This window comes from Variovorax sp. J31P207 (genome assembly GCF_030316965.1).
Classification (GTDB): domain Bacteria; phylum Pseudomonadota; class Gammaproteobacteria; order Burkholderiales; family Burkholderiaceae_C; genus Variovorax; species Variovorax ginsengisoli_B.
Genome location: NZ_JASZYN010000004.1, coordinates 277,954 through 390,835, shown reverse-complemented (window position 1 = coordinate 390,835; position 112,882 = coordinate 277,954). Strand labels below are relative to the sequence as shown.

The 112,882-nt window shown below is 69.1% G+C and carries 97 protein-coding genes, 1 tRNA gene and 2 pseudogenes (2 of these 100 running past the window's edge); 51 read left to right on the top strand and 49 right to left on the bottom strand.

Going from position 1 to position 112,882, the window contains the following annotated elements; genetic code table 11:
- A protein-coding gene (locus QTI68_RS16425; RefSeq protein ID WP_286522746.1) for an RNA methyltransferase crosses the window boundary here: on the top strand, positions 1-763 show its 3' portion. Its footprint begins 8 nt before the window's first position; 763 of the gene's 771 nt are visible here — the last part of the coding sequence; its start codon lies beyond the left edge, outside the window; it ends in the stop codon at positions 761-763.
- Positions 764-795: 32 nt separating this feature from the next.
- Positions 796-1,569, top strand: a complete 774-nt coding sequence (cysE, locus tag QTI68_RS16420) for a serine O-acetyltransferase (RefSeq protein ID WP_286522744.1) — start codon at positions 796-798, stop codon at positions 1,567-1,569.
- A gap of 36 nt (positions 1,570-1,605) precedes the next feature.
- Here cysE and QTI68_RS16415 read toward each other — a convergent pair whose 3' ends face one another.
- Positions 1,606-3,300: an electron transfer flavoprotein-ubiquinone oxidoreductase gene (locus QTI68_RS16415; RefSeq protein WP_286522742.1), complete on the bottom strand. Its 1,695-nt coding sequence runs from the start codon at positions 3,298-3,300 to the stop codon at positions 1,606-1,608.
- 121 nt (positions 3,301-3,421) lie between these two features.
- Here QTI68_RS16415 and QTI68_RS16410 point away from each other — a divergent pair, with 121 nt between their 5' ends.
- On the top strand, positions 3,422-4,204 hold the full coding sequence (locus QTI68_RS16410; protein WP_353506427.1) for an SDR family oxidoreductase: 783 nt from the start codon (positions 3,422-3,424) through the stop codon (positions 4,202-4,204).
- A gap of 77 nt (positions 4,205-4,281) precedes the next feature.
- A complete protein-coding gene (locus QTI68_RS16405) occupies positions 4,282-5,112 on the top strand; it encodes a DMT family transporter (RefSeq protein WP_503011692.1) in 831 nt (276 codons plus the stop codon).
- Between the two features lie 10 nt (positions 5,113-5,122).
- On the opposite strand, the gene QTI68_RS16400 is transcribed toward QTI68_RS16405, so the two are convergent.
- Both QTI68_RS16400 and QTI68_RS16395 read right to left on the bottom strand, forming a co-directional pair.
- Positions 5,123-6,493 (bottom strand): sensor histidine kinase, encoded by a 1,371-nt coding sequence (locus tag QTI68_RS16400; RefSeq protein WP_286522738.1) that lies wholly within the window; start codon positions 6,491-6,493, stop codon positions 5,123-5,125.
- Complete coding sequence (locus tag QTI68_RS16395; RefSeq protein ID WP_286522736.1) at positions 6,490-7,167, bottom strand: response regulator; 678 nt, start codon at positions 7,165-7,167, stop codon at positions 6,490-6,492. The genes QTI68_RS16400 and QTI68_RS16395 overlap by 4 nt, the downstream gene beginning before the upstream one ends.
- Positions 7,168-7,255: 88 nt before the next feature.
- Here QTI68_RS16395 and QTI68_RS16390 point away from each other — a divergent pair, with 88 nt between their 5' ends.
- Positions 7,256-7,963 carry a phosphatase PAP2 family protein gene (locus QTI68_RS16390; RefSeq protein ID WP_286522734.1) on the top strand — a complete coding sequence of 236 codons (708 nt, stop codon included), beginning with the start codon at positions 7,256-7,258 and terminating at the stop codon, positions 7,961-7,963.
- 46 nt (positions 7,964-8,009) lie between these two features.
- The gene (locus QTI68_RS16385; protein ID WP_286522732.1) at positions 8,010-9,827 is read left to right on the top strand and encodes a phosphoethanolamine transferase; all 1,818 of its coding nucleotides are present in this window, start codon (positions 8,010-8,012) and stop codon (positions 9,825-9,827) included.
- On the opposite strand, the gene QTI68_RS16380 is transcribed toward QTI68_RS16385, so the two are convergent.
- The 3 genes from QTI68_RS16380 to QTI68_RS16370 are packed head-to-tail and all read right to left on the bottom strand — an operon-like array spanning position 9,778 to position 12,537.
- Positions 9,778-10,356, bottom strand: coding sequence for a peroxidase-related enzyme (locus QTI68_RS16380; protein ID WP_286522730.1), 579 nt, complete (start codon positions 10,354-10,356; stop codon positions 9,778-9,780). The genes QTI68_RS16385 and QTI68_RS16380 overlap by 50 nt on opposite strands.
- 31 nt (positions 10,357-10,387) lie before the next feature.
- Positions 10,388-11,146 (bottom strand): ethanolamine ammonia-lyase subunit EutC, encoded by a 759-nt coding sequence (eutC, locus tag QTI68_RS16375; RefSeq protein WP_286522728.1) that lies wholly within the window; start codon positions 11,144-11,146, stop codon positions 10,388-10,390.
- Positions 11,143-12,537, bottom strand: a complete 1,395-nt coding sequence (locus QTI68_RS16370; RefSeq protein ID WP_286523186.1) for an ethanolamine ammonia-lyase subunit EutB — start codon at positions 12,535-12,537, stop codon at positions 11,143-11,145. Before QTI68_RS16370 ends, eutC begins: the two co-directional genes overlap by 4 nt.
- A gap of 109 nt (positions 12,538-12,646) precedes the next feature.
- On the opposite strand from QTI68_RS16370, the gene QTI68_RS16365 reads away from it, so the two are divergent.
- Positions 12,647-13,054 carry an FKBP-type peptidyl-prolyl cis-trans isomerase gene (locus QTI68_RS16365; protein ID WP_286522726.1) on the top strand — a complete coding sequence of 136 codons (408 nt, stop codon included), beginning with the start codon at positions 12,647-12,649 and terminating at the stop codon, positions 13,052-13,054.
- A gap of 344 nt (positions 13,055-13,398) precedes the next feature.
- Here the strand turns inward: QTI68_RS16365 and QTI68_RS16360 are convergent, their stop codons facing one another.
- Positions 13,399-14,994, bottom strand: coding sequence for an OpgD/OpgG family glucan biosynthesis protein (locus tag QTI68_RS16360; protein ID WP_286522724.1), 1,596 nt, complete (start codon positions 14,992-14,994; stop codon positions 13,399-13,401).
- Between the two features lie 169 nt (positions 14,995-15,163).
- On the opposite strand from QTI68_RS16360, the gene ada reads away from it, so the two are divergent.
- The 3 genes from ada to alkB all read left to right on the top strand — a co-directional run bounded on the left by ada (position 15,164) and on the right by alkB (position 17,657).
- Positions 15,164-16,246, top strand: coding sequence for a bifunctional DNA-binding transcriptional regulator/O6-methylguanine-DNA methyltransferase Ada (gene ada / locus QTI68_RS16355; RefSeq protein WP_286522723.1), 1,083 nt, complete (start codon positions 15,164-15,166; stop codon positions 16,244-16,246).
- A gap of 61 nt (positions 16,247-16,307) precedes the next feature.
- Positions 16,308-17,012 carry a 2OG-Fe(II) oxygenase gene (locus QTI68_RS16350; protein ID WP_286522721.1) on the top strand — a complete coding sequence of 235 codons (705 nt, stop codon included), beginning with the start codon at positions 16,308-16,310 and terminating at the stop codon, positions 17,010-17,012.
- On the top strand, positions 17,013-17,657 hold the full coding sequence (gene alkB, locus QTI68_RS16345; RefSeq protein WP_286522719.1) for a DNA oxidative demethylase AlkB: 645 nt from the start codon (positions 17,013-17,015) through the stop codon (positions 17,655-17,657). It begins immediately after the preceding gene.
- Here the strand turns inward: alkB and QTI68_RS16340 are convergent.
- Both QTI68_RS16340 and QTI68_RS16335 read right to left on the bottom strand, forming a co-directional pair.
- Positions 17,635-18,708 carry an MBL fold metallo-hydrolase gene (locus QTI68_RS16340; RefSeq protein WP_286522716.1) on the bottom strand — a complete coding sequence of 358 codons (1,074 nt, stop codon included), beginning with the start codon at positions 18,706-18,708 and terminating at the stop codon, positions 17,635-17,637. The genes alkB and QTI68_RS16340 overlap by 23 nt on opposite strands.
- A 15-nt stretch (positions 18,709-18,723) precedes the next feature.
- Complete coding sequence (locus tag QTI68_RS16335) at positions 18,724-19,311, bottom strand: PAS and helix-turn-helix domain-containing protein (RefSeq protein ID WP_286522714.1); 588 nt, start codon at positions 19,309-19,311, stop codon at positions 18,724-18,726.
- Between the two features lie 91 nt (positions 19,312-19,402).
- Between QTI68_RS16335 and QTI68_RS16330 the strand changes: the two genes are divergently transcribed.
- Together QTI68_RS16330 and QTI68_RS16325 are read left to right on the top strand one after the other, a co-directional pair.
- On the top strand, positions 19,403-20,203 hold the full coding sequence (locus QTI68_RS16330; protein WP_286522713.1) for a CoA transferase subunit A: 801 nt from the start codon (positions 19,403-19,405) through the stop codon (positions 20,201-20,203).
- Between the two features lies 1 nt (position 20,204).
- Complete coding sequence (locus tag QTI68_RS16325; RefSeq protein WP_286522712.1) at positions 20,205-20,843, top strand: 3-oxoacid CoA-transferase subunit B; 639 nt, start codon at positions 20,205-20,207, stop codon at positions 20,841-20,843.
- A 13-nt stretch (positions 20,844-20,856) separates the two neighbouring features.
- Here the strand turns inward: QTI68_RS16325 and QTI68_RS16320 are convergent, their stop codons facing one another.
- Positions 20,857-22,470, bottom strand: coding sequence for a glucan biosynthesis protein G (locus QTI68_RS16320; protein WP_286522711.1), 1,614 nt, complete (start codon positions 22,468-22,470; stop codon positions 20,857-20,859).
- Between the two features lie 169 nt (positions 22,471-22,639).
- Here QTI68_RS16320 and bglX point away from each other — a divergent pair, with 169 nt between their 5' ends.
- From bglX to QTI68_RS16305, 3 genes are all read left to right on the top strand, one after another.
- Positions 22,640-24,937, top strand: a complete 2,298-nt coding sequence (gene bglX, locus QTI68_RS16315; RefSeq protein WP_286523185.1) for a beta-glucosidase BglX — start codon at positions 22,640-22,642, stop codon at positions 24,935-24,937.
- A 22-nt stretch (positions 24,938-24,959) separates the two neighbouring features.
- The gene (locus QTI68_RS16310) at positions 24,960-26,351 is read left to right on the top strand and encodes a CoA transferase (protein ID WP_286522709.1); all 1,392 of its coding nucleotides are present in this window, start codon (positions 24,960-24,962) and stop codon (positions 26,349-26,351) included.
- A 71-nt stretch (positions 26,352-26,422) separates the two neighbouring features.
- Positions 26,423-27,133 (top strand): YebC/PmpR family DNA-binding transcriptional regulator, encoded by a 711-nt coding sequence (locus tag QTI68_RS16305; RefSeq protein WP_286522707.1) that lies wholly within the window; start codon positions 26,423-26,425, stop codon positions 27,131-27,133.
- Positions 27,134-27,172: 39 nt separating this feature from the next.
- Here QTI68_RS16305 and QTI68_RS16300 read toward each other — a convergent pair whose 3' ends face one another.
- A complete protein-coding gene (locus tag QTI68_RS16300) occupies positions 27,173-28,390 on the bottom strand; it encodes an FAD-dependent oxidoreductase (RefSeq protein WP_286522706.1) in 1,218 nt (405 codons plus the stop codon).
- Positions 28,391-28,499: 109 nt separating this feature from the next.
- Here QTI68_RS16300 and QTI68_RS16295 point away from each other — a divergent pair, with 109 nt between their 5' ends.
- On the top strand, positions 28,500-29,975 hold the full coding sequence (locus tag QTI68_RS16295) for a flavin-containing monooxygenase (protein ID WP_286522704.1): 1,476 nt from the start codon (positions 28,500-28,502) through the stop codon (positions 29,973-29,975).
- Between the two features lie 23 nt (positions 29,976-29,998).
- Here QTI68_RS16295 and QTI68_RS16290 read toward each other — a convergent pair whose 3' ends face one another.
- The 4 genes and pseudogenes from QTI68_RS16290 to QTI68_RS16275 all read right to left on the bottom strand — a co-directional run bounded on the left by QTI68_RS16290 (position 29,999) and on the right by QTI68_RS16275 (position 36,386).
- The gene (locus tag QTI68_RS16290) at positions 29,999-31,570 is read right to left on the bottom strand and encodes a Na/Pi cotransporter family protein (protein ID WP_286522703.1); all 1,572 of its coding nucleotides are present in this window, start codon (positions 31,568-31,570) and stop codon (positions 29,999-30,001) included.
- Between the two features lie 5 nt (positions 31,571-31,575).
- Positions 31,576-34,313 (bottom strand): annotated as a pseudogene (locus QTI68_RS16285) (cation-translocating P-type ATPase).
- A gap of 70 nt (positions 34,314-34,383) precedes the next feature.
- Positions 34,384-35,319 carry a polyphosphate kinase 2 family protein gene (locus QTI68_RS16280; protein ID WP_286522702.1) on the bottom strand — a complete coding sequence of 312 codons (936 nt, stop codon included), beginning with the start codon at positions 35,317-35,319 and terminating at the stop codon, positions 34,384-34,386.
- A 164-nt stretch (positions 35,320-35,483) separates the two neighbouring features.
- On the bottom strand, positions 35,484-36,386 hold the full coding sequence (locus tag QTI68_RS16275; RefSeq protein ID WP_286522701.1) for a LysR family transcriptional regulator: 903 nt from the start codon (positions 36,384-36,386) through the stop codon (positions 35,484-35,486).
- A gap of 108 nt (positions 36,387-36,494) precedes the next feature.
- Here QTI68_RS16275 and QTI68_RS16270 point away from each other — a divergent pair, with 108 nt between their 5' ends.
- From QTI68_RS16270 to mmsB, 4 genes are read left to right on the top strand one after another with little or no spacing between them, the layout of a single operon-like run.
- A complete protein-coding gene (locus QTI68_RS16270) occupies positions 36,495-38,018 on the top strand; it encodes a CoA-acylating methylmalonate-semialdehyde dehydrogenase (RefSeq protein ID WP_286522700.1) in 1,524 nt (507 codons plus the stop codon).
- A 10-nt stretch (positions 38,019-38,028) separates the two neighbouring features.
- Positions 38,029-39,183 carry an acyl-CoA dehydrogenase family protein gene (locus QTI68_RS16265; protein WP_286522698.1) on the top strand — a complete coding sequence of 385 codons (1,155 nt, stop codon included), beginning with the start codon at positions 38,029-38,031 and terminating at the stop codon, positions 39,181-39,183.
- On the top strand, positions 39,180-40,295 hold the full coding sequence (locus QTI68_RS16260) for an enoyl-CoA hydratase/isomerase family protein (RefSeq protein WP_286522697.1): 1,116 nt from the start codon (positions 39,180-39,182) through the stop codon (positions 40,293-40,295). The genes QTI68_RS16265 and QTI68_RS16260 overlap by 4 nt, the downstream gene beginning before the upstream one ends.
- Before the next feature lie 40 nt (positions 40,296-40,335).
- Complete coding sequence (gene mmsB, locus QTI68_RS16255; RefSeq protein ID WP_286522695.1) at positions 40,336-41,226, top strand: 3-hydroxyisobutyrate dehydrogenase; 891 nt, start codon at positions 40,336-40,338, stop codon at positions 41,224-41,226.
- A gap of 32 nt (positions 41,227-41,258) precedes the next feature.
- Here the strand turns inward: mmsB and QTI68_RS16250 are convergent, their stop codons facing one another.
- On the bottom strand, positions 41,259-41,954 hold the full coding sequence (locus QTI68_RS16250) for a hypothetical protein (protein ID WP_286522694.1): 696 nt from the start codon (positions 41,952-41,954) through the stop codon (positions 41,259-41,261).
- Positions 41,955-42,089: 135 nt separating this feature from the next.
- Here QTI68_RS16250 and QTI68_RS16245 point away from each other — a divergent pair, with 135 nt between their 5' ends.
- Entirely contained in the window at positions 42,090-43,826 is a 1,737-nt protein-coding gene (locus tag QTI68_RS16245; protein ID WP_286522692.1) for a dipeptidase, read from the top strand.
- A gap of 18 nt (positions 43,827-43,844) precedes the next feature.
- On the opposite strand, the gene QTI68_RS16240 is transcribed toward QTI68_RS16245, so the two are convergent.
- The 12 genes from QTI68_RS16240 to QTI68_RS16185 all read right to left on the bottom strand — a co-directional run bounded on the left by QTI68_RS16240 (position 43,845) and on the right by QTI68_RS16185 (position 57,429).
- Complete coding sequence (locus QTI68_RS16240; RefSeq protein ID WP_286522691.1) at positions 43,845-44,171, bottom strand: chaperone modulator CbpM; 327 nt, start codon at positions 44,169-44,171, stop codon at positions 43,845-43,847.
- Between the two features lie 5 nt (positions 44,172-44,176).
- A complete protein-coding gene (locus QTI68_RS16235) occupies positions 44,177-45,136 on the bottom strand; it encodes a DnaJ C-terminal domain-containing protein (protein ID WP_286522689.1) in 960 nt (319 codons plus the stop codon).
- Between the two features lie 20 nt (positions 45,137-45,156).
- Complete coding sequence (locus QTI68_RS16230) at positions 45,157-45,771, bottom strand: histidine phosphatase family protein (RefSeq protein ID WP_286522687.1); 615 nt, start codon at positions 45,769-45,771, stop codon at positions 45,157-45,159.
- Positions 45,772-45,796: 25 nt separating this feature from the next.
- Positions 45,797-47,458 carry a phospholipase D family protein gene (locus QTI68_RS16225; RefSeq protein ID WP_503011689.1) on the bottom strand — a complete coding sequence of 554 codons (1,662 nt, stop codon included), beginning with the start codon at positions 47,456-47,458 and terminating at the stop codon, positions 45,797-45,799.
- Positions 47,459-47,465: 7 nt separating this feature from the next.
- Complete coding sequence (locus QTI68_RS16220; RefSeq protein ID WP_286522684.1) at positions 47,466-48,104, bottom strand: CDP-alcohol phosphatidyltransferase family protein; 639 nt, start codon at positions 48,102-48,104, stop codon at positions 47,466-47,468.
- Between the two features lie 96 nt (positions 48,105-48,200).
- On the bottom strand, positions 48,201-50,594 hold the full coding sequence (locus QTI68_RS16215) for a penicillin acylase family protein (protein ID WP_286522682.1): 2,394 nt from the start codon (positions 50,592-50,594) through the stop codon (positions 48,201-48,203).
- Between the two features lie 66 nt (positions 50,595-50,660).
- Complete coding sequence (locus QTI68_RS16210) at positions 50,661-51,419, bottom strand: glutamine amidotransferase (protein WP_286522681.1); 759 nt, start codon at positions 51,417-51,419, stop codon at positions 50,661-50,663.
- A gap of 53 nt (positions 51,420-51,472) precedes the next feature.
- Positions 51,473-52,882: a GTPase/DUF3482 domain-containing protein gene (locus QTI68_RS16205; RefSeq protein WP_286522679.1), complete on the bottom strand. Its 1,410-nt coding sequence runs from the start codon at positions 52,880-52,882 to the stop codon at positions 51,473-51,475.
- Positions 52,879-54,258 carry a DUF2868 domain-containing protein gene (locus QTI68_RS16200; protein WP_286522678.1) on the bottom strand — a complete coding sequence of 460 codons (1,380 nt, stop codon included), beginning with the start codon at positions 54,256-54,258 and terminating at the stop codon, positions 52,879-52,881. The genes QTI68_RS16205 and QTI68_RS16200 overlap by 4 nt, the downstream gene beginning before the upstream one ends.
- Positions 54,259-54,411: 153 nt before the next feature.
- On the bottom strand, positions 54,412-54,561 hold the full coding sequence (locus tag QTI68_RS16195) for a hypothetical protein (protein ID WP_286522677.1): 150 nt from the start codon (positions 54,559-54,561) through the stop codon (positions 54,412-54,414).
- A gap of 22 nt (positions 54,562-54,583) precedes the next feature.
- Positions 54,584-56,467, bottom strand: a complete 1,884-nt coding sequence (locus tag QTI68_RS16190; protein ID WP_286522675.1) for an ABC transporter ATP-binding protein — start codon at positions 56,465-56,467, stop codon at positions 54,584-54,586.
- Positions 56,468-56,535: 68 nt separating this feature from the next.
- Positions 56,536-57,429, bottom strand: a complete 894-nt coding sequence (locus QTI68_RS16185; protein WP_286522674.1) for a LysR family transcriptional regulator — start codon at positions 57,427-57,429, stop codon at positions 56,536-56,538.
- 91 nt (positions 57,430-57,520) lie between these two features.
- Between QTI68_RS16185 and QTI68_RS16180 the strand changes: the two genes are divergently transcribed.
- Positions 57,521-58,342 (top strand): DODA-type extradiol aromatic ring-opening family dioxygenase, encoded by an 822-nt coding sequence (locus QTI68_RS16180; RefSeq protein WP_286522672.1) that lies wholly within the window; start codon positions 57,521-57,523, stop codon positions 58,340-58,342.
- 25 nt (positions 58,343-58,367) lie between these two features.
- Positions 58,368-59,246: an alpha/beta fold hydrolase gene (locus QTI68_RS16175; protein ID WP_286522670.1), complete on the top strand. Its 879-nt coding sequence runs from the start codon at positions 58,368-58,370 to the stop codon at positions 59,244-59,246.
- Here the strand turns inward: QTI68_RS16175 and QTI68_RS16170 are convergent.
- The 3 genes and pseudogenes from QTI68_RS16170 to QTI68_RS16160 form a co-directional block, all read right to left on the bottom strand.
- Complete coding sequence (locus tag QTI68_RS16170) at positions 59,243-60,175, bottom strand: aldo/keto reductase (protein ID WP_286522668.1); 933 nt, start codon at positions 60,173-60,175, stop codon at positions 59,243-59,245. The genes QTI68_RS16175 and QTI68_RS16170 overlap by 4 nt on opposite strands.
- Positions 60,176-60,183: 8 nt before the next feature.
- The gene (locus tag QTI68_RS16165; RefSeq protein WP_286522666.1) at positions 60,184-60,519 is read right to left on the bottom strand and encodes a helix-turn-helix domain-containing protein; all 336 of its coding nucleotides are present in this window, start codon (positions 60,517-60,519) and stop codon (positions 60,184-60,186) included.
- Positions 60,500-60,881, bottom strand: a pseudogene (locus QTI68_RS16160) (type II toxin-antitoxin system RelE/ParE family toxin). Before QTI68_RS16160 ends, QTI68_RS16165 begins: the two are co-directional and overlap by 20 nt.
- A gap of 148 nt (positions 60,882-61,029) precedes the next feature.
- Here QTI68_RS16160 and imuA point away from each other — a divergent pair.
- From imuA to QTI68_RS16145, 3 genes are read left to right on the top strand one after another with little or no spacing between them, the layout of a single operon-like run.
- Positions 61,030-61,827, top strand: coding sequence for a translesion DNA synthesis-associated protein ImuA (gene imuA / locus QTI68_RS16155; protein ID WP_286522665.1), 798 nt, complete (start codon positions 61,030-61,032; stop codon positions 61,825-61,827).
- The gene (locus tag QTI68_RS16150; RefSeq protein ID WP_286522664.1) at positions 61,796-63,109 is read left to right on the top strand and encodes a Y-family DNA polymerase; all 1,314 of its coding nucleotides are present in this window, start codon (positions 61,796-61,798) and stop codon (positions 63,107-63,109) included. The genes imuA and QTI68_RS16150 overlap by 32 nt, the downstream gene beginning before the upstream one ends.
- The gene (locus tag QTI68_RS16145) at positions 63,102-66,467 is read left to right on the top strand and encodes an error-prone DNA polymerase (protein ID WP_286522662.1); all 3,366 of its coding nucleotides are present in this window, start codon (positions 63,102-63,104) and stop codon (positions 66,465-66,467) included. The genes QTI68_RS16150 and QTI68_RS16145 overlap by 8 nt, the downstream gene beginning before the upstream one ends.
- Here QTI68_RS16145 and QTI68_RS16140 read toward each other — a convergent pair.
- Genes QTI68_RS16140 through QTI68_RS16130 form a run of 3 tightly spaced genes read right to left on the bottom strand, consistent with a single transcriptional unit; the run spans position 66,464 to position 68,741 of the window.
- The gene (locus QTI68_RS16140; RefSeq protein ID WP_286522660.1) at positions 66,464-67,456 is read right to left on the bottom strand and encodes a S1C family serine protease; all 993 of its coding nucleotides are present in this window, start codon (positions 67,454-67,456) and stop codon (positions 66,464-66,466) included. The genes QTI68_RS16145 and QTI68_RS16140 overlap by 4 nt on opposite strands.
- Before the next feature lie 8 nt (positions 67,457-67,464).
- Positions 67,465-67,842 (bottom strand): response regulator transcription factor, encoded by a 378-nt coding sequence (locus QTI68_RS16135; RefSeq protein WP_286522658.1) that lies wholly within the window; start codon positions 67,840-67,842, stop codon positions 67,465-67,467.
- 2 nt (positions 67,843-67,844) lie between these two features.
- A complete protein-coding gene (locus QTI68_RS16130) occupies positions 67,845-68,741 on the bottom strand; it encodes a S1C family serine protease (protein WP_286522657.1) in 897 nt (298 codons plus the stop codon).
- A gap of 162 nt (positions 68,742-68,903) precedes the next feature.
- On the opposite strand from QTI68_RS16130, the gene QTI68_RS16125 reads away from it, so the two are divergent.
- A complete protein-coding gene (locus QTI68_RS16125) occupies positions 68,904-69,170 on the top strand; it encodes a hypothetical protein (protein WP_286522656.1) in 267 nt (88 codons plus the stop codon).
- 14 nt (positions 69,171-69,184) lie between these two features.
- Here QTI68_RS16125 and QTI68_RS16120 read toward each other — a convergent pair whose 3' ends face one another.
- From QTI68_RS16120 to QTI68_RS16100, 5 genes are all read right to left on the bottom strand, one after another.
- Positions 69,185-69,994, bottom strand: a complete 810-nt coding sequence (locus QTI68_RS16120; RefSeq protein ID WP_286522654.1) for an amidohydrolase family protein — start codon at positions 69,992-69,994, stop codon at positions 69,185-69,187.
- A 61-nt stretch (positions 69,995-70,055) separates the two neighbouring features.
- Positions 70,056-71,069, bottom strand: coding sequence for an NAD(P)-dependent oxidoreductase (locus QTI68_RS16115; protein WP_286523184.1), 1,014 nt, complete (start codon positions 71,067-71,069; stop codon positions 70,056-70,058).
- 56 nt (positions 71,070-71,125) lie between these two features.
- Positions 71,126-72,211, bottom strand: coding sequence for a LacI family DNA-binding transcriptional regulator (locus QTI68_RS16110; RefSeq protein WP_286522653.1), 1,086 nt, complete (start codon positions 72,209-72,211; stop codon positions 71,126-71,128).
- A 25-nt stretch (positions 72,212-72,236) separates the two neighbouring features.
- Positions 72,237-74,141 (bottom strand): TRAP transporter large permease, encoded by a 1,905-nt coding sequence (locus QTI68_RS16105; RefSeq protein WP_286522651.1) that lies wholly within the window; start codon positions 74,139-74,141, stop codon positions 72,237-72,239.
- 3 nt (positions 74,142-74,144) lie between these two features.
- On the bottom strand, positions 74,145-75,173 hold the full coding sequence (locus tag QTI68_RS16100) for a TRAP transporter substrate-binding protein (protein WP_286522650.1): 1,029 nt from the start codon (positions 75,171-75,173) through the stop codon (positions 74,145-74,147).
- A gap of 107 nt (positions 75,174-75,280) precedes the next feature.
- Here QTI68_RS16100 and QTI68_RS16095 point away from each other — a divergent pair, with 107 nt between their 5' ends.
- Positions 75,281-76,195 carry a hypothetical protein gene (locus QTI68_RS16095; RefSeq protein WP_286522648.1) on the top strand — a complete coding sequence of 305 codons (915 nt, stop codon included), beginning with the start codon at positions 75,281-75,283 and terminating at the stop codon, positions 76,193-76,195.
- A gap of 66 nt (positions 76,196-76,261) precedes the next feature.
- Here the strand turns inward: QTI68_RS16095 and QTI68_RS16090 are convergent, their stop codons facing one another.
- Together QTI68_RS16090 and QTI68_RS16085 are read right to left on the bottom strand one after the other, a co-directional pair.
- Positions 76,262-77,359 (bottom strand): acyltransferase family protein, encoded by a 1,098-nt coding sequence (locus QTI68_RS16090; protein WP_286522646.1) that lies wholly within the window; start codon positions 77,357-77,359, stop codon positions 76,262-76,264.
- A gap of 267 nt (positions 77,360-77,626) precedes the next feature.
- The gene (locus QTI68_RS16085; protein ID WP_286522644.1) at positions 77,627-78,904 is read right to left on the bottom strand and encodes a hypothetical protein; all 1,278 of its coding nucleotides are present in this window, start codon (positions 78,902-78,904) and stop codon (positions 77,627-77,629) included.
- Between the two features lie 417 nt (positions 78,905-79,321).
- Here QTI68_RS16085 and QTI68_RS16080 point away from each other — a divergent pair.
- Positions 79,322-79,395, top strand: a tRNA-Gly gene (locus QTI68_RS16080).
- Positions 79,396-79,429: 34 nt separating this feature from the next.
- Here QTI68_RS16080 and QTI68_RS16075 read toward each other — a convergent pair.
- Together QTI68_RS16075 and QTI68_RS16070 are read right to left on the bottom strand one after the other, a co-directional pair.
- Positions 79,430-79,888, bottom strand: coding sequence for a sulfatase-like hydrolase/transferase (locus tag QTI68_RS16075; protein WP_286522642.1), 459 nt, complete (start codon positions 79,886-79,888; stop codon positions 79,430-79,432).
- 397 nt (positions 79,889-80,285) lie between these two features.
- Positions 80,286-80,792 (bottom strand): hypothetical protein, encoded by a 507-nt coding sequence (locus QTI68_RS16070; protein WP_286522640.1) that lies wholly within the window; start codon positions 80,790-80,792, stop codon positions 80,286-80,288.
- Between the two features lie 153 nt (positions 80,793-80,945).
- Here QTI68_RS16070 and QTI68_RS16065 point away from each other — a divergent pair, with 153 nt between their 5' ends.
- The 4 genes from QTI68_RS16065 (at position 80,946) to QTI68_RS16050 (ending at position 89,394) form a co-directional block, all read left to right on the top strand.
- A complete protein-coding gene (locus QTI68_RS16065; protein WP_286522638.1) occupies positions 80,946-81,932 on the top strand; it encodes an exostosin domain-containing protein in 987 nt (328 codons plus the stop codon).
- A gap of 13 nt (positions 81,933-81,945) precedes the next feature.
- On the top strand, positions 81,946-85,659 hold the full coding sequence (locus QTI68_RS16060; protein WP_286522637.1) for a CHASE domain-containing hybrid sensor histidine kinase/response regulator: 3,714 nt from the start codon (positions 81,946-81,948) through the stop codon (positions 85,657-85,659).
- A gap of 88 nt (positions 85,660-85,747) precedes the next feature.
- Complete coding sequence (gene alaS, locus QTI68_RS16055) at positions 85,748-88,372, top strand: alanine--tRNA ligase (RefSeq protein WP_286522635.1); 2,625 nt, start codon at positions 85,748-85,750, stop codon at positions 88,370-88,372.
- Between the two features lie 2 nt (positions 88,373-88,374).
- Positions 88,375-89,394 carry a 2-dehydropantoate 2-reductase gene (locus QTI68_RS16050; RefSeq protein WP_286522634.1) on the top strand — a complete coding sequence of 340 codons (1,020 nt, stop codon included), beginning with the start codon at positions 88,375-88,377 and terminating at the stop codon, positions 89,392-89,394.
- Between the two features lie 199 nt (positions 89,395-89,593).
- On the opposite strand, the gene QTI68_RS16045 is transcribed toward QTI68_RS16050, so the two are convergent.
- Positions 89,594-90,901, bottom strand: a complete 1,308-nt coding sequence (locus QTI68_RS16045; protein WP_286522632.1) for an MFS transporter — start codon at positions 90,899-90,901, stop codon at positions 89,594-89,596.
- A gap of 296 nt (positions 90,902-91,197) precedes the next feature.
- Between QTI68_RS16045 and QTI68_RS16040 the strand changes: the two genes are divergently transcribed.
- The 16 genes from QTI68_RS16040 (at position 91,198) to QTI68_RS15965 (ending at position 107,145) form a co-directional block, all read left to right on the top strand.
- Positions 91,198-92,181, top strand: a complete 984-nt coding sequence (locus QTI68_RS16040) for a Bug family tripartite tricarboxylate transporter substrate binding protein (protein WP_286523183.1) — start codon at positions 91,198-91,200, stop codon at positions 92,179-92,181.
- A 16-nt stretch (positions 92,182-92,197) separates the two neighbouring features.
- Positions 92,198-93,013 (top strand): SDR family oxidoreductase, encoded by an 816-nt coding sequence (locus tag QTI68_RS16035; RefSeq protein ID WP_286522630.1) that lies wholly within the window; start codon positions 92,198-92,200, stop codon positions 93,011-93,013.
- 25 nt (positions 93,014-93,038) lie between these two features.
- The gene (locus QTI68_RS16030) at positions 93,039-93,584 is read left to right on the top strand and encodes a cupin domain-containing protein (RefSeq protein WP_286522628.1); all 546 of its coding nucleotides are present in this window, start codon (positions 93,039-93,041) and stop codon (positions 93,582-93,584) included.
- A 23-nt stretch (positions 93,585-93,607) separates the two neighbouring features.
- A complete protein-coding gene (locus tag QTI68_RS16025; protein WP_286522626.1) occupies positions 93,608-94,480 on the top strand; it encodes an alpha/beta fold hydrolase in 873 nt (290 codons plus the stop codon).
- 27 nt (positions 94,481-94,507) lie between these two features.
- Positions 94,508-95,356: an IclR family transcriptional regulator gene (locus tag QTI68_RS16020; protein ID WP_286522624.1), complete on the top strand. Its 849-nt coding sequence runs from the start codon at positions 94,508-94,510 to the stop codon at positions 95,354-95,356.
- A 10-nt stretch (positions 95,357-95,366) separates the two neighbouring features.
- Positions 95,367-96,206: an SDR family oxidoreductase gene (locus QTI68_RS16015; RefSeq protein WP_286522623.1), complete on the top strand. Its 840-nt coding sequence runs from the start codon at positions 95,367-95,369 to the stop codon at positions 96,204-96,206.
- Positions 96,199-97,896, top strand: coding sequence for a thiamine pyrophosphate-binding protein (locus QTI68_RS16010; protein WP_286522621.1), 1,698 nt, complete (start codon positions 96,199-96,201; stop codon positions 97,894-97,896). Before QTI68_RS16015 ends, QTI68_RS16010 begins: the two co-directional genes overlap by 8 nt.
- A gap of 14 nt (positions 97,897-97,910) precedes the next feature.
- A complete protein-coding gene (locus QTI68_RS16005) occupies positions 97,911-98,720 on the top strand; it encodes an aspartate dehydrogenase (protein WP_286522620.1) in 810 nt (269 codons plus the stop codon).
- A gap of 14 nt (positions 98,721-98,734) precedes the next feature.
- Entirely contained in the window at positions 98,735-100,210 is a 1,476-nt protein-coding gene (locus tag QTI68_RS16000) for an aldehyde dehydrogenase (RefSeq protein ID WP_286522618.1), read from the top strand.
- 13 nt (positions 100,211-100,223) lie between these two features.
- Positions 100,224-101,195: a VOC family protein gene (locus QTI68_RS15995; protein WP_286522616.1), complete on the top strand. Its 972-nt coding sequence runs from the start codon at positions 100,224-100,226 to the stop codon at positions 101,193-101,195.
- An 11-nt stretch (positions 101,196-101,206) separates the two neighbouring features.
- Positions 101,207-102,202 carry a Bug family tripartite tricarboxylate transporter substrate binding protein gene (locus tag QTI68_RS15990; RefSeq protein WP_286522614.1) on the top strand — a complete coding sequence of 332 codons (996 nt, stop codon included), beginning with the start codon at positions 101,207-101,209 and terminating at the stop codon, positions 102,200-102,202.
- A 21-nt stretch (positions 102,203-102,223) separates the two neighbouring features.
- On the top strand, positions 102,224-103,369 hold the full coding sequence (locus tag QTI68_RS15985) for an FAD-dependent monooxygenase (protein ID WP_286522612.1): 1,146 nt from the start codon (positions 102,224-102,226) through the stop codon (positions 103,367-103,369).
- Positions 103,370-103,422: 53 nt separating this feature from the next.
- The gene (locus QTI68_RS15980; protein ID WP_286522610.1) at positions 103,423-103,641 is read left to right on the top strand and encodes a recombinase-like helix-turn-helix domain-containing protein; all 219 of its coding nucleotides are present in this window, start codon (positions 103,423-103,425) and stop codon (positions 103,639-103,641) included.
- A gap of 41 nt (positions 103,642-103,682) precedes the next feature.
- Positions 103,683-104,705: a Rieske 2Fe-2S domain-containing protein gene (locus QTI68_RS15975; RefSeq protein ID WP_286522609.1), complete on the top strand. Its 1,023-nt coding sequence runs from the start codon at positions 103,683-103,685 to the stop codon at positions 104,703-104,705.
- 64 nt (positions 104,706-104,769) lie between these two features.
- Positions 104,770-105,738, top strand: coding sequence for a PDR/VanB family oxidoreductase (locus tag QTI68_RS15970; protein ID WP_286522607.1), 969 nt, complete (start codon positions 104,770-104,772; stop codon positions 105,736-105,738).
- Between the two features lie 117 nt (positions 105,739-105,855).
- On the top strand, positions 105,856-107,145 hold the full coding sequence (locus QTI68_RS15965; RefSeq protein ID WP_286522605.1) for an MFS transporter: 1,290 nt from the start codon (positions 105,856-105,858) through the stop codon (positions 107,143-107,145).
- A 165-nt stretch (positions 107,146-107,310) separates the two neighbouring features.
- Here the strand turns inward: QTI68_RS15965 and QTI68_RS15960 are convergent, their stop codons facing one another.
- Together QTI68_RS15960 and QTI68_RS15955 are read right to left on the bottom strand one after the other, a co-directional pair.
- Entirely contained in the window at positions 107,311-108,078 is a 768-nt protein-coding gene (locus QTI68_RS15960; RefSeq protein ID WP_286522603.1) for a class II aldolase/adducin family protein, read from the bottom strand.
- 23 nt (positions 108,079-108,101) lie between these two features.
- On the bottom strand, positions 108,102-108,698 hold the full coding sequence (locus QTI68_RS15955; protein WP_286522601.1) for an HD domain-containing protein: 597 nt from the start codon (positions 108,696-108,698) through the stop codon (positions 108,102-108,104).
- A 110-nt stretch (positions 108,699-108,808) separates the two neighbouring features.
- Between QTI68_RS15955 and QTI68_RS15950 the strand changes: the two genes are divergently transcribed.
- Positions 108,809-109,531 (top strand): Crp/Fnr family transcriptional regulator, encoded by a 723-nt coding sequence (locus QTI68_RS15950; protein ID WP_286522600.1) that lies wholly within the window; start codon positions 108,809-108,811, stop codon positions 109,529-109,531.
- A gap of 21 nt (positions 109,532-109,552) precedes the next feature.
- Here the strand turns inward: QTI68_RS15950 and QTI68_RS15945 are convergent, their stop codons facing one another.
- Positions 109,553-110,464: a hypothetical protein gene (locus QTI68_RS15945; RefSeq protein WP_286522599.1), complete on the bottom strand. Its 912-nt coding sequence runs from the start codon at positions 110,462-110,464 to the stop codon at positions 109,553-109,555.
- 179 nt (positions 110,465-110,643) lie between these two features.
- On the bottom strand, positions 110,644-111,819 hold the full coding sequence (locus tag QTI68_RS15940; RefSeq protein ID WP_286522598.1) for an ABC transporter substrate-binding protein: 1,176 nt from the start codon (positions 111,817-111,819) through the stop codon (positions 110,644-110,646).
- Between the two features lie 228 nt (positions 111,820-112,047).
- Here QTI68_RS15940 and QTI68_RS15935 point away from each other — a divergent pair, with 228 nt between their 5' ends.
- Complete coding sequence (locus QTI68_RS15935) at positions 112,048-112,485, top strand: hypothetical protein (RefSeq protein ID WP_286522596.1); 438 nt, start codon at positions 112,048-112,050, stop codon at positions 112,483-112,485.
- A 14-nt stretch (positions 112,486-112,499) separates the two neighbouring features.
- Here QTI68_RS15935 and trmB read toward each other — a convergent pair whose 3' ends face one another.
- Positions 112,500-112,882, bottom strand: partial view of a tRNA (guanosine(46)-N7)-methyltransferase TrmB gene (gene trmB, locus QTI68_RS15930; protein WP_286522594.1) — the 3' portion only. The gene runs 409 nt beyond the window's last position; the window shows 383 of its 792 coding nt (coding positions 410-792); its start codon lies beyond the right edge, outside the window; it ends in the stop codon at positions 112,500-112,502.

The following is a 112,882-nucleotide window of genomic DNA, read 5'->3' as shown; positions in this document are numbered from 1 at the left end:
CCGCTTCATCCTGATCCAGACCAGCCATGCCGGCAATGTCGGCGCCGCCGCCCGCGCCATGAAGACCATGGGCTTCGACGACCTGGTGCTGGTGGCGCCGCGCTGGGCCAACGTGCTGCGGCGCGAGGAGACCATCCAGCGCGCCAGCGGGGCGCTCGACGTGCTCGACAACGCCCGCATCGTCGAGACGCTGGACGAGGCGCTCGACGGCGTCACCCACCTGTGCGCCACCGCGATGATCCCGCGCGACTTCGGCCCGCCCACCCGGACGCCGCGCGAGCACCTGGAGCCGCTGGCCGGCGGCGAGGCGCAGCACGTGGCCTTCCTGTTCGGCTCGGAGCGTTTCGGCATGCGCAACGAGGACGTCTACCGCTGCAACGTCGCGCTCAGCATCCCCACCGACCCTAAATTCGGCTCGCTGAACCTGGGCGCCGCGATCCAGGTGATCGCCTACGAATGGCGGCTGGCGCTGGGCGGCTACGGGGTGCGCGACGCCACCCCGGCGCCGGCCGCGGCCGACGCCCGGGCGGTGGCCGGCATGCTCGACCACTGGGAGCGGTCGCTGGTCGACATCGGCTTTCTCGACCCCGAGGCGCCCAAGAAGCTGATGCCGCGGCTGCAGCAGCTCTTCAACCGGGCCCGGCCGACGCCGGAGGAGATCCACATCCTGCGCGGCATCGCCAAGGCCATGACAGAAGCGGCCCAGGGCCGCCCGGGCGCCCCGAAAACCCCATCCGCGGTGCGCGAAGACCCGGCGGCTTAGACTTTCAGCCCCTATCGATATAACGACAAAGCATGTTTTCGCGCCTGCGCTCCGACATCCAGTGCATCCTCGACCGTGACCCGGCGGCCCGCACGCGCTGGGAGGTGCTGACCCTCTACCCGGGCCTGCATGCCGTGGCGCTGCATCGCCTGGCGCACTGGTGCTGGGGCCATGGGCTCAAGTGGGTCGGTCGCTTCGTCTCGCAGGTGTCGCGCTGGCTGACCGGGATCGAGATCCATCCCGGCGCCGTCGTCGGCGACCGCGTCTTTTTCGACCATGCGATGGGCGTGGTGGTCGGCGAGACCGCCGAGATCGGCGACGGCTGCACCATCTACCAGGGCGTGACCCTGGGCGGCACCTCGCTCTACAAGGGCACCAAGCGGCATCCGACCCTGGGCAAGAACGTCGTGGTCAGCGCCGGCGCCAAGGTGCTCGGCGGCTTCGTGGTGGGCGACGGCGCCAAGATCGGCAGCAACGCGGTGGTCATCAAGCCGGTGCCCGCGGGCGCCACGGCGGTGGGCATTCCGGCCCGCATCATCCCGTCGAAATCGGACACCAGTGCCGATGTCACGGGCACGGAGAGCAAGTTCTCGGCCTACGGCATCACGCTGGAGGACGACCCGCTGTCGCTCGCGATGCGCGGCCTGATCGACAACGCCGCCGGCCAGGAGCACCAGATCGCGCTGCTCTGGCAGGCCATCGAGGCGCTGTCGAAGCAGCCCGGCAAGAAGGACTGCGTGCCGGGCGACGCGGCCCGGGACGAGTGCTTCGAGGCCGAGCGGCTGACGCAGTTGGTGGGCAAGTAGCCCGGCCAGCGGCCTCCCGGAGGAGACCGCCGAGGCTTACATCCCCACGTAGTTCGGACCGCCGCCGCCCTCGGGCGTGACCCAGACAATGTTCTGGGTCGGGTCCTTGATGTCGCAGGTCTTGCAGTGGACGCAGTTCTGGGCGTTGATCTGCAGCTTTTCCTTGCCCTCGGCGTCCGGCACGAACTCGTACACGCCGGCCGGGCAGTAGCGGCTTTCGGGGCCGGCGTACTCGGGCAGGTTGATGGTGGTCGGCACCGCCGCGTTCTTCAGCGTCAGGTGCGCCGGCTGGTTCTCTTCGTGGTTGGTGTTGCTGATGAACACCGAGGAGAGCCGGTCGAAGGTGAGCTTGCCGTCGGGCTTCGGGTAGGCGATCTTCTTGGACGCCGCCGCCGGCTTGAGCCGCTCGTTGTCGGGCTGGTGGCGGTGGATGGTCCACGGGATGTGGCCGCGCAGCACCAGCTGCTCGATGCCGGTCATCACCGTGCCGACCGCCAGGCCCTTCTTGAACCACTGCTTGAAGTTGCGCGCCTTGTTGAGCTCGGTGCGCAGCCAGCTCTTCTCGAAGGCGGCCGGGTAGGCCGAAAGCTCGTCGTGCTGGCGGCCGGCCATCACGGCCTCGTAGGCGGCCTCGGCGGCCAGCATGCCGGTCTTGATCGCGGCGTGGCTGCCCTTGATGCGGCTGGCGTTGAGGTAGCCGGCCTCGCAGCCGACCAGCGCGCCGCCCGGGAACACGGTCTTGGGCAGCGACAGCAGGCCGCCCGCGGTGATCGCCCGGGCGCCGTAGCTCAGCCGCTTGGGGGCCTTCAGGCCCTTGTCCTGGCCCTCGAAGTACCAGCGGATGTTGGGATGGGTCTTGAAGCGCTGGAACTCCTCGAACGGGCTCATGTACGGGTTCTGGTAGTCGAGCCCGACCACGTAGCCGATGATCAGCTGGTTGTTCTCGGCGTGGTACAGGAACGAACCGCCGTAGGTGTCCGAGGGCAGCGGCCAGCCGGCCGTGTGGACCGCCAGGCCGGGCTCGTGGCGCGCCGGGTCGATCTCCCACAGCTCCTTGATGCCGATGCCGTAGCTTTGCGGGTCCTTGCCGTCGTCGAGCTTGTATTTGGCGATCAGCTGGCGGCCCAGGTGGCCGCGCGCGCCCTCCGCGAAGATGGTGTATTTGGCGTGCAGCTCCATGCCGAGCTGGAAGTTCTCGGTCGGCTCGCCGTCCTTGCCGATGCCGAGGTTGCCGGTGGCGACGCCGCGCACCTTGCCGTCGTCGGTGTAGAGCACCTCGGCCGCCGGGAAGCCGGCGAAGATCTCGACGCCCGCCGCCTCGGCCTGCTGCGCCAGCCAGCGCACCACGTTGCCCAGGCTCACGATGTAGTTGCCTTCGTTGTGGAAGTTCTTCGGCAGCATGAAGTTGGGCGTCCGGGTGGCGCCGGTCTCGGTCATCATGAGGAAGGTGTCCCGCGTGACCGGCTGGTTCAGGGGCGCCCCGAGCTCTTCCCAGTCGGGCAGCAGCTCGTAGAGCGCGCGCGGATCCATGATCGCGCCCGACAGGATGTGCGCGCCGGGCTCGGAGCCCTTCTCGAGCACCACCACCGAGATGTCCTTGCCGTGCGAGGCGGCCAGCTGCTTCAGGCGGATCGCTGTGGCCAGGCCGCCGGGGCCGGCGCCGACCACGACCACGTCGTATTCCATGGATTCGCGGGGGCCGAACTGGGCGAGGATTTCGTCATTCGTCATGTGGGGGTCTCGTCGATAATGATTTGAGGGTGCGAGGCACCGCGGCGGGCCGGGCCATTTTATGCGTCACCCGCCCGCGCGCCGGGGCGTCGCCTCGGCGACTCCCACAGGAGCTTTTCCCATGGCTTACAGCATCGATCTTTCCGGCCGCGTCGCCTTCGTCACGGGCGCGTCGACCGGTCTCGGCGCCCAGTTCGCGAAAACGCTGGCGCGCGCCGGCGCCGCCGTCGTGCTGGCCAGCCGCAACACCGACCGCTTGAAGGAACTGCGCGCCCGCATCGAAGGCGAGGGCGGCGACGCCCACGTGGTCGAGCTCGACGTCACCGACCTCGGCAGCATCAAGGCGGCGGTGGCGCGGGCCGAGACCGAGGTCGGGCCGATCGACGTGCTGGTCAACAACTCCGGCGTCAGCCACACCCGGCGGCTGCAGGACGTGTCGGTCGACGACTACGACTTCATCTTCGACACCAACGTCAAGGGGTCCTTCTTCGTCGCCCAGGAGATCGGAAAGCGCATGCTGGCGCGCGCCCAGGGGGCGGCGCCGGGCACCTACGTCGGCGGGCGCATCATCAACATCGCCTCGGTGGCGGCGCTCAAGGTGCTGCCCCAGATCGGCGTCTACTGCATGAGCAAGGCGGCGCTGGTGCAGATGACCAAGGCCATGGCGCTCGAGTGGGGCCGCTTCGGCATCAACGTCAATGCGCTGTGTCCGGGCTATATCGCCACCGAGCTCAACGAGGAGCACTGGGTCACGGACGGTGGCCAGAAGCTGGTCGGCATGCTGCCGCGCAAGCGGGTCGGCAAGCCCGAGGACCTCGACGGGCTGATCGTGCTGCTGGCCAGCGGCCAGAGCCATTTCGTCAATGGCGCCGTGATTGCGGCCGACGACGGGTTCGCGCTCTGACACCGCGGGCGCTCGCCGGCGTCGCCGCCGGGCTGGCCGCCGGGGCGCTCTGGGGCCTGGTGTTCGTGGCGCCGCGCATGGTGGGCAACTTCGGCATGGTCGATATCGCGGCCGCGCGCTTCCTGGTCTTCGGGGCGGTCGCCGGGGTGGCCGTCGCCACCCGGCCGGCGCTGCGGCGCTGGCCCAGCGGGCGGCAGGCGGCCGCGGCGCTCGCGCTCAGCGTGCTCGGCTTCACCGGCTACTACGTGCTGCTCGCCTTCGCGATCGAAGGCGCGGGCACCGCGGTGCCGAGCCTCATCATCGGCACCATCCCGGTCTGGATGATGCTTCTGGGCCGGCCTGCGGGCCTGGCGCTGCGGGCCCTTGTGCCGGGCCTGGCGCTGACCGCCGCCGGCATCGGGCTGATGGTCGCGGCGGCATGGCCGCAGAGCGGCGTCGAGGCCGCGGGCGGCGCCGGCTTCGGCTGGGGCCTGCTGCTGGCCTTGCTGGCGATGGCGAGCTGGACCGCCTTCGGACTGCTCAATGCCGCCTGGCTGCGGCGGCACCCCGAGGTCCACGCCGCCGACTGGGCGAACTGGCTCGGCATCGCGACCGGGCTGGGCGCCGCCGTGCTGTGGCTGCTGGCGGGTTCCAGCCACCAGGCAATGCGCGCGCAGCCCAATGGCGGCCTGTTCCTGCTGCTGGCGCTGGCCGGGGGTATCGGCTCGTCATGGCTGGCCACGGTGCTCTGGAACGTCGCCAGCCAGCGGCTGTCGGCCAGCCTCTGCGGTCAGCTGATCGTGAGCGAGACCCTGTTCGCGCTGCTCTATGCGTTCATGTGGGACGGACGCTGGCCGCTGGCGACCGAATGGCTGGCCGCGCTGCTGTTCGTGCTGGGCATCGTGGCGTCCATCAAGGCGCACCGATGACCGGAAAGCCTCAAGCCGGGCGCAGGGCGATCCGCGCTTCGAAACCCGAGGGTGCCCCCGACGGCGGCGAGCTCAGCTCGAGCCGTGCGCCCAGCTTGTCGACGATGGTGCCGACGATCGACAGCCCGAGCCCATAGCCGGCGCGGTCGGAACCGTGGCGCACATGGCGATGCTGCAGGGTGCGCAGCTGCTCCGCGCTGACGCCGGGTCCGAAGTCGCGGACCGCCAGCGTGCAGGGCTCCAGCACTTCGACCACGACGCGGCCGCGGCCGTAGCGCAAGGCATTCTCGACCAGGTTGCGCAGCGCGATCGCGAGCGCGTCGACGTCGCCGAGCGTCACGGGCGCCTTGCTGTCCGGGACCCTGAGCGACAGGCGCTCGTTGACGCGCGGATCCTGCCAGAACTCCTGGGCCACCGTGCCGGCGAGCTGGACCAGGTCGATCGGCGCCCGGGTCAGCGAGGCCCCGGACTCGGCGCGCGACAACTGCAGCAGCTTCTCGGTCCGGTGGCCGAGCATCTGCAGCGCATCGAGCGCGGCCCGCACGTCGTCGTGCTTCAGGTCGTGGTCGAGCGCGGTCTGCAACCTGAGCCGGGCGGCAGCCAGCGGCGTGCGCAGCTCGTGCGCGGCGTTGGCGGCCAGCGCGCGCTCGACGTCCAGGGCCTGCGACAGGCGTTCCAGCAGCTGGCTGACGTGGTCGGCCACCGAGCGCAGCTCTTTCGGCAGCCCCGCCAGCTGGATCGGGCGCAGGTCGGCGCCGCTGCGCTGCTCGATCTCGCCGGCCAGCTGCTGCAGCACGCGCAATTCGTTGCGTGCCACGTTGCGCAGCACCAGCGCCAGCAGGGGCAGCACGGCGCCGAGCGGGATGATGAGGCCGAAGAGGGTCCGGTTGAGCGCGGTGCGACGCTCGTCCAGCGGATCGGCGACCTGGAAGAACAGCTCGCGCGTGGGATGCCGCACGGTGTAGATGCGCCACGGTTCGGCGTTGGCGAAGCCGGCCGCCAGCGGGACGTCGAAGGCGTCGATCGGCGCCTCGGCCGAACGCAGCATCACCTGTTCATGCAGGCTGACCACCTGGTAGATCACCGCATCGGTCGGGTACAGCTGCGGCGGTGCGATCAGGGGCGGCCGCGCATCCGGGTTCTCGCTCTGCAGCTTGTCGAGCTCGTGCACCGCCATGTCGAACATCCGGTGCGAGACCTCGATCAGCTCGCTGTCGAAGTTGTGGTTGATCTCGCGGTCCACATACCAGACCACCCCGAGCACGCACAGCAGCCAGACCCCGCCGACCCAGACGATCAGCGTGCGCGTCAGGCGGCCGGCGAGCGAATCGCGGCGGCCCAGCGGCTCGAAGCCGACCTGCTGCATCAGCCCGAGCTTCATTCCGGCTCTTCTTCCGGTGCGAACGAGAGCCGGTAGCCCAGGCCGCGCAGGGTCTGGATGTGGTTGCGCCCGAGCTTTCGGCGCAACCGGCTGATGAAGACCTCGAGCGTGTTGCTGTCGGCCTCGTCGCCGAAGCCATACAGCGCATCGGCCAGGTTCTCGCGCGTGTGGATGCGGTCGGGACGGGTCGCCATGACGCGCAGCAGGGCCCATTCCTTCTGGGTCAGCGTGACCGGAAAGCCGTCCTTGCGCACCAGGTCGCGCGCCAGGTCGATCTCGAGCGTCCCGAGCCGCAGCACGGGGGCGCTGCTGGTGCTGCGGCGGCGCTCGACCGCCCGCAGCCGGGCCAGCAGTTCGGCCGGGTCGTACGGCTTGATGAGGTAGTCGTCGGCGCCGGCATCGAGGCCGCGAATGCGGTCGGTCACCTGGTCGCGGGCGGTCAGCACGATCACGATCGGCCGCTCTCGCAGGGCGCGGATGGTCGGCAGCAGCGACAGGCCGTCGCCATCGCCCAGGTGCAGGTCGAGCAGCACGGCCGCGTACTGCACCGCGGTCAGCGCGGCGCGTGCTTCCGCCAAGCCAGGTGCCACGTCGACCACGAAGGCCTTTGCCTGAAGATAACTGCAGACAGCGTCGGCCAGTCCGGTGTCGTCTTCGACCAGCAATATGCGCACGGCTGCGTCCTTTCAAAAAGGAGGAGTCTAGAGCCTGCCGGCCCGGCCTTCAGCCTGGGTTCATGCCCGTGGGCTAGCCTTGCGCCGCATGATTCGCTCTGCCTACGCCCGCTTGCTCGTCCTCACCCTGGTCGCCCTCGGCTTGCTGCTTCTGTGGGATGCCAGCGGGCTGGACCTCGTGCTGGCCCGGATGGCAGGCACGCCGACGGGTTTTCCGTGGCGCGACGACTGGTTCCTGAACAAGGTGATGCACGAGGGCGCCAAGACTCTCAGCTGGGTGCTGGTGATCGGGCTTTTTGCCGCCATCCGGTGGCCGGTCGGCCTGCTTCGACGTCTGCGCCAGGGCGAGCGGGTGCAACTGGCCGCGACCGCGCTGGCCAGCGTCATCCTCATCTCGCTGCTCAAGTTCACCAGCAAGACCAGCTGCCCCTGGGATCTCCAGGCCTTCGGCGGCGTGGCGCAATACGTGTCGCACTGGGCCTGGGGCGTGCGCGACGGGGGCTCGGGCAACTGCTTTCCAGCCGGCCATGCCTCGGCGGCCTTCGCCTACCTGGGCGGCTACTTCGTCTTTCGCCGCGCCTCGCCCGGTGTCGCGCGGGCCTGGTTCGCCTGCACGCTGGTCGCCGGGCTGGCCCTGGGCCTGTCCCAGCAGATGCGGGGCGCCCACTTCATGAGCCACACCTTGTGGACCGCATGGTTCTGCTGGGTGGCGGCCTTCGCGATCGATGCGCTCGTTCGGGTGCTGTCCGACCGGCGCACGCGGCCAGATGCGTCGCCGAAGCTGAACGAAGCCTGACCGGTCGATTCAGGGAGGTTTCAGTCCGGCTCCGTAGTCTCCACCGATGCTTGGTTCCAATTCGTCTTCCGTTGCGCTGCCGCACAGCGACCCCGCGGTCGACGACCCGCTCGTTCCCGCGCCCGTGGGCGCGCTGCGTTCGCGCTGGCAGGCCGTCGACGCCTGGCTGGCACGTCCCCGCACGGCGCGTCGCGTCGTCGTCTGGCTGAGCCTCTATCTCGCCTTGGTGGCCAACTGGCCGCTGTGGATCGAGCTCGCGCGCATCGGCGGCGCACCCAGCGTGTACCTGCCCTCGATCGCATCGATGCTGCTGCTCACGGTGTGCGGCACCGTGGCGTTGCTGTCGTTCACCGCCTGGTCGCGCTGGATGAAGCCGGTCTGGTTCGGCGTCGTCGTGCTGGCGGCGGTGGTCCAGCACTACATGCTGAGCTACCGCGTCGTGATGGACCCGAGCATGCTGGCCAACGCCATGCAGACCGACGCCAACGAGGTGCGCGACCTGGTGAGCTGGCGCCTGCTGCTCAATGTGATCCTGGTCGCTGCGCTGCCGGGCTGGGCGCTCTGGCGCCTCCGCCTGGCACCGCAGCGCCTGGTCTCGCAGGCCTGGCGCAATGGCGTGCTGCTGCTGGCCGTGGCGGTGCTGGCCGCGGGCGGTGCGATGGCCATGAACCGGCAACTGGCGCCGCTGATGCGCAACAACGCGAACCTGCGCTACATGATGAATCCGCTGGCGAGCCTGTATTCCGCGGGGTCGGTGACGTTCGGACCGGTCTTCAAGCACAACCGCCGCCTGATTCCGATGAGCGGCGGCGCGGCCTTGGGCGCCAGCTATGCCGGACAGGCCAGGCCGCCGTTGTTCGTGCTGGTGGTGGGCGAGACCGCACGCTCCGACCACTTCGGCCTCAACGGCTATGCGCGCGACACCACGCCGCAGCTCGCGGCGCGCAAGGTGCTGAGCTGGCGCGACGTGCATTCCTGCGGCACCAACACCCTGGCCTCCGTGCCGTGCATGTTTTCGCCGCTGAGCAAGCAGGCCTTCGAGGGGCGCAAGGACGACTACGAGAATCTGATGGACGTGCTGCAGGCCTCGGGCCTGGCGGTGTTCTGGCTCGACAACCAGGCCGGCGGCTGCAAGGGCGTGTGTGATCGCATTCCCCACGCCTCGGCCTTCGACCCGCTCGACGCCGGCGTCAAGAGCGCGTTGTGCGACGGCGACGAGTGCCTGGACGACGTCATGCTCAGGGGCCTGGACCAGCGCCTGGCCGCACTGCCCGCCGAGCGCCGAGCCAAGGGCGTGGTGCTCGTGATGCACCAGATGGGCAGTCATGGCCCCTCGTACTTCAAACGCTCGTCGCCGGATGCCAAGCGCTTCCTGCCCGAATGCCGGAGCAATGCGCTGGCCGAGTGCAGCCACTCCGAGCTGCTGAACGGCTACGACAACTCGATCGCCTACACCGACCGCTTCCTGGGCAAGACCATCGACTGGCTCCAGGGCCAGTCGGCGAAGTTCGATCCGGCACTGCTCTACCTGAGCGACCACGGCGAATCGCTCGGCGAGTACGGCCTGTTCCTGCACGGCGTGCCCTACGGTTTCGCGCCGGAGGTGCAGAAGCACGTGCCGATGGTGGCCTGGTTCGGCGAAGGCATGACGGCCCGCCGGCAACTGTCCGTCAGCTGCATGTCGGCGGGGCTGGACACGCCGCTCACGCACGACAACCTCTATCACACGGTGCTCGGACTGATGGATGTCAAGACGCCGACCTACCTGCCCGCGCTCGATGCGCTGGCGTCGTGCCGCGGGCGCGATGCGGTGGCTACTTCTTCTCGCGCGGCAGTCGGCCCATCAGGAAGAACTCCGGGTTAGGCTGCATGCCGCTGAAGCTCGCCATTCGGTTCGAGAGGCCGAAGAAGGCGGTGATGGCGGCGATGTCCCAGATGTCCTCGTCGTCGAAGCCGTGGGCGTGCAGCGGCGCGAAATCGCTGTCGTCGATCTCGTGCGAACGCTCGCAGACTTTCATCGCGAACTCGAGCATCGCGCGCTGGCGCGGCGTGATGTCGGCGCGGCGCCAGTTGACTGCCACCTGGTCCGCCACCAGCGGCTTCTTCTCGTAGACGCGCAGCAGCGCGCCGTGGGCCACCACGCAATAGAGGCACTTGTTGACCGCACTCGTGGCGGTGACGATCATCTCGCGATCGCCCTTGGTGAGCGAGCCTTCCTCCTTCAGCATGAGGGCGTCGTGGTAGGCGAAGAAGGCCCGCCACTCGGCCGGGCGGCGCGCCAGCCCGAGGAACACGTTGGGCACGAAGCCGGCCTTCTCCTGGACTGCGAGCACCGCGGCGCGGATGTCGTCGGGCAGGTCCTTGAGCTCGGCGAGGGGATAGCGGTCGGTCATGGGCGTCTCCTGGGTTCCTTGTTCCCGATCATCATAGGGAGGAGGGGAGATGGAGCTCGCTGTCGTCCTTCAGCGCGACGCCGGTGAGTCCCCGGCGCAGGGCTTCGCGCAGCAGCCAGCCGAGCTTGAAGGCGGCCGTTGCGTAGGCCAGCCCTTCGGGCCGCACGTTCGAGATGCAGTTGCGTTCGGCGTCGTGGCGGCCACGGCGCGGCGCGTGCGTGATGTAGATCCCGAGGCTGTCGGGCGAGCTCAGCCCCGGGCGTTCGCCGATCAGCATGACCGACAGCCGCGCGCCGAAGGCCTCGCCGATCTCGTCCGCCAGGGCGACCCGGGCCTGGGTCGCGACCACCACCGGCGTCAGCGTCAGCCCGGCCGGCAGATGGGCGCGCAGCGCGGCCAGCAGCGGGACGGCATGGCGCGCCACCGCCAGCGAGGACAGGCCATCGCCCACCACGATGCAGAGGTCGGCCGGCGGTCCGGCGGCGGCGTGCAGCCGCTCGGCGTCGCTGGCGTCGAGCTGGCGGCCGAGGTCGGGGCGGCGCAGGTAGGCGGTGCGGTCGGGGGCGCGGCTGCGAGCCTGGGCCACGGCCCATCCACCGTCGCGCAGGGCGGACTCGAGCGCCGGCACGTCGAGCGCGGCGTGGATTGCGTCGCGCGCCATCGCATGCGCCCAGCCGAAGCGCAGCACCTCGTCGGTCGGCATGCCGGCGCCGGCGCGGCCGAGCGCGAGCCGCGCCGGGGTGGCGCTGCGCCAGGCGCCCCAGGGGCTGGCGGTGACGATGTCGTTCATCGGGCGAGTGCCGCGAGGGCGCCCATGTCGGCGAGCAGGCGATTGGACGAGGGCGGATGGAGCCGGCCCGCGGCGTCGCTGATCTGCATGCGTTGCAGCCAGGCCTCGAACTCGGGCGCCCGCTTGAGGCCCAGGGTCTGGCGCAGGAACAGCGCGTCGTGGAAGGAAGTGCTTTGGTAGTTGAGCATGACGTCGTCGGCACCCGGCACGCCCATGATGAAGTTGATGCCGGCCGTGCCGAGCAGCACCAGCAGCGTGTCCATGTCGTCCTGATCGGCCTCGGCGTGGTTGGTGTAGCAGATGTCGCAGCCGATCGGCAGGCCGAGGAGCTTGCCGCAGAAGTGATCCTCGAGGCCGGCGCGGATGATCTGCTTGCCGTCGTACAGGTACTCGGGCCCGATGAAGCCGACCACGGTGTTGATCAGCAGGGGCTGGTAGCGGCGGGCCAGCGCGTAGGCGCGTGCCTCGCAGGTCTGCTGGTCGACGCCGAAGCTGGCGTTGGCCGACAGCGCGCTGCCCTGGCCGGTCTCGAAGTACATGCAGTTGCGCCCGACGGTGCCGCGCTGCAGCGACTGCGCCGCGGCATGGGCCTCGTCGAGCAACTCGGGCGTGACGCCGAAGGACAGGTTGGTCTGCTCGGTGCCGCCGATCGACTGGAACACCAGGTCGATCGGCGCCCCGGATTCGGCCAGCTTGAGCGTGTTGGTGACATGGGTCAGCACGCAGCTCTGGGTCGGGATCTCGAAGCGCTGGATGACTTCGTCGAGCAGCCGCAGCAGCTCGCCGAGGACCGGCATGCTGTCGGACGCCGGGTTGAGCCCGATCACGGCATCGCCGGCGCCCATCAGCAGACCGTCGAGCGTGGAGGCGGCGACGCCGCGCAGGTCGTCGGTCGGGTGGTTGGGCTGCAGCCGCACCGAGAGGTGGCCGGGCAGGCCGATGGTGTCCCTGAAGCGCGTGACCACGCTGCATTTGCGGGCCACTGCGACCAGGTCCTGGTTGCGCATGAGCTTGGAGGCCGCGGCCACCATCTCGGGCGTCAGGCCGGGCGCCAGCGCACTCAATGCCGTGGTGTCGGCGCGGTCGGACAGCAGCCAGTTGCGGAAGTCGCCGACCGTCAGGTGCGCTACGGGCGCGAAGGCCGCGGCATCGTGGCCGTCGATGATCAAGCGAGTGATGTTGTCGGCCTCGTAGGGGATCAGCGCCTCCGTCAGGAATTGCTTCAGCGGCGTCTCGGCCAGCACGTGGCGCGCGGCCATGCGTTGCTGCGCTGTGGCGGCGCCGATGCCCGCCAGGTAGTCGCCCGAACGTGCGGGGCTGGCAAAGGCCATGACCTGCCTCAGGTCGTCGAAGTCGAAGACCTGGGAGTCGATCGTGGTGCGATAGCGCATGGTGCGAGCAGAGAGTCGATGGGTGGCGGCGACGATGTGCAAGAGCGGTGCCAGGCCGGCGCCACCCGGCAATAATGAGGCTCTTCGTCCAATCAACCAAGGGTTTGCCGTGCGATCAGTTCTTTGTGCCGCCGTCGTTTCGTTGTTCGTCTTGCCGAGCGCCTTCGCGCAGTCGGCGCCGGTCACCAAGCCCAGCGGGCTGGTGTTCCAGTCGCTGGTCGACGGCAAGGGCGCCTCGCCGGCCGCGACCGACGTTGTCAAGGTGCACTACCGCGGCACCTTCCCCGACGGCAAGGAGTTCGACAGCTCCTACAAGCGCGGCGAGCCGACCGAGTTCCCGCTCAACGGCGTGATCCCGTGCTGGACCGAGGGCGTCCAATTGATGAAGGTCGGCGGCAAGGCCAAGCTGACCTGCCCACCGGGCATCGCCTACGGCACGCGCGGGGCGGGCGGGGTGATTCCGCCGAATGCGACCTTGAACTTCGAGATCGAGTTGATTGCTGTGAAGGGGAAGTAGGGCGGGGACGCTTTGGCGTTTGACGCTTGACGTTTGACGTTTGACGGCGGTGGGCGGCGGCGGCGGGCGGTATGCCCTGGGCCGGCCGACGTCACCGGCCCTTCGGGCTTCCCTGCGCTGCTCGCGGTACGCGGGGTCCGCGCAAACTCGCTCCGCTGCGCTCCACTCAAACACGCGCGGCCCTTTTCCCGCGCACCGCTGCGCTGCTCGGCGGTGCCTCAACGGCCGGCCCAGGGCATACCGCCCGCCACCGCTGACACGTTAGGGTTGCATCGGCGTTGGAGACGTCGGGATGGCCCGCACCGCATGCCGGGGCCCCACCAGCGACCAGATCTCCGTGCCTTTCAACCCGGCTGAAACTGATACAGCCAGGTCTCCGACAAAGTCTGTTCCCCGTTCTTCAGGAACAGGCGCATGTCGACCGCCTCGCCGCCCTCCGGCGTGAAATCGAACTGCGCCCGCCAATGTCCAGCAACGCCGTTCGGAACGGCTTCCGCGAAGACGTACGAGAACTTGCCGCGCGCCGCGGTCAGCACCAGTTCGGGCTTGACCCCGGAGGGCAGCGATTCCAGCGGCTTGCCGATGAACTCCACCATGAACTTGCGCACCCCCGCCGGCCGCGGCCGCCCCGGCTGGCCGCCGCGGCCCATGCGGGTGGCGATGCAGCGGGCCAGGGGCGAGGGGAAGGGCTCCACGGCGCTCCAGTGGAGGCGGTACTTGAGCGTCACGCTCGAGCCTGCGCTGGCCGGCGCCTTGGGCACCCAGCAGGCCAGCACGTTGTCGTGGATCTCGTCGTCGGTCGCAATCTCGATCAGCTGCACTTCGCCTTCGCCCCAGGCACCGAGCGGCTCGACCCACAGGCTCGGCCGCTTCTCGTACTGGACACCGTCCTGGTAGTGGTCGAAGCTGCGGTCGCGCTGCAGCAGGCCGAAGCCCTTGGGACTGTTGTCGGTGAAGGTCGAGGCACGGGTCTGGGTCGGGTTGTTGAGCGGCCGCCAGATGCGTTCGCCGGCGCCGTTCCACATCGCCAAACCGTCGGAGTCGTGCACCTCGGGTCGCCAGTCGATGCCGGTCGGCTTTGCCGTTTCGGAGTACCAGTACATCGAGGTCAGCGGCGCCAGGCCGAAGCGCTCGACATCGCGGCGCAGGAACAGCCGACATTCGACGTCCATCAACACGCCCTTGCCGCGCCGCAGCAGGAACTTGTAGGCGCCGGTGATGCTGGGCCCTTCGAGCAGTGCGTAGACCGTCATGCCGTCCGAGCCCGCGGTGGGCGGCTCGAAGTAGAAGCGCGTGAAGTCGGGGAACTCCTCCGGCCGGTCGGGCACGGCCGCATCGAGGGCGATGCCGCGCGCCGACAGCCCGTACTGGTAGAGCTCGCCGATGGCGCGAAAGTAGGAGGCGCCCTGGAAAGCCACCCAGTCGTTGTCCTGCCAGGGCCGCCCGGCCTGGTCGCCGAGCCGGCTCTCCTGCAGGCGGAAGCCCGCGAAGCCGGCGCCGGCGGGCAACTGCCTGGCCGGACTGTCGGCGGGCATCGTGAACAGCGCCGGGTCGTAGAGGATCTCGCGCGCGAAGCCGTCGCCGCGGGCATCCTCGAGCAGGTACATGTGGACCGGCACCGGGGCCAGGCGTCCCAGGTGGAAGAAGGTCACGGGAAACGCGCCGGGACCGTCCCGGAACAGCGCGTTGCGGGTGTCGAAACGGATCTTTCCCTGGGCGTCGTAGTCGATGCGCTGCAGCACGTCGGCCGGCAGCGAGGCATCGGGGACCCGGGGCTTGGCGGCCAGCGACTTCGACAATGCAACAAGGCGTTCGAAAGAGAAGGGCGAGGGCGGACTGAAGCGGAGGCCGGCGGCCGCCTGCGCGCCCGCGGGCAGGCCGAGAGAAGCCAGGGCCAGCGAGGCCCCACCCGCGACCAGAAGTGAGCGACGATCCATCATGTGGGCTCAATCTAGCGACGGCGCCGGCGGCGCTCCGTAGGCCGAAGGCTGATGACGCCGCAGGAGCGACCTGGTCCTACAGTCGAATTCGAAAGCAAGACACGGAGTGCGCGGCGCAGCGGCCTTTCCTACAGTGGTGGCACCGATCCACAACATGCCGAGGACAGAGATGAACATGAGCAACACCAACGAGATGCGGGCCCTCGCGACGGCGAGCGATCCGCGCTGGGCGGCGGTGGCCGCGCGCGATCCGGCCGCCGATGGCCGCTTCGTCTATTCGGTGCGGACCACCGGCGTCTACTGCCGGCCTTCGTGCGGCGCCCGTCCCGCGCGGCCCGAGAACGTCGACTTCCACGCCACCCCGGCCGAGGCCGAACGGGCGGGCTTCCGGCCCTGCATGCGCTGCCAACCCGACCAGCCGGCGCGCGCCGAGCGGCAGGCGGTGCAAGTCGCCGATCTGTGCCGCTTCATCGAAGGCGCCGAGCAGGCCCCCACACTCGACGAACTGGCCGAGCGGGCCGGCCTGAGCGCATCGCACGTGCAGCGGCTTTTCAAGGCGGTGACGGGGCTGACGCCGAAGGCCTACGCGGCCGCGCACCGCGCCCACCGCGTCCGCGAGTCGCTGGGCCGCAGCGACTCGGTCACCAGCGCCATCTACGACGCCGGCTACAACTCCAACGGCCGCTTCTACGAGGATGCCGACCGGACGCTCGGCATGACGCCCACGGCCTGGCGTGCCGGCGGTGCCGACACCGAGATCCGCTTCGCCATCGGCGCCTGCGCGCTCGGTGCCATCCTGGTGGCGCAGAGCGCGCGGGGCGTCTGCGCGATCGCGCTCGGGGACGATCCCGATGCGCTGGCGCGCGATCTGCAGGACCGCTTCCCGAAGGCCCGGCTGATCGGCGGCGACCCGGCCTTCGAGGCGCTGGTGGCCCGGGTGGTCGGCTTCGTCGAGGCGCCGGCGCTCGGGCTCGACCTGCCGCTGGACCTGCGCGGCACGGCCTTCCAGCTGCGCGTGTGGCGGGCGCTCCGCGAGATCCCGGCCGGCGCGACCGCGAGCTACAGCCAGATCGCCGAGCGCATCGGCGCGCCGAAGTCGGTGCGCGCCGTGGCCCAGGCCTGCGGCGCCAACGCGCTGGCGGTGGCGATCCCGTGCCACCGCGTGGTGCGCAGCGACGGCGGCCTCTCGGGCTATCGCTGGGGCGTGGAGCGCAAGAGCGCGCTGCTGCAACGAGAGGCGGAACACTCGTGAGCCCCCGCCCGGCCGTTCCGAAGGGGGCTCGCACCGCAGTGCGAAGCACGGAGGTTTCCCAGTGAGCGCACGCGACATCGACACGGTCGACTGGGCGCAGGTCGCAAGCGACCTCGACGAACAGGGCCATGCCGTCATCAAGGCCCTGCTGACGCCCGGGCAGTGCCGATCGATGGCCGCGCTCTACGCCGGGGCGGGCCCGTTTCGCAGCCGGGTCGTGATGGAGCGCCACGGCTTCGGACGCGGTGAGTACAAGTACTTCGACCATCCGTTGCCGGGCCTGGTCGCGGGACTGCGCGAATCGGTCTACCCGCGGCTGGCGCCGATCGCCAACCGCTGGAACGAGGCCATGGGCGTCGATGTGCGCTATCCGCCGCAGCATGCCGAGTTCATCGCCCGCTGCCATGCGGCGGGGCAATGCAAGCCAACACCTCTGCTCCTGCAATACGGCCCCGGCGACTACAACTGCCTGCATCAGGACCTCTACGGCGAGCAGGTCTTTCCGCTGCAGATGGTGGTGTTGCTGTCCGAGCCGGAGCGCGATTTCTCCGGTGGAGAATTCGTCATGACCGAGCAGCGCCCGCGCATGCAGTCGCGGCCGATGGTGCTGCCGCTGCGGCAGGGCGACGCCGCGGTGATCGCGGTGCATCACCGCCCGGTGCAGGGCACGCGCGGCGCCTATCGGGTCAACCTGCGCCACGGCGTGAGCCTCGTGAGGTCCGGCCGCCGGCACACGCTCGGCATCATCTTTCACGACGCCACCTGAATGACCCTGGACCTGTTCGAACCCGATGCGCCTTCGCTGGAGCCGCTGGCGCCCGGCGCGGTCGTGCTGCGGCGCTTTGCATGTCGGCACGATGCGGCCCTGCTCGCGGCCGTGCAGGCCGTGACCGCGCAGGCGCCGTTTCGCCATCTCGTGACCCCGGGCGGCTTCACGATGTCGGTCGCGATGAGCAACTGCGGTGCGCTGGGCTGGGTCAGCGATCGCACCGGCTACCGCTATGACCCGATCGATCCCGACAGCGGGCGGCCCTGGCCGTCGATGCCGGCCGCCTTTGCCGCGCTGGCGGCGCAGGCGGCGGCGGAGGCCGGCTTCGAGGGCTTCGTGCCCGATGCCTGCCTCGTCAATCGCTACCTGCCCGGCACCCGCCTGTCGCTGCACCAGGACCGCAACGAGCGCGATCTGGGGCAGCCGATCGTCTCCGTGTCGCTTGGCCTGCCTGCGGTGTTCCAGTTCGGCGGTCCGACCCGCAGCGAGCGGCCGCGGCGCGTGCCGCTGGCCCACGGCGACGTCGTGGTGTGGGGAGGGCCGGCCCGGCTCAGTTTCCACGGCGTGCTGCCGCTGAAGGAGGGCGAGCACCCGATGCTCGGCGCCTCGCGCATCAACCTCACGTTTCGGAAAGCGGGTTGAACGCGCGGCGCGACGGCAGCCGGCGCGTCTCGCCGATCGCGGTGACGAAGAATTCCTCTTCCGCCAGCCCTCTGAGCTCGCGCAGTTCCGCCAGCTTGCGCGGCGGCTCGTCGAGCGCCTCGTCGGTCAGCTGGAACACGCCCCAGTGGATCCCGAGCGAGCGCTTGGCGCCGAGGTCGGCGTGGATCCGCAAGGCTTCTCCCACATCCACGTGCTGGTCGCGCATGAACCAGCGCGGCGCATAGGCGCCGATCGGGATCAGCGCCAGATCGAAGCCGCCGCCTTGGGCCACGGTCTGCCGGTCGCTGAAGTGCTGGCGGATGTCGCCGAAGTCGCGCGAGTAGCCGGTGTCGCCCGTGAACAGCAGGTGGCAGTCGGGCGCCAGCACGGCGAAGCCGCCCCACAGAGTGGCCATGGCGTCGCGCGGGCTGCGCGAGGACCAGTGCTGGGCCGGCACCAGGGCCACTTCGACCGGGCCCCGCGGGCCTTCGAGTCGCTGGCGGTCCCACCAGTCGAGTTCGATCGAGCGCGTGATGCCGCGCGCCGCCAGCCAATCCTTGAGGCCCAGCGGCACGACGAACAGCGGCGGGCCGCCCGGCTGCCGGTTGAGCGCCGCCACGGAGGCCGCGTCGAGGTGGTCGTAGTGGTTGTGCGAGACCAGGACCAGGTCGACGTGCGGCAGCTCGGCCACCGCCAGCCCCGGGGCCGCATGGCGCCGCGGGCCGAGCAGCGGCAGCGGGGAGGCGCGCTGTGAAAACATCGGATCGGTCAGCAGGGTCAGTCCGCCCATCTGGACCATCGCCGTCGCGTGGCCGATCCAGGTGACGGCCGGTTGCATCTCGGCACCAGCGAGTGCGTTGGCACGCAGCCAGTCCAGTTCGGGCGCGACGCGCGGCGTCGCTGCCCGCGGCGGCGGCGGCAGGCGCAGTCGCGCCGCCTCGCGGCGCCAGCGCAGCAGCTCGGACAGGCTCTTGGGCTCGAACTCGAGGTAGTTGTTCTGGAAGCCGTTGGGGCGGTGGTGCGACTTGCCGGGGTCGTGGTACGGATTCATCGTGTGGCGCCGATGCTAGCCAGCGATCAATTTCTGCACCAGTTCGGCCGTGGTCGCCGCGGTGTACTTGCGCATCAGCCGGGCGCGGTGGATCTCGACCGTGCGGTGGCTGATCGCCAGCACCCGGCCGATCTCCTTCGAGGTCAGCCCCTTCATCAGCTGCGCCGCGACCTCGCGCTCGCGCGGCGTCAGGTCGGCCTTGGCGGCCCGCCGCGAGCCCAGGTCCTCGAAGGTCCAGATGCCGGCCTCGTGCGGCGCCTCGCGGTTCAGCGCCTGGCCGCTCACGTGGCACCAGAAGGTTTCGCCCGCAAAGGCACCGTGCAGGCCGCCCAGGCGCTTCATCATGCGGTTGTCCGCATAGCGGCCGCTGGCGTTCAGAATCGGCTCCATGCGCTTGCCGATGCGCTCGAATTCGACGACGCTCGGGTACAGGACGCGAAACGACTGTCCGACCAGCGCATCGCGCGTGGCACCGAACATCTCGCACAGGCGCAGGTTGCAGTCGACGATGATCCGATGGCGCGACAGCACCATGCCGACCGGCGCCTGCTCGAAGGCGAGCCGGTAGTCGATGGCGGCGAGCGCGGTGTCGGGTGTGTCCATTACGAAATACTACGTATGCCAGTACGTAGTATCGTCCGGGTTCGGATTTCGACCCGATTCAACCCCCATCCCCATCACCCAGCGAGGAACCATGGCGAACAAGATCTATCCCTCCGCCGACGCGGCGCTCAAAGGCGTCGTGGCCGACGGCCAGACCCTTGCCGTCGGCGGCTTCGGCCTGTGCGGCATCCCCGAGGCGCTGATCGACGCGCTGCACGACTCGGGCGTCAAGAACCTGACCTGCATCTCGAACAACGCCGGCGTCGACGGCTTCGGCCTCGGCAGGCTGCTCGAGACCCGGCAGATCAAGAAAATGGTCGCCAGCTATGTCGGCGAGAACAAGGAGTTCGAGCGCCAGTACCTGGCCGGCGAACTCGAGCTCGAATTCACGCCGCAGGGCACGCTGGCCGAGAAGCTGCGCGCCGGCGGCGCCGGCATCCCGGCCTTCTTCACCAAGACCGGCGTCGGCACCCAGGTCGCCGAAGGCAAGGAGCTGCGCGAGTTCGACGGCGAGACCTACGTCATGGAACGCTCACTGGTGCCCGACGTGGCGCTGGTCAAGGCCGACGTCGCCGACAAGTCGGGCAACCTGCGCTTCCGCCTGACGGCGCGCAACTTCAACCCGGCCGCCGCGATGGCCGGCAAGATCTGCATCGTCGAGGTCGAGAAGATCGTCGAGGTCGGCGAGCTGGCGCCCGACGACATCCACCTGCCGGGCATCTACGTGCACCGCATCGTGCTCAACGCCACGCCCGAGAAGCGCATCGAGAAGCGCACCGTGAGCGCCTCGGTCGATGCCGCCGCCGCCAAGGTCGAGGCCCAGGCCGCGATCGCGCAAGCGGCCGCCGGCGTCGAGGTGCCAGCCCCCATCAAGAACACCAAAGGAGCCTGACATGCCCTGGACCCAGGACCAGATGGCCGCACGCGCGGCAGAAGAACTCGAAGACGGCTTCTACGTCAACCTCGGCATCGGCATCCCGACCCTGGTCGCGAACTTCGTCGGCGACAAGGAAGTCTGGCTGCAGAGCGAGAACGGCATGCTCGGCATCGGACCCTTTCCGACCGAAGACCAGGTCGACGCCGACCTGATCAACGCCGGCAAGCAGACCGTGACCACCTTGCCGGGCTCGGCCATCTTCGGCAGCCACGACAGCTTCGCGATGATCCGCGGCGGCAAGATCAACCTGTCGATCCTCGGCGCCATGCAGGTCAGCGAGAAGGGTGACCTCGCCAACTGGATGATCCCGGGCAAGATGGTCAAGGGCATGGGCGGCGCCATGGACCTGGTGGCCGGCGTCAAGCGCGTGATCATCCTGATGGAACACGTCGCCCGCAAGAAGGACGGCACCGAGGACCTCAAGATCCTCGAGAAGTGCAGCCTGCCGCTGACCGGTGTCGGCGTGGTCGACCGCATCATCACCGACCTGGCCGTGATGGACGTCACGCCCGAAGGCCTCAAGGTGGTCGAGCTCGCGCCCGGCGTGAGCTTCGACGCCCTCCAGGCCAAGACCGGCGCGAAGCTGCTGGCCTGAGGCCGCGAGCCGCTCAGGGCGTCGCCGCGGGCGCTGGCGGCGCTGCTGCCGCCGGCGGCGGATTCGGCGGCAGCTGGTAGCTCCAGGTCTCGCTGATCGGCTGGTCGCCCTGCACCAGGGCGGCCCGCATCTCGACCGGCAGGGCCGGGTTCTTCACGCGCACCCGCAGCGATACGCGCCAGCCCTTGGTCGCCGGGTTGCGCTCGATGCCGACGTCGATCAGATCGGCGTTGTCGCCCACGCTGACCCGCGGCTTGACCTCGGTGCCGGCCGGCAGGCTGGCCAGCGCCGGGCCTTCGAAGTCGATCAGGAAGGCGCTGTTGCCGTCGAGCTTGCGGATCAGGTTGGCCTGCAGCTGCTCGCTGTCGGTGTGGAAGGTCTGGCGGACCCAGGCGTTGGCGGCATCGTGCAGCGCCGGCTCGTCGGTGGTCCAGTGCATGCGGTAGGCGAACTGCAGCATCTGGCCGCGCCGAGTGGGCGCGTCGGGCGTCCAGAAGGCCACGATGTTGTCGTTGGTCTCGTCCGGCGTCGGGATTTCCATCAGCGTGACCCGGCCCTTGCCCCATTGGCCCTGCGGCTCGATCCAGGCGCTCGGGCGCAGGTCGTAGCGATCCTTGAGGTCTTCGTAGCGCGAGAATTCGCGGCCGCGCTGCAGCAGGCCGAAGCCCTTCGGATTCTCGACCTCGAAAGAGCTGATCGCGAGCTGGCGCGGGTTGTTGAGCGGCCGCCAGAGCCATTCGCCGCTGCCGGTGCGCAGCGCGAGGCCGTTCGAATCATGGATCGCGGGCCTGAAGCCGCGCTTGAGGTCCGACTGCTGGTTCGGTCCGTAGAGGAACATGCTGGTCAATGGCGCGATGCCCAGCGTCTTGATGTCGCCGCGCACGAAGATGTTGGCCTGCACGTCGACCACCGCGTCCTTGCCCGCGGGCGTCACGATGAACTGGTAGGCGCCGGTGGCGCGCGGCGAGTCGAGCAGCGCGTAGATCACCAGCTGGCGGTCCTGCGGCGCCGGCCGCTGGATCCAGAATTCGCGGAAGTTGGGAAACTCCTCGCCGCCCGGCGGCGCGGTGTCGATCGCCAGCCCGCGGCTCGACAGCCCGTACACCTGGCCCTTGCCGATCACGCGGAAATAGCTGGCGCCGAGGAAGCTCACGATCTCGTCGAGCTTGTCGGGCTGGTTGATCGGGTAGAGCACCCGGAAGCCGGCGTAGCCCAATGCCTGGGTTGCGCCGCGGTCGAAGGCGAGGCCGCCGAAGTCGAAGCGGTCGGGGTCGTACTTGATCTCCTGCACGCCGTCGGCGGTGATCTCGTTGATCCGCACCGCCGAATTGAACTGCATGCCCTGGTGGTAGAAGTTCAGCCGGAACGGCGTGTCCAGGTCCTTCCATTCGAAGCGGTCGGCGCGCGGCTGCATCTTCTGGTAGTCGGCGAACTGCATGTCGCTGAAAGCCGGCGGCAGGTTGTTCACCGGCGCCACGTAGGGCTTGTTCATCAGGGTGCGTGCCTGCGCCGTGACGTCGTCGAGCGAGAAGGCCTGGGCCTGGCAGGCCCAGAGCAGCATGGCGGCGGAGGCCAGGGAAAGCAGCGCGGGCTTCGGGCCCCGGCGGCGGGCGGCGTGAGCAATCATGGAAATCAACTTATGGAAACTTCCTGTCGTATCTCGGATCTGTCCGGGTCGACAAATATCGGCTTAGCTTAGCATCCAGGGCTAGACAAGCCTTTCCCCTCGAGAGAGGGCCGTGCGCGAGACGCATCGCCGCACGCGGCGCCGAATCCATGAAAGAGACTGAATGAAGATGTCGTTTGTGCTGGCCCTGGCGGCCGGACTGGCCAGCCCGCTGGCCTTCTCCCAGGCGCAGCCCGCCGCACCGAAAAACAAGACGGCCTTGGTCGCCGACCTCATTTCAAGAATGACGCTGGACGAAAAGATCGGCCAGCTCCGGTTGATCAGCATCGGCCCCGAGATGCCGATCGCGCAGCTGGCCGACGAGATCGCGGCCGGCCGGGTCGGCGGCACCTTCAATTCGGTCAACCGCCCCGACAACCGCCGGCTGCAGGACGCGGCCATGAAGAGCCGGCTGAAGATCCCGATGTTCTACGCCTACGACGTGATCCACGGGCATCGCACCACCTTTCCGATCGGCCTCGGGCTGGCGTCGAGCTGGGACCTGGGCGCGGTCGACGTGATGGCGCGCACCGCTGCCCGCGAAGCCAGCGCCGACTCGATCGACTTGACCTTCGCGCCGATGGTCGACATCGCGCGCGACCCGCGCTGGGGCCGCACCTCGGAGGGCTTCGGCGAAGACCCCTACCTGGTGTCCGAGATCGCCAAGGCGGCGGTCAAGGGCTTCCAGGGCGGCACCTTGCCGGTGCCCGCCGGCCGCATCATGACGGCCGTGAAGCACTTCGCGCTGTACGGCGCGGTGGAAGGCGGGCGCGACTACAACACGGTCGACATGAGCCCGATGCGGATGTACCAGGACTACCTGCCGCCGTACCGCGCGGCGATCGATGCCGGTTCCGGCGGCGTGATGGTGGCGCTCAACTCGATCAACGGCGTGCCCGCCACCTCCAACACCTGGCTGATGCAGGACCTGCTGCGCAAGGACTGGGGTTTCAAGGGCGTGGCGGTGAGCGACCACGGCGCCATCATCGAGCTGATCCGCCATGGCGTGGCCAAGGACGAGCGCGAGGCCGCCAAGCTCGCGATCAACAACGGCATCGACCTCAGCATGGCCGATTCGGTCTACCTGAAGGAGCTGCCGGGCCTGGTCAAGTCCGGCGAGGTGAGCATGAAGGCGATCGACAACGCGGTGCGCGAGGTGCTGGGCGCCAAGTACGACATGGGCCTGTTCCGCGACCCGTACCTGCGCATCGGCGTGGCCAAGGACGATCCGCCGGACCTCAATGCCGACAGCCGCCTGAGCCGTCCGGCCGCGCGCGAGGTGGCGCGCAAATCGATGGTGCTGCTCGAGAACCGCAACCGCACGCTGCCGCTGGCGCGCTCGGCCGCCATCGCGCTGGTCGGCCCGCTGGCCGACGCGCCGATCGACATGCTCGGCAGCTGGTCGGCGGCGGGCTATTCGAAGAACGCGATCACCTTGCGCGCGGGCCTGAACGCCGCGGTCGCGAAGGACGGCAAGGGCCGCGTGATCTATGCGCGCGGCGCCAACATCACCAACGACGAGGGCGTCGTCAAGTACCTCAACTTCCTCAACTGGGACACGCCCGAGGTGACGCAGGACCCGCGCACGCCGGCCGAGATGATCGACGAGGCGGTGAAGGCCGCGCAGCAGGCCGATGTGGTCGTGGCCGCGGTCGGCGAGGCGCGCGGCATGTCGCACGAGTCGTCGAGCCGCACCAGCCTGGACCTGCCGCAGAGCCAGCGCGACCTGATCACCGCGCTCAAGGCCACCGGCAAGCCGCTGGTGCTGGTGCTCATGAACGGCCGCCCGCTGGCACTGGTGCGCGAGCAGCAGGAGGCCGACGCGATCCTCGAGACCTGGTACACCGGCACCGAGGGCGGCAACGCGATCGCCGACGTGCTCTACGGCGACTACAACCCGGCGGGCAAGCTGCCGATCTCGTTCCCGCGCTCGGTCGGGCAGATCCCGACCTACTACAACCATCCGCGGCTGGGCCGCCCCTTCACGGAAGGCAAGCCGGGCAACTACACCTCGCAGTACTACGAGGAGATCACCGGCCCGTTGTATCCGTTCGGCTATGGCCTGAGCTACACCGACTTCACGCTGTCGGACGTCACGCTGTCGAGCCCGACCATGGCGCGCAACGGCAAGGTGGAAGCGATCGTGACCGTCAAGAACACGGGTCAGCGCGCGGGCGAGACCGTGGTGCAGCTCTACATCCAGGACGTGGCCGCGTCGGTGGTCCGTCCGGTCAAGGAGCTGAGGGATTTCCGCAAGCTCATGCTGCAGCCCGGCGAGGAGCGCCAGGTGCGCTTCACGGTCGACGAGGACAAGCTCAAGTTCTTCAATGCCCAGCTGCGCCGCGTTGCGGAGCCTGGCCGCTTCAACGTGCAGATCGGGTTCGACTCGCAGAGCGTGCGCGAGCAGGGATTCGAACTGCTGCAGTAACGACCCGATGAAAGGCCGCGCCATGAACGCCTTCGATGCCCTGCGCAGCATTTGGCTGCAGGCCGGACTGCCCGAGGAGGCGCTGTCGCAGGTGCAGCTCCCGGGCGCCGATCCGGTGCTGCCTTCGTCCTTTGCGGTTGGCACCGCGGCGCAGAGCAGCATCGCGGCGGCGGCACTGGCGGCCTGCGAACTCGGCCACCAGCGCGGTGTCGCGCGCCAGGCGGTGAGCGTCGACATGCGGCATGCGGCGCTCGAATGCACCGGGTGGTTCAGCCTCGACGGCCGGGTGCCCGAGCTCTGGGATGCCTTCTCGGGCCTCTATCGCAGCTCGGATGGCTGGGTGCGCATCCATGCCAACTTCGCGCACCATCGCGAAGGCGCGATGCGGCTGCTGGGGCTGGACCCGCAGCGCGCGCAGCGCGCCGATGCCGAAGCCGCGATGCGGGGCTGGAAGGCGGTCGATTTCGAAGAAGCCGCGGCCGCGCAAGGCCTGGTCGCGACCGCGCTGCGCCGCTTCGAAGAGTGGGATGCGACCCCGCAGGGCAGGGCGCTGGCCGATCAGCCGCTGTTCACCATCGAACGCATCGACGATGCATCGCCGCAGTCGCTGCCGCCGCTGGCAAAAGACCAGCGCCCGCTGGCCGGCCTGCGCGTGCTCGACCTCACGCGCATCCTGGCCGGCCCGGTGGGCGGTCGCGCGCTGGCGGCCTATGGCGCCGACGTGATGCTGGTCAACTCGCCGAAGCTGCCGAACATCGAGGCCATCGCTGACACCAGCCGCGGCAAGCTGTCGGCGCATGTCGACCTCCAGACCGCCGAAGGCAAGGAGACGCTGACGCGCCTGCTGGCCGACGCGCATGTGTTCGTGCAGGGCTATCGCCCGGGCGGGCTCGCGGCGCTCGGCTTCGGGCCTGAAGACACCTCGCGCATCCGGCCCGGCATCGTCCACGTCTCGCTCTCGGCCTACGGCACGCGCGGACCCTGGGCCGGGCGGCGCGGCTTCGATTCGCTGGTCCAGACGGCCATGGGCTTCAACCACGCCGAGGGCGAGGCCGCCGGCGACGGCAAGCCCCGGCCGCTGCCGATGCAGATCCTCGACGAGGCCACCGGCTACCTGATCGCGATGGGCGCGGCGGCGGCGCTGTGGCGCCAGCAGCGCGAGGGCGGCAGCTGGCACGTGCAGGTGTCGCTGGCGCAGACCGGGCGCTGGCTGCGCGGGTTGGGGCGGATCGAAGGCGGTCTCGGCGTGGCGGTGCCCGATCGGACGCCGTACCTGGAGACCTCGGCCTCGGGCTTCGGCGAGTTGTGCGGGTTGAGGCACAGCGCGCAGTTGGCGCGGACGCCAGCGGGGTGGACGCGGCCTTCGGTGCCGCCGGGGAGCGATCCGGCGGTGTGGCCGGCGCAAGGCCGGTAGCGGCCGTCGTGCCTTGGCCTTGCGGCAAAATCCTGTACCCGCGGCAAAGCCGAACTTCAAGGACACAACACATGGGCGCGCAATGGAAAGCCAAGCACAAGGACCTGGCGGCCAACGCCAAGGGCCGCCTGTTCGGCAAGCTCGCGAAAGAAATCATGATCGCCGCGCGCAGCGGGGCCGATCCGGGGTCGAACGCCCGGCTGCGGCTGGTGGTCGAGCAGGCCCGCAAGGTCTCGATGCCCAAGGACACGCTCGAGCGTGCCATCAAGAAGGGCGCCGGACTGACCGGCGAGTCGGTGCATTTCGATCACGTGATCTACGAAGGCTTCGCACCGCACCGGGTGCCGGTGATGGTCGAATGTCTGACCGACAACGTCAACCGCACCGCGCCCGAGATGCGGGTGCTGTTCCGCAAGGGGCAGTTGGGTGCTTCGGGCTCGGTCGCCTGGGATTTCGACCACCTGGGGATGATCGAGGCCGAAGCCCGGCAGGCCGGTGCCGACCCTGAGCTCGCGGCCATCGAGGCCGGGGCCCAGGACTTCGAGCCGGGCGAGGAAGGCGTCACTGTGTTCCTGACCAGTCCGGCGGACCTGGACCTGGTCAGCCGCGCGCTGCCGGCCCAGGGCTTCACGGTGCTGTCGGCCAAGCTCGGCTACAAGGCCAAGAACCCGATCGATCCGGCGAGCCTGAGCGCCGAGCACCTCGAAGAGGTCGAAGCCTTCCTGGCCGCCATCGATGCGAACGACGACGTGCAGAACGTGTTCGTGGGGCTGGCGGGGTAGCACGCGATTGCCGCCAGGCCCGGCGTACCGGCCCGGGCTTCATGCGAGAGGGGCGGGCCGACTGGGGTCGGCAGGTGGATACGCCGCCGTCCCGCCAGGATGGGATCTCGCAGGCGCCGCCAGGCTGCGCTTCATCAGCCAAGGCACGCCCGGAATGCGCAGTCCCGCTGCGAACGCCACGTCCCGCCACCTGCCTGCACCCTGCGCCTGGAAGCACGGGGTCAGCAATCGGCTCAAGGTCTGAAAACTCTGGGAGCGCCGCAACCGTCGCGATGAAAACGCTTGCGTCGCTCCCATCGCCCCATGTTGCGCCACGGCGTGGGCAAGCGCGAGGGCGTCTTCCACGGCGAGCGTCGTCCCCAGGCCGAGCTGAGGGCTCATGGCATGCGCCGCATCGCCGACCACGCACAGCGGGCCGGCGCCCATCGAGCGCGGCCACGTATGGCGATAGGTCGCGAACGCCAGGTCGTCGTGATGGCGAATCTGGCCGACCACGGGCTCGGACTCGGGCCAGAGCGACAGCACATGCGCTCGCCAGCCGGCCAGGTCGGTCGAGCGCCAGGCTGCGTAGCGGTCGCCGCGAATGCTCCAGAAGAAGGACAGCCGGACGGCGCTGCCGGAAATCTCGGTCGGCAGAAGGCCCATCATCTCCGAGGTTCCCCGGAACCGCTGCAGAAGCACTTCGGAATCCTTCCAGGCCGGCACCCAGAACTGGCCCCAAAGGGCGCCCCACCGGTAGGCCTTGGAAGGGCCTGCAAGGCCGGCACTTTCCCTCAAGCGGGAAGCTGCCCCATCCGCAATGGCGAACAGGTCGAAATCCGAGGCGCCGGCATTCGTCGTCGCTCTCGCACGCCCATCCACCACATTCAGTGACTCGACATGGCGCGCCAATGAGAAATGGACGCCGGCGGATCGGGCCGCGTCGTAGAGAACACGAGCAAGCAGGGCCCGGCTGACGGCGCGCGCTGGTGCGTCTTCGTAGTCGATGTCGACCACGCGCCAGCCGCGGTGGCTGGTTCCAAGCAGTCGTCCGATGGGGACGCTGACCTCATCGAACTCGCGCCGCACGCCGAGTGCTTCGAGCGCCCGAAGTCCTTGCGGTTGGATGAGCAGCCCCGCGCCCAGGGGTTCAAGCGTCGGATGCTTCTCGAAGACCTCGACCCGGTGGCCCAAGCGCGCCAGCGCGATGGAGGTCGCCAGACCGGCGGGCCCGGCACCGGCGATTCCGATGTTCAGTTTTCTTTGCAGTGGCTGCATGCGGCGGAGATGGGATGCGCCAGCATATCAGCGGCAGCTGAGAGAATCGGCCCTGCACCGGGAAGCGTCCCCAGCAGGGACGATCCCGGCGAGGATGGAGGTTCCAACGATGCCAAGAGTCGCAATCATCGGGGCCGGGCCGGGCGGGTTGGTCGCTGCCCGCTACCTGCAATCCGAAGGCTTCGAGCCCGTGCTGTTCGAGCAGGCGCAAAGGCCTGGCGGCCAATGGAGCGGCGATCCGATCTGCAGCGGCGTATGGCCATCGATGCGCACCAACACCAGCCGCGTTCTCACCCAATTCAGCGACTTGCCGCACGCGCCGGGCCTCGCGGTCTATCCGTCCAATCGCGAGATCGGCGACTACCTGCTGCGCTATGCGGACCGATTCCACCTGTCCGGGCGAATACGACTGCGAACCAAGGTGCACGAGATTGCGCCCGTGCCTGGCGGCTGGGCCGTGCGCCACGATGCGCACGACGCAGAGATCTTTGACAGAGTCGTGGTCGCCTGTGGCCGCTTCCAGCACTCGCGCATTCCCGAGGTGCCGGGGCTGGCGTCTTTTTCGGGCAGCCATGGCGTGGCGCATACCGCCGCCTACAAGCATCCGGAGCGCTACCGCGGCAAGCGCGTGCTCGTCGCGGGCTGTGCCATCAGTGCCCTCGAGGTCGCCAGCGATCTCTGCATGCTCGGCGCGGCGAGGGTGGACCTGTGCCATCGTCGGCAGCGCTATGTGTTGCCGAAGCTGGTGGCGGGCGTGCCCTCGGACCATCGCGTGTTCACGCGCTTCCAGGCGCTGGCGGAGGAGTCGCTGCCGCGCAGCGAATTCGGAGAAATGCTCAAGGGGCTGGTGCTGGCCTGGGGCGGCAGTCCCGAACAATTCGGCGCGCCGAAGCCGGCCGACAGCATCCTCGATGCGGGGCTGACATTGAGCCAGCATTTCTTGCCACTGGTCGCCGAGGGCCGGATCGAGGTGCGTCCCTGGTTCGACAGGGTCGAAGACACGCGTGTTCGCTTCAGGGACGGGTCCTCCGAGATCTACGACGGCATCGTTTTCGGCACCGGCTTCGAGCTGAAGATGCCCTTCCTCGGCGAGCCGACCCGCCGCATGCTTGGACTTGACGCGCAACGGCTCGATCTCTTCCGCCACACCTTCCATCCGCAGCTGCCCGGACTGGCGTTCGTGGGCATCTGGGATCAGTCGGGCCCGATGTTTCCGCCGGTCGAGTTGCAGGCCCGTTGGATCGCCTATGTCTGGAGCGGCGCCATCGCAGCGCCCACACTTGAGGAAATGGAGGTGGGCGTTGCCGAGTGCCGCGCGCGTGGCGTGCCGGAGAAAACCAAGATGAACCTGATGGCCTTGCTGTTTGCGCGCGCCGCGGGCGTGGAGCCCGATCCGCAGCGCTGGCCTCGGCTCGGGCGTGCCCTGTTGTTCGGGCCGTTGGCGCCGGTCTCGTTTCGCCTCGAAGGTCGCGATGCGTTGCCGGATGCGCCGGACCGGTTTGCCGAAGAGGCCAGGGCTTTCGGCTGCATGCAGTCTTCGCAGTTTCAGGAATCCGAATTGCAGCAGCTGCGGCGACTGGCCTGAGGTTCTCTTTTCGCCCCGGTCGCCTACTCGCCGCCGGCCGCGTGCAGCGACTCGATCAGCTGCCGCGCGCCCTGAAGCGCACTCTCGGCCCATCGCAGCGATTCGAGCGCCGCCGCCGCCGTCGCCGCCGGCATGCGACGCAGAGCGACATCGCCGAGAAGCCGTTCACGCTCGGCTTTCCGTTCCTGGCCGAGTTGCTCCCGGGCGGCTTCGACGGACGAGGCGACCGTCGCCCCGGTCGCGGCTTCGGGATCGTTCGTCGTGTCGAGCCAGACGGCCAGCGCTTCGGCGCCCGCCCCGTACCCGGGCGGAGGCTTCCAGTCGCCGACCGCCGCGGGAATGCGTGCGAGTTCCCGCTCGAGCGCCGAGAGGTCATCCAGTGCGTGGCAGATGCGCACCAAGCGGTACTCCGCGATGCTCGGGTCGATGGTGTCCAGCGACACCGATTCGAGGAACTGCTCGATCTGCTGGATCGCCTGGGTCGGCGGGGTGTAGTCGACCCGCTCGCCCGCGAGGCTGGCACGCACGGCGCCGATCCCGCCGCGCGCCACTTCGAGGATCGCTCGCCATGCGGCTTCGAGCGCGATCGTGCCGCCCGTTCGCGCGACCGCGGGATCGAGGTGGCTCACCGCGGTTTCGCCGCCGCTGCCGGCGATCCGGCTGATGATCTGCGCGAAGCGATCGAGCCAGGGATAGAACACCAGGATGCCCGCGAGCTTGAAGATGCTGCTGAAAGCCGCCAGCGCCAGCACGCCGTCGAGGTCGCCCATCCGTCCGCCCAGCCACTCCGCTGCGCTGACCAGCGGACCCAGAAAGACGATGCCGAGCACGCCGACGACCAGGCTGAAGGTGACGTGGGCGAGCGCGGTGCGTCGCACCGCCAGGCCGCCGCCGAGCGCCGCGAGGGCGCTCGTCGCGGCCGTCCCGATGCTCTGCCCGACGACCATCGCGCACGCCTGCACGAACGTGAGCGAACCCGCGTCGAGTGCCACCAGCGTGGTCGCCGCGGCGGCGCTCGAACTCTGCATGACGATCGTCATGACGACGCCGATCCCGGCGAGCACCCAGCGTGCGAAGAGGCCGGTTCCCGCGAACGATTCGAGGTTCCAGGTGACGCCTTTCATGCCGGTCTGGAGAAAGTCGATCCCGGTGAAAAGCAGCCCGAAGCCGGCGAGGATCGCCCCGAGCGAGCGCAGTCGGCCCCGGGCGACCAGCCACAGCAGCGCACCCACGCCGAGCAGCGGCAGGGCGCCGTCGGCGATCCGGACGCGGAATCCGAAGACCGCGACCAGCCACGGCGTCGAGGTGGTTCCGAAGGTGGCGCCGATCGTGACCCCGATGGCCTGCGTGAAGGTGATGAGGCCGGCGCTGACGAAGCCGATCACGGTCAGGATGGTCGCGGTCGAGGACTGGATCGCCGCGGTGAACACGGCCCCGGAGACCACGGCGCTGAAGCGGCCGGACACCGCCGTCTGGAGCGTCCGGCGAAGCGAGTCGCCCGCGAAGCTCTTCAGGCCTTCGGTGAGATGGTGAATCCCCAGAAGAAAGAGGCCCAGTCCGCCGAGGACCTTCAGGACGACGGCTGTATCTTCCATGCCGGTCATGCTCCGGCCTCCGTCGCAGTGACCGCACCGCGCAGCGATGCGCTGGAACGGATGACGAACTTCTCCAGCTCCATCACGAGGAAGAACACGAACCCTCCCAGGATCAGCGAGGGCCACAGCGCCAGCGGGATCGCCTCGTTGTCGAACAGGCGCTGCAGCGGCGGCGCATAGGTGAACAGGGCCTGCAGCACCACCACCGCGCCGATGCCCAGCGGCAGGTACTTGTTGCCCAGGTGCGCGCTCGGCGACAGCGAGCTGTCGATCAGGTAGCGGCTGTTGAGCAGGTAGAACACCTGGCCGATCGTGATCGCGTTGACCGCCACGGTGCGCGCGAGCGCGTCGGAGGCGCCATACCGCTTCATCCAGAAGAAGGCGCAGAGCGTGAACGCCAGCAGCGACAGCCCGACGAACACCGCGCGCCAGATGCCGAAGCCGGTCAGGATCGGCCGGTTCACCGCGCGCGGCGGCCGGCTCATGACGTCGAGTTCGTGCGGCTCGAAGGAGATCACCAGCCCGAGCGCGACCGAGGTCACCATGTTCACCCACAGCACTTGCGGGGCGGTGATCGGCATCGTGAAGCCGAAGAAGATCGCCACCGCGATCACCAGCGCCTGCGCCACATTGGTGGGCAGCATGAAGAGGATCGCCTTCTCGATGTTGTTGTAGACCGTGCGGCCTTCCTTGACCGCGGCGCCGATCGAGGCGAAGTTGTCGTCGGCCAGGATCATTCCCGCCGCCTCCTTGGTGACGTCGGTGCCCTTGATGCCCATGGCGACGCCGATGTCGGCCTTCTTGAGCGAGGGCGCGTCGTTCACGCCGTCGCCGGTCATCGCCACGATCTCGCCGTTGGCCTGGATCGCCTTCACCAGGCGCAGCTTGTGCTCGGGGCTCGCGCGCGCGAACACATCGACGTGGCGCACCTTCTCCTGCAGGGCGGCCTGGTTCATCTCCTCGACCTCGCCGCCGGTGAGGGCGGTCTTGCCGTCGCCGATGCCGAGCATCTTCGCGATCGCGGCCGCGGTGATCTTGTGGTCGCCGGTGATCATCGTGACGCGGATGCCGCCGCCGTGGCATTCCTTCACCGCCTCGATCGCTTCCTTGCGCGGCGGGTCCAGCAGGCCGATCAGTCCGAGCAGGACGAGGTTCTTCGGCAGGTCGGCCGGTCCGAGGCTGCCCCCGTCGAGGCCCGGGTCGTCGAGCCACGCGAGCCCGAGCACGCGCTCGCCCTGGGCCGCGATCCTGTCGGCCACCGCGGCGAAGTGCTCGCGGTCTAGCGGCGCCGCCTGTCCGTCCCGGTTCTGCTGGCGGTCGCAATGCGCGAGGATCACTTCTGGCGCGCCCTTGACGAGCAGGAACTCGCCGCCCTCGGCGTGCCGGTGCAGCGTCGCCATGAACTTGTGCTCCGACTCGAAGGGGATGGCATCGATTCGCGGATAGGCCTTGGTTTCGGCTTCGCGGTCCATCCCGAGCTTGCCCGCGAAGGGATACAGCGCGCCTTCGGTCGGATCGCCTTCGACCTTCCAGACGCCGTCCTGCTGGAAGACTGCCGCGTCATTGCACAGCAGCGAGACGCGACCCAGCAGTGCGAGCACGGGGTCGGTGGTGTCCGCGGGCTTTCCTGCCTGCTGCACCTCGCCTTCGGGTGCGTAGCCGTTGCCGCTGACCTGGTACTCGGACTCGGCGGTGGCGGCCGACACCACCATCATCTCCATCAGCGTGAGCGTGCCGGTCTTGTCCGAGCAGATGCGGGATACCGAGCCCAGCGTTTCAACCGCCGGCGCCGGATGATCGCGTTGCGCTGGGCCATGCGCTGCACGCCGATCGCGAGCGTGATCGTGATGAGCGCCGGCAGCCCTTCGGGGATCACCGACACCGCGATCGCGATGACGGCCTGGAACAGCGACACGAAGTCCATGCCTGCGATCCACTTGCCGTAGGCGAAGATGAGGACGCTCACCACGCCGATGACCCCGGTGATGGTGTAGCCGAACTGCTTGATCTGGCGCAGCAGCGGGGTTTCGAGTGGGCTGACGCTGGCGAGCAGCTGGTTGATGCGGCCGAGTTCGGTGTCGGCGCCGGTGGCCACCACGATGCCGGTCGCCCGCCCCGACACGACCATCGTGCCCGAGAACACCATGCTCTCGCGGTCGCCCACGGTCGACTGTTCGGCCACCGGGTTGGCGGTCTTGTCCGCGGGCACCGATTCGCCGGTGAGCGCCGCTTCCTCGGTGCGCAGGTTCTTGGCATCGGCCAGCCGGAGGTCCGCGGGCACCTTGTCGCCCGATTCGAGCAGCACCACATCGCCGGGCACGAGTTCCTCGGCCGCGATCATGCGCGGCTCTCCGCCGCGCAGCGTGCGCGCCTCCGCCGAGAGCATGTTGCGGATCGAGTCGAGCGCCTTTTCCGCCTTGCCCTCCTGGATGTATCCGAGCAATGCGTTGAGCAGGACGACGGCGAAGATGATCGAGGCATCGATCCACAGCCCCAGCAGCAGCTTGACGAAGCCCGCGCCGAGCAGCACGTAGACCAGGATGTTGTGCAACTGCGAGAGGAAGCGCATGAAGGCCCCGCGCTTCTTGCCCTCGGGGAGGCGGTTGGGTCCGTATTTCTGCAGCCGGGCCGTCGCTTCGCCCGCGTCCAGGCCTTGCACCGTGTCGGTCGCGAGGCGCGTCGTGACGTCATCGACCGCGAGCGCATGCCACGGTGTCGAACCGCCTATGGCCGGCGGGGTCATCGCGTTGTTGTTCATGCTCCTGCCTCCTTCGTATCGGACGCACCGCGAACGGCAGCCGGCGCGTGAATCGTCATGCCTTCTTCGTGCGCGCACGCGGCGCTGCTTTCTCCTTCTCTTGCATCAGCGCGGTGCGCGCGGCAGCCAGGCCCGCCTTCTTCTGCGCATCGACCTTGGGATAGTGCAGGTTGAGCTTCTCCACCGCTTCGACGACCGCCGCGGCCACGACCAGCCGCGTGAACCACTTGTTGTCGGCGGGCACCACGAACCAGGGGGCGCGCTTGGAAGCGGTCGCCCGGATCGTCTCTTCGAACGCCGCCATGTAGTCGTTCCAATATTGCCGTTCCTGGATGTCGGAGGCGGAGAACTTCCAGTGCTTGTCCGGTCGATCGAGGCGCGCCAGAAAGCGCTTTTTCTGCTCCTCTTTCGATACATAGAGGAAGAACTTGAGCACCACTGTTCCCTGCAGGGTGAGGTAGTCCTCGAAGTTCGCGATCTCGGTCAGGCGCTCGTCCCAGATGCGCTCGCTCACCAGCTCGGGCGGCAGCATCTGGCCCGCGAGGATGTCCTGGTGCACGCGCACCACCAGGACTTCTTCGTAGTACGAGCGGTTGAAGATGCCGATGCACCCGCGCTCGGGCAGGCGCTTGATGTAGCGCCACAGGAAGTCGTGCTCGAGCTCCTCCTTCGAAGGCACCTTGAACGACGACACGTGGCATCCCTGGGGATTGATGCCCGACATCACGTGCTTGATCGTGCTGTCCTTGCCGGCGGCATCCATGGCCTGAAAGACGAGCAGCACCGACCACCGGTCCTGCGCATAGAGCATGTCCTGCTCTTCGGCGAGCCATCGAACGCCGCGCTCGAGAAGTTGCGCTGCCTCGCCCTTGTCGATGAGTCCGCGTGTGTCGCTCGGGTCAAAGTCCTTCAGGCGGAAACGCTTGCCGTTGGTGACGATGAACGGCTCGGTCAGCCTGCGGGTCTCCTTGAGGATCTCCTTGCGTGGCATCGTGATTCCTCCTGGTGCATATGCTTGTCCGTTGCACGACGGGCGCGACTGCGGCGCCTGGTCACTGGCATCACTCAGCCACGGTATAGGGAGAGCGGGTGTCGTGTCAACGCCGCTGGATTTGCGCAATGCAGCAAAAAGATCGGCCACCGGCCCGCCAGACTTCAGCCTTCGGGCCCCGGCGGCAACAAGACATCCCGCTGCGCCTCCACTGTCGCGCGCAAGAAATCCCACACCGCCTTCATCCGCGCCAGGTGCCGCGTCTCCGCCGGCACCGACATCCAGAAGGTGCGCGTGAAGTTGGCCTCGGCCGGCAGCACGCGCCGCAACGACTTGTCCCGCTCCGCAATGAAGGCCGGCAGCACCGCGATGCCGGCGCCGGCGGCCGTGGCCTGGTGCTGCGCCAGGATGCTGGTGCTGCGCAGCGCGAAGGAGTCGGGCTTGTACAGCTCGTCGAGGTATTGCAGTTCCTTGCTGAAGAGCAGGTCGTCGACGTAGCTGATGAAGGTGTGGCCGCGCAGGTCGTCGCGGTTGCGGATCGGGGCGTGGTTCGCCAGGTACGCCTTCGAGGCATAGAGCCGCAGCACGTAGTCGCTGAGCTTGGCGACGACCACCGGGCCGCGCGCCGGCCGCTCGAGCGAGATCACGATGTCGGCCTCGCGCCGCGACAGGTGCACCAGCCGCGGCATGGCGAGCAGGTCGATCACCAGCTTCGGATGCGCCTGCGCGAACAGCGCCAGCTGCGGCGCCAGCACCACGGTGCCGAAGCCCTCGGTGGCGCCGATCCGCACCAGGCCCGACAAGCCCTCCTGCGACGCCGGCGCCGACCGCTCGACCGTGTGGAAGGCTGCCTCCATCGCCTCAACCTGCGGCTGCAGCCGGCGGCCGGCCTCGGTCAGGCGGTGGCCGTCGGCTTCGCGCGAGAAGAGGGCGCCGCCGACCTGCTTCTCGAGTGCCTGGATGCGGCGCGCAACCGTCGTGTGGTCGACCGCCAGCCGCCGCGCCGCGCCGACCAGCGTGCCGGTGCGCGACAGCTCGAGAAAAAAGCGCAGGTTGTCCCAGTCCATGGTCTGCAATTATGCAGATTGAAGGTGCATATTTGTCTATTGCCATGGCAAAAGTGCAAAGCTAGGATCAGCCGCTGCAGACCCCCCATTCCAAGGAGACAAGTTCACATGGACGCCACCACCACCTCCGCGACCCAGGTCGCCACCGTCAAGCTGCTGATCGGCGGCAAGTTCGTCGAGTCGAAGACCACTGAGTGGCGCGACATCGTCAACCCGGCCACGCAGGAAGTGCTGGCCAAGGTGCCGTTCGCGACCCCGGTCGAAGTCGACGCCGCGGTCGCCTCGGGCAAGGAAGCCTTCAAGACCTGGCGCAAGACGCCGATCGGCGCCCGGGCCCGGATCTTCCTCAAGTACCAGCAGCTGATCCGCGAGAACATGGCCGAACTGGCCGCGATCCTCACGGCCGAGCAGGGCAAGACCCTGCCCGATGCCGAGGGCGACGTGTTTCGCGGCCTCGAGGTGGTCGAGCATGCGGCGGCCATCGGCAACCTGCAGCTGGGCGAACTCGCCAACAACGTGGCCAATGGGGTCGACACCTACACGCTGCTGCAGCCGCTCGGCGTCTGCGCCGGCATCACGCCCTTCAATTTCCCGGCGATGATCCCGCTGTGGATGTTCCCGATGGCGATCGTCACCGGCAACACCTTCGTGCTGAAGCCCTCCGAGCAAGACCCGATGGTCACGATGCGCCTGTGCGAACTGGCGCTCGAAGCCGGCATCCCGGCCGGGGTGCTCAACGTGGTGCACGGCGGCGAGCAGGTGGTCAACGCGATCTGCGACCACAAGGACATCAAGGCGATTTCCTTCGTCGGCTCGACCAAGGTCGGCACCCACGTCTACAACCGCGCCACGCTCACCGGCAAGCGCGTGCAATGCATGATGGGCGCGAAGAACCACGCCATCGTGATGCCCGACGCCAACAAGGAGCAGACGCTCAACGCGCTGGCCGGCGCGAGCTTCGGCGCCGCGGGCCAGCGCTGCATGGCGGTGTCGGTGGCGGTGCTGGTCGGCGAGGCGCAGAAGTGGGTGCCCGACCTGGTCGCCAAGGCCAAGACGCTGAAGATCGGCGCCGGCACCGAGAAGGGCGTCGACGTCGGCCCGCTGGTGTCCTGCGCGGCCTACGACCGGGTCAACGGCCTGATCGAGCGCGGCGTGGCCGATGGCGCGACCCTGGCGCTCGATGGCCGCAAGCCCACGGTGCCCGGCTACGAGAAGGGCAACTTCGTCGGCCCGACGGTGTTCGCCGACGTCAAGCCCGGCATGACCATCTACGAGCAGGAAATCTTCGGCCCGGTGCTTTGCCTGGCCAACGCCGAGAGCATCGACGAGGCGATCGAGATGATCAACGCCAACCCGAACGGCAACGGCACCGCGATCTTCACGCAGTCGGGCGCGGCGGCGCGCCGTTTCCAGGAAGACATCGACGTCGGCCAGGTCGGCATCAACGTGCCGATCCCGGTGCCGGTGCCGATGTTCTCGTTCACCGGCTCGCGCGCTTCGAAGCTCGGCGACCTGGGTCCGTATGGCAAGCAGGTGATCCTGTTCTACACGCAGACCAAGACGGTGACCTCGCGCTGGTTCGACGACAGCACCGTTTCGCACGGCGTCAACACGACCATCAGCCTCAAGTAAGCTCGTCCGCATGGACTTCGAGCTGACCGAGGAGCAGCGCGCCTTCGCCCAGACGGCGCGCGACTTTGCCCTGAACGAATTCGCGCCGCACGCGGCGCGCTGGGATGCCGAGGCGATCTTCCCGAAGGACGCCATCGCCAAGGCCGGCGAACTCGGCTTCTGCGGCCTCTATGCGCCCGAGAGCATCGACGGCCTGGGGCTGCCTCGCCTCGATGCGACGCTGGTGTTCGAGGAGATGGCCGCGGTCGATCCCTCGACCACGGCCTTCATCACGATCCACAACATGGCGACCTGGATGCTTGGCACCTGGGGCGGCCCGGCGGTGCGCGAGCGCTGGGGCGCGGACCTGACCAGCGGACGCAAGCTGGCCTCGTACTGCCTGACCGAGCCCGGCGCCGGGTCGGACGCCGCATCGCTCAAGACCCGCGCCGAACTGCAGGGCGGCGAGTACGTCATCAACGGCGGCAAGGCCTTCATCTCGGGGGCCGGATCGACCGACGTGCTGGTGCTGATGGCGCGCACCGGCGGTGGTGGCGCCGGCGGCATCTCGGCGCTGGCAGTGCCGGCCGATGCGCCCGGCATCAGCTACGGCAAGAAGGAGCACAAGATGGGCTGGAACAGCCAGCCCACGCGCACCATCGACTTCGACAACGTGCGGGTGCCGGCCGAGAACCTGCTGGGCAGCGAAGGCGAGGGCTTCCGCATCGCGATGAAGGGGCTCGACGGTGGCCGCATCAACATCGCGACCTGCTCGGTCGGGGCGGCCCAGGGCGCGCTCGATGCCGCCCGGCGCTACCTGCACGAGCGCCAGCAGTTCGGCAAGCCGCTGGCCAGCTTCCAGGCGCTGCAGTTCAAGCTGGCCGACATGGCGACCGAACTGGTGGCGGCGCGCCAGATGGTGCGGCTGGCCGCGAGCAAGCTCGATGCCGGCCATGCCGATGCGAGCACCTATTGCGCGATGGCCAAGCGCTTCGCGACCGATGCCGGCTTCAATGTCTGCAACGACGCGCTACAGCTGCACGGCGGCTACGGCTACCTGAGTGAATTCCCGCTGGAGCGGCTGGTGCGCGACGCGCGCGTGCACCAGATCCTCGAAGGCACCAATGAAATCATGCGCGTGATCGTCGCGCGCAAACTTCTCGAAGGCGACTCCGACATCCGATGACCGACTCCGTCATTCTCTTCAACGAAATCAAGACCGCCGACGGCAAGCGCTTCGGCGTCGCCACGCTCAACGCGCCGGCTTCGCTCAACTCGCTGTCGGTCGCGATGGTGCGGCTGCTGACGCCGAAGCTGCGCGAATGGGCGGCGGATGCGGGCATCGTCGGCGTGCTGCTCGATGCGGCGGGCGAGAAGGCCTTCTGCGCCGGCGGCGACTTGCGCCAGCTCTATCAGACGCTGCGCGACTGCGGCCCGGACCGCAACGAATATGCCGAGCGCTTCTTCGGCGAAGAGTACGAGCTCGACCACCTGATCCACACCTTTCCCAAGCCCTTCCTGTGCTGGGGCCACGGCATCGTGATGGGCGGCGGCGTCGGCCTGATGGCGGGCTGCTCGCACCGCGTGGTCACGGCGCAGAGCCGGGTCGCCATGCCCGAGATCAACATCGGCCTGTACCCGGACGTCGGCGGCAGCTGGTTCCTGCGCCGCATGCCGGGGCGGGTGGGGCTGTTCCTGGCGCTGACTGCGGCGCCGCTGAATGCCGCGGATGCGATCTTCTGCGGCCTGGCCGACCTGCTGGTGCCACACGTGAACAAGGCGCAAGTCCTGTCCTCGATCGCTTCGACCGCATGGCAGTCGGATGCGCCAGCCGACCGCGCCACCTTGTCTCGTCTGCTGGCGCAGGCCGGCGAAGGCGCCGAACTGCCGCCCTCGAAGCTGCGCGAGCACTTCGACACCATCAACGCGCTGATGGCCGGCGACGACCTGCTCGACATCGCGAAGCGGCTGCGCAAGCTGCAGCATGAAGACCCGTGGCTGCAGACGGCCGCGAAGACCTTCGCCAAGGGCGCGCCGAGTTCGGCCGCGCTGAGCTTCGCGCTCTGGCAGCGCGTGCCGCGGATGTCGCTGGCCGAGGTGTTCCGGCTCGAGTATTGGGCCTCGCTGGGCTTCTGTGCCCACAAGGACTTCGCCGAGGGCATCCGCGCCGTGCTGGTCGACAAGGACCGCAATCCGACCTGGAGTCCGGCCACCCTCGAGGAGATCACGCCGGCCTTCATCGAAGACCACCTGCGCCCGCGCGGCGAGATGGCGCCCGAACTGGTGTCGCTCAGCTGAGCGTGCCGCCCGCATCCCCACAAGAACGGAGACACACGACATGAAGATCGCATTCATCGGCCTCGGCAACATGGGCGGGCCGATGGCCCTCAACCTGCTGAAGGCCGGCCACACGCTGAGCGCCTTCGACCTCTCGGCCGAGGCCTGCAAGAAGTTCGCGGCCGAGGGACTGCCGATCGCCGCCTCGGCGGCCGCATCGGTGGCCGGCGCGGAGGTTGTGATCAGCATGCTGCCGGCCAGCGCGCATGTCGAAGGGCTCTACCTGGGCAGCGACGGCCTGCTCGAGAAGATCGCGCCGGGCGCGCTGGTGATCGACAGCAGCACCATCGCGGCCGCGACCTCGCGCAAGGTGGCCGAGGCCGGCGCCAAGCGCGGCATCGCGGTGATCGACGCGCCGGTGTCGGGCGGCACCGGCGGCGCGATCGCAGGCACGCTGACCTTCATGGTCGGCGGCGCCGAGGCCGACCTCGAGCGCGCCCGTCCGGTGCTCGAGAAGATGGGCGCCAACATCTTCCACGCCGGCGCCGCGGGTGCCGGCCAGACCGCCAAGATCTGCAACAACATGCTGCTCGGCATCCTGATGATCGGCACCTCGGAGGCGATCGCGCTGGGCGTGGCCAACGGCCTCGATCCGAAGGTGCTGTCCGAGATCATGCGGCGCTCTTCGGGCGGCAACTGGGCGCTCGAGAAGTACAACCCGCTGCCTGGCGTGATGGAGAACGCGCCGGCCTCCAAGGGCTATGCGGGCGGCTTCGGCACCGACCTGATGCTGAAGGACCTGGGCCTGGCGCAGGAGAACGCGGCCGCGGTGCGGGCCTCGACCCCGCTCGGCGGGCTGGCACGCAACCTGTATGCCGCCCACAGCCTCGGCGGCCATGGGGCGCTGGATTTCTCGAGCGTGATCAAGCTGGTGCAGGGCAAGGCAGCCTGATTTCGAAGCAGGCCAGATCCGACGCCGCCGCCTCAGGTCCCGAGCATCGGATTGCGCCGCGCCTCGTCGCGGCGCCGGTCCGCCCGCACTTCATTGCAGCGCGGATGGCGGGTGTAGGCGGGCTGGTCGCAATGCGCGGCTTCGCAGCGGGCGGCGGAGAAGAAGTTGAGGTTCTGGCAGCCCTGCCGTGGGTCGAGTGCGGCCGCGCGCGCGGGTGCGGCCGGCGCCGGCCGGCGTTCGACCGCCGCCGGCGTGGCGGGCGGCGGCGTGGGCGCTGCGGCGACGGCGGGTGGCGGCACGAGCGGCTTGTCGGTCACTTCCGCTTCGCCGGCGCTCAGCGACGAGCCGAGCGGCACCGACTGCGGCATCGGCTCCGGCGGTCTGGGCGCTGCGGCGGCCTGCGCGGGTGCTCGCGGCGCGACCGCCACCGGCGCCGAGCGGCTCGCGGGTCCGGGCACCTTGCGCGTCACGTAGCCGAACCAGCCGCCGAATCCGATCGCCACCGCGAGCATGAGCGCACCCAGCCCGAGCCAGAATTCGCGCGGCGCGTTCTGCCCGGCGAGGCCGGCCGGATGCGCCGCGGCAGCGGCGGCCGGCCGCTTCGAGCGCAGGCCATCCAGCAAAGAAGGCCCGGTGGCGGCAAAGCCGGGCAGCTTGCGGGCGCAGCCGTGGCAGAACTTCGCGGCATCGCGGTTCTCGGTCTGGCAGGCGGCGCAGATCACCGGCATCGGGACTCCTTGGGCATCGGGACGCAAACGTGCATTTTTCGGCCTGGGCGTCGTGGTGTCTGCCAGCCGCCGCCTACTTTATCCCGGTCGTAGACTTGCATGCCTCTGCCCAAGTTCCCAGGCCGGACCCTCACCATGCATCGATTCACTTTATCCATTTTTCCGGTGAGCCTCGCGCTGGCCATCGCCGCCCCGGGTGTTGCCGCCGACACCCTCAAGAAGCCCGAGCTCGACCGCCTCGCCGCGGCCCAGCAGGCGGCGCCTTCGGCCAGCTTCCGCGCCTTCCTGGCGCAGGCCGCCAAGGCCGATCCCAAGCTCAAGCCGGCCATTGCGGCCTACGAGGCCAGGCGGCCGCTCGCCGGCGATGACCTGGTCCAGGTCGCCCGCCTGCTGGGGCTCTACAACCGCCTCCACAACCAGAAGGCGGTGCTGTCGTCGCTCGAGGCGATGGTCGCGATCCCGACGGTGCGCGACGACAAGGTGCCGCCGCACGAGAGCCCGCAGATCATCGAGTTCGGTCGCCTGGTCGAACGCATGGCCAAGGACTTCGGACTGCAATACCGCAACGTCGACAACCGGATCTTCGAGGTCAAGCTGCCGGGCCGGGGTGCCGACGAGTTCGGCATCCTGACCCACGCCGACGTCGTGCCCGTGGTGGCCGACGAGTGGGTGCTCGACGATGGCACGCGGCTCGATCCCTTCAAGATGACGCGCGTGGGCGGCACGCTCTACGGGCGCGGCACGATCGACGACAAGGGCTCGATCGCGGCGGTGCTGTACGCGATGAAGGCAGTGAAGGAAAGCGGCCTGCCGCTGGCCCGCACGATCCGCCTGATGATCGAGACCACCGAGGAGTCCGGTGGCGACGGCATGAAGTACTACCGCGCGAAGACGCCGCTGCCCGACTACAACATCGTGCTCGACAGCAAGTACCCGGCCGTGGTCGCCGAGAAGGGCCCGGGTGCGCTCAAGGTCTACTTCCCGGTCGAGGAGGCGGACGGCAGCAGCGCCGTGCGCACCGCCATCACTGCGATGGCGGGCGCCTCGTCGGCCAATGCGGTGCCGCAGACGGCGACCGCCACGCTGAAGGGTGGCGACCTGGCGCAGGTGGCGGCCCGGCTCGAATTCGTCAAGGGCCCCTTCATCCGCAAGTACGAGGGGCAGGGCGGCAAGTTCGGCATCGACATCGCCAAGGGCGCGGACAGCATCGAGGTCAAGGTCACGGGCGTGTCGGCGCACGGCTCGCGGCCGGAGGAGGGCGTCAACCCGCTGCCGCGGCTCGCGCTCTTCCTGCAGGAGTCCGGCGTGGTGACCGCGGGCAACCACTACACCAAGGCCGTCAGGTACCTGATCGACCTCTATGGCACCGGCTATCTCGGCGAGAAGATGGGCGTCGGCTACCAGGACGACTTCATGGGGCCGCTGACCTTGTCGCCCAACCTGATCCGCGAAAAGGACGGCAAGCTCGAAGTGACCACCAATGTGCGGATGCCGCGCGGCAGCTCGCCCGAGCAGCTCACCGCCACGCTGAAGGCCAAGGTCGACGAGTGGGCCGCGGCGAGCCAGGCCCGGGTCGAGATCGACTATGTGCAGGTCGACTGGATGGCGCGCGACCCGAAGGGCGCCTGGCTGTCGACCTTGCTGAACATCTTCGGCGACACCACGGGCCTCGAAGCCAAGCCGGTGCCGACCGCGGGCAGCACCACTGCCAGGCTGATGCCCAATGCCATCAACTTCGGCCCGGCGATGCCCGGCAAGAAGTACACGGCGCACAACGCCAAGGAATACAAGGAACTGGCCGACCTCGACGCCGACATGCAGATGTTCACCGAGATGCTGGTGCGGATCGGGAACCTGAAGACGATGCAGTAGGTGCCGGCGGCAGGATCATCAGATCTCGCGCCCCAGCCCCTGCGCCCGCAGCACGCCTTTCAGCCGCCGCACCTCGTGCTCGAGGTCGAGGATCAGGGCGGCCGCGTCGAGCCCGACGCCGAAGTCGCGCTCCAGCCGTCGGGCCTCCAGCGCGCATTGCAGGTCGCTGCCATGGAAACGCCAGTCGTCCGGCAGTTCGGCTGCCGTGCGCGATTCGATGATGCCGACCTCGACCAGCTGGACCACCCAGTCGAGCTGCGCGCCGCAGGCATGCGCGAGTTCGCTGGCGGCCAGGGGGTGCGAGGCGCTCAGGGTGGTGGTCGTGATGGAGACGGAGGAAGTCATGGTCGTCACACTCCGAGATGGCGCCGCGGATCGAATGGCGCGGCCTGGGCGAGCTCCTCGTAGGCCTTGCGCGCGGCGTCGGTGTCGGCCGGCGGCAGTGCGATCTCGAGCAGCAGATACAGGTGGCCCGGCGGCTTGCCCGGCAGGCCGCGTTCCTTGAGGCGCAACTTGAGTCCGTTGCGCGCCTTGGGCGGCACCGTGACCTCGACCACGCCGCCGCCCGGCGTCGGCACCTTGACCTGCGCGCCGAGCGCGCCTTCGGTCGGCGTGATCGGCAAGGTCATGTAGAGATCGCGGTCCTCGACCCGGTACAGCGGATGCGGCGCGATGCGCACCTCGAGGTACAGGTCGCCGGCCGGCTCGCCGCCGTGGCCCGGCATGCCCTGGCCCGCCAGCCGGATGTACTGGCCCGGATGCACGCCGGGCGGGATCTTCACGGAAAGCGTCCGGGTCTTGAACTCGGGCCGGCCCTGGGCGTCGAGCTCCTGCGAGCGCAGCGTGATCTCGCGCTCGGCACCGTTGAGCGCGTCTTCCAGCGCGATCTCGATGGCCGCGTGATGGTCCTCGCCGCGGGCGCGGTAGTTGCGGCGTTCGGCACCGCGCCGTTCGGCGGCGCCGAACACCGACGAGAAGAACTCGCTGAAGTCGGCATGGTCGGCCGGCCCCTGGTTGGCGCCCCGGTGGAACTCGAAGCCCTCGTCCCAGTTCGGCGGCGGCCTGAAGCTGCCGTCCGGACTGCCGCCGCGCGCGACATGGTCGGCCAGCTGGTCGTAGGCGGCGCGCTTCTCCTTGTCGCGCAGCACGTCGTTGGCCTCGTTGATCTCGCGCATCCGCTGGTCGGCGTCGGCTTCCTTGCTGACGTCGGGGTGGTACTTGCGCGCCAGCTTGCGATAGGCCTTGCGCACCTCGTCTTCCGAGGCCCCGCGCTCGAGGCCGAGCGTCTTGTAGTAGTCCTTGAAGTCCATGGCGGTTCCGCGAAGGGTTGTCAGGCGATGGCGGCGCCGCCGTCGACCTGCTGCAGCAGCGACTTGACGCGCCAGCCGGCGCCGTCGCGTTCGAAGCGCAGCGGCTGCGCGTTGCCGAGCAGTCCCATGTCGACCGGCACGCCGAGCAGCGCCGCCAGCACGTAGAGCGAGCCGCCGTGCGCCACGATCAGCACCGGTGCCGGTTGCGCCAGTGCCTGGTCGAGGGCGACCCGCTTGCGGGCCACGAACTCGGGCAGGGTCTCGCCGCCCGCGGGCGCGCAAGCCCAGTCGATGTTCGCGGACGAGGTGCCGATCAGCTCGCCGAAGTGGCGCTCGCGCAGGCCCTCGTGCACCCAGGGCGCGATGCCGTGCGGCGCCGACACCGCCTGCGCCGTGGTCAGTGCCCGATGCACATTGCTGCTCACGATGCTGCGGATCGGCTCGCCGGCCAGCAACTCGGCGGCGCGCGCCGCCTGCTGCAGGCCGAGCGCGCTGAGCGGCTCGTCGGCGGCCTGGAAGATGCGCCGCGCATTGCATTCGGTCTGGCCGTGGCGCAGGAAATAGAAGTGGTCGCAGGCCGGCGCGAGCGGATGCGCCGCGGCCAGGGTGGCGAGTTGGAGCAGGCCGGGATTCATCGGGTGGGTTCCGGGTGGAGAGGAGTTACAGCAGCCATTCGATCGGCAGCACTTCGAGGACATTGATCCAGCTCCGCTTGAGCGCGCCGGCGCCGGGTTCGGTGGTGTAGCGCATCTCGCCCTGCGGACTCTGCTCGATCCATTCCATGCCATGGCCGTCCGCCTGCATCCGCACCTCGAAGGCCTTGGCCGGGATCACGGTGTCGAACTGCTGGGCCAGCTGGCCGGACAGGTGGCGGCTGTCGATGATCACGCCCATCTCGGTGTTGAGCCGGGCCGATCGCGGGTCGAGGTTGAAGGAGCCGACGAAGATGCGTTCGCGGTCGATCCCGAAGGTCTTGGCGTGCAGGCTGGACGCCGAACTGCCGCGGCTGCCGCTGCCCGGGAGGCCGCCGCCGCGTTCGCCGTCCTTGCCCTTGTCTTTCTCGGGCGGCGGCACGGCGTCGCCGGGCTTCAGCTCGTAGACCCGGACCCCGCCCTCGAGCAGTTGCTTGCGGTACTTGGCGTAGCCGGCGTGGACCGCGCTGACGTCGGTCGCCGCCAGCGAGTTGGTCAGCACGCGCACCTGGATGCCCGAGCCGGCCATCCTCACCAGCGCCGCGGTACCGTCCTTGCCGGGCACGAAGTAGGGCGAGACCAGGTCCAGTTCGCGCCGGGGCTGGCCGAAGGCCTCGACCAGCAGAGGCATCATCTGGAGGTCGCTGCGGTCGGTCGATTCGAGCACCTTGGCCGGGTCGTCGTGGATCACGCGGGCGGTGGTCCAGTCGAGCGCCAGGCGGCCGTCGTTGATGTCATGCAGCAGCGGCGTCTGGCGCACGGCGTCGAGGTAGCGCGTGGCCTCGGGGTCGTGGTGGACCTGGTCCCAGCCGGCCTTCAGGTCGGCCTGCGCGCCCGGGCCCGGCGGCGCCAACAAACTGGCGGCGGGATAGGCCGAGGCGCTGTTCCAGAACAGGTCGAAGGCGGTCGAGACTTCGCGCACCACCGGGCCGACCGCCACCACGTCGAGGTCCTGGAAGCCGACTTCCATGTTGGCGCCGAAATACTCGTCGCCGATATTGCGGCCGCCGACGATCGTGAGCTGGTTGTCGGCGGTGAAGGACTTGTTGTGCATGCGCCGGTTGACGCGCGAGAAGTCGAGGGCGAAGTCGCCGACCCGCAGGCCCCGGTTCGCGAACGGATTGAAGAGCCGGAGCTCGATGTTGGGATGGGCGTCGAGCGCCGCCAGCATCGGGTCGAGCCCGCCGGTGTTGGCGTCGTCGAGCAGCACGCGGACGCGCACGCCGCGTTCGGCCGCGTCCCACAGCGCCTGCCACATGAGCTTGCCGGTGGTGTCGTTGCGCCAGATGTAGTACTGCAGGTCGAGGCTGCGGTCGGCATGGCGGGCCAGCAGGATGCGGGCCGCGAAGGCGTCCTCGGCCGACTGCAGCGCGCGGATGCCGGATTGATTCGGATGGGCCGCCACCGCAGGTCCGAAGGCCTTGGCCAGCCGGGTGTCGGCCGTGTTGACAAGGGCGTGCGACTCGGACCGTTCGACCTTGCCGGGCAGACTGGCGCAGCCGGTGACGAGCAGGCCGAGAACGAAGGCGAACAGGACGCGTGAGGCTGAAAGTGACACGGCGCGTTTCGGACGGTGACGGTGCGGCCATTCTAGGCAGGTTGGAACCGCGGGCCGGTGGTCGGCCGTCATCGTGGTGTCACAGCTTCGGGATGTGCAAGGTCTTGCTGATCATCAAGGTGCCCGAGAGTCCGAACAACAAGGCCAGCGGATGCAGCACCCAGGGCCCCATCGACCAGGCGCCGCCCCAGACGGCGTCGCCGATGCGGCCCTGCCAGGCCGCCAGGGCGAGCAGGCCGACCAGCACCACGCTGGTCGGGATCGGCGTGCCCTCGAAGTACTTGACCTTGTCCGCGCCCTCGGAGAGCGCTTCGGCCGTGACGTTGTAGCGCGCCAGGCGGCTCACGCCGCAGCAGACGAAATAGATCAGCAGCACGCAGTCCCAGCCGCCATCGAGCCCGGCCGCGAAGGCGAGGGTCGCCGGCAGCACGCCGAAGGAGATCACGTCGGCCAGCGAGTCGAGTTCGCGGCCCAGCGCCGAGTGGGTCTGGCGCCAGCGCGCGATGCGGCCGTCGAAGACATCGAAGACGAAGGCCGCGGGCGCCAGCGCGGCGGCCCAGAGAAAGTGCGCCAGCGACTGGCTGCGCATGAAGGCCATGGCCAGGAAGATGGCGCCGACGCCGCAGGCCGCGTTGCCGAGCGTGAACGCATCGGCGAGATGGAAGCCGCGAATCATCGAGAAATGCTTGCGGGCCGGCGCGGGGGCTGAAGTGGACATGCTGGGTTCCATGGAGAAATGCGACTGCACCATAGCTCAACCGCGAGCCGGGGCGTGTAGTCGCATTCTGATGCCGAGCCGGCTCCGCGGGGCAGCTCAATAGGCGAGCTGCAAGGGCGCGCCTTCGCGCTGGGCCTCGATGTCGGCGCGGTGGAAGGGCAGCGGGTGCCATTTCTTGGCCGAGAACAGCGGCAGTTGGTCGTATGAGCGCGGCGAGGCCGGGTCGCTGCTCTGGCCGTAGGTCAGCAGGCCTTGCGCCACCGGGCCGCGCTCGTCGAAGCCGACGGTCTGGATGTAGCTGCTGCCGTAGTTGACGTTGTAGCCCTTTGGATCGATGGTGGGCTGGCCCTGGCTCTCGACCTTGTTGAGCACGCCTTCGAACTCGTCGCCGCCCGGGATGGCGATCTTCTGGCCGCGCACCACGCGCGCCTGTACCTCGGCCAGCGGCACGTCGGCCGCGAAGCCGGCGACGCGCACGATGCCGACCGCATCGCCGAGCGCCTTGAAGACCGCGTCGCGGGTGGCCGGCGTGGCCATGTCGAGGCCGGCCGGCGTGACCACCGGGCGCGCCGGATCGAAGGGGACGCGCCAGACCTTCGGCAGGTCCTTTGCCTTGCGCCAGAACTCGCGGAACAGCGGCGCCCCCTTGGAGGCGCTGTTGCTGGTGCGGTCCCAGCCGGCCAGCACGCGGCAGCCGAGCGCCTGGTCGGGGGCCAGGGCGGCGGCGTTGGCGCCGCAGGCCGCCGCGAGGTCGTCCATCACCAGCATGCCGGCCAGGTTCTTGTCGCGGAAGATCACGCTGCGCAGTTCGGTGCCGCCCATCTTGTTGCCGGGCAGGCCGTCGCTGCCGGCAAGCCGGCCTTCGATCTCCATGATGCCGCTGCGGGTGCGCAGCCGCTGCGCGGTGCCGGTGAAGCCGACCAGCGGCGAGATGCCGGCCGGCGCCGCGATGCGCGGGTTGCTGAGCCAGAAGCTGTCGTTGCTGTTCTGGACCCAGTCGGGCGTGACGACCACCGGCATGCGCGCCGGCGGGATCGCGCCGGGCTGGGCGGCCGCGCCGTCGCGGTTCCAGGCGCAGGCCGAGCGCGAGCCATCGAGCACCGGCAGGCCGGCGGCGCCGAGCAGCGCCGCGGCGGCCGGCGACGGGGCGCAGGACTTGAGCAGCTCGGCCGAGACGTCGGGCACCACCGACAGGTCGGCGTACATCGCGTTGCCGTCGCGGTCGGCGGCGATGGTGTTGATCCACGGCATGCCCTGGTTCCCCATCGCGGTGCGCAGCTCGGCCACGTTGCGCGCCAGCGCCATCTGCATCCAGCTCTGGGCCGAGCGGGTGTTGAGCGTGTTCACGTCGCGGATCGCGTAGGCCTTGGTGGCGGTCCAGTCGAGCCCGGCCCGCGGCATCGAGATGACCGGGCCCCATTCGGTGCTGTAGAAGGTCTTCTGCGCCGGCGTGCCGCCTGGCGCGGCGGCCGCGGGGAGGACGATCGTCCTGGCGCTCATCTTCCTGCGCTGGCCGTCGACGATGTAGACCGTCGGGTCGGCCGGATCGAGCTTCAGCTCGTACAGCGTGAAGCGCTTGCCGGTCGACACCGTGTGGGTCCAGGCCACGTCCTTGTTGAAGCCGATCGACACCACCGGGCTCAAGCCGCCGGTGGCGCCCATCACGTCGAGCTTGCCGGGGATCGTCAGGTGCAGTTCCCAGAAGCGGTTGGTGCCGGTCCACGGAAAGTGCGGATTGCCGAGCAGCAGCCCGCGGCCGTCCGGCGTGGCGTTGCGGCCGAAGGCCCAGCCGTTGGAGCCGAACTCGCCGCCTTCGGGATTGGCATTGAAGCTGTGGCGTGCGATTTCGGCCACCGCCTGTGGCAGGTCGACCGCAGCGGCCGAGGTCTTGCTGCCGGCGGCCGGCGGCTCGGCGGCGAGCACGGCGGCTGCCAGGGCGCCGATGCCGCCCTGGATCATCGACATCTCGGTGGTGCGCGCCAGGTCGGCCTGCGTCATCGGGCGCACCCAGGGCTTGCCGCGGCAGGCTTCGGGCAGGCCGTTCGGGCCCACGTCCTGCAGATAGCGGTTGTAGCCGGCCACATAGCCGCGCAGCGAGTCGCGCACGTCGGGCTTGAGGTCGGCGGCGGCCCGCGCGAGGGCGGCGTCGTCCATGTGGGCGCGCACGAAGAGATCGATCTGGGCGTTCTTGGCCCGGCCCAGGCCGAGCTCGCCCATGCCGTCGGCGCCGAGGAACTGCGAACGCTCGCCGCGCACCGTCAGCAGATGCTCGGCGGTCTGGCAGACGTTGTCCTGCGCATGGGCGTAGCCGACGCCGTAGGCGATGCCTTCGTAGTCGGGCGCCGTGACGTGGGCGATGCCGAAGGTGGTGCGTTCGATCGTCACGCTGCGGGTGCCGGGGGCCGGTGTGCTGGCGCAGCCGGCCAGCAGCGCGGCCAGTGCGAGGGCCACCGCGCCCGGGGCGGGCAGCGGACTCTTCCTGTGATTCATGTTCGAGGCTCGGGAGTGGAAACGAGCCGTCGATTACAGGGTGGGGGCCGGGCCCTGCGAAGCGTGCTAACCCGCGGTCGCTGTCGCCAAGGCGTCGTGCGCCTCGGCGATGCGGGCGAACCGGCCGAGCAGCCCGGCCGCGAGCGCGGTAGGCGCCACCCGGTCGCGCAGTGCCGCCGGATCGAGGCCCTGGCCGCGCAGGTCGTCGCCCAGGTGGTCGACATAGCCGCGCATGATCTCGGCATCGAATTCGGGATGGAACTGCAGGCCCCAGGCCTGGTCGCCGATCCGGAAGGCCTGCGTCGGCTCGAAGGCATTGCCCGCGAGGAGGACCGCGCCTTCGGGCAGTTGCAGCGCGCTCTGCCGATGCACCACATGGGCCTCGAAGCGCGCGGGCAGGCCGCCCATGAGGGCATCGTCGGCGGCCTCGGGCCGGAGTTCGACCTCGACGGTGCCGATCTCCATGCCGCCCGGGTGGTCGCCGGCCTCGCCGCCAAGCGCATCGGCCAGCAGTTGATGGCCGAAACAGATGCCGAGCACCGGCGTGCCGTGAGCGACCAGTTGAGCGAGCCAGCGGCCGGTGGCTTCGCTCCAGGGCGCGCGATGGGAGACCATGGCATGCGAGCCGGAGACGATGGCGCCCGAAATCTGGTCGGGCGAGGGCAGCGTGTCGCCGCGGCGCGGGTCGAGCACCACGACCGGCAGCCGGGTGTTGCCGAGGCCGTCGGCCATCCAGTGTTCGAAGTCGCCGCGCCGGTCACGCAAGGCGTCGAAGGTTTCACCCACCTTGATGATCGCGAGCGGGCGGGGAGAGGTGTTTTCCATGGCCGGGATGATGCCGCAATCCGGATCGCCCCGAGGGCGTGGGGCCGGCCGGCTCAAGGACCGGCCAGGGCCGTGATCGCGTCCGGGACCTGCCGCGCGACCGCGGCCACCAGCGCCTGCCGTTGCGGCGCCTCGCGCCAGCGCAGGCGACTGCCGGTTTCCCATTCCGGGTGGCTGCGCGCCGGCTGTGCCGCGCGCACCAGGTCGGCCAGCGCGCGCCGGGCCGCCGCCGCCGGCTCGCCGGGGCTGCTTGCGATGCGGTCCACCGCGGCGTGGCCGCGCGACTCGAGCGCGCGCAGCAGTTCGAGTTGCCAGGCCGCCAGCACGAACAGCACCCGGTCCTCGACCGTCAGTTCATGGACGTCGCGCAGCTTGTTGACCAGCTTGCGGCCCAGCGGTCCCAGGCCCTGCGAGACCGCGCCGCCGATTGCGCCGCCCAGCGCCGCGCCGGCGCCGAGCGACAGGCCGGCGAGCGCCAGGTCGGCCACAACGCCGACGGCGGCGCCCACGGCCACCCCCTTGCCGAGCAGGATGCCGGCGTCCTTGAGCGCCTCGGGATGGAAGAAATCCATGGCCCAGCGGCCTTCGAGCAAGGGCAGGGCGGCTTCGTCGGCGTCGCCTTCGCGAAAGCCATGGAGCGCCAGCAGGTCGTCGGCGCAGCGCTGCGCCTTGTCGAACACGGACTTCTGCAGTTCGCCGACGAGGCGCTGGCGGGTCGGCGGGTCGGCGAAGTCGTCGGCCGACGCCGTCCGCCGCATCGATGCGGCATCGACCAGCAGATCGGCGATGCGCGTCCCGGCCGCCCGGCGGCGCTGGGCGGCTTCCGCCTCGAGGCATTCGGCCACCCGGTCGAGTGCTGCGCGCCGGTCGCGCAGCAGGGTCGCGAGGTCGCGATAGAGCTCGCGCTCGGCGCCCACGAAGGGCGCCGCCGCGTCGAAGCGCACCACCACGTGCAGCCCGTAGGCGGACAGCAGCTCTTTCCAGGCCGCTTCGCGGCTGGCCGCATCGCGCACGAAATTCAGCACCGGCAGCACCGGCCGCGCACAGGCAGCGAGCAATTCGATCTCGGCGCGGAACTTGGGCAGCACCGGTTCGCGGGCGTCGATCACGAGGAAGGCGGCGTCGACCTCGAGCAGGGCACGCAGCACCTTCGCCTCCTGCTCGAACACGCCATGCGCCTCCGGGCCTCGCAGGAACTGGCGGATCCGCTCGGGCGGCGTGGCCGCCTTGTCGAGGCCGTCGATGTGCTCGCGCAGCGCCACCCCGTCCTCCAGCCCCGGCGTGTCGAGGAAGCGGACGGCCGCGGCGCCGTCGACCCGCAGGTCGACCGCCTCGACATGGCGCGTGGTGCCGGGGCGCTCGGACACCTCGCCGAAATTCACGCGCCGCGTCAGCGTGCGCAGCAGCGAGGTCTTGCCGGCATTGGCATGGCCGACCACGGCGATGCGGATCGGCTCCGTCATGCCCAGCCGTGCATCACGGCCTCCGGGGCTTCAGCGGCGCCGAGCGCGTCGAGGCCGGCATCGGCCAGCCAGGCCTGCCAGCGCGCGCGGGCCGCGGCGTCGTCCGGCGCGCCGAGCAGCCACAGCCGGCATTCGCCGCACAGGGCCATCACCTCGCGCAGGAAGCGCTCGGTGCCGCGGTCCGGGCTGGCGGCGGCCCGGCAGCCGATCACGACGCGGCGCGGGCGGATGTGCGCCAGCATGTCGAGCAGCTCGCGCCGTTGCGCCGCGCTGCCGTCGATGCGCAGTGTGCGGGCGGCGATGTCGAGCGAGACCGGAGGCCAATCCTGCTCCGGCGGCAGTTCGAATCCGATCGCGACCAGGGTGTCGGCGGTGTCGCTGGCCGACAGGTGCGCGGGCCTGCCGTGGGCGACCCGGCCCGGGTCGGCATCGACGATCTGCCGCGGGGCGAGGGCGTCGAAGCGCGCCAGCAGCCGCTGGAAATAGGGTTCCGACAGATCGGGCTCCAGCGCCTGCCTGCGCAGGGCACAGACCGCGGCGCTCAGCAGCGCCAGCCCCAGGCGCGGCAGCAGCCCATAGACCACGATGCAGCCGGTGAGCCACAAGGCCCAGGCCCGCTGGCCCGAGGCCGCCGCGAGCGGCGACAGCACGGCTTGTGCATCAGGCACCGGAAAGCCCAGCCAGGCCGGCGCGCGCCCGAGCCATTGGACGCTGCGTACGAAGAAGTCGGGTTCGAGGATGGTCGTTTCCCAGCTCAGCGTGTAGTTGCGGAAGGCCAGCGCGAACAGCAGCGCCGCCAGCACCACGGCGAACGACAGCGTCCAGATCGCATGGCTCGCCAGCCCCAGTGCCCATGGCAGCAGCCGGGCGCGCGCCAGCAGCCGGGTGGTCGCCCGCAGCAGCACCGGCGCCTGGCCGCTCCGGCCACCGGCCACGCGGGCCGTGAGGCTCAGCCAGAGCCATCCGAATGAGGCCTGGAAAGCGCCGAGCGGCAGCACCAGCCCGGCCAGCCACAGCAGCAGGGTGACCAGGTGCAGGCCCAGCAGGCTGGTCAGCGCCACCACGACGTTGATCTGCCGCTGGCCGCCTCCGAGCACGTTGCCCGCGAGCGTCAGACCGGCGGTGACGATCAGCGCCACCAGCGCCAGCAGCACCCACGGCGCCCAGGCGCGAGCGCGGCCCAGCTCGGCCTGCAGCCCGATGCGCTGCCCCAGCAGCCGCGCACGCTCGGCGATGCGGGCCGCCGCGTCGCCATGAAGCGCCATCGCCTGCCGCACCGCCTGTGCATCCTCGAGCGGCCCCGTTTCCTCGATCAGCTTGACGGCCTCGGTGACGGCGGCGTCCTGGAACGAAGAGGGGGGCGCAACGGAATTCAACGGCTTCCTTCACAACGGGGATCGGTGCCGGCGCACCGGGGTGGAGCGCGAAATTATGCCCGTCGATGCCGCGCCGCCGGCCCACGAAAAACGGGGCCGCAAGCGACCCCGTGAACCCCCGCTGGAGGGCGGAAAAAGAGGAAACGGGCGGGATCAGCGCAGGCCGAAGAACGAGAGCACTGCGACCACGACCACGACCAGACCGACGATGTAGATGATGGAATTCACGGTGGAAACTCCTCTTTGTTGAAGACGTCTCCACTGTGCGCGTGGCGCCGGCCACTGCGTGTAGTCGGCCGTCATCGCCCCCTGTAGGACTCGCGAGTCAGACCGTCGAGGGCTCCTCGATCGCACCGCTCTCCTGGTCGTCGTCCTCGTCGTCGCCGTCGCCCAGGAAGCCGCCGCTCTGGTGCGCCCACAGCCGGGCATAGAGGCCGCCCCGGGCCAAAAGCGTCTTGTGGTCGCCTTCCTCGACCACCCGGCCCTGGTCGAGCACGATGAGCCGGTCCATCGCTGCGATGGTCGACAGCCGGTGCGCGATCGCGATCACGGTCTTGCCTTCCATCAGTCGGTAGAGGCTGGCCTGGATTGCCGCCTCGACCTCGGAGTCGAGCGCGCTGGTGGCCTCGTCGAGCAGCAGGATCGGCGCGTCCTTGAGCATCACGCGGGCGATCGCGATGCGCTGGCGCTGGCCGCCCGACAGCTTCACGCCGCGCTCGCCCACGTGGGCCTGGTAGCCGTGCCGGCCACTGGCGTCGCCCAGCGTCTGGATGAAATCGTGCGCCTCGGCGCGTTCGGCGGCGGCGCGGATCGCGATCTCGCCGGCGTCGGGCCGGCCATAGGCGATGTTGTCGGCCACCGAGCGGTGCATCAGCGAGGTGTCCTGCGTCACCATGCCGATGTGGGCGCGCAGGCTGTCCTGGGTGACGTGGGCGATGTCCTGGCCGTCGACCAGGATGCGGCCGCTTTCCAGGTCATGGAAGCGCAGCAGCAGGTTGACCAGCGTCGACTTGCCGGCGCCGGAGCGGCCGACCAGGCCGATCTTCTCGCCCGGCGCGACCGTCAGCGTCATGTCGTCGATGACCCGGCGGCCCGCATCCGCGTAGCGGAAGCTGGCATGTTCGAAGCGCACCTCGCCGCGCGGCACTTCGAGCGTCTTGGCGTCGGCGGCGTCGAGCACCGTGCGCGGGCGCGACAGCGTGTTCATGCCGTCCTGCACCGTGCCGATGTTCTCGAACAGGCTGGTCATCTCCCACATGATCCAGTGCGACATCCCCTGCAGGCGCAGCGCCATCGCGGTCGCCGCCGCCACCGCGCCGACGCCGACCGCGCCCTGCGACCAGAGCCACAGCGCGGTGCCCGCCATGCCGGCGGTCAGGCCCATGCTGAGCGTGTGGTTGACGATCTCGAAGGCGCTCACCAGCCGCATCTGGGCATAGCCGGTGCCCATGAACTCCTTCATGGCAGAGCGCGCGAAGCCGGCCTCGCGCTGGGTGTGCGAGAACAGCTTGACGGTGGCGATGTTGGTGTAGGCGTCGGTGACCCGGCCGGTCATGGAGGCCCGCGCATCGGCCTGGGCCTTGCCGACCTTGCCCAGGCGCGGCACGAAGAACACCAGCGAGCCGATATAGCAGGCGAGCCAGACCAGGAAGGGCAGCATCAGCTGGCGGTCGAGCACCGCCGCCAGCACGATCATCGTCGCCACGTACACCACCATGGCGACCAGCACGTCGGCCAGCACGAAGATGGTTTCGCGCACCGCCAGCGCGGTCTGCATGACCTTGGCCGTGATGCGGCCGGCGAACTCGTCCTGGTAGAAGGCCATGCTCTGGCCGAGCATCAGCCGGTGGAAGTTCCAGCGCAGCCGCATCGGCAGGTTCACTGCCAGCGTCTGGTGCTTGACGATGGTCTGCAGCGCCACCACGCCGATGCTCGCGACCAGCGCGAAGGCCAGCCACATCAGCGTGGTGCCGCGGTCTTCCCACAGGTGCTCCGGCACCTGGCCGCCGAGCCAGTCGACGATGCGCCCGAGCATCGCGAACAGCAGCGCCTCGAAGGCCGACATCGCGGCCGTCAGCAGCGCCATCACGGCGATCTTGCCGCGCAGGCCCTGGGTGCAGGCCCACAGGAAGGCGAGGAGGCCGCGCGGCGGCAATTCGGGTTCGGCGGTGGGGTAGGCGGGAAGCAGTTTTTCGAAGAAGCGGAACAAGGCGGACGGTCTCCAGTGAGGCGTCACTGTACCGGCGGCCACCGGGCTGCGCGCGAGAAAGGGATTTGTCAGTCGGCGGCGACGCCCAGCCGCTCGCCGAGGAAGTCGATGAAACTGCGCAGCTTGGGCGCCATGTACTGCCGGCTGGTGTAGACCGCGAACAGGGTCACCGCCGGGGCCTTGAAGTCCGGCACCAGCCGCACCAGCCGGCCCTGCGCCAGGTCGTCGTCGATCAGCCATTCGGGCAGGAACGCCATGCCGATGCCGGCCCGCACCGCGTGCAGGGTCAAGGTGGTGTCGTCGGACTTCATCACCGGCTGCAGCCGCAGCGGCGCCTGGCGGCCCTTGCCGTCCTTGAGCGCCAGGCCTTCGATGCTGACGTAGCTCGGCACGATGGCGTCGAGCTTCGCGAGCTCGGCGGGCACCCTCGGCAAGCCGGCGCGGGCGATGCAGGCGGGCGCGGCGACCAGGTGGAACTGCAAGGTGCACAGCGGCCGGGCGATCAGCGCCGGGGAGAGCTCCTGCGTGGCGCGCAGCGCGAGGTCGTAGCCGTCGGCTGCGAGATCGACCTTGCGGTTTTCCAGGTGCATGTCGATCAGCACCTCCGGAAAGCGTTCGCGGTAGCCGGACAGCACGGCGGCGAAGCGCGGCGTGGCGCACCACACGGGCGCACTGACCTTGAGCTGGCCGCGCGGTGCGTCGTTCTTCTGGCCGATCGCGTTCTCGGCCGCGTCGAGCAGGTCGAGCGCGCGGCGGCTCTGCTCGTACCAGGCCTGGCCCGCCTCGGTCAGGCTCAAGTGCCGGCTCGAGCGATGGAGCAGGCGGGCACCCAGCGATTTTTCGAGCTGCGCCACGTGCTTGCTGGCCATGGGGGCCGAGATCGCGAGCCGGTCGGCCGCGGCGACGAAACTGCCCGACTCCACCACCTCCCTGAAGACACGCAAACTGGTCAGGCGGTCCATCGATGATTTCCTCCTGGGAAATGAATCGATGAATCCTAGCCTATCGATTTCTTTCTGGGAAATCTCTAGACTGGCGTTCAAGGAGCATCCCATGACCACGACTTCCAGATTGCCCACCTATTTCATCTCGCACGGCGGCGGCCCCTGGCCGTGGATGAAAAAGGAAATGGGCCCTACCTATGACAAGCTCGAGGCCTCGCTGGCCGACATGCCGCGCCAGATCGGCCGCACGCCGGCCGCGATCCTCATGGTGTCGGCGCACTGGGAAGAGCCCGCCTTCACCGTGATGGGCAGCCCGCGCCCGCCGATGATCTACGACTACGGCGGCTTTCCGGCCCATACCTACCAGGTGCACTACGACGCGCCCGGTTCGCCCGAACTGGCGCGCCGCGTGCAGTCGCTGCTCGAGGCGGCGGGCCTGCCTGCGGCGCTCGATGCCGAGCGCGGCTTCGACCATGGCACCTTCTCGCCGATGGCCGCGATCTATCCGAAGGCCGAGGTGCCGGTGGTGCAGCTGTCGCTGCGGCGCGGGCTCGATCCGGCCGAGCACATCGCGCTGGGCCGGGCGATCGCGCCGCTGCGCGACGAGAACGTGCTGATCGTCGGCAGCGGCCTGAGCTATCACAACCTGCGCAACTTCGGCCCGCAGGCGCGTGATGTCTCGAAGGCTTTCGACGACTGGCTCGACGGCGCTGTGGTCCGAACCACGCCGCAGCAGCGGATCGAGCAGCTGCTGCACTGGTCGGCGGCACCGGCGGCCCGCATCGCACATCCGCGAGAAGAACACCTGATTCCGCTGATGGTCGCGGTCGGCGCGGCCGAGGGCGAAGCCGGCGAGCGCATTTATCACGAGGATGCGTTCATGGGCGGAATCTCGGTGTCGAGCTTCCGGTTCGGGGCCACATCCGCCTGAGGCCGCCGCGCGGCACAATTGCGCGGTGCCCTATTTCTCGACCTTCGATCCCCAGGCCGAAGCCGATGCGCTCGACCTGATCGCGCGCATCGACGCGCTCGCCACCCTCCACGACGTCGAGCACGACGGCGTGCGCGTACGCTGGCGCTGCTTCGGCAGCGACGACACGCGGCCTCCGCTGGTGCTGCTGCACGGCGGCCACGGCAGCTGGATGCACTGGTTGCGCAACGCCGAGGCGCTGTCGGCATCGCGCACGCTGTGGCTGCCCGACCTGCCGGGCTTCAACGAGTCCGACGCGCCGCCGAAACCGCAGCCCGGCCAGGTCGCGGTCGACCCGTTGCTCGATGCGCTGTCCGGAACGCTCGACAGCCTGATCGGAGCCGGCACCCCGATCGACCTCGGCGGCTTCTCGTTCGGCGGGCTGGTCGCCGCCAAGTTCGGCCAGCGCCGGGGCCATATCCGGCGCATGGTCCTGGTGGGCAGCGGTGGCCACGGCACGCTGCGGCGCATGACGGTCGAGATGGTCAACTGGCGCGCCGCCGAGGACCGCGACCAGGAGCGCGCCGCGTTGCTGCACAACCTGGCCGCGCTGATGCTGCACGACAAGTCGGCGATCGATCCACTGGCTTTCGCGATCCACGACATCTCCTGCCACGGCACGCGCTTTCGCAGCAAGGAGGTCTCGTTGTCGGGCGGACTTCAGGCCGCGCTCGAAGCCATCGGCGGCCCTCAGCTGCTGCTCTGGGGCGAGCACGACGTGACGGCCGATTCGCGCCCGCTGGTCGCGCAGCTCGCAGCCGGCCATCCCCAACGCGAAGGCGTGGTGATCGACGGCGCCGGACACTGGGTGCAGTTCGAGCGTGCGGGCGAGTTCAACTCGGCGGTGCTGCGCTTCCTGGATTAGGGCAGCGACGCCGCATTGCGCCGCCAGAAGTCGGCGTCCGGAAACGAACCCGCGCCGGCCGCCGCGTTGTCCGCCATGTGCTCGGGCTGGCTGGTGCCGGGAATGGTGCAGGTCACGGCCGGATGGCTCAGCACGAACTTGATCAGCACCTGGGCCCAGCTGGTGCAGCCGATCTCGGTGGCCCAGGCGGGCAGGGGCTTGCCGCGCAGCCGGCGCAGCAGTCCCCCGCCGCCGAACGGCATGTTGACGATCACGGCCGCGCCGCGCTCGGCCGCCAGCGGCAGCAGGCGCTGGGCGGCTTCGGGCGCATCGAGCGAATAGTTGATCTGCAGGAAGTCGAGCGGCTCGGCGCGCAGCACCGCCTCGACATCGGGATAGGCCGAGGCGGTGTAGTGCGTGATGCCCAGGTAGCGCACGCGGCCCTTGTCCTTCCAGCCGCGCAGGGTCTTCAAGTGAAAGCGCCAGTCGAGCAGGTTGTGGACCTGCATCAGGTCGATGCGCTCGGTGCGCAGGCGCTGGAAGGACTGCTCCATCTGCGCGATGCCGGCGTCGCGGCCGGAGGTCCAGACCTTGGTGGCGAGGAAGGCCCTGGCGCGCTGGTTCGATGCGGCCAGCAGGTCACCGGTCACGGACTCGGAGCGGCCGTACATCGGCGAGCTGTCGAGTACCGAGCCGCCGGCGGCGAACAGCGCGTCGATGACGCCGGGCAGCCGCTGGAATTCGGCGCTGCCGGGCGCAACGTCGAAGCCGATCCAGGTGCCGCAGCCGACGACCGGCAGGGCTTCGCGGGTGCTGGGGATGGGGCGGGTGTTCATGCGCTTGACTCCCGGGGACTGGGCTGGGGCAAGAATCGGCAGCGTGGCAAACAGTGGCAGCGCGACGCCCAGGTGCAGAAACTGGCTGCGGGTGAGGGCGCGCGCCGAGGGCATGCGAAGACTCAGGCGATGGCGAGTATCAGGTGCCCGGTCGGCTGGGTGGCGGGCTTGAGCTTGATCTCGATGTCGTAACCCAGTCGATTGAGACAGTCCATCAGCTTGCGTTCTGAAAAATTGGAGAACGCGCCACGCATCAGGGCGGACACCTTGGGTTGGGAGATGCCCATCCGTTCGGCAGCCTGGTCCTGAGTCAGTTGCAGGCGTTGTATCGCGCGGTTGATTTCGATGGTGAGGCCGGACTTGATCTGGAGTTTCTCGGCGTCCGGCAACGCCAGATCCGCAAAGACGTTGCCGGAGCTCTCTGTCACCTCGATATCGTCAACGATGCGTTTTTTCATCGCGTAGTTCCTTGATCAGTGCTTCGGCTGCCTTGAGCCGCATGCGAATGACGTCGATGTCGTGCTTGGGGGTTGCGATGCCGCTTTTGCTTTTCTTTTGAAAGCAATGCAAGACGAATACGGCTTCGGGAAATTTTGACTGTGTAGACGGCTCGGTAGGTCCCCCCGATGTCACTGTCGACCACTTCCAGGACGCCGGCACCGGCAAAGCCTTGCAGCACCTTGGCGGCTGCATGCTGTTGTCCGTGTTGGGCAAAGTCGAGGGCGTGGCCAAAGAATCTCCTGGTGGAGGGTGGCAACGCCACCAGATCCTTCTTGCTGCTCCCGATCCAGAAGAGCCTTCTTTCCGGAGCGAGTGGCATGTAATTTATCCCATAACTGGAATGAAAGCCGCAAAAAGGGGGGGGCGTCGAGGTCGACGCCATGGATGTCCCTGCAGGCAAGTCGACATGCAAACAAAAATCCACTGGGCGCAATGATACTGTATAAAAATACAGTAACTTGACCATCATGGGCCTTCCTTCCCTCGACCCCTTCTCCTCCTCCGCGCGCCACAGGGTCTGGCGCGCGGACGAGCTGGGCCTGGCCGATGCGCAGGTCATCGGCACCGGCCACGCGGCCCTCGACGCGCAGCTGCCGGGCGGCGGCTGGCCGGTCGGCGCCATGACCGAGCTGCTGCAGTCGGCGCCCGAAGCTCATGCCTGGCAACTGCTGCTGCCCGCCCTGGCGCAGGCGGTGCAGGGCGGCGCCGGCCCGGTCGCGCTGATCGGCGCGCCGCACGAGCCTTTCGGGCCGTCGCTGGCGGCCGGTGGACTGCCGATCGAATCGCTGCTGTGGGTGCGCAGCGAGGCGCCCGCCGCCCGGCTCTGGGCCTGCGAACAGGCGCTGCGCTGCGCCGACGTGGCCGCCGTGCTGGCCTGGCTGCCGCAGGCGCGGGTAGGCGAATTGCGGCGGCTGCAGCTGGCGGCGGCGCAGCACGAGTCGCTGCTGTTCGTGTTCCGGCCGGCGAACGCAGCGGTGTCGACCTCGCCGGCGCGCCTGCGGCTGCAACTGATGGCCTGCGAGGGCGACCGGACGCAGATCGATGTCCACATCCTCAAGCGCCGCGGCCCGCCGCTGGCCTCGCCGATCCAGCTGCCGGCGCGCAGCCAGCGCATGACGGCGCTGCTCGCCGCGAGCCAGTTGCGGCGCAAGCTGCTGCGGCAGCAAGAGGGCGTGGGGCAGCCCGGCGAAGGTGCGACGGTGGTGCGGCTCGACATCTTTTCAGGAAAACGGCATGCACTGGATCGCTTTGCGTTGGCCGCCTGAAGCACTGCAGCCGTCCGATGAAGCCCTCGGCTGGTGGGCCCTGCAGTTCACCCCGCGCGTCGCCTGGGTCGACGAAGCCCTGCTGCTCGAGGTGTCGGCCTGCGAGCGCCTGTGGGGCGGGCGGCTAGGCCTGATGCGGCAGATCGCCAGCCTCAACCCCGCGGCCCCGGTGCGCGTGCAGCAGGCCCAGGGCGCGACCAGCCTGGTGGCGCTGGCCCGGCTGCGGATGTTCGCGCGCGGCCAGCAGCCGCCGGCCGACCTGCCCGCGGACCTGCCGCTCGACACGCTGAGTGCCGCGCACGCGCACCTCGACGTGCTGGCGCACCTGGGCTGCCGCACCTGGGGCGAGGTGGCGGCGCTGCCGCGCGGCGGCCTCACGCGCCGCTTCGGCAAGGCGCTGCGCGCGGCGCTCGATGCGGCCTGGGGCCTGGGTCCCGAGAGCCATCGCTGGCTCACGCTGCCCGACGTGTTCGAGCAGAAGCTCGAACTGCCCGCGCTGGCCGAGGGCGCCAGCGAGCTCATGTGGTCGGCCAACCGGCTGCTCGCTGCGTTGTCGATCTGGCTGCGCGCCCGGCAGCGCGGCGCGGTGTCGCTCGAGCTGCAATGGACGCTCGACCTCAAGCGCTTCAACGGTGTCGACCTGCCGCCGCACCAGCAGATCGTGGTGCGCACGGCCGAGCCGACCCAGGACATGGCGCACCTGCGCCGCCTGATGGCCGAGAAACTCGCCCTCACCACGCTGGCCGCACCGGCGAGCTGGCTGCGCCTGCGCACGCTCGACACCACGCCCTGGGCCGGCGCCAGCACCAGCTTCCTGCCCGAGGACAACCGCAAGGGCGACAAGCTGCACGAACTGGTCGAGCGGCTCAGCGCGCGGCTCGGCCCGCAGCAGGTGCTGCGCGCGGTGGCGCAGGCCGATCACCGGCCCGAGCGCCGGCAGTCCTGGCAGCCGGCGCTGGGCACGGCGGGCAAGGCCGCGGCGGCGCCAGCGCCACCTCCGGCCGATGCGATCTACCCCGCGTGGCTGCTGCCCGAACCCCTGCGCCTCGAGATGGACGGCGAGCGTCCGTGCTGGCGCGGGCCGCTGCGCAAGCTGATCGGTCCCCAGCGGGTCGAGGCCGGCTGGTGGGGCGGCGTGGGGGAGGGCGGCCATCCCGCGGTGCGCGACTACTACGTCGCCGAGAGCCCCGAAGCCGGCCTGGTCTGGATCTTTCGCGAGCGTCCGACCGCCTGCTTTTCAGAGGGCAAGGTGCGCTGGTACCTGCAAGGCCTCTATGCCTGAACTCAGCGACAAGAAGACGCGCTCGCTCACGCTCGGCGAAGTGCACCCGCTGCCGCAGCGGCACAAGCCCGCGCCGGGCCTGCCGGGCTATGCCGAGCTGCATTGCCTCACGAACTTCAGCTTCCAGCGCGGCGCCTCCACGCCCGAGGAACTGGTGGAACGCGCCTATCACCTGGGCTATGCGGCGCTCGCGATCACCGACGAATGCTCGGTCGCCGGCGTGGTGCGCGCCCATGTCGGCCTGCGCGAGCTGCCGGCCAAGCTCGATGCCTACGAGCGCGAACATCCCGAAGAGCCGCCGATCCCGCGCAACCCGGATTTCCGGCTGCTGTTCGGCAGCGAGTTCCGCTTCGAGCGCTTCCGGCTGGTGGTGATCGCCGACGACACCGAGGGCTGGGGCAACCTTTGCGAGTTCATCACGGCGGCGCGCAACACCGAGCTGCCGAAGGGCGAGTACCGCGTGAGCTGGGAGGGCAGCGAGGTGGCCTCGCTGCAGCACTGCCAGATCCTCATCGTGCCCGATCGCAAGCCCGGCGAGGCCATCGATGCCGATGCGCTGCACGACGACCTGACGGCCGCCAGGGCGCTGTTCGGCGACAGTCTCTGGCTGGCCCTGGAGATGCTCAACGAACTCGACGACGACCTCTGGTTCGTCGCGCTTGTCGAGGCCGGCCGGCGCGCCGGCGTGCCGCTCGTGGCGGCCGGCGACGTCCGCATGCATTCGCGGGCGCGCAAGCCGCTGCACGACGTGCTGACCGCGGTGCGCGAAGGCCGGACCGTGGCCGAATGCGGCTTCGCGCTGCAGTCCAATGCCGAGCGCTATCTGCGCCCGCGGGTGCGGCTGGCCGGGCTCTACATGGCCGAGATGCTCGCCAACACCCTCGTCGTGGCCGATCGCTGCCGCTTCGACCCCCAGGTGATCCGCGAGAACTACAAGTACCCGCTCGAAAGCGTCGGCACCGGCGAGACCCCGGCGCAGACGCTGGCACGCAAGACCTGGGAAGGAGCGCTCGAGAGGTACCCGCTCGAGAGATTCGCCTCGGGCATTCCGGAGCGCGTGTGCCGGCAGGTCCAGCGCGAACTCGCGCTGATCCACGAGCTCGGCTACGAGATGTTCTTCCTCACGGTCGAGGACATCGTGCGCTTCGCGCGCTCGCAGGGCATCCTGTGCCAGGGCCGCGGCTCCTCGGCCAACTCGGCGGTCTGCTATTGCCTGGGCATCACCGCGATCGATCCCGAAAAAGGCACGCTGCTGTTCGAGCGCTTCCTGAGCCGCCATCGCCGCGAGCCGCCCGACATCGACGTCGACTTCGAGCACCAGCGGCGCGAAGTGGTCATCCAGTACATCTACGACAAGTACGGCCGCGATCGGGCCGCCATCGCCGCGGTCGTGATCTGCTATCGCTCCCGCAGCGCACTGCGCGACGTCGGCAAGGCGCTCGGCATCGATGCCCGGCTGGTCGACGAATTCGCCAAGGACCACTACTGGTTCGACGAGACCGTGCTCGGCGAGCAGCTGCAGGCGGCGGCCGAGCGCGCTTGTGTCCAGGAAGACGCGCTCAGGCTGCAGCAGTGGATCGATCTCACCGTCAGCCTCAAGGGCTTCCCGCGCCACCTGAGCCAGCACGTGGGCGGCTTCGTGCTGACCCACACCCGGCTCACGCGCCTGGTGCCGGTCGAGAAAGCCTCGATGAAACACCGCTCGGTCATCCAGTGGGAGAAGGACGACCTCGAGGCCATCGGCATGCTCAAGGTCGACGTGCTCGCGCTCGGCATGCTGAGCGCCATCCGCCGCGGGCTCGAGCTCATGAACCGCTGGCGCGGCAGCACGATCGAGATGCACCAGGTGCCGCACGACGATCCGAAGGTGTTCGACATGGTCTGCGACGCCGACACGGTCGGCGTGTTCCAGATCGAGAGCCGGGCCCAGATGTCGATGCTGCCGCGCCTGAAGCCGCGCACCTACGAAGACCTGGTGATCGAGGTCGCGATCGTCCGGCCTGGGCCGATACAAGGCGGCATGGTGCATCCCTACCTGAAGCAGCGCGAGCGGGTGAGCAAGGGGCTGGCCATCCACTACGAGAAGGAAGAGCTGCGGCCCGCGCTGGAGCGCACGCTGGGGGTGCCGATCTTCCAGGAGCAGGTGATGCAGATCGCGATGATCGCGGCCGAGTTCACGGCCGACGAGGCCGACCAGCTGCGCCGCGCCATGGCCGCCTGGAAGCGCAAGGGCGGCCTGGGCAAGTTCCACGACAAGCTCGTCGAGGGCATGGTCGGACGGGGCTACCAGCGCAGCTTCGCGGAGGCGATCTTCAAGCAGATACTGGGCTTCGGCGACTACGGCTTTCCCGAGAGCCATGCCGCCAGCTTCGCGCTGCTGGTCTGCGTCAGCGCCTGGCTCAAGCGCCACGAACCCGCCTGCTTCCTGGCCGCGCTGCTCGATGCCCAGCCGATGGGCTTCTACAGCCCGTCGCAGCTGGTGCAGGATGCGCGGCGCCATGGCGTCGAGGTGCGGCCGGTCGACGTCACGGCCAGCGACATGGACAGCACGCTCGAGGCGCGCGCCCCCGATGCGCCGCGCATGCCGCCCGGCACCGATGCGCGCCATGCCGAGCGCCTGGGCAACGACAACCAGCCGGCCGTTCGGCTGGGCCTGAAGCGCGTGGCCAGCCTCAGCGAGGCGGGTGCGAAGCGCCTGCTGGCGGCACGCGCCCAGGCGCCCTTCACCAGCACCGAAGACCTGGCACTGCGGGCCGAACTCGATGCCAGGGACATGGCGGCGCTGGCCGCGGCCGATGCCCTGATGTCGCTCTCGGGCCATCGCCGGCAGCAGGTGTGGGATGCGACCGCGCAGCGGCGCGCGCCGGCCCTGCTCAAGGGCGTGCCGATCGACGAGCCGGCCTTGCGATTGCCGGCCGCGCCCGAGGGCGAGGAGATCGTCGGCGACTACGCCTCGCTCGGCCTCACGCTGCGCCGCCATCCGCTGGCGCTGCTGCGTTCGCGGCTGGCGCGGATGCGGCTCATGAGCGCCGAGCAGCTGCGCCCGCTGCCCAGCGGCCAGACGGTGCGGGCCTGCGGCATCGTCAAGGGCCGCCAGCGCCCGCAGACCGCCAACGGCACGATCTTCGTCACGCTCGAGGACGAGACCGGCAACGTCAACGTGATCGTCTGGAGCCACGTGGTCGAAGCCTGGCGCGAGCCGCTGCTCAAGTCGCAGCTGCTGGCGGTGCAGGGCACCTGGCAGCGCGACGTCGACAGCGGCGGCGAGGTGCGCCACCTGGTGGCGACCGGCTTCAAGGACCTGACGCCGCTGCTCGGGCGGCTGGCGGACAGCAACAGGAGCCGCGACTTCCACTAGGCGGGCTGCGTGCGCTCCTGCGCCGTGACCGTGCGGGTCATCAGGCGGCCCTCGCGCAGCAGCGACACTTCGACCGGGCGCCCGATCCGGTCGGCGCCGAGCAGGCGCAGCAGGTCGTCGGCGCCCGCGATCGTCACGCCGTCCAGCGCCACCAGCAGGTCGCCCTGCCGCAGGCCGGCCCGCTCGGCGGCGCCGCCGGGCTGCAGTTCGCCGATCCGCACCGCGTGGGCGCCGGCCTGGATCAGGCGCGCCACGCGGCGCGGCAGCGGCACCGTCTGCGCCGCGATGCCCAGGTGCGCGCGCCGCACCCGGCCATGGGCGATGAACTCCCCGATCACGAAGCGCGCGGTGTTGCTGGAGACCGCGAAGGCCAGCCCCTGGGCGCCGGCGATCATGGCGGTATTGATGCCCACCACCTGGCCGGACGCGGCCACCAGCGCGCCGCCGGAGTTGCCGGGATTGAGCGCCACGTCGGTCTGGATCACGTCGTCGATCAGGTGCCCGCTCTGCGAGCGCAGCGAACGCCCGAGCGCCGACACGATGCCGGCCGTGATGGTCGATTCGAAACCCAGCGGATTGCCGATCGCCACCACCAGGTGGCCGCGCTGCAGCCGCTTCGAATCGCCCAGCGACGCGGCCGACGTACCGCGTGGAAGCGCGACCCGCAGCAGCGCCAGGTCGGTGGCCGGATCGTCGCCCAGCACCTCGGCCTCGCTGTCGCCGCCCTCCGCCAGGCCGACGCGCACGCGCCGGGCGCCGGCCACCACATGGCTGTTGGTGAGCACCAGTCCGTCGCCCGCGATGACCACGCCCGAGCCCAGCCCGCCGCGCCTCCCCGGCGGGCCGCTCTGCACCCGCACCACCGCGGGACCGACGCTGTCGGCCACGCCGGCGACCGCGCGCGAGTAGGCGTCGAGCAGCGCCTCCTGCGGCGCCTCGGGCAGGCCGCTCTCGTCGGGGGCATCGGTGGCGGGTCGTTCGTCGAACATGGGAATCCTCAAAGATGGATGACGCCCTGGCGCACGGCCTGGGCCACGGCGTCGGTGCGGCCGGTGGCGTCGAGCTTGTCGAGCAGCGAGCCGACGTGGAACTTGGCGGTGTGGACCGAGATGCCCAGCCGGCGCGCGATGCCCTTGTTCGAGGCGCCCTCGGCCAGCAGGTCCAGCACCTCGAGTTCGCGCCGGGTCAGGGCCGTGTCGGGCTCGGGCACGGGCACGGGCTGCGCGCCGGCCGTTGCGAGCACCAGGTCGGCCGGCTCGCCGGGCCGCGCCAGCCGCAGTTCCGGCAGGGGCGCCAACAGCGCGAGCAGACGCTCCGACAGTCGCGCGTCGGCGATGTCGAGCGCGATCACGATCGGGTCCTGCACGGTCGTCATGCTCAATCGGCCGGCCTTTCGCCCACGGTGAGCTGCGCCTCGAGCGGCTCGCCGCCGCGCTGCAGAGACAGCTTGACCACGCTGCCGACGCTGCCCGGCCCGAGCGCGCGCAGCAGCCGGCGCACGCTGTGCACGGGTTCGCCGTTCCAGGCCAGCAGCAGGTCGCCCTGGCGCAGCCCGGCGGCCGCGCCGGGGCCTTCGGCGGCCACGCCCATCACCATGGCGCCGAAGCCCGCCGGCTCGACCTTCACCGCTTGCAGCGCCAGGCCGAGGTAGCCGCGCGGCACCCGGCCGTGGGCCGCCAGCAGGCCGGCCACGCGCTCGATCGTCGGGCCCGGGATCACCAGCACGCGGCGGCGCGGGCCGAACACCGTCATGCCGATGGCCCGGCCGCGCGCATCCAGCGCCAGGCCGCCTTCGGCGCTGCGCCGCAGTCGCAGGTCGAGTTCGATCCGGGCGTCGATGTCGCCGCCGCGCAGGCTGCGCCAGGCCGGTCCGGCCAGCGCCACGATGCCTGCGGCCGCGACCGTGGTGCCGTCGACGGAGCCGACGCCGAGCGCGATGACGCCGCTTTGCACCGGCGGTGCATCGAAGGCGACGGGGGTGGGCGAGGCGCCGGCGATGCGCAGCAGCGCGATGTCCGTCGCGGGATCGCGGCCGACCAGCGTCGCGGCCGCGTGGCTGCCATCGGGCAGGCCGACGGCCAGTTCCACCTCGTCGGGAATGGCTTCCTCGCAGGTGACGATCAGCCCGTCGCGCCAGGCGAATCCGCTGGCGCGCACCCGCCCCGGTGGCACGGACTGCACCGCGACCACGCTGCGCGAGGCCTGGGCCACGGCGCCGGCCATGGCGGTCGACAACTGCTCGATCAGCGTGGGGGAAGAAGGGTCGATGGACATGGGAGCTCCTTAGATGGCCTCATTGTGGGAAGCCACAAGGCCCGCGGTAACTGCCCGGATGGGCAGGCGCACTCATGTCGGTTGCGCATCAATGCCCGCACTCGATTTCATCGGGGAGAAGGCGTCTGCAGGTCTAGCATCGACGCACGACGAGGTGCGATCATGGTGCTGAATTTTCAAGGTGCGAACAGCGGTGCGACGACCGTGCCGGGCGCGCACGCGCCTGCAGCGCGGGCCGCCGAAGCAAGGCCGGCGCCCGCGCCTGCGCTGGGGCACCGCGCCGATCGCGCCGATCCGATCGCCGAATTCTTCGCCCGCGCGGCCGAAGACCGCTACCGCGGCTGGGACGCCGTCGCCGATGTGGCGCACTGGCTCAGCGTGGCGGTCGGCGGCGCCTTCATGGCGGCGGCCGCGCTCGACTGGTTCTAGGGCCTGTTCAGGCCCTAAAAACCGTAGAGCGCAGCCGGGTTGTCGACCAGCATCCGCCGGCGTGCCGCATCCTCCGGCGTCCATTGCAGCGACCAGGCCAGCAGGCTGGCCTCGGTGGGCGCCGGCGCCACGTTGGGATGCGGCCAGTTGCTGGCCCACAGGCAGCGCTCGGGATAGCGGCTGGCCAGCGTGCGCGCGAGCGGCGCGATGTCCGCGTAGTCCGGCGGCCCGCTGCGCGAGCTTTCGTAGGGTGCCGACAGCTTGATCCAGCAGCGGCCGGCGTCGAGCAGGCGCAGCAGCGCGGCGAAACACTCGCTGTCGCCGTCGACCGGGCCGAGAAATTTGCCGATGTGATCGATGACCAGCCGTGCCGGCAGCCGGGCCAGCGTGGCTTCGTGCTGCGGCAGCGTGCGGCCGTCGAGCTGCAGGTTGATGTTCCAGTCGAGGGGGGCGATCCGGGCCGCCATCGTCTGCAGGCTGTCCCAGGGCAGCAGGCCGCCGGCGCCCATCATGTAGCGCACGCCGCGGATGCCGGCGGCATGTAGCTGCGCCAGGTCGTCGTCGGGCACGGCGGGCGGCAGCACGGCGATGCCGCGCGCGCCGGGGCCCAGCTGCGCCAGCGCCGCCAGCGTGCAGCGGTTGTCGAACCCGTAGCCCGTGGGCTGCACCACCACCACCCGCGACAGGCCCAGCGAGCGCTGCACCGCGCGGTAGGCGTCGGCCGGCGCGTGGGGCGGCTTGAAGGTCGCGGTGGGTGCCAGCGGGTAGCCGTGATCGTAGACATGCACGTGGCAGTCGCAGGCACCTTCGGGCATGGCGTTCATGAGGCAACCTCCGTGCTGCGCACTGCGGTGCGAGCCCCCTTCGGAGCGGCCGGGCGGGGGCTCATCGGGCCGCCCCCGTGCCTGGCCAGCGCCGCCAGCGATCCGCATGCGCGGCATTCACCGCGCCTTCGGGCAGCTCGCCACGCAGCAGGGCGTGCAGCTGTGCCACGGTCTCGAGCGCCTGGTGCTCGATCGCGGGCAGCGTGAGCCCGCCGATGTGCGGCGTGGCGATCACCTGCGGGTGACGCGCCAGGGCCGGGTCGGGCATCTGGTCGGGGGCGCGCCCGACATCGATCGCGCAGCCCGCCAGGTGGCCGGACTCGAGGGCCGCGAGCAGGGCCTCGTCGTCGACCAGTTCGCCGCGGGCCGCATTGACGAAGAAGGCGCCGCGCTGCATCGCCGCGAAGGCCGCCGCATCCATCAGCCGCTCTGTGGCGGCATTGGCCGGGGCCAGGCAGACCACGAAGTCGGACTGCGACAGCAGTGCCGGCAATGCCACCTGCTGCAGGCCGGCTCGGCCCGCGCCCTCGATCGGCTGCGGGTCGCTCGCCAGCACCCGCATGCCGAAGGCCAGCGCCAGCTCGCCGAGGTACTGGCCGATCTGGCCGTAGCCGATCACGCCGAGGGTCGAGCCGCGCAGCTGGCGGCCCATGAAGGGCGCCAGCGGCCGCCCGTCCTGGTAGGCCCGGGCGTAGCGGCCGATGCCGCGTCCCAGGTCGGTCATCACGGCCAGGATCCACTCGGCGACCGCCGCCACGTAGCCCGGACTGGCCTGGGTCACCAGCACGCCGTGCGCGCTGGCCGCCTCGACGTCGACGGTGCGGATGTCGACCGCGCAGCGCAGGAAGGCCGCCAGCTGCGGCAGCGCGCGAAACAGGCGTTCGGGCCCCGGCGTCTGGCGGTAGGCGATCAGTGCGTCGCAGCCCTGGGCCGCTTCGATGAGCGCCTCGATGGACAGTTCGCGCGGCTCGGGGTTGAAGCGCACCTCGGCGATGGCCTGCAGCGCCTCGGTGGCCCGCGGCCCGAAGTAGGGCGCCAGCTTGTCACTCGGGTGGGACACGAACACCCGGGTCACTGGTGTACCTTCGCGCAGCAGCGCTTCGGTATTCGCCTTCGGAGCGGCCGGGCGGCTCATGGATGCGCCTTCTCCGCCTTGCCCCGCGGCGCCTGCCGGCCGCCGGGCGGCGGCGCCACCGATTCGCGTTCGACCAGCCGCACCGCCGCGAACACCTGCTCGCGTTCGTCGTCCTCGGCCTCGGCCCGCGGCTGCATCGCGCGCTCGACCATCGCCCGCGCCATCTCGGGCACCGGCAGCTGCACCGTGGTCAGCATCGGGTTCGACAGCGCCGACAGGAACAAGCCGTCGATGCCGACCACCGACATGTCCTGGGGCACCCGCAGGCCGGCCTCGCGCAGGCCGGCCATCAGGCCCAGCGCCATCAGGTCGTTGAGCGCGACGATGCCGGTCGGGGCGTCGGGCAGCCGCGCGATGCGCAACGCGGTGGCGCGGCCGACCTCGGCGATCACCGAGTCGCCGTATTCGTTCAGCGGCCCGCCGTCCAGCACCTGGGCCTGGGCGCGCAGGCCCGCGGCCTCCGCCGCGGCATGGAAGCCGTCGATCTTGGCGCTGCGGCTCATCGTCATGCCGGCCACGGTGACGAAGGCCAGCCGGCGGTGGCCCTGCGCGATCAGGTGGGCGGTGGCCAGCCGCGCGGCCTCGAAGTTGTCGGGCATCACGTGGCCGACGCGGGAGCGCTTGCCGGGCGTGGCGCCACGGTCGTAGCTCACCACCGTCAGGCCGCGCTCGACCGCCGACTCGAAGTGGCGCTCGTCGGCCAGCGACGAGATCACGATCACGCGGCGCACGCCGTGCGCCAGCAGGTCCTCGAAGAAGGCGCTTTCCTTCTCGCGGTCGCGGTAGGTGCTGCCGATCAGCAGGCGGTAGCCGAACTGCTGCTGCGCCACGGTCTCGATCTCGCGCGCGATGTAGCCGTACATCGGGTTCGCCAGCGAGGGCACAAGCAGGCCCAGCAGCGGCGTCTGCCCGGTCTTGAGCTGGCGCGCCAGCGTGCTGGGCCGGAAGCCCAGCACCTGGATCGCGGCCTCGACCCGGGCCAGGGTGGCCGGGCGCATGCGGTCGGCGCGGCCGTTGAGGACGTTGGAGACAGTGCTCACCGACACCGAGGCATGGCGGGCGACGTCCTGGATCGTGGTCACGCAGGGTTCTTTCAGCAACAGCCGGCTACAGCCCGAGCCGGTTCGGGAGCCACAGCGAGAACGACGGAACGAGCACCAGTACGACCAGCGTCACGAGCAGGACTGCCAGGTATTTCATCATGGGACGGGCCACTTCCCTGACCTCGGTGCCGGTGATCGCGCAGGTGGCGAACAGGCCGAGACCGATCGGCGGCGCGAACAGGCCGAGCCCCATCGCGATCACCATCACGGTGCCGAAGTGCAGCGGGTTGACGCCGAGCTGCTGCGCGATCGGCGTCAGCAGCGGACCGAAGATGATCAGCGCCGGCGCGCCTTCGAGGACCGCGCCGAAGACGATCATGATCGCCACCGAGACCAGCAGGAACATCACGCTGCCGTACTGGTGGGCGAAGGCGATCAGGGTCGCCGACACCAGCTGCGGGATCTGCTCGATCGTGAGCGCGAAGGACACGCTCGAGGCGGCCGCCACGATGAACAGGATGCTGCCCGCCATCGAGGCCGAGCGCACGAAGAGCCGCGCCAGTGCGGCCAGCGAGAGCTCGCGGAAGGCCAGGCCGCCGACCACCAGGGCGTAGATCACGGCGAAGGCCGAGACCTCGGTGGAGGTCGCCACGCCCGAGGTCACGCCCTTGCCGATCATGCCCACCATGACGATCGCGACCAGTGCGCCGCCGAGCAGCCTGAGCATCGGCGTGCGGCTCGGAAACGCCTCGTCCGGATCGATCTTGCTGCCGACGATCACGGCCAGCACCGCCAGCGACAGCGCCAGCACCGCGGCCGGCACCAGCCCGGCCATGAACAGGCCGGCGATCGAGATGTTGGCCACGAAGCCCATGATGATCATGTTGATGCAGGGCGGGATGGTCTCGGCCATGACCGCGGTGCAGGCCAGCAGGCCTGCGGCCTCGTTCGGGTCCTGCCGGGTTCGGCGCACCGCCGGCATCACGATCCCGCCGACCGCCGCGATGTCGGCCAGCTTGGAGCCCGAGACGCCCGAGAAGAAGGCGGTGGCGGTGATGGTGATCAGCCCCATGCCGCCGCGCACCCGGCCGAAGATCCGCAGCAGCAGCTCGATCAGGCGCGAGGACATGCCGTTGCTTTCCATCAGCAGGCCGGCCAGCACGAAGAAGGGAATCGCCAGCAGCACGAAGTGGTCGGTGCCGGCCATCACCTGCTGCGAATAGATCAGCATCGGCAGCGAAGGATCGGACAGGAAATAGAGCAGCGACGAGAAGGCCAGCACGAATCCGATCGGAACGCCCAGCACCAGCCCGCCGACGAAGGCGCCGGCCAGCAGCAGTCCATGCGGGATCGCGTGGGCGGGCAGCAGCGTGTTCCAGCCGAACACCGCCGCCGGCAGCACCACGCAGGCCGCCAGCGTGCCGATCACCACGCGGCGCGGGCCGTTGCAGGCATTGGCCAGGCCGAACAGCGTCATGAACAAACTGCCGAACACCACCGGGTAGACGTACAGCCATTGCGGCAGGCCGATCGAGGTGGTCTGGTCGTAGGTGTCGACCAGCAGCAGCACCGACGAGACGAGGAGGCTGCCCGCCACGCCCGCGATGATCCAGTGGCCGACCTGGATCAGCGCCGGCTGCCAGTGTCCGGGCAGCATGCGGCGGAACAGGTCGATGCCCACGTGCTGGCTGCGCGCCAGCACGGTGGCGGCGCCGAAGAAGACCAGCACGATCATCAGCGCGCGGGCGATTTCCTCGGCCCAGTCGAAAGGGTCGTGCAGGAAGTAGCGAAAGATGACCGAGGCGAACACCACCCCGACGTCGGCCGCGAGCACCAAGCCCGACAGGTTCTCGACCCAGCGGTTCAGCGTGACCAGCCACAGCCCCGAGGCGGTGTCGTGTCGAAAGCCCAGCGTGCCCGCGGCGGCGTGCGGCTCTGCGGGGGCGGCGAGCGGGGCCAGGGCGGCCATCGTTCAGGCCCGGGCCGCGCCGACCGCCGCGAACAGCGGTGCGGTCGCCGGGTACTGCTTGGCGAAGCCGGACCAGAGGTTGGCCTCCATCTCCTTGCGCACCGTGCTGCGGTCGGTGGCCGACATCGGGAAGAAGGTCATGCCCTTGCGCTTGAGCTCCTCCACGGCGGCCTTGCCCTTGTCGTCGGCGATCGCGCGCTGCTGCAGGGTCGCGTCGTTGACCGCCTTGAGGAAGGCCGGGCGCAGCTCGGCCGGGATCTTGTCCATGCCGCGCTTGCCGATCACCACCACCATCGGGCTGAACAGGTGCTCGGTCAGCCAGCAGGACTTGACCACTTCGTTGAGCTTGCTCGCCAGCACCGTGGCGGCGTCGTGCTCGAAGCCGTCGACGACACCGGTCTGGGCCGCCATGTAGAGCTCGCCGAACGGGATCGGCGTCGGGATCGCGCCCATCAGCTTGAAGGTCTCGATGAAGGCCGGCGTCGGCAGCACCCGCAGCTTGACGCCCTTGATCTCCGGCAGCGAGCGCACCGGGGCCTTGGTGTAGACGCTGCGGGCGCCGAAGTGCGAGGCCCAGGTCATGATCGTGATGCCGGATCGCTTTTCGAGCATGTCGTTGAGCGTGCTGCCCACCGGCCCCTCGAGCGCCTTGCCGGCATGGGCATAGCTGTCGAACAGGTAGCCGAGGTCGAGCATGCCGAGCTCGGGCGACACGGTCGCGAAGATCGACGAGCCCGAGACCATCATGTCGACCGAGCCGACCTTGACCTGCTGCACCACGTCGCTCTCCTTGCCCAGCTGGTTGTTGGGAAAGTAGTCGAGCCTGATCTTGTCGCCGACCGCGGCCTGCAGGTTGCTCTGCAGCCGCTGGTACCAGACGTAGTGGGCCGCGTTGTCGTCGGCCAGCATCGAGGACGAGAAGCGCAGGGCGATCACGGCCTGGGCGCGGCCGAGCGCGGGAAAGCCTGCGAGCACGGCCCCCGAGGCGGCGGCGCCGGCCTGCACGAACTGACGGCGAGAGATCGATGGCATCTTCAGTCTCCTTTGTGTATCGATTTACTATATCGATATACAAGCTTCGTGCGATCCGGGTCTTCCCGGTGCCGGCCGGCGGTCCGCGTTTTCGCTAACCTGTCGCGATGAACGCGATCGCCTTGCAGCCCACCCGTGCCGGCGCGCCGATCGGGCCGCCGCCCCCGGCGCCCGACCTGCCGGTGCCGCCGCCGACCCTCCCGCCGCCCGCTCCGGCGGGCGACCCGCCGGCGGCCGAGCCGCCGCAGGTCGAACCGGGTGCGCCACCACCGGTCGCCGATCCGCCGCCGGGCGCGTCGGCGCTCGGCCGGCTGCATGCGCGGCGGCTGCGCGAGGTCCATCGCTCGGCCGGCTGGCCCTGCTGCGACGCGATCGAAGTCGAACTGCTCGCCGCGGGCTTGCTGGCGCGTGTGCGTTCGGCCCAGGGCCACGAGACCCTGCGCCTGACCGATGCCGGCATCGCCCAACTGGCGCGCACGGGCGTGGTCAACCGGGCCGCGCTGTCGCGGCACGAAGCGCTGGTCGAGCAGGTCGCGCGCGAGATGACGCGCGCCGGCCGCCTGGCCTGGCGCGGCTTGAGCCTGCGGGCCCGCCTGGCCGGTGCGGCCGAGGGCGACAAGCCACGCTGGTGCATCGCCCGGCCCGATGTCTTCTCGATCCGCAATACCAGCGTCGAGGCTTATGCGCAGCCGATCGTGCATGAGGTCAAGGTCAACCGGGCCGACCTGCTGAGCGACCTTCGCAAGCCCGACAAGCGCGCCGCCTACCTGGACCTCGGCGGCGAGTGCTGGTACGTGCTGGGCTGCGACGCCAAGGGGCGTCCGATCGGCGAGCCGGACGAGATTCCCGCCGAATGCGGCGTGCTGATCGCGCAACAGGGGCGGCTGGTCGTCGCGCGCTCGGCGGTGCACCGCCCGCTGCCGAGAATCCCGTTCGCGGTCTGGATGGCCCTGGCCAAGGCGCAGCCCGTGGCGGGCTTCGACGACGAGATGCAAGGGCTTTTGAGCGAATTCGGCGAGTGAAACGCGTTCGCTGCCGCTGGAGCGGTCGTCACGGCATCCGGCCGCGGCCGGGCCGGGCGGAAGCCCTCACGCATCGCGCCGGCTCGGCTTCGCGTAGCGTCGCATCGCGTGCAGTCCGTCCTTGAGCTTGAGGAAGGGCGTCTCGATCAGCCAGTAGCTCAGCGTGGCGGCCGCGAACGCCTGCACGATGTTGAGCGGGAAGCCCCAGGTGGCGGGCGAAGCGTCGTGCAGAAACAGCTGCTGCCACAGATAGAGGCTGTACGAAATGGTGCCGACGAAGACGAACACCCGGGTGCGCAGCAACCCGCACAGCCAGAAATTCTTCAGGTGGGTCAGTGCGACGACGATCAGCGCCATGAGGGCGGCGTTGAAGGTGGTTCCATAGGTGTTCGACCAGTATCTGCCCAGGTTCACCGAGGGCAGTGCCAGCAGCAGGACGAACAGCAGGCCCACCAGCAGATTCCGGTACTTGACCGAATCGAGAAAGGCCTTGATCGGTTCTCGCTTCAACGAGGCGTAGCAGCCGATCAGGATCGAGTCGACGCCGGTGTGCAGCATCATTCCCAGCTGGCCTCGGAGGCCGGGCGCCAGGAAATAGGACACCACTCTGACGATCGGAATGGCCAGGATGAGCACGGGAAGCAGCTTCTCACTCTTGCGCAGCAGGATGAAGATCAGCAGCGGGGGCCAGAACCAGTAGAACTGCTCCTCGAGCGCGAGGCTCCAGAAATGGCCGAGATACCAGGCACCTTCGAGGTGGGCGTTGTTGACCGGCCCGATCCCCAGCATTTCCGAATAGTTCCAGGTGTAGGTGGCGGCAAAGACGAATTGCTGCCATGCGATGTCGATCAGGCCGGCATAGCACAGCAGGACCAGCACGATGATGAAGGCATAGAAGGCCGGCCAGATCCGCAGCGCGCGCCGCAGGTAGAACTGCCAGAGGTCGATCCGATTCCTGCTCTTGAACTCGGCCTCCAGGATGCCGGTGATCAGGAAGCCGCTCAGGACGAAGAAGATCTGGACGCCCAACGCTCCGCTCGAGACGAAGTTCAGCGGCGCGAGCCATCCGTGATAGCCGTCGGGCGCCGTGTTGCGCGCGTGTCCGAACACCACCATCATCACGGCGATGCAGCGAAGGCCGGTCAGTTCAGGAACTCTGGTCATCTCATTCCCAGGACAAGGATCTGGACGGGGTTTTCGGTGCCGATGGACATCCGCGGGGAAGGTCGGTTACCGGATGCTACATTTATATCACTTTTGCATTACAAAGTGGCAAACGAAACATCGAAATTGGCTCCGATTCTCATCCTCGGCGCGCAGGATGACTCCGACCCGCCGGGTGCTTCAGGCTGCTCGCACGCGCTTCGACGCCGCAGGATGGAGGCAGCGCATGGTGACCAGCGCGATGCCATCGCCGGCAAGGGCGCCCTCTCAGGGCTGCGCATGGTCGTGGGTCGCGTCAGGACGGCGCCCCATGCGTACTGGATGAAGAAGCAAGTCCGTGACCCATTTCGGCAGGACAAGGAAGAAGAGATAAGCCAGCACCATGAAGAGAGTCCAGCTCGACAATTCATGAAGGATCCATGGGAGCAGCCGAGTCCTGGAAATCGATTCGAAAAAGATGGAGGCCAACGCAAGCCAGAATCGCGAAATCAGGAGGCCCCACATCGAAACAAACATGACGCACAGGGCTATTTGTGAACACCGCCGCAGGATCGGGATGGGAGAAGCCAGCCAGCAAGCGAGCTGAGGGATGGTGAAAATCAGGAATAGCAGCCTGTAGTCGAAATTATTTCCCAGAAGAAATGTGCCGATGTAGATCGAAGACCCGACCCGAAAGGCGTCGAGACTGAGAGATGTCTCACCCCGAAGCGGCCCGTGTGGACCAGGGGTACGGATGCATGCAAAAAAGAACGCCAGGCCGATTGCGATCATTGCCAATGAAAGGTAAACGAATTGAAAAAATGAACCGAGAGAGTAATTGATTTCCGCGATTCGCATCCAGCCGACGTTCATTCCATAACTCAGATTGGTTCCCCTGGGTGTCGCATGAGAGATCAATCGAAGATCGGTCCAGGTGGCCGCGAACCAGACGGACAGGATCAAAAGAACCACTGACGCATGCTTGAAGAACGTACGCTTGTCCATCCTCAACAGCAGCGAGATCGCAAAAACCGGAAAGAGCTTCAGAACGGTCGCAAATACGATCAGCGCGCCTCCCAGAGCGGCTGATTTTCTGACCGAAATAATGGCCGTGGCGACAAGAAAGAAAATGAACAAGTCGATGTTGGCTCGCTCGATCCCAAGAAGCACTGCCGGAGACAGGATCGCGCCCATGACAAGGCAGATCGTCAGGTTGCTTGCACTGGGCAAGACCATAACCACTCCCAGCAAAAAGCTAACAATGATCACCAGGCCAAGCCAGAGCGTATGAGAGCTATTGATTCCAAGTGAATACAGGCCCTGCCATATTCTTGGGTAGTTTAACGGCCTTCCCCATGGGTCGGCAGGGTTGCTGATCAGCGGGTCCAGGCCGCGCAGTACGGAATCTGCGCCATGAGTAATGACTCGCAAGTCGGCGAAATACGGCGACATGGCAGGAATGCTCCACAGTCGCCATGTTCTGTCATAGTCAAATAGTGAGAACAAGACAAGAAGAAAAAGGGCGCCTGCCGATACTGCCAATAGTATTTTTCGCCTGGTGCCCATGTGTCATCTTTCGTGGATGGATGTTTTCGATGTCATTGCCTTGCACTCCAAATCCACAATCTTGCGCGCGAGCGATCCGCTGCTGGCAGCTCGCGCAGCGAGCGAAAGAAGACTTGCACCGCTTCCTGGAACATCAATACTTGCCTCTTGCGAGCATGACTGCGTTCCCGCACGGTGAAAACATCGTATCCCCTCGACGGCGGAGTCGCCATAGCGCAAACGGTCAATCGCCAGTCGAGAAGTCGGCACGGCTGCGCGGCTTCGACAAGCGTGTGGGGGTCGTGCTCACCCCAACGGCGAAGCCATGCCCTTCCCCGAGCGCGACAAACCATGCCTTCGGTCGTCAAGAAAGCCGGCCGAGCTGGGAAGATCGTCACCGGATGGCCATCGGGACAGCCGCTAGAATCCGTGTCCGATGCGGGTGTAGTTCAATGGCAGAACGGCAGCTTCCCAAGCTTCATACGCGAGTTCGATTCTCGTCACCCGCTCCATTCGGTCGTAGCGCCGGGGCCAGCACCGCTCTGGTCAGGGCGTTCTCGCGCGGATCGGCCCCGATGTGGTTTCGATGCGATAGCCGAGCAGTTCGACGACTGTCGGCAGGATGTCTATTTGCTGTCTGCTGCCGCTGATCCTTCGGTTTGGCGTGATCAGGCCGGGCGCGTAGAGGATCGCCGGGACGTGGATTCCTTCCTGGTAGATGGCGTTGAAACGCTGACTGAGACCGTGTTCGCCGAACAACTGGCCATGGTCGCCGAGGAACACGAACACTGTGTCGTCCAGGACGCCAAGCGCCTCATAGCCCTGCATGAGCCTTGCGGTCAACACCGCCGTCCATGCTGCGGCAGTCCGTGGAATCACGGAGTTCATGTCTTCGACCTGCATGCCCTTGTCGGCGAGTTGCTTCAAAAACGGCGTGGTTGCCACACCGGGCGAATGCACCGTGGTCGAGACCGCGCGCACCGACTCCAGCAAGACGATGACCACATTTCTCTTCCGAGCGGCGCTCGTCGGTGTGTGCGGCGATGGTCCCCTCCGTGTGGCGTTCCGCTTCGAGAAATCCGACTTCCAGTGCGGGGAAGAAGACGGCCGCGGCCACCATTCCCGAAACGCAGAAAGACGCGTCCGGATGCCACCCTCGTCGCAGGGTCAGGGATGCCAGCCGACGCATGTGCCAGGCCCAGACCGCGGACCCGAGGATGGCTGCCAGGACGGCGATGACCCTGAACGCCGTGATTTCGGCGTTGACCAGCGGCGCCATGTCCTGGATGTTGGTCGAGGCCAACAGCAGGACTCTCGTGTTCGTCGGCTGACCCATGGCGAGCTGGTAGACATAGTCGATTCCCACCAACGCACAAAGAAAGACAACGGCCGTCTGCACGGTTCACACGAGCCAGCCGGGCGCCATCGCAGGCGCCACATGAAGAAGTACGCCGACGACCAGCACCATCGTGGCGACGAGGATCGCATCGTTCCAGGTACATGTCATCACCATCCAGCCCTGTTCGGCTGCGCTGGTGGTCCAACTTGACAAGGTCTGGATCAGTGTCTGAGAGCCCTTGGCAAGAACGCTCGCCAGCGCCAGGGCCACCATGAACGTCGCCGCCATCGGCACGATCAGAATGCGACGGCGCGGGAAAAGCCATCGCTGCACAACGATGGCGACCAGGAGCGCCAAGGCGAAGCGCAGGGACGTGAATCCCCACAGCCAGCGGAACACGGCGAGCGGACTCGACGGGTCCAGCGCGTGTCCAAGGTACGAGAACGCGAGGAAGTCCTTCGCGGTCTTCGACACCAGCAGCACGACGGCCAAGGGCGCCAGCAACAGCCAGGCGAGCAGCCAGGGCCTGACGGAGCGAGAGCGCGTGCGCGTGTCAGGAGCTGTGCCCATTGACCTCACCTTTGTCCTCTGTCACATGTCGTCACAATTGTGAAAAAATTTTGTATAGGAGTGACTTGCTCGTCAACCGAGACCCGCGAATCCGCCCGACTTCCCCTTCACCGGCAGGCGCTCCAGCCGGTCGGCGCCGATGTAGCATTGCCCATGAAACTTCGATTTCTGAATCCGGATTCCACGCCCCTGGCCAGCCCCGACACCTCGCTGATCGAATCCCTCAGGGCCGAGCTGCTGCACCGCCCGGGCGTCGTCGAAGAAGACGACCCGGCCCTGGCCGATGCCCTGGTGATCCGCGAACCGTGGGCCTTCAGGGAGTGGCGCTACATCGACAAGCTCATCGCCGATCCGGTGGTCGGCCGCTTCTCCCACAAGGTCTACAGCGTCAACTGCGACGACGCCGCCGCGGGTTTGCTGCGCGGCATCTACAACTGCCTGCCGCGAAGCCGGTTCGATCCAACGCTGCACGCGGCGACGCCGTTCCTCTCGCAGCCCAACGAGCAGGTGTTCGCGCATGCGGGAAGCTCGCGCGGCCCGGCCGCCTTCCTGGGCACCTGGCGCGGCAATCCCAAGTCCAACCGGCGGGTGAGGGGCCGCCTGCTGGATCTCTATGCCGCGTCGACCCGCTTCAAGATCGAATCGACCGAAAGCTGGCTCAACCACGGTGCCGACGAAAAGCTGCACTACGTCGAGCTGCTGCGCGCCGGCCAGTTCTCGCTGTGCCCGGGCGGATGGGCGGCAGCGTCGATGCGGATCTTCGAGAGCATGGCGCTGGGCGTCGCGCCGGTGATCCTTGCCGACGAGTTCGTCGAGCCGGCGGGACCCGACTGGCAGACGTTCTCGCTGCGCGTCAGGGAGCGCGATCTGGGCTCGCTCGAAACGATCCTCCAGGCGCATTCGGACCGCCACGAGGAGATGGGCGCCCGCGCCTACGAAGCCTGGAAGCAGCATTTTCATCCCGACCACCTGATCGGCTACTACGCCGATGCCTTGCTCGGCTGCATCCGGGCCAACGCGGGATCTGGTTCGCCCGACGAAGACATAGAGCGCTGGCGCTCGCGCCGCATGTACAAGGCCAATGGATGGACCGCACCGCAACGGCTGTCGATCAAGCTCAAGTGGCTCTTGCGGGTCTAGGTTGACGCCACCCATGTCGCTGCGGGAGTCGCTGCGCTCGCTGGCGTGGCTCGCCGTCGGGCTGTGCGTGGCCGCGGGCGCCGCTTTCTGGCAGGCCAGCTACAACAAGTCGCTGGCCGAAACGCGCTTCGAGGCCATCTCGCAGCGCGCGGTGGAGCGGGTGGCCGCCCGCATGCATGCCTTCGAGTACGGCTTGCGCGGCGCTCGCGGTGCGGTGATCGCGGCCGGCGGCGAGGCCGGCATCACGCGGCTTCGCTTTGCGCAGTACAGCGCGTCGCAGGACATCGAGCGCGAGTTTCCCGGTTCCAGCGGATTCGGCTTCGTGCGCCGCGTGCCGGTCGACCGGGAGGCGGACTTCGTCGCCGCCGCCCGACGCGACGGCAAGCCTGACTTCCACATCCACCAGATCGGACCCAACGCGGGCGAGCGCTTTGTCATCCAGTACTTCGAGCCCTCCGATTCCGCCGTTCCCGCGATCGGGCTCGACCTCGCTTCCGAGCCGCGACGCCGCGCGGCCGCCGAGCGCGCGATGCGGTCCGGCGAGATCGCGATGACGGCGCCGATCACGCTCGTGCAGTCCTCGCCGGGGCCGCGCTCGGTGTTGCTGCTGCTGCCGGTCTACGAGATCGAATCGCCGCTCGACGCGCTCCAGCAGCGCGATCGGCGGTCGCTGCCGGCACGGGGGACGCCCGAGCAGACCATCGGCTGGATCTACACGCCGGTCGTGCCCGCCGAGGTGCTGAAGGATTTCGACTTCGAGGGGGGGCAGTTCGCGATCAGCCTGGCCGACGCGACGGACGGCGCCGAGCCCGATCTCTTCTTCGTCTCGCCCCAGCAGCCGGCCGCGGCCGGCCAGCTCAGGAGCGTGCTGGCGCTGGAGCTCTACGGGCGGACCTGGAAAGTGGAGGTGGTGGCCAAGCCGCAGTTCCTGAAGCAGCTCAACCTGCGCAGCCCCTGGCCGGTGTTCCTGATCGTCGCGACGGTGGCCCTGCTGGTGGCGCTGCTGTCCTTCATCGGCCAGCTGACCGAGCGCCGCAAGCTGCGCGAGAGCGAACAGCGCTCGCGGCTGGCGGCCATCGTGACCAGCTCCAACGACGCCATCATCGGCTGCGGCCTGGACGGACGGATCACCGACTGGAACGACGCCGCGGCGAAGATCTTCGGCTACTCCGCCGAAGAGGCGATCGGGCGGGTGACCCATGCCCTGCTGATGCCGGCCGACTACCAGCACGAAGAAGAGGTGTTGCTGCGCCACGTCGCCGAAGGTCGATCGGTGGCCGCGTTCGAGACGTTCCGGCGGCACCGCGACGGGATGCCGGTGGCGGTTTCCGTGGCGGCGGCGCCGATCCGATCGGCCGACGGCGGGGTGATCGGCGCCGCTCAGACCGTGCGCGACATCACGCACGAGAAAGCGACCAAGGCACGCATCCTCGAGCTCAACGCGACCCTCGAGCAGCAGGTGAGCGAACGCACGGCGCAGCTGGTGGCCCTGTCGACGCGCGAGCGCGCCATCCTGGCCGATGCCGCGAGCGCGATCATCGCGACCGACGTCGACGGCGTGGTGACCCTGTTCAACCCGGCGGCCGAAGCCCTGCTGGGCTACACGGCCGCCGAGGTGGTCGACCGCTTCGAGATGATCCGGTTCCACGACCCGGCCGAAGTCCGTGCCCGCGCCGAGGCACTTGCCGCCGGGCTCGACCGGCCGCTGCGCGTCGGCGAGGTCTTCGCCCATGCCGAGGGCGGATTCGGCGCCCATCCCCGGGACTGGACCTGGGTGCGCAAGGACGGCCACCGCCTGCCGGTGCACCTGAACGTGAGCCCGCTGCGCGACGATGCCAACGCGGTGGTCGGCTTCATCGCGATCGGCTCCGACCTCTCGGAGCGCAAGCTGGCCGAAGAAAAGCTGCGCAGCAACGAACGCTTCATGCGCATCGTGACCGACAACATCCCGGGCATCGTCGCCTACTGGACGACCGACATGCGCTGCACCTTCGCCAACAGCGCCTACCAGCGCTGGCTGGGACGCTCGGCCGAGCAGATGGTCGGCACCACGCAGCTGGAGCTGCTCGGCCCCGAGCAGTTCGGCATCAACGAGCCCCACATGCGCGCCGCGCTCGCCGGCGAGGAGCAGCGCGTGATGCGCACGCGCACCCTGGCCGACGGATCGATCGCGCACTACTGGCTGCATTACATTCCCGACCGCGACGAGGCCGGCGTGGTGCAGGGCTTCATCTCGGTGGCGGTGGACGTGACCGACATGCGCCGGGCGCAGGAGCAGCTCGAGGTGCTGAACCTGGCGCTCAAGGAACGCAGCGCGCAGGCCGAGTCGGCGAACCGGGCCAAGAGCGAATTCCTGGCCAACATGAGCCACGAGATCCGCTCGCCGCTGAACGCCGTGATCGGCCTGGCCTACCTGCTGCGGCAGACCCGGCTGGACGACACGCAGCGCGATTTCCTGCAGAAGATCGACGCCGCCAGCAGCGCGCTGCTGGGCGTGATCAACGATGTCCTCGACATCTCGAAGATCGAGGCCGGCGAGATGGCGCTCGACGAATCCGGCTTCAAGCTGCAGGAGCTGCTCGACGGCGTCATGTCAATGGCTTCGGTCAATGCCGGCGGCAAGGACATCGCGTTGCGGCTGGAGCGCGAGGACGGCCTGCCGGCGCAGTTGCGCGGCGACCAGACGCGGCTGCGCCAGATCCTGGTCAACCTGATGAGCAACGCGGTCAAGTTCACGGCCGAGGGCGCGGTGCGCCTGTGCGTGACGCTGGAGGAGCGGCAGGGCCGGCGGGTGCGCCTGCGCTTTGCCGTGATCGATACCGGCATCGGCATCGAGGCGCAGGTGCTGGACCGCATCTTCGCGCCTTTCACGCAGGCCGACACATCCACCACGCGCCGCTTCGGGGGCACCGGGCTGGGGCTGTCGATCGTCAAGCAGCTGGCCGAACTGATGGGCGGCGAGATCGGCGTCGCGAGCACGCCGGGCCAGGGCAGCGACTTCTGGGTCGTGCTGCCGCTCGAGATCGCCGACGACACGGCGGCGGCGGCGCCCGCGCAGCCCGACCTGGCGGACATCCGGGTGCTGGTGGTGGACGACAGCCCGGTCAACCTGCTGGTCTGCCAGAGCATCCTGGTGCGGGCGGGCGCCGAGGTCAGCCTGGCGAAGGACGGCCGCGAAGCGGTCGAGAAGCTGCGGGCGGACCCCGCCGCCTTCGACGTGGTGCTGATGGACGTCCACATGCCGGTGCTCGACGGCAACGAGGCGACCCGGCTGATCCGCGGCGAACTCGGCCTGGTCGCGCTGCCGGTGATCGCGCTGACCGCGAGCGCGCTGGTGGCCGAACGCCTGCGGGCCTTCGAGGCCGGCATGAACGACTTCGTCAGCAAGCCCTTCGACGCCGAAGTGCTGATGCGCACGGTGCGGCGCTGCGTGGAGCGGGCGAGGGCAGGGGGGCTGGCGGGGGCGCCGGAGGATGCGGCGCCGCCGGCCCCGGCCCCGGCGGTGTCCGTCCTGCCGCCCGAAGACCTGGCGGCGCTGATCGACGCCCTGCGCGCGCGCAGCGCCTCGGCCCTGCCGCGCCTCGACGAACTCGCGCCGGCCCTGCGGGCCCATCTCGGCGAGCAGCGCTTCGGCGCCCTCGAGCGGGCGATGCAGACGCTGCGGTTCCGGCGTGCCGCCGAGATACTCGAAGGGGCCGACGCGGGCGGGCAGGCCCGAAACCTATAATCGCAGGCTCCAGCAGATCAAGCAGTCAGGTGGGTTCGAAGCAGGGGCTGCCCCCATCCGGCCGCCGTTGCACAAGCGAAAACCCAAGATGAGCCAGCCCACCTTCAGCGTCGCCGACATCCGCAAGTCGTTCCTCGATTTCTTCGCGACCAAGGGCCACACCGTCGTGCCCTCCAGTTCGCTGGTGCCGGGCAACGACCCGACCCTGATGTTCACGAACTCCGGCATGGTCCAGTTCAAGGACGTGTTCCTCGGCAGCGACCGCCGCCCCTACGTGCGCGCCGCCTCGGTCCAGGCCTGCCTGCGCGCCGGCGGCAAGCACAACGACCTCGAGAACGTCGGCTACACCGCGCGCCACCACACCTTCTTCGAGATGCTGGGCAACTGGAGCTTCGGCGACTACTTCAAGCGCGAGTCGCTCAAGTGGGCGTACGAGCTCCTGACCGAGGTCTACAAGCTGCCCGCCGAGAAGCTCTGGGCCACCGTCTACATCGAGGACGACGAGGCCTACGACATCTGGACCAAGGAAATCGGTCTGCCGCCCGAGCGCGTGGTGCGCATCGGCGACAACAAGGGCGGCCGCTACATGTCCGACAACTTCTGGATGATGGCCGACACCGGCCCCTGCGGCCCGTGCAGCGAGATCTTCTACGACCACGGCCCGGGCATCGCCGGCGGCCCGCCGGGCAGCCCCGACGAAGACGGCGACCGCTACATCGAGATCTGGAACAACGTGTTCATGCAGTTCGACATGCAGCCCGACGGCAGCGTCAAGCCGCTGCCGGCGCCCTGCGTCGACACCGGCATGGGCCTCGAGCGGCTGGCCGCGATCCTGCAGCACGTGCACAGCAACTACGAGATCGATCTGTTCGACGCGCTCATCAAGGCGGCGTCGCGCGAGACCGGCGAGAAGGACCTGGGCAACAAGAGCCTGCGCGTCATCGCCGACCACATCCGCGCCACGGCGTTCCTGGTGGCCGACGGCGTGATTCCGTCGAATGAAGGCCGCGGCTACGTGCAGCGCCGGATCGTGCGCCGCGCCATCCGCCACGGCTACAAGCTGGGCCAGAAGAAACCCTTCTTCCACAAATTGGTGCCCGACCTGGTGGCGCTGATGGGCGATGCCTATCCCAAGCTGCGCGCCGATGAGCAACGCATCACCGCCACCTTGAAGGCCGAGGAAGAGCGCTTCTTCGAGACCCTGGCCAACGGCATGGAAATCCTCGATGCCGCACTGGCCGACGGTGCCAAGGTGCTGCCGGGCGAGGTCGCCTTCAAGCTGCACGACACCTATGGCTTCCCGCTCGACCTGTCTGCGGACGTCTGCCGCGAGCGAAACGTGGCGGTCGACGAGGCCGGCTTCAACGCCGCCATGGAAAAGCAGAAGGCCGCCGGCCGCGCGGCCGGCAAGTTCAAGATGGAACGTGCCGTCGAATACGGCGGCGCCGGCAATGTCTTCACGGGCTACGAGCATCTCGAAGAGAAGGCGACCGTGGTCGCGCTGTACTTCGAAGGCGCGCCGGTTGCGCAGTTGAACGAAGGCCAGCCGGGCATCGTGGTGCTCGACACCACGCCGTTCTACGCCGAGAGCGGCGGCCAGGTCGGCGACCAGGGCGTGCTGGTGGCCGAAGGCCTGCAGTTCGGCGTCGAAGACACGCAGAAGATCAAGGCCGACGTGTTCGGCCACCACGGCACCCAGACCCAGGGCACGCTGAAGGTCGGCGATGCGGTCACGGCCCGGGTCGACACCGATCGCCGCGCCGCCACCATGCGCAACCACAGCGTGACCCACCTGATGCACAAGGCGCTGCGCGAGGTGCTGGGCGAGCATGTGCAGCAGAAGGGCTCGCTGGTCGACGCCGACAAGACGCGCTTCGACTTCGCGCACAACGCCGCCGTCACGTCCGGCCAGATCCTCGAGATCGAACGCCGCGTGAATGCCGAGATCCTCGCCAACCACGCGACCCAGGCCCGGCTGATGGACATGGAGTCGGCCCAGAAGACCGGCGCCATGATGCTGTTCGGCGAGAAGTACGGCGAGACCGTGCGGGTGCTCGACATCGGCAGCAGCCGCGAGCTCTGCGGCGGCACGCACGTTTCGCGCACCGGCGACATCGGGCTCTTCAAGATCACCAGCGAAGGCGGCGTGGCCGCCGGCGTGCGCCGGATCGAGGCGGTGACCGGCGCCAACGCGCTGGCCTACCTGCAGCAGCTCGAGGCCACCGTGCACAGCGCGGCCGCGACGCTGAAGACGCCGGCCTCGGAGCTGCAGGGCCGGCTCGCGCAGGTGCTCGAGCAGGTGAGGGCGCTTGAGCGCGAGGTCGGCTCGCTCAAGGGCAAGCTCGCCTCGTCCAAGGGCGACGAGCTGCTGGCGCAGGCGGTCGACGTCAACGGCGTCAAGGTGCTGGCGGCCAAGCTCGACGGCGCCGACGCCAAGACCTTGCGCGACACGATGGACAAGCTCAAGGACAAGCTCAAGACCGCGGCGATCGTGCTGGCGGCGGTCGACGGCGGCAAGGTCCAGATCGCGGCCGGCGTCACGGCCGACACCATGGGCCGCGTGAAGGCCGGCGAGCTGGTCAACTTCGTCGCCCAGCAGGTCGGCGGCAAGGGTGGCGGCAAGGCCGACATGGCGATGGCCGGCGGCACCGATGCATCGGGCGTCCCGGCGGCGCTGAAGTCGGTGCAAGGCTGGGTCGCCGAGCGCCTTTAGCCATGGGGGGCGACGACGCGGCGCTCGACATTCTCGTGATGGGCGCCGGCACCATCGGCTCGTTCATCGGCGGCAGCCTGGCGGCGTCGGGGGTACGTGTCGGCTTCGTCGGCCGGCCGCGCGTGCTCGGTGCCCTGGCGCTGCAGGGACTCACGCTGACCGACCTCGAAGGCCGTCGCATCCACGTGCCGCCGGCCGAGCTGCATCTCTTCGAACGCGTCCCCACCGACATCCGGCCGGCACTGGTTCTGCTCACGGTCAAGAGCGGCGCCACCGCCGAAGCCGCGGCCGAACTCGCCGCGGCGCTGCCGGCCGGCACGCCCGTGGTGTCGCTGCAAAACGGCGTGGCCAACGCGCGCGTCGCCGCCGAGGCCGGGCCGGGCCTGCGGGTGCTGCCGGCCATGGTGCCCTACAACGTGGCCGAAGTCGGGCCCGCGGCCTTCCATCGCGGCACCGAAGGACGGCTGGCGGCCCAGGACGATGCCGCGCTGCGGCCCTGGGTGGCGGTGTTCGAACGCGCCGGGGTGCCGATCGATTTGCATGCCGACCTGCTGCCGGTGCAGTGGGGAAAGCTGCTCTTCAATCTCAACAATCCGGTCAACGCACTGTCTGGCCTGCCGCTGCGCGAGGAGTTGCTGCAGCGCGGCTACCGGCGTTGCTTCGCGGCGCTGATCGACGAGGCGCTGGCCGTGCTCGGGCGCGCCGGCATCACGCCGGCCCAGCTGGGCGCGGTGCCGCCGGCGCGAATTCCCCCGATCCTGCGGCTGCCGACCCCGCTGTTCCGGCTGGTCGCGGCGCGGATGCTGCGCATCGATGCCAAGGCGCGCTCCAGCATGGCGGACGACCTCGCGCTGGGCCGGCGGACCGAGATCGACGTGCTCAGCGGCGAGGTGGTGCGGCTGGCCCAGAGCCACGGCATGCAGGCGCCGCTCAATGCGCGGATGGTCGAGTTGGTGGAGGCCTGGCCGGCCCGCCGCGAGCGCTGGCCGGCGCGGCAGTTGCTGACTCAGCTGGGGTTGTAGCGTCCTGCGCGGTTCTCGACCGCCGAGTTGCAGGGGTGGGTGCGGCCAATCGACGACCGCCGTGATGGATGAGGTCGATGGTGTGCTCTGCGCAGCGAAATAAAGGAGGAGGCCGAAGGCCGGGGGACATTCGCGGAGCAGAGTACGCCGTCGGCGTGAGCCCGCCCCGGACCGCCCCGAAACATCCGCCCCCGTGGCGTCAGGCCACCGACGGCTTCCGTCCCTTGCGATACAGGATCAGCGTCGCCGTCAAGCCGCAGGCCGCGGCCACGCTGAGCCACCAGGCCGGCGCCGCCTTGTCGCCGCTCGCTTCGATCAGCCAGGTCGAGATCGCCGGCGTGAAGCCGCCGAAGACCGCGGTCGACAGGCTGTAGGCGAGCGAGAAGCCGACCACCCGGACCTCGACCGGCATCACCTCGGTCAGGGCCACGACCATGGCGCCGTTGTACATGCCGAACAGGAACGAGAACCACAGCAGCACGTCGAGCATGCGGCCGAAGCTGGGCGCCGCGGCCAGCCAGTGCATCGCCGGATAGGCCGTGAAGATGGCCAGCAGCGTGACCGCCAGCAGCAGCGGCTTGCGGCCGATCCGGTCGGACAGGGCGCCGCCGATCGGCAGCCAGATGAAGTTGGTGACGGCCACCAGCAGGGTCACGATCAGGCTGTCGCGCGCGCTCAGGTGCAGCACGGTGCGCCCGAAGGTCGGCGTGTAGACCGTGATCAGGTAGAAGGTGGTGGTGGTCATCGCGACCAGCAGCATCCCGCACAGCACCACGCGCCAGTTGCGCGCCATCGACTGGAACACCTCGCGGGTCGTCGGATGGTGCTTGCGGGCCTGGAAGGCCTCGGTCTCCTGCAGCGAGCGGCGCAGCACGAAGATGCACGGAATGATCATGCAGCCGACGAAGAACGGGATCCGCCAGCCCCAGTCGGCCAGCACGGCCGGCGACAGCATCTCGTTGAGCCCGAAGCCGAGTGCCGCGGCCAGCACGATCGCGACCTGCTGGCTGGCCGACTGCCAGGCGGTATAGAAGCCCTTGTGGCCGGGCGTCGCCATCTCCGACAGGTAGACCGAGACGCCACCGAGTTCGGCGCCGGCGGAGAAGCCCTGCAGCAGCCTGCCGATCAGCACCAGCACCGGCGCCACCACCCCGATGGTCGCGTAGCCCGGCACGAAGGCGATCAGCACCGTGCCGCTCGCCATGATCGCCAGCGTGACGATCAAGCCCTTGCGCCGGCCGACCTCGTCGATGTAGGCGCCCAGCACGATGGCGCCCAGCGGCCGCATCAGGAAGCCGGCGCCGAACACCGCGAAGGTGAGCATCAGCGAGGCGAAATCGCTGCTGGCGGGGAAGAAGGCTTTCGAGATGTAGGTGGCATAGAAGCCGAACAGGAAGAAGTCGAACTGCTCGAGGAAATTGCCGCTCGTGACGCGCAGCACGGCGCCGAGCTTGGAACTGCTGGCCGGCGGCGCCGAAGAGGCGTTGGCGAGGGTGGCGGTGCTCATGGGATGTCTCCTGCGGGTCTGCAGCGCGGTGGCCGCACGGTCCGTCCATCGTAGGAGGCCAAGCTGTCGATCAGCCGTCCGCGCGCTCGGGGTATGTCCCGCCCCATGAGGTCAGGTCGCGCTCAGCGCAGCCGAGGTAGCGCCGGAATTCTTCCCAATGAAGCATAGGGTTTTTACCTATATTTCATCGGCGTTCCACGGACTATTCTTCGTCCATCGTTTCATTACTAAATCATTGATTCATTAGTGAAACAGAGCGAGTTTTCCCCAACGCCAAGGAATCGCCTCCCATGATGATCAAGAACACCCGCCGCCAGATGCTGGCTCTCGCGCTCTGCGCCGCCGCTGCCGGCGCCGCCGGTCCGGGCTGGGCCCAGGCCTGGCCGACCAAGCCGATCACGCTCGTCGTGGCCTATCCGGCCGGTGGCGACACCGATGCGCTGGCCCGGTTGTTCGCCGAGAAACTCTCGGCACGGGTCGGCCAGCCGGTGGTGGTGGACAACCGCCCCGGCGCCAGCGGCGTCATCGGCAGCAGCTTCGTTGCCAAGGCGCCCGCGGACGGCTACACGCTGCTGGTCGCGCCGAGCACCTTCTCGATCGCGCAGATCGTGCTCAAGACCGGCGCCGGCGCCGGCTACGACGTGGTGAACGGCTTCACGCCCATCATCCAGACCGCGATGATGCCGCTGTTCCTGGTCTCCGGGCCCGGCAGCGGCGCCAAGAACCTGAAGGACATGGTGGCCGCCGCCAAGCGCAGCCCCGATCTGTCCTATGCCAGTCCCGGCAGCGGCTCGCCGATGCACATCCTCGGCGAGATGTTCAACAAGTCGGCCGGCTTGAACATCAAGCACGTGCCGTACAAGGGCGTCGCGCCGGCGATCAACGACGTGCTCGGCGGCCACGTGCCGCTGACCGTGGTCACCTACGGCCCGATCGCGCCCTACCTGCCAAGCGGCAAGGTCACGCCGCTGGCGGTGGCCGACAAGGCCCGCTCGCCGCTCGCGCCCAACGTGCCGACGCTGGCGGAGCTGGGCTACAAGGACATCGAGGTGGTGGCCTGGAACGGCATCTTCGGTCCCAAGGGGCTGTCGCCCGAGATCGTGAAGACGCTCAACGGCCACTTCAACGAGATCCTCAAGATGCCCGACGTCGCCGCCAAGATGGCGGTGTTCGGCGCGCTGCCGCTGGGCGGCACGCCCGAGACCCTGGCCAAGACCAACGCCGCCGATTTCGAGCGCTTCGGCCGCGTGATCAAGGAACTCGGCATCCAGGCCGATTGAGCACCGAGGACACGACATGACCCAGCCCAGTGGCACCCCCGACCAGCAGAGCCTGCAAAACCTTCTTGCGGAACTGCCCGCCAACCTGCTGGCCGGCCGCAAGGTGCTGGTCACGGGCGCGGCACGCGGCCTCGGCCTGGCCTTCGCCAAGTGCATCGCCGCCGCCGGTGGCGCCGTCGTGATGGCCGACATCCTGTCCGACCTGGTGCAGACCGAGGCCGCGGCGCTGCGGGCGGCCGGCTCCACCGCCCACGGACTGGCGGTCGACCTCTCGGACCCGGCCTCGATCGACGCCTGCGCCGAAGCGGCCGTCGCCGCGCTCGGCGGCCTCGACGGACTGGTCAACAACGCAGCCATCACCAACTCCGGCGGCCGCGATGCGCATGCGCTCGAGATCGACATGTGGGACCGCGTGATGGCGGTCAATGTGCGCGGCACCTGGCTCATGAGCCGCGCCTGCCAGCCGGCATTGGCCGCGAGCGGCCGCGGCGCGGTGGTCAACCTGGCGTCGGACACCGCGCTGTGGGGCGCACCCAACCTGCTGGCCTATGCGTCGAGCAAGGGCGCCGTGGTCTCGATGACGCGCTCGCTGGCGCGCGAGTGGGGCGGCAGCGGCATCACGGTCAACGCCGTGGCGCCTGGCCTGACCCTGGTCGAGGCGACCGAATACGTGCCGATGGCACGCCACCAGAAATACCTCGAAGGCCGCGCGATCCCGCGCGAGCAGCAGGCCGCCGACGTCTGCGGCGCGATGCTCTTTGCCCTCTCGGGCCTGTCGCGCTTCGTGACCGGCCAACTGCTCGCCGTCAACGGCGGCTTCGTGATGCACTGATTTTTTCGACCAAGGAGTAAACCCGATGAGCGATTTGTCCGAACAACAGAAGATCGACGGCGCCGCCGACACCCTGGCGCAGCCCGAAGGCAGCAGCCTCCAGCAATGGATGGAAACGCGCATCGCGCGCTATGCCACCCGCAAGTACGACTGGGACGCGCTCAAGTTCCAGGCCGACCTCGATCCCAAGTTCCGCCGCGCGCAGATGCGCTACGTGGGCACCGGCGGCACCGGCGTCGCCAAGGACGTGAACACCGTGCCGGCCGAGAACTTCACCTTCTCGACCATGGTGATCCCGGCCGGCCACGAAGGTCCGCCCCACCTGCACACCGACGTGGAAGAAGTGTTCTTCCTGATCCGCGGCAAGCTCAAGGTCGTCATCGAGAAGGACGGCGAGCGCTTCGAGACCATCATGACCGACCGCGACCTGATCTCGGTGCCGCCGGGTGTCTACCGCGAAGAAATCAACATCGGCGACGAAGACGCGCTGATGTGCGTGATGCTCGGCGCCAAGAAGCCGGTGACGCCGACCTACCCGGCGGACCATCCGCTGGCCAAGATCAAGCGCTGATCCCCGGCATCGAGCACCAGCCCATGAGCGCCGCCGCCATGAACCCCGCCGCGATCCTGCCGCCCTCCGAAGTGGCGCGCCTCGAAGCGTGCTTCCCCGCGCGCGCCGTGGCGCTGCGCGGCGGCGGCCTGATGTCGGTGCGTGAATGCGGCAGCGGACCGGCGCTGGTCTGCCTCCATGGCATCGGATCGGGCGCCGCATCCTGGCTCGACACGGCCTTGCTGCTGGCGCCGCAGGCGCGCGTGCTGGCCTGGGATGCACCCGGCTACGGCGCGTCGACGCCGCTGGCGCCCGCGCGGCCCACGGCCGCCGACTATGCCGAGCGGCTGGGCGCGATGCTCGACGCACTCGACATCGACCGCTGCACGCTGGTCGGCCACTCGCTCGGCGCGCTGACCGCGGCGTCCGCGGCGCGGCCGGGCTCGGCGCTGACCGCGCGGATCGCCCGGCTGGTGCTGATCAGCCCGGCCGCCGGCTACGGCGCGCCCGAACGTGCCGAAGAGCGCCGCCGTGTCCACGCGCAGCGCATCGAGGCCCTGTCCGGGGCCGGCATCGCCGGCATGGCGTCACGCGCCGACACCAGGCTGCTGTCGGCCGGCGCCGGCGAACAGGCTCGGCAATGGGTGCGCTGGAACATGGCGCGCCTGAACGAAGGCGGCTACGCCCAAGCGATCGAACTGCTGTGCGGCGGCGACCTGCTGGCCGACCTGCCGCCGGCCATGCCGGTGCGGGTGGCGTGCGGCGCGCTCGACGTCGTCACGCCGCCGGCCGGCTGCGCCGAGGCGGCCCGCAAGTGCGGCGTCGCGCTCGAAATGATCGCCGACGCCGGGCATGCCAGCTACGTCGAGCGGCCGGAAGCCGTGGCGGCGCTGCTGCGCGACGTTCTTGCCGCCTGACCGGCCCCAATTCAACGAAGAGACACCATGGCAACCAACGACATCGAATCGATCGAAGAGGGCGCAGACCGCTACAACGTGCCGGCGCTCGAGCGCGGCCTGCGCCTGCTGTGCGAGTTCAGCCGCGAGCACCGTTCGCTGTCGGCGCCCGAACTCGCGCGCCGCTTCGACCTGCCGCGCTCGACCGTGTTCCGGCTCCTGACCACGCTCGAGAACATGGGCTTCCTCGAGCGCGCCGAAGGCGGCCGCGATTACCGCCTCGGCCTCGCCGTGCTGCGGCTCGGCTTCGAATACCTGGCCTCGCTCGAACTGACCCAGCTCGGCACGCCGCTGCTGCAGCGCCTGTGCGATGAACTGCGCACGCCCTGCAACCTGGTGGTGCGCGACGGCCGCTCGATCGTCTACGTAGCCAAGGTCGCGCCGCCCACGCCCTTCGCCAGCTCGGTGACAGTGGGCACGCGGCTGCCGGCGCATGCCACCGTGCTGGGCCGCATCCTGCTCGAGGACCTGACGCTGGTGCAGCTGCGCGCGCTCTACCCGGAAGACAAGCTCGAGGCTTTCTCGCCGCGCACCCCGGTCACGGTCGACCAGCTGTTCGACATGGTCCAGGCCGACCGCCAGCGCGGCTACGTGCTGGGCGAGGGCTTCTTCGAATCCAACATCTCGACCATCGCCGCACCGGTGCGCGACCACAGCGGCCACATCGTGGCGGCGCTGGGCGCGACCATCACCTCGGGCCATATCGACGAAAGCCGCATGGACGAGATGGTGCAGCGAGTGCGCCAGACCGCCGACGAAATCTCCGGCCTGCTGAACTACGCGCCGGCCGCCAAGGGCCAGGTGATCCCGCTGCGCGGCGGCGACCTCGCAGCCTGAGTTGCGCACCATGACGACACCCCAGCTTTCCCCCAACCTCTTCGCCGCCGACGCGCTGGCCGGCCGCGTGGCCGTGGTCACGGGCGGTTCCTCCGGCATCGGCCTGGCGACCGTCGAGCTGCTGCTCGACAGCGGCGCCGCCGTGGCGCTGTGCGGCCGCGACGCCGAGCGGCTCGACCGCGCGGTGGCCGGCCTGCGCGCAACGCGCCCCGAGGCGCGCCTCTTCGCCCGCACCTGCGACGTGCTCGACGCGGCGTCGGTGCAGCGTTTCGCCGCCGACAGCGAAGCCGCGCTCGGCCCGGCCTCGATGCTGATCAACAACGCGGGGCAGGGCCGCGTATCCACCTTCGCCGACACCGACGACAAGGCCTGGAGCGACGAGCTGCACCTGAAGTTCTTCTCGGTCATCCATCCGACCCGTGCCTTCCTGCCGCAGCTGGTGGCGCAGCGCGTCGCCCTGGGCGATGCCGCGATCGTCTGCGCCAATTCGCTGCTGGCGCGCCAGCCCGAGCCGCACATGGTCGCGACCTCGGCCGCACGGGCCGGCCTGCTGAGCCTGGTGCGCTCGATGGCGACCGAGTTCGCGCCCCAGGGCGTGCGCGTCAACGGCATCCTGATCGGCCTGGTCGAGTCGGGCCAGTGGCGCCGGCGCTTCGAGGCCCGCGCGCAGACCGAGCTCGACTGGGACGCCTGGAGCAGCCAGCTCGCCCGCGACAAGCACATCCCGCTGGGCCGCCTGGGGCTTCCGATCGAAGCCGCGCGCGCCATTCTCTTTCTCGCTTCACCGCTCGCGTCCTATACGACGGGCAGCCACATCGACATTTCCGGAGGCCATTCCCGCCATGCATAACCCCAACCCCACCGTCACGGCCGGCGCAGTCGTCGCCGCCTTCCTCGAGCAATGCGGCGTCAAGGCGGCATTCGGCGTCATCTCGATCCACAACATGCCGATCCTCGATGCCTTCGCGCAGCGGGGCGCGATCCGCTTCATCTCGGCCCGCGGCGAGGCCGGCGCGGGCAACATGGCCGACGCCTATGCACGCTCCACGGCCAGCCTGGGCGTGTGCATCACCAGCACCGGGCCGGCCGCCGGCAACATCGCCGGCAGCATGGTCGAGGCACTGACCGCCGGCGCACCCGTGCTGCACATCACGGGCCAGATCGAGACGCCTTATATCGACAAGGGGATGTCGTACATCCACGAGGCGCCCGACCAGCTCACGATGCTCAAGGCCATCTCCAAGGCGGCCTTCCGCGTGCGCAGCGTCGAGAACCTGCTGGGCACCCTCAAGCGCGCGGTGCAGGTCGCGCTGACCGCGCCCACGGGCCCGGTCAGCGTCGAGATCCCGATCGACATCCAGTCCGCGCTGGTCGCGATGCCGGCCGACCTGTCGCCGCTGCCGATCGAGGCCGCCGTGCCTTCGAAGGCTGGCCTCGACGCGCTGGCCGCGGACCTCGCCAAGGCCAGGCGTCCGCTGCTGTGGGTCGGCGGCGGTGCCCGCCACGCCCGCGCGGCCATCCAGCGCCTGCAGAAGCTCGGTTTCGGCGTGGTCACCACCACGCAAGGCCGCGGCACGGTGCCCGAGGACGATGCCGGCTCGCTCGGCGCCTACAACATCCAGAAGCCGGTCGAGGCCCTCTACCAGACCTGCGATGCGATGCTGGTGGTCGGCTCGCGCCTGCGCGGCAACGAGACGCTGAAGTACGAGCTGAAGCTGCCGCGCCCGCTCTACCGCATCGACGCCGATGCCGCAGCCGAAGGGCGTTGCTACGCCACCGATGCCTTCGTCTGCGGCGATTCCGCGCTGGCGCTCGAAGGCCTGGCCGACCGCCTCGAAGCGGCCAGGTACAAGGCCGATCCCCAGCTGCTGGTCGACCTGCGCGCCGCCCACGACCAGGCGGTCGCGACCCTGCGCGACGGCCTCGGCCCGTATGCCGAGCTGGTGCGCCGGATCCAGCAGGTGGCCGGGCGCAACTTCAACTGGGTGCGCGACGTGACCGTCTCCAACAGCACCTGGGGCAATCGCGAACTGCGCATCTTCGAACCCAGCGCCGGCGTGCACGCCACGGGCGGCGGCATCGGCCAGGGCATGCCGATGGCGATCGGCGCGGCGATCGGCGCGGCGGTGACCGGCTCGGGCCGCCGGACCTTCTGCCTGGCCGGCGACGGCGGCTTCATCCTGAACCTCGGCGAACTGGCCTGCATGGTGCAGGAGAAGGCGCCCATGGTGATCGTGCTCATGAACGACAAGAGCTACGGCGTCATCAAGAACATCCAGGACGCGCAGTACGGCGGCCGCCAGTGCTACGCCGAACTGCACACGCCCGACTACGACCTGCTGTGCAAGTCGATCGCGCTGCCGCACGCCCGCGTGCAGAAGCTGGACGATCTGCCGGCGCGGCTGGACCAGGCCCTGGCCACGGACGGCCCCTTCCTGCTCGAGATCGACATGCTGTCCATCGGCGGCTTCAAGAGCACCTTCGCCGGTCCGCCGACCAACACGATCACGCAGATTCCTGCGCTCGGCACGGCCAAGTGAGCGGAGCCCTTCGCATGTCCACCCCCACGCGCATTGCGCTCATCGGCTGCGGTGCCATCGGCAGCGCGATGCTCGAGCTGCTCCAGGCCGATGCGGCACTGGCGATCCAGGCGATCGTCGTGCCGGCCGATGCCTTCGCAGCGGCCCAGGCTACGGCGCAGCGGCTCGCACCCGGCGCGCAGGTCGTGTCTTGCGTCCCGCTCGAAGGCATCGACCTGGTGGTCGAGGCCGCGGGCCATGCGGCGATCGAGGCGCATGTGCTGCCGGCCCTGCAGCGCGGCACGCCCTGCGTCGTGGCTTCCGTGGGCGCGCTCTCTGCCCCTGGCCTGGCTGAGAAGCTCGAAGCCGCCGCGCTCGCGGGCGGCACGCAGGTGCAACTGATCGCCGGTGCGATCGGCGCCATCGACGCGCTGGCCGCTGCGCGTGTCGGCGGGCTCGACGAAGTGCGCTACATCGGCCGCAAGCCGCCGCAGGCCTGGAAGGGCACGCCGGCCGAGCAGGGCCGCGATCTCGCATCCCTGGCGCGCGAGACCGTGATCTTCGAAGGCAGCGCGCGCGAAGCGGCCACGCTGTATCCCAAGAATGCCAACGTGGCGGCCACCGTGTCGCTCGCCGGCCTGGGCCTGGACCGCACGCTGGTGCGGCTGATCGCCGATCCGGCGGTGGCCGACAACGTCCACGTGGTCGAGGCCCGGGGCGCCTTCGGCAGCTTCGAACTCACGATGCGCAACAAGCCGCTGGCCGCCAACCCCAAGACCTCCGCGCTGACGGTCTACAGCGCCGTGCGGGCGCTGCGCAACCGCGTCGCGGCGCTGGCGATCTGAACCGAGGAACCCCGATGATTTCTTCCGAACTCCTTCCCCTCAATGTCGCGGGCGAGTGGCGCCTGGGCGGCGGCGACGTCTACGAGAGCCTGTACCCGGCCACCGGCGAGCCGATCGCGCGCCTCCGGGCGGCCAGCCTGGCCGATGTCGACGAGGCCATCGAACGCGCGCACCACGCCTTCCTCACCAGCGGCTGGGCCCAGATGCTGCCGCACCAGCGCGCGAGCGTGCTGCACCGCGTGGCGCAGTTGATCCGCGAGCAGTCCGAAGCCCTGGCCCAGAAGCAGCGCCTCGACAACGGCAAGCCGATCAGCGAGACGCGCAACCTGGTGGCCAGCGCCGCCGGCACCTTCCAGTTCTTCGCGGCCGCGCTCGAGACCCTCGAAGACACGATCACGCCCTCGCGCGGCCCCTTCGTGACGATGAGCGTGCACGAGCCGATGGGTGTCGTCGCGGCGATCACGCCGTGGAACTCGCCGATCGCGAGCGAAGCGCAAAAGCTGGCGCCGGCACTGGCCGCGGGCAATGCGGTGGTGGTCAAGCCGGCCGAGGTCACGCCGCTGATGGCGCTCGAACTGGCGCGCATCTGCGAAGAGGCCGGCGTGCCCAAGGGCATCGTCAGCGTGCTGCCGGGCAAGGGCTCGGAGATCGGCGACGCCATCACGAAGCATCCGCTGGTCAAGCGCGTGTCCTTCACGGGCGGCACCACCACCGGCAAGCACATCGCCCACATCGCGGCCGACAAGATGATGCCGGTGTCGCTCGAACTCGGCGGCAAGTCGCCGACCATGGTGCTCGAAGACGCCGACCTCGACCACGCGGTCGCCGGCGTGCTCTACGGCATCTTCAGTTCGTCGGGCGAATCGTGCATCGCGGGCTCGCGGCTGTTCGTCGCCCGTTCGATCTACGACGAATTCCTGACCCGGCTGGCCGAAGGGGCCAATGCGCTGCGCGTCGGCGACCCGGCGGCCGAGACCACGCAGATGGGCCCGCTGATCACGGCCAAGCACCGCGAGGGCATCGAGCGCTATGTGGAGCTCGGCGTGTCCGAAGGCGGCCGCATCCGCACCGGCGGCGTGCGCCCGCACGGCAACGGCCTCGACCGCGGCTACTTCTACACGCCGACGATCCTCGAAGGCCTGACCAACAGCGCTCGCATCAGCCAGGAAGAGATCTTCGGCCCGGTGCTGGTCGCGATGCCCTTCGACGACGAGGAACAGTTGATCCAGCAGGCCAACGACAGCGTCTACGCGCTGGCCGCCGGCGTCTGGAGCCGCGACTTCAAGCGCGCCTGGCGCCTCGGCCGCGCGGTGCACGCGGGCACGGTCTGGGTCAACACCTACAAGCAGTTCTCGGTCTCGACCCCGTTCGGCGGCTGGCGCGACAGCGGCCTCGGCCGCGAGAAGGGCCGCGAGGGCATCTTCCAGTACATGGAGCAGAAGAGCATGTACTGGGGCACCAACGAGCAGCCGCTGCCGTGGGCCAACTGAAAGGAACATGATCATGAGCGTACTGGGCATCGACCAGATCACCTATGCGGCTGACGACCTCGCGGTCTGCCGCACCTTCTTCCAGGATTGGGGCCTCGTGCTCAAGTCCGAGGCTGCCGACGAACTGGTCTTCGAATGCCTCAACGGCTGCAAGGTGGTCGTCGCGGCGTTGGACAAGCCGGGCCTGCCGGCCGGCATGGAAGAGGGCCCGACCCTGCGTGAAGTGGTGTGGGGCGTCGAGAGCGACGCCGACCTCGCGCGCTATGCCGCGGCGATCGCCAAGGACCCGGGCTTCGTCGACGGCGAGGCCGATGGTGCCCGCCGCATCGGCTGCATCGACCCGAACGGCCTGGCCGTGCGGCTGCAGGTCAGCCGGAAGCACGCGGTCGAGGTCGACTGCGGTGCGATGAATACCTGGAACGCCAAGCCGCGCCTGAACCAGCCGGCGCCGGTGTATGACCACGCGACGCCGATCGAGGTCGGCCACGTCGTGTTCTTCGTCAGCGACGTCAAGGCCACCAGCGCCTTCTACAGCGACCGCTTCGGCTTCGTCGCGTCCGACAGCTACCCGAACCGAGGCGCTTTCATGCGCTGCGCGCCAGAGGGCGGCCACCACGACCTCTTCCTGCTGCAGCTGCCTTCGGGCAAGCGCGGACTGAACCACGTGGCCTTCACCGTGCGGGACATCCACGAGGTGTTCGGCGGCGGGCTGCACTTCTCGCGCAAGGGCTGGGAGACGCAGCTCGGCCCGGGCCGTCATCCGGTGTCCTCGGCCTACTTCTGGTACTTCAAGAACCCGGCCGGCGGCCTGATCGAGTACTACGCCGACGAAGACCAGCTGACTGCCGAGTGGCAGCCGCGCGAGTTCGAACCGGGCCCGACGGTGTTCGCCGAATGGGCGGTCGACGGCGGCCTCGACGGCCACACGCGCCGTCAAAAAAATGCCGAAGGCCCGAAGGGCGCCTTCCTGACCGAAAAGAAATGATCGACATGCCAATGACACGACGCATCCCCCTGTCCCGACTGCTCGGCGTCGCCGTGCTGGCGCTGGCGGCCACCACGGCCGTGCAGGCGCAGAGCGAGGCCCAGAAACAGCTCGCCGGCGACCGCTTCACGATCGTCTCGCCGTTCCCGCCCGGCGGGCCGGTCGACACGCTGGCGCGGGTGCTTTCCGATGGCCTGGCCAAGCGCTACGGCCAGCCGGCCGTGGTCGAGAACCTCGCGGGCGCGGCCGGCAACATCGGCATCGACAAGGTCAAGCGCGCGAAGGGCGACGGCCACACGCTGCTGGTTGTGCCGGCCGGCAATCTCACGATCAACCCGACCTTGATGCCGAACTTCCCGTTCGACATCGAAAAGGACTTCGTGCCGGTCACCATGCTCGCGACTGCTCCCAACGTGCTGGTGGCGACGCCGGCTTCGGGCTTCAAGAACGCGAAGGAAGTCGTGGCCCAGGCCAAGGCCAAGCCCGGCACCCTGTCCTATGCATCGCCCGGCGTCGGCAGCGGCCTGCACCTGGCGGGCGAGCTGTTCAAGCAGCAGGCGGCGGTCGACCTGCTGCACGTGCCCTACAAGGGCACGGCGCCGGCGCTCAACGACGTGCTCGGCGGCGTGGTGCCGCTGATGTTCAGCAACCTGCCGGCGACGCTGCCCTTCATCAAGAGCGGCAAGCTGGTCGCGCTCGGCGTCACCGAAGCCAAGCGCAGTCCGGTCGCGCCCGAGATCCCGACCTTGGCGGAGCAGGGCATCCAGGGCGTCAACGTGACCTCCTGGTACGGCCTGCTCGCACCGGCCGGGACCTCGCCGGCCATCGCCGCGCAGCTTGCCAAGGACGCCGCCGAGATCCTCGCCGCGCCGGCCGTGCGCGAGCGCCTGCTGGCGCAGGGCATGACCGATGCCTCGATGAAGCCGGCCGAGTTCGCCGCCGCGATCCGCGACGAAACCGCTGTCTGGGCCAAGATCATCAAGGCCCGCAACATCGTCGCCGAATAACAAGAACCCAAGGAGACACCCATGCAATGCAATGAATCCACCATCGGCATCGTCGGTGCCGGCATCGGCGGCCTGGTCGCCGGCATCGCGCTGCAGCGCGCCGGCCACGATGTGGTCGTGTTCGAGCAGGCGAAGCAGTTCGCCCGCGTCGGCGCCGACATCAACCTGACGCCCAATGCGGTGCGCGCCCTCGACGGCCTCGGCGTCGGCGAGGCAGCCCGCACGACCGCCGCGCGGCCCAGCCATCGCATCAGCCGCACCTACGACAGCGGCGAGGAAACCTCGCGCCTCGAGATGGCCGACTCGGCCGAAGCGAAGTACGGCGCGCCGCAGCTGACGATCCACCGCGCCGACCTGCTGGCCGCGCTGGCCGACATGTTCCCGGCCGAACGCGTGGCGCTCGGCAAGCGGGCGCAGTCGATCACGCCGGACGCCGAAGGCGTCGACCTGCGCTTCGAGGACGGCAGCAGCGCGCGCGTCGGCCTGCTGATCGGCGCCGACGGCATCCACTCGGCAGTGCGCACCGCGATGTTCGGCGCCGAGAGCCCGCGCTTCACGGGCATCGTGGCCTACCGCGCGGTGGTCCCGGCCGAGCGCGTCGCCGGCGTGCCGAACCTCGGCGCCTTCACCAAGTGGTGGGGACCGAACCCGCAGAGCCAGATCGTCACCTTTCCGCTCAACCGCGGGCGCGACATCTTCATCTTCGCCACCACGCCGCAGGACACCTGGCATCTCGAATCGTGGACCGCGCCCGGCAGCGTCGACGAACTGCGCGAGCAGTACGTGGCCTACCACCCCGACGCCCGCGCGCTGCTCGATGCCTGCGACACGGTGCTCAAGACCGCCCTCTACGAGCGCGATCCGATGCCCGCCTGGGCCCAGGGCCGGATGGCGCTGCTGGGCGATGCGGCCCACCCGATGCTGCCCTTCATGGCGCAGGGCGCCGGCATGGCGATCGAGGATGCCGTGGTGCTGGCCCGCCATCTCGATGGCGTGCCGATGAGCGACGCGGCGGCCGCGCTGAAGTGTTACGAGCAGGCTCGCATCGAGCGCGCCAGCCAGGTGCAGCTCGGATCGCGCGGCAACAACTGGCTGCGCGAAGGCGGCAACGCCGACTGGGTCTACGGCTACGACGCCTGGGCGGTGCCCGTGGCGCTCGCGGCGTAGGCAGAGGCCTCCCACGGCCACCCGACAACCTCTTTTTTTCGATGGAGCGAACCATGACCGACCGTTATCTCGATCCCCACCAGGCGCGCCAGCGCATCCCCACCACCTACGAGGACCTGCTCGGCGACGCGATCGAGCGCGCCTTCGCAGCCGGCGTCCACGACCTCGCCGGGTTGGTCGAACGGCTCAACGACAGCGGTCTCGCGAGCCCCAGCGGCAAGGCCTGGACCGAGGCCATCTACCGCGAAGAGATGGCGACCCTCGGCGCCTGAGCCCCGAGCCGCCGATTTTTTCCCTCAAGAGGAACCCCACCATGACCCCCTCCCGCGAAGACCCCGTCGACCAGTTGCTCGAGATCGGCCTGAAGGATCTCTGGTATCCGATCTGCCCCACCGGCTTCATCAAGGAATCGCCCGTGTCGCTGCGCCGCCTGGGCCGCAAGTTCGCCCTCTGGCGCGACCACGGCGGCAAGCTGCACGCGCTCGAAGACCGTTGCCCGCACCGCGGCGCGCCGCTGTCGCAGGGCGTGATCCTCGGCGACCGCCTTTCATGTCCGTACCACGGCGTCGAGGTGCGCTGCGACGGCGTCGCCGTGCGCGTGCCCGGCAGCCCCGGCTGCAAGCTCGAGGGCTCGCAGGCGACGCGTTTCTTCCACGTCGAGGAGCGCGCCGGCGCGGTCTGGCTCTACAACTCGAAGGAGTCGGTCGAGACGCCGCCGCCGCTGGTGCTGCCCGAGCAACTGACCGACGACGAGCAGTACTCGAGCTTCCTCTGCTATGCCGAGTGGAAGGGCGACTACCGCTACGTGCTCGACAACGTGATGGACCCGATGCACGGCACCTTCCTGCACAAGCAGTCGCATTCGATGGCCGAGGGCGATTCGACCGCCAAGTTCGGCATCCGCGCGACCGACACCGGCTTCGTGTTCGAGAAGGAAGGCCAGCGCAACGTCAACTTCGACTGGACCGAGTGGGCCGACACCGGCATGCACTGGATGCGCCTGGAGATCCCCTACCCGAAGACCGGCGGCCCCGGCGGCAACTTCATCATCGTCGGCAGCTACACGCCGATCTCGCCGACGCTCTCGTGCGCCTTCCACTGGCGCGTGCGCAAGCTGGCCAAGGGCTGGGAGCGCGACACCTGGCGCTTCCTCTACAAGAACCGCCTCGAAGCGCGCCACTGGCACGTGCTCGAGCAGGACCGCGTCCTGATCGAGAACATGGAGCCCGACGCCAACCAACACGAGCAGCTCTACCAGCACGACCTCGGCATCGTGCGCCTGCGCCGCCACCTGCGCGGCCTGGCCCAGCAGCAGCTCGAAGGCGCGAGCGCCTGATCAACGCGCGGGCCGCGGCACCGAGGCGCGCGGCCCACCGACCCACTCATCGTCGAGGTTCCCCATGTCTTCCCCCACGCTGAACGCCCTGGTGCACACGATGCGCTACGAAGCCGACGGCATCGTGAGCGTCGAGTTCCGCCCGGCTTCGCCCGAGGTGGATTTCCCCGCCTTCGAGGCCGGCTCCCACATCGACCTGCACCTGCCCAACGGGCTGGTGCGCAGCTATTCGCTGTGCAACCCGTCGACCGACCGCCAGCGCTACGTGGTTGGCGTGCTGAACGATCGCAAGAGCCGCGGCGGCTCGCGCTACGTGCACCAGCAGCTGCGCGTGGGCATGACGCTCGCGATCTCGCATCCGCGCAACAACTTCAAGCTGGAGGAAGGCGCCGGGCGCTCTGTGCTGGTGGCGGGCGGCATCGGCGTGACGCCGATCTGGTGCATGCTGCAGCGGCTGGCCGCGATCGGCAAGCCGGCCGAGCTGATCTATTGCGCGCGCTCGCGCAAGGAATCGGCCTTCGGCGAAGCGATCGCCGCGCTGGCGGCCGAGAAGGCCATTCCGCTGACCTGGCACTTCGACGAAGAGAAGGGCGGCCCGCCCGACCTCGCCGCGTTGCTGGGCGGCAAGGGTGCCGACAGCCACTACTACTGCTGCGGCCCGACGCCGATGCTCGACAACTTCGAGAAGACCTGCGAGCAGCTCGGGCTTTCGAACGCCCACATCGAACGCTTCGCGGCCGTGCACGTCGAGACGCCGAGCGCCACCCAGAGCTACGTGGTCGAGTGCGCGAAGAGCGGCAAGACGGTCGAGGTCCCGCCCGGCAAGTCGATCCTCGACAGCCTGATCGACGCCGGCCTCAACCCCGACCACAGCTGCAAGGAAGGCGTCTGCGGCGCCTGCGAGACCAAGGTGCTCGACGGCGAGGTCGACCACCACGACGGCATCCTGACCAAGCTCGAACGGGCGTCGAACAAGACCATGATGATCTGCGTCTCGGGCTGCAAGCGCGGCCCGCTGGTGCTCGACATCTAGGCCAAGAAAAACCTGCGTCGCCGGGCTCAAGTCGGCTCGGCGACAGCGCCCGCTCGCGCGGCCCCGAGTTCGGGTTGCGCCACGCCTTCCAGTCCCTTCCCTGCAGGAGCGTTTGCCATGCATCCCAGAGCATTCCGCTGGTACGGCGTCATCACGCTGTTCGTGATCGTCGCCATCTCGTACATCGACCGGATCAACATCGCGGTGCTGATCACCGATGCCTCGTTCCTGCAGCACATCGGCATCGCGCCGTCGGACCGCGTCAGCCAGGGGCTGCTGGCGACGGCCTTCATGGTCGGCTACGGCGTCTCGGCGTTCGTGCTGACGCCCTTTTGCGCGGCCTTGTTCGGGGTCCGCAAGAGCCTGGTGATCGGCTTGATCGTGTGGGGCGTGGTCACCTTCATCACGCCCTGGTTCAACGGCTACGGCATGTTGCTGGCGTCTCGGATCCTGCTCGGGGTGTCCGAGGGGCCGTTGTTCTCGCTGGCCTCGTCCTACATCAAGGCGCATTTCGAGAATCACGAGAACGGCAAGCCGAACTCCTTCGTCAACATGGGCACCGGGCTCGGCCTGGCGCTCGGCTATCCGCTGATCGGCTTCCTGCTGGCGAGCTTCGACTGGCAGACCTCGTTCCATGTGCTCGGCGTGCTGAACATCGCGCTCGGCATCCCGCTGGTGGTGGCGTTCGTGAAGATGCCGAAGTCCTACGCCGGGGTGTCGAAGCCCGAATCCTTCGGCGATGCGATGCACAAGGTCGGCGACATCGTGAAAGGCGCGCTCCACACGCGCTACCTGGTGCTGGTCACGGTGCTGACCTCGGCCGCGCTGGCCTACCTCTGGGGTGCCAGCAACTGGCTGCCGGCCTATCTGAAGGAAGTGCGCGGCTTCTCGCTGCGCGAGATGGGCTGGCTCGCGTCCCTGCCGCAGTACGCCACCGTGCTCGCGGTGCTGCTGGGCGGCGTCCTGATCGACCGGATCGAGCGCCAGCGCGTGCCTTTCATCTTCATGGCGGCGAGCGCGGGCGTGGCGCTGTCGGTGCTGCTGGCGATCAACGTGCACGACTCCTATGCGGCGGCCTACTGCCTGATCGCGGCCAATTTCTGCTGGGGGCTGCAGAGCCCGGCGATCCCGAGCACGGTGCAGTACTGCGCCCGGCCCGAGCACGTGGCCAGCGCCTTCGGCGTCGTCAACGGCACCGGCAGCCTGGTCGCGGGCTTCATGCCGGCCCTGATGGGCGGCGTGATCAGCGCGGTGTCGGCCGGCCCCGGCGCATCGGGCGGCGCGGCCCACGGCTTCTTCGCCGGCTTCGCGCTGCTGATCGGCACCCAGGCGGTGGTGTTCGTCTGCGGCTTCGTGCTGTGGTGGCGCGAGCGTCCCTCGGGGATGCGCGGCGCGATCGCCGCCTGAGCTTCGGGTTCGCGCGATCGGCGATCCGGGGCGGGTGCGGCCAATCAACGACCGCCGTGATGGATCACGTCGATGGCGTGCTCTGCGCAGCGAAATAAAGGAGGAGGCCGCAGGCCGGGGGACATTCGCGGAGCAGAGTACGCCGTCGGCGTGAGCCCGCCCCGATCATTCCTTGTAGCTGCCGTCCACGCGGTCCAGCTTGCGGATCAGCGAGGGCCAGACGAAGGCCCCGCCCATGCCGCCAGTCTGCACCTTCATGGCATGGCCGACGCCGTCGACGATGCGCGGGTCGACCTGCGTCAGTTCGCCGCCACCGGCCTGCGCCGCGATCTGGATCTGGCAGGTGTTCTCGAAGGTGTACATGCTCAGGAAGGCGTCGGCCACGGTCTTGCCGACGGTCAGCAGGCCGTGGTTGCGCAGCATCAGGAAGTTGGCGTTGCCCATGTCGGCCTGCAGCCGCGGCTTCTCGTCGTCGCGGAAGGCGACGCCCTCGTAGTCGTGATAGGCCAGCGAGGCCAGCACGAAGGTCGACTGCTGGCTGATCGGCAGCACGCCGTTCTTCTGCGCGCTGACCGCGATGCCGGCGCGGGTGTGGGTGTGCAGCACGCATTGCACGTCTTCCCGCGCCGCATGCACCGCGCTGTGGATCACGAAGCCAGCCGGGTTCACGGGGTAGGGCGAATCGATGACCTTGTTGCAGTCCTGGTCGACCTTGATCAGGCTGGACGCCGTGATCTCGTCGAACATCAGGCCGTAGGGGTTGATCAGGAAGTGGTGCTCGGGGCCGGGCACGCGGGCGCTGATGTGCGTGAAGACGAGGTCGCTCCAGCCGTACAGCGCGACCAGCCGGTAGCAGGCGGCGAGGTCGACGCGCAGCTGCCATTCTTCGGCGCTGACGAGTTTCTGGATTTCGGTCGGGGTGCTGGCGTTCATGGGGTGCTCCTGGTGTTGTCGCCTCACGCGGCGTGGGTCGGGTCCGGCGCCTTCGCGGCCTTGTAGATGCTTTGCTTCGGCTGGGCCATCACGCGCCGAAGCATGGGCTCGAACTCGCTGATCGGCAAGGTCTCGGCCTTCGGGTCGAAGGCCGGGTTGTCGTAGAGCTCGCAGAACTCGGCTGTGCGGTCGAAGCAGGGATGGCTGCGGAAGTTCTCGCGCAGGTCGCGGTCGAGTCCGATGTGATGGAAGAAGTAGTGGCCCTGGAAGATGCCGTGGTGCGCCACCATCCAGTGGTTCTCCTCGCTCACGAAGGGCTTCAGGATCGCCGCCGCGATGTCGGGGTGGTTCATGGTGCCGAGCGTGTCGCCGATGTCGTGCAGCAGGGCGCAGACCACGTACTCCTCGTCGCGGCCGTCGCGCAGCGCGCGGGTCGCCGTCTGCAGCGAATGGCTGTAGCGGTCGATCGGGAAACCGCCGTAGTCGCCTTCGAGGATCTGCAGGTGCTTGATCACGCGCGCGGGCAGGCCCTGCGCGAACTGCATGAATTCGCCGCCGATCAGTTGCCAGTCCTGCTGCGTGCTGTCTTGCATGCGGACGAAATTCGCTCTTGCATTCATCGTGTGTCTCCGTGGGTTCGCGGCCCACTGTAGACCCGCACTTGACGTTCAACTGTCAAGAATTTGACAATAGAGCGCTCTGGTAAACCCCCGGACCCGATCCGAATTCCATGCCTCAGCCTCCCGGGCGCCCGCTGTCGGCCGCCCACCGTGCCTCGATGGAGGCCAACCCCTGGTTCGCCTCGATGCCTCGCGCGCAGCGTGAAGGCCTGCTTGCGGCGGCCGAACTGATCCACCTGCGGCGCGGCGCGATGGTGTTCCGCCAGGGCGATCCGGTGCATGCGGCCGGCGGCGGCTTCTACGGCCTGGCGGCGGGCATGATCAAGATCTCGACCCTGCGCCACGATGGCCGCGAGGCCATCCTGGCTGTGCTCGAGCCCGGCAACTGGTTCGGCGAGATCAGCCTGATCGACGGCTCGCCGCGCACCCACGATGCCACGGCGCTCAGCGCGCTCGACCTGCTGGTGGTGCCGCACCAGGCCTTCGCGCAGCAGATGCAGGGCGCCCCCTTCGGGCGGGCGATCGCAGCCCTGCTCGCGGCCCGCGTGCGGGGGCTGTACGGCCTGATGGAAGACGCCACGCTGCGCGGGCTGCGTGCGCGAGTGGCCCGCCGCCTGCTGGCGCTGGCCCGCGGCGATGCGACCCAGTCGCCCGAGCCGAGGGTCTCGGTGGCGCTGCCGCAGGAAGCGCTGGCGATGATGCTGGGCGTGACGCGCCAGACCCTGTCGAAGGAACTCAACGCGCTGGCGAGGGAAGGCGCGATCGGGCTGGGCTATGGCCGCATCGAGCTGCTGTCGCCCGCAGCGCTGCAGCAGATGGGCAACACGGGCTAGGGGGAACGCGCCCCCGGCGCTTCAGAAAACCGTCTTGTCGCCGAACGCGATCCGCCGGATCCAGGCCTTCTTGTCGTTGATGGTTCGCGAGTCGCCCAGGTTGAAGTCCACCGCGGGTGTCGGCGTGATGCCGCCGGCGGTCGGGTTGGGGAAGTTGTAGATGCAGGCCTTCGGATAGGCGGCGATCAGGGCATCGAGACTCAGCGGTCCGCCGGTGGAATTGATCGCGGCGTTCAGCAGCACCGGCAGGCCGGTGGCCGGGAAGGGCTTGCTGCCGGACCGAGCCCACTTCACCTCGGCGGGCGTGGCGCCGTAGGTGGTGTAGCCGTCGGCGTCGATGGTCGAAGGCCCCATGTCGGTGGCCGTCGTGACCAGGTTCAGCCAGTCGTTGCCGTCGCACTGCAGGCTCACCGTGTAGGTCACGTAGACGTCCTGCAGCAAGGTCGTGTCGCCGGTATTGAGCTTCATCGCGAAGCGGATGCCCGGGAACTCGGACAGCTTCACCCCATGCAGCAGGTTGATGCCGTAGACGGACTTGTTGCCGGTGACCGCGTTGTTCTTGCTGGGCACGCTGGCCAGCGCGTGGGCGGTGGTCTGCATCTCGATGACCTTCAGGCCCTGGTCGTCGGCGATCGCGACCCAGGCCTGGTTGTCCGAGAAGTCGGTGGTGCAGGCCGGCAGCGCGGAGGCGCTCTGGGTGCAGTCGGTGTCCTTCCAGGTCTTGGGCGCAGGGGCAGGCTCGGGGGCGGGTGCGGGCGCCGGCGCCGCTTCGATAGAGGAGAGCGCCGGGGCCGGGGCGGCGGGTGCCGGCGCGGCGACAGCCTGCGCGGCCGCGGGTGGCGCGACGGTGCTGGTCGCCACCGGCCATGCGCCACCGCCGCCGCCTCCGCCGCAACCGGCCAATGCCAGGGCGGCTGTCGCGGCGGTGATCATGGCCGCGCGGGGAGGGGGACAGGAAAGAAAGTTCATTCGATGGCCGGAAGAGTGCGATCGAATGACTGTATTAAAAGGTACGCGTTGCGCGACCACCGAAGTCGACGACGTCGTGACTTAATCGTCCATCGCGCCGCATAACCTCCCCACGGCGTCGCCGTTGAACAACGGCCACCCGCTCAGCGCAGGATCCGGCCTTCCTTGGTGATGCTGATCAGGTCGATGCTGCGCCCCGGGTCGCGCAGGCCCGGGCGCAGGTTGATTCGGAAGCCGCCGACGTCGTAGTCCGTCATGCCGGCCATCGCGCGCTGCAAGGTGGCGGGCGTGTAGGCCTTGCCGGCGCGGCGCACCGCCTCGGCCGCGGCCTTGGTGGCGATGAAGCCCTCGAGGCCCTCGTACGAAGGCGCCTGGTCCGAGTTCTCGATCGCCGCCAGGTACTCCTTGACGATCGGGATCGCCGAGGGGCGCGGCGAAGGCACGACCTGCGAAATCACGATGCCGCCGATGTCCTTGCCGAGTTCCGCATAGAGCGGATCGATGCCGACGATCGAGAACGCGGTGAAGTTGCCGGCGTAGCCGGTCTTTCGGAGCCGCCGGATGACGTCGGCCGTGGTGCTCGAGAGCGACACCAGCACGATGGCCTGCGGCGACTGCTTCTGGACTGCGGCCAGTGCCGATTCGAGCTTGTCGCCGCTGGCCGGCACCAGGGCGCTCGCCACCAGCGGCGCCAGCTTGAGATCGGTCATCGCCTGCTGCACGGCGGCCAGGCCGGCGCGGCCCATCGCGTCGTCGTCGCCGATCAGCGCGATGCGGGTCTGGCCGACCGCTTCGCACTGGCGGACGATCTTGAAGGCCTCGTCCGCCATGCTGGGCCGGACGTGGAACACGTTGGGATGCGCGGCGCCGCGCAGGTTGTCGGCCGCCGCGAAAGGCGCGAACAGGATGCTGCCCTGCTTGGCCGCGACCGCCGCGCCGGCGTCGCTGCTGGCGGTGCCGACGAAGCCGAACAGCATGTCGGCCTTGTGCGTGTCTAGCAGCGTGCGCGCGTTGGCCGTGGCGCGGGTCGCGTCGTAGCCGTCGTCCAGCTGCACCAGCTTCAGCTGGATTCCGCTGGCGGCGCTGCTCTCGTTGAACTCGGTCGCGTAGAGTCGAGCGCCGGCCGCGAAGGCCAGTCCGATCTCGCTGGCTGCGCCGGTCAGGGGCACCGATTGGCCGAGGACGACGGTGCGCGCTGCAGCAGCGGCAGGGCGCGGCGCAGTCTGGGCCTGGCTGGGGCCGGCCAGGCCGCCGAGGCCTGCGCCCAGCAGCAGCGCGGCGCCGGAGTTCGCCAGCCAGGTCCTGCGATTCAGCATCATTGGAAGCCTTTCACTACATTTATTAAAAAATGTAGCAACTTTGGTGCCTCCAACGAAGGGATTAAGTCACGGTGGGGTGGCCACTGAAGCCCGTCGGGCGGCTGGCGGCACCACCGCCGGATCCAAATTTGTTAACTTTTGTATTTGAGTTGTGGCTTTTTGCACAGGGGCCAAGGGGTGTCCGCTGGCAACATCCTGGCTGTGCCGGAATAGCTCCGGATGGATGAAATGAAGCAAACGTCAACTGAAATCGCACTGCTGGAAAGCGCGCTGCTGGCCATCGAGAAAGTGCTGGCCCACGCCGACAGCGAACTCCAGGGCACCCTGTACCTGGGGCCGACCGCCAACCTGCCGCTGGAAGCGCTGCGCACCGCCTCGCAGACCGACGAGCAGCGGTTCCGCGCCAGTGCGGCCCAGACCGCGGCCAACATCTGCCTCAGCTCGGCCGCCGCCCTGGTCGATGTCAGCCAGGCGCTGCTGAACCGCCGCCGCGACAGCTCGGACCCGGAACTCGAGCGCGAGTGGCAGGCCCTCATCACGCACACCAAGATCGCAAGCCGCTCGGCCTATCGCGCCGCGCTCATCATGGCGGCGCAGAAGAACCTGCTGCAGGCGCAGGGCGTGGAGCCCACGCCGGCGGGCCAGCTGCCCAGCCTCGCGCACTGAAGGCCGAGCGCCGTTCAGCGGCGCTCGAACACCACGTCCCAGACGCCGTGGCCCAGCTTGAGGCCACGGTTCTCGAACTTGGTCAGCGGCCGGTAGTCCGGCTTCGGCGCATAGCCGTCGGCGGTATTGCGCAGCAGTGGCTCGCCCGACAGCACCTCGAGCATCTGCTCGGCGTAGGGCTGCCAGTCGGTGGCGCAGTGCAGGTAGCCGCCGGGCGCCAGCCGATCGGCCAGCTTGCGCACGAAGGGCGGCTGGATCAGGCGGCGCTTGTTGTGCCGCGTCTTGTGCCAGGGGTCCGGAAAGAACACGTGCACGCCCGCCAGCGACGCCGGCGGCAGCATGTGGTCGAGCACGTCGACCGCGTCGTGGGCGCAGATGCGGATGTTCTGCAGCTGCT

Coding starts and splice junctions, on each gene's coding strand:
- QTI68_RS16405 (WP_503011692.1), top strand. CDS start 4,282: ATGGTGGGCAACTTCGGCATGGTCGATATCGCGGCCGCGCGCTTCCTG.
- QTI68_RS16240 (WP_286522691.1), bottom strand. CDS start 44,171: ATGACTTCCTCCGTCTCCATCACGACCACCACCCTGAGCGCCTCGCAC.
- QTI68_RS16215 (WP_286522682.1), bottom strand. CDS start 50,594: ATGAATCACAGGAAGAGTCCGCTGCCCGCCCCGGGCGCGGTGGCCCTC.
- QTI68_RS15960 (WP_286522603.1), bottom strand. CDS start 108,078: ATGAACGCCAGCACCCCGACCGAAATCCAGAAACTCGTCAGCGCCGAA.
- QTI68_RS16125 (WP_286522656.1), top strand. CDS start 68,904: ATGGTGCTGAATTTTCAAGGTGCGAACAGCGGTGCGACGACCGTGCCG.
- QTI68_RS16275 (WP_286522701.1), bottom strand. CDS start 36,386: ATGGACTGGGACAACCTGCGCTTTTTTCTCGAGCTGTCGCGCACCGGC.
- QTI68_RS16045 (WP_286522632.1), bottom strand. CDS start 90,901: ATGAGCACCGCCACCCTCGCCAACGCCTCTTCGGCGCCGCCGGCCAGC.
- QTI68_RS16220 (WP_286522684.1), bottom strand. CDS start 48,104: ATGTCCACTTCAGCCCCCGCGCCGGCCCGCAAGCATTTCTCGATGATT.
- QTI68_RS16415 (WP_286522742.1), bottom strand. CDS start 3,300: ATGACGAATGACGAAATCCTCGCCCAGTTCGGCCCCCGCGAATCCATG.
- QTI68_RS16320 (WP_286522711.1), bottom strand. CDS start 22,470: ATGATTGCTCACGCCGCCCGCCGCCGGGGCCCGAAGCCCGCGCTGCTT.
- QTI68_RS16100 (WP_286522650.1), bottom strand. CDS start 75,173: ATGCCATCGATCTCTCGCCGTCAGTTCGTGCAGGCCGGCGCCGCCGCC.
- mmsB (WP_286522695.1), top strand. CDS start 40,336: ATGAAGATCGCATTCATCGGCCTCGGCAACATGGGCGGGCCGATGGCC.
- QTI68_RS16305 (WP_286522707.1), top strand. CDS start 26,423: ATGGGCGCGCAATGGAAAGCCAAGCACAAGGACCTGGCGGCCAACGCC.
- QTI68_RS16410 (WP_353506427.1), top strand. CDS start 3,422: ATGGCTTACAGCATCGATCTTTCCGGCCGCGTCGCCTTCGTCACGGGC.
- QTI68_RS15950 (WP_286522600.1), top strand. CDS start 108,809: ATGCCTCAGCCTCCCGGGCGCCCGCTGTCGGCCGCCCACCGTGCCTCG.
- QTI68_RS16290 (WP_286522703.1), bottom strand. CDS start 31,570: ATGGAAGATACAGCCGTCGTCCTGAAGGTCCTCGGCGGACTGGGCCTC.
- QTI68_RS16195 (WP_286522677.1), bottom strand. CDS start 54,561: ATGACGGCCGACTACACGCAGTGGCCGGCGCCACGCGCACAGTGGAGA.
- QTI68_RS16180 (WP_286522672.1), top strand. CDS start 57,521: ATGACCACGACTTCCAGATTGCCCACCTATTTCATCTCGCACGGCGGC.
- QTI68_RS16150 (WP_286522664.1), top strand. CDS start 61,796: ATGCACTGGATCGCTTTGCGTTGGCCGCCTGAAGCACTGCAGCCGTCC.
- QTI68_RS16205 (WP_286522679.1), bottom strand. CDS start 52,882: ATGACGGAGCCGATCCGCATCGCCGTGGTCGGCCATGCCAATGCCGGC.
- QTI68_RS16090 (WP_286522646.1), bottom strand. CDS start 77,359: ATGACCAGAGTTCCTGAACTGACCGGCCTTCGCTGCATCGCCGTGATG.
- QTI68_RS16085 (WP_286522644.1), bottom strand. CDS start 78,904: ATGGGCACCAGGCGAAAAATACTATTGGCAGTATCGGCAGGCGCCCTT.
- QTI68_RS16230 (WP_286522687.1), bottom strand. CDS start 45,771: ATGAATCCCGGCCTGCTCCAACTCGCCACCCTGGCCGCGGCGCATCCG.
- bglX (WP_286523185.1), top strand. CDS start 22,640: ATGTCGTTTGTGCTGGCCCTGGCGGCCGGACTGGCCAGCCCGCTGGCC.
- QTI68_RS16025 (WP_286522626.1), top strand. CDS start 93,608: ATGAGCGCCGCCGCCATGAACCCCGCCGCGATCCTGCCGCCCTCCGAA.
- QTI68_RS16335 (WP_286522714.1), bottom strand. CDS start 19,311: ATGGACACACCCGACACCGCGCTCGCCGCCATCGACTACCGGCTCGCC.
- alaS (WP_286522635.1), top strand. CDS start 85,748: ATGAGCCAGCCCACCTTCAGCGTCGCCGACATCCGCAAGTCGTTCCTC.
- QTI68_RS16250 (WP_286522694.1), bottom strand. CDS start 41,954: ATGCCGGTGATCTGCGCCGCCTGCCAGACCGAGAACCGCGATGCCGCG.
- QTI68_RS16035 (WP_286522630.1), top strand. CDS start 92,198: ATGACCCAGCCCAGTGGCACCCCCGACCAGCAGAGCCTGCAAAACCTT.
- QTI68_RS16340 (WP_286522716.1), bottom strand. CDS start 18,708: ATGAATCCGTACCACGACCCCGGCAAGTCGCACCACCGCCCCAACGGC.
- ada (WP_286522723.1), top strand. CDS start 15,164: ATGAACATGAGCAACACCAACGAGATGCGGGCCCTCGCGACGGCGAGC.
- QTI68_RS15990 (WP_286522614.1), top strand. CDS start 101,207: ATGACACGACGCATCCCCCTGTCCCGACTGCTCGGCGTCGCCGTGCTG.
- QTI68_RS15955 (WP_286522601.1), bottom strand. CDS start 108,698: ATGAATGCAAGAGCGAATTTCGTCCGCATGCAAGACAGCACGCAGCAG.
- QTI68_RS16185 (WP_286522674.1), bottom strand. CDS start 57,429: ATGGACCGCCTGACCAGTTTGCGTGTCTTCAGGGAGGTGGTGGAGTCG.
- QTI68_RS16140 (WP_286522660.1), bottom strand. CDS start 67,456: ATGTTCGACGAACGACCCGCCACCGATGCCCCCGACGAGAGCGGCCTG.
- QTI68_RS16050 (WP_286522634.1), top strand. CDS start 88,375: ATGGGGGGCGACGACGCGGCGCTCGACATTCTCGTGATGGGCGCCGGC.
- QTI68_RS15970 (WP_286522607.1), top strand. CDS start 104,770: ATGTCTTCCCCCACGCTGAACGCCCTGGTGCACACGATGCGCTACGAA.
- QTI68_RS16015 (WP_286522623.1), top strand. CDS start 95,367: ATGACGACACCCCAGCTTTCCCCCAACCTCTTCGCCGCCGACGCGCTG.
- QTI68_RS15940 (WP_286522598.1), bottom strand. CDS start 111,819: ATGATGCTGAATCGCAGGACCTGGCTGGCGAACTCCGGCGCCGCGCTG.
- QTI68_RS16265 (WP_286522698.1), top strand. CDS start 38,029: ATGGACTTCGAGCTGACCGAGGAGCAGCGCGCCTTCGCCCAGACGGCG.
- QTI68_RS16385 (WP_286522732.1), top strand. CDS start 8,010: ATGCTTGGTTCCAATTCGTCTTCCGTTGCGCTGCCGCACAGCGACCCC.
- QTI68_RS15935 (WP_286522596.1), top strand. CDS start 112,048: ATGAAGCAAACGTCAACTGAAATCGCACTGCTGGAAAGCGCGCTGCTG.
- QTI68_RS15945 (WP_286522599.1), bottom strand. CDS start 110,464: ATGATCACCGCCGCGACAGCCGCCCTGGCATTGGCCGGTTGCGGCGGA.
- QTI68_RS16210 (WP_286522681.1), bottom strand. CDS start 51,419: ATGGAAAACACCTCTCCCCGCCCGCTCGCGATCATCAAGGTGGGTGAA.
- QTI68_RS16145 (WP_286522662.1), top strand. CDS start 63,102: ATGCCTGAACTCAGCGACAAGAAGACGCGCTCGCTCACGCTCGGCGAA.
- eutC (WP_286522728.1), bottom strand. CDS start 11,146: ATGAACGACATCGTCACCGCCAGCCCCTGGGGCGCCTGGCGCAGCGCC.
- QTI68_RS16400 (WP_286522738.1), bottom strand. CDS start 6,493: ATGAAGCTCGGGCTGATGCAGCAGGTCGGCTTCGAGCCGCTGGGCCGC.
- QTI68_RS16380 (WP_286522730.1), bottom strand. CDS start 10,356: ATGACCGACCGCTATCCCCTCGCCGAGCTCAAGGACCTGCCCGACGAC.
- QTI68_RS16330 (WP_286522713.1), top strand. CDS start 19,403: ATGGCGAACAAGATCTATCCCTCCGCCGACGCGGCGCTCAAAGGCGTC.
- QTI68_RS16030 (WP_286522628.1), top strand. CDS start 93,039: ATGAGCGATTTGTCCGAACAACAGAAGATCGACGGCGCCGCCGACACC.
- QTI68_RS16300 (WP_286522706.1), bottom strand. CDS start 28,390: ATGCAGCCACTGCAAAGAAAACTGAACATCGGAATCGCCGGTGCCGGG.
- QTI68_RS16360 (WP_286522724.1), bottom strand. CDS start 14,994: ATGATGGATCGTCGCTCACTTCTGGTCGCGGGTGGGGCCTCGCTGGCC.
- QTI68_RS16070 (WP_286522640.1), bottom strand. CDS start 80,792: ATGGGCACAGCTCCTGACACGCGCACGCGCTCTCGCTCCGTCAGGCCC.
- QTI68_RS16120 (WP_286522654.1), bottom strand. CDS start 69,994: ATGAACGCCATGCCCGAAGGTGCCTGCGACTGCCACGTGCATGTCTAC.
- QTI68_RS15975 (WP_286522609.1), top strand. CDS start 103,683: ATGACCCCCTCCCGCGAAGACCCCGTCGACCAGTTGCTCGAGATCGGC.
- cysE (WP_286522744.1), top strand. CDS start 796: ATGTTTTCGCGCCTGCGCTCCGACATCCAGTGCATCCTCGACCGTGAC.
- QTI68_RS16280 (WP_286522702.1), bottom strand. CDS start 35,319: ATGCCACGCAAGGAGATCCTCAAGGAGACCCGCAGGCTGACCGAGCCG.
- QTI68_RS16310 (WP_286522709.1), top strand. CDS start 24,960: ATGAACGCCTTCGATGCCCTGCGCAGCATTTGGCTGCAGGCCGGACTG.
- QTI68_RS16325 (WP_286522712.1), top strand. CDS start 20,205: ATGCCCTGGACCCAGGACCAGATGGCCGCACGCGCGGCAGAAGAACTC.
- QTI68_RS16135 (WP_286522658.1), bottom strand. CDS start 67,842: ATGACGACCGTGCAGGACCCGATCGTGATCGCGCTCGACATCGCCGAC.
- QTI68_RS16260 (WP_286522697.1), top strand. CDS start 39,180: ATGACCGACTCCGTCATTCTCTTCAACGAAATCAAGACCGCCGACGGC.
- QTI68_RS16130 (WP_286522657.1), bottom strand. CDS start 68,741: ATGTCCATCGACCCTTCTTCCCCCACGCTGATCGAGCAGTTGTCGACC.
- QTI68_RS16060 (WP_286522637.1), top strand. CDS start 81,946: ATGTCGCTGCGGGAGTCGCTGCGCTCGCTGGCGTGGCTCGCCGTCGGG.
- QTI68_RS16065 (WP_286522638.1), top strand. CDS start 80,946: ATGAAACTTCGATTTCTGAATCCGGATTCCACGCCCCTGGCCAGCCCC.
- QTI68_RS16235 (WP_286522689.1), bottom strand. CDS start 45,136: ATGGACTTCAAGGACTACTACAAGACGCTCGGCCTCGAGCGCGGGGCC.
- QTI68_RS15980 (WP_286522610.1), top strand. CDS start 103,423: ATGACCGACCGTTATCTCGATCCCCACCAGGCGCGCCAGCGCATCCCC.
- QTI68_RS16170 (WP_286522668.1), bottom strand. CDS start 60,175: ATGCCCTCGGCGCGCGCCCTCACCCGCAGCCAGTTTCTGCACCTGGGC.
- QTI68_RS16020 (WP_286522624.1), top strand. CDS start 94,508: ATGGCAACCAACGACATCGAATCGATCGAAGAGGGCGCAGACCGCTAC.
- QTI68_RS15965 (WP_286522605.1), top strand. CDS start 105,856: ATGCATCCCAGAGCATTCCGCTGGTACGGCGTCATCACGCTGTTCGTG.
- QTI68_RS15985 (WP_286522612.1), top strand. CDS start 102,224: ATGCAATGCAATGAATCCACCATCGGCATCGTCGGTGCCGGCATCGGC.
- QTI68_RS16370 (WP_286523186.1), bottom strand. CDS start 12,537: ATGCGCTATCGCACCACGATCGACTCCCAGGTCTTCGACTTCGACGAC.
- imuA (WP_286522665.1), top strand. CDS start 61,030: ATGGGCCTTCCTTCCCTCGACCCCTTCTCCTCCTCCGCGCGCCACAGG.
- QTI68_RS16295 (WP_286522704.1), top strand. CDS start 28,500: ATGCCAAGAGTCGCAATCATCGGGGCCGGGCCGGGCGGGTTGGTCGCT.
- QTI68_RS16000 (WP_286522618.1), top strand. CDS start 98,735: ATGATTTCTTCCGAACTCCTTCCCCTCAATGTCGCGGGCGAGTGGCGC.
- QTI68_RS16245 (WP_286522692.1), top strand. CDS start 42,090: ATGCATCGATTCACTTTATCCATTTTTCCGGTGAGCCTCGCGCTGGCC.
- QTI68_RS16005 (WP_286522620.1), top strand. CDS start 97,911: ATGTCCACCCCCACGCGCATTGCGCTCATCGGCTGCGGTGCCATCGGC.
- QTI68_RS16225 (WP_503011689.1), bottom strand. CDS start 47,458: ATGACGGCCGACCACCGGCCCGCGGTTCCAACCTGCCTAGAATGGCCG.
- QTI68_RS16105 (WP_286522651.1), bottom strand. CDS start 74,141: ATGGCCGCCCTGGCCCCGCTCGCCGCCCCCGCAGAGCCGCACGCCGCC.
- alkB (WP_286522719.1), top strand. CDS start 17,013: ATGACCCTGGACCTGTTCGAACCCGATGCGCCTTCGCTGGAGCCGCTG.
- QTI68_RS16165 (WP_286522666.1), bottom strand. CDS start 60,519: ATGAAAAAACGCATCGTTGACGATATCGAGGTGACAGAGAGCTCCGGC.
- QTI68_RS16390 (WP_286522734.1), top strand. CDS start 7,256: ATGATTCGCTCTGCCTACGCCCGCTTGCTCGTCCTCACCCTGGTCGCC.
- QTI68_RS16095 (WP_286522648.1), top strand. CDS start 75,281: ATGAACGCGATCGCCTTGCAGCCCACCCGTGCCGGCGCGCCGATCGGG.
- QTI68_RS15995 (WP_286522616.1), top strand. CDS start 100,224: ATGAGCGTACTGGGCATCGACCAGATCACCTATGCGGCTGACGACCTC.
- QTI68_RS16270 (WP_286522700.1), top strand. CDS start 36,495: ATGGACGCCACCACCACCTCCGCGACCCAGGTCGCCACCGTCAAGCTG.
- QTI68_RS16010 (WP_286522621.1), top strand. CDS start 96,199: ATGCATAACCCCAACCCCACCGTCACGGCCGGCGCAGTCGTCGCCGCC.